Raw genomic sequence first — 115,343 nt, forward strand, 5'->3', positions numbered from 1 at the left:
GCTCGGCGTTTTCCAGCATGTGATTGCCGTGCTCCAAAGCGAGCTTAGAGCGTTTGCGATCCAGTTCGGCCAGTTCGTCCAGCAAATGTTCCCGGCTGCCGAGGCCAATATTGCCAGCCAGGTCCGGCTCTGACGGATAGCGCTCTTCGTCCAGCACGTGCAGCAGGGTCAGCGGCGAGTCCATATATTTGCTCGCCCAGGCAGCGTAGTCACACACCGCCGGCGCAGCGCGTGAGCCGTCAATGCAGGCCACCACGTGCAAGGTGTCTTGCGGCGCGTTTTGTGACGCTTTTTGTGAAGGGCGCTTGGCGTTCGGTGTTGTATTTTGCATATTAATGGCCTATCAGCTGGTCAACGCCTTCCGGCTTGTCGTGCACACCAAAGCGGTCAACGATGGTGGCACTGGCTTCGTTCATGCCAATAACTTCTACCTCTGCTCCGTCGCGGCGGAACTTGATAACGACCTTGTCCAGCGCACCCACGGCGGTAATGTCCCAGAAATGGGCGCGACTCACATCTATTACTACTTTATCGACCACTTCACGGAAGTCAAAGGCGGCTACAAACTTTTCCGACGAACTGAAGAATACTTGCCCGGTAACCTTATAGGTACGGGTACTGTCAGCCTCGTTCAAAACACTGTCCACGCCCATGTAATGGCCAATTCTGTTGGCGAAAAACAGCGCCGCCAGCAGCACACCGGCAAATACGCCCAATGCCAGGTTGTGAGTGAACACCACCACCACCACGGTCACCAGCATCACAATGTTGGACGACAACGGATGGGTTTTCAGATTGCGGATAGACTCCCAGGAGAAGGTGCCGATGGACACCATGATCATCACCGCTACCAACGCGGCCATGGGAATGCGCACCAGAAAGTCGTCCAGTACCAGAATCAACACCATCAGGAAAACACCGGCGGTCAGCGTTGACAGGCGGCCACGGCCACCGGATTTGATATTGATGATCGACTGGCCAATCATGGCGCAGCCTGCCATACCGCCCAGCAAGCCCGAACCGATGTTGGCAATACCCTGCCCCTTGCATTCGCGGTTGCGGTCGCTTTCGGTATCGGTCAGATCGTCCACGATGGTGGCAGTCATCATCGATTCCAACAGGCCCACCGCTGCCAGCGGTATGGCGTAGGGCAAAATAATCATCAGGGTTTCAAGATTCAGCGGCACATCTGGCCACAGGAAAATCGGCAGTGTATCCGGCAGGTCGCCCATATCACCTACGGTGCGCACGTCGATATCAAACAGGAACGCAACAACCGTCAGCCCCACAATGCACACCAATGGCGACGGCAGCACCTTGCCCAGCTTCGGTATATAAGGAAACAAATAGATGATGCCCAGGCCAGCCGCCGTTAGTGCATATACGTGCCAGGTAACGTTGGTCAGTTCCGGCAGCTGAGCCATGAAGATCAGGATGGCCAAGGCGTTGACAAAGCCGGTCACCACCGAGCGCGACACAAAGCGCATCAGGCTGCCCAGCTTTAAGTAGCCGGCCACCAACTGAATCAGACCTGTGAGCAAGGTGGCGGCCATCAGATATTCCAGGCCGTGTTCTTTTACCAGGGTAACCATGAGCAGCGCCATGGCGCCGGTAGCTGCAGAAATCATGCCCGGCCGGCCGCCGACAAAGGCGATGATCACGGCGATGCAGAATGACGCGTACAGCCCTACTTTCGGGTCTACGCCGGCAATAATGGAAAAGGCAATGGCTTCGGGAATCAGCGCCAGCGCCACCACTACGCCCGCGAGTAAATCGCCGCGCACATTCGACAGCCATTGATGCTTAAGGGTGTTCACCATATCGGGTTCCGTTTTTACTTAAGAGCTTCTTAAGAGTTGCTTAAGGGTTACTCAGTTCGGGTCATTGCGACAGCCGCTATCGCCAGCAACCGTCTGCGGTTGTGGTAATGGGTTGTAAGCGTGAAAATAGCTGTGAAAAGGTGGCAGAGTTTAGCAGATTGTGTTGCCTGGCAAAAACCGCTGTGCAGGACAGTTATTACCATGGACGTAACCACCGATTTTTTGGCCACTAATCAATCCACTATCCGTTTGGCCATTGCTTTGTTGCTGGGCGCCATTGTGGGCCTGGAACGGGGCTGGGATGCCCGCGAACAGAAATCCGGCGATCGTGTTGCGGGTATTCGCACCTTTGCGCTGGTCGGCTTGCTGGGCGGGGTGGCCGCGCTGATTACCCGCGAACTTTCAGCCTGGGCATTCCCGGTATTGCTGATTGCCGTGGTCGCGACAGGCCTGGTTGCCTACAGCAGCCGGTTGCAGTACATCCGCAACTTCAGTATTACCGGAATCATCGGCATGGTGCTGACCTTCTGTTTTGGCGCCATTGCGGTGGCCATAGATCCGGTGATTGCCACGGCAGCAGCGGTGGTCACGGCTATCATTCTGGACAATAAGGAAGAGATTCACAGCCTGGTACATAAACTTCAGGCCAGCGAGCTGGACGCAGCGCTCAAGCTACTGCTGATTTCCGTGGTGATGCTGCCCTTGTTACCCAATCAAAGCATGGGCCCCGGCGGTGTGCTGAACCCGCGGGAAATCTGGTGGATGGTGGTGATGATTGCCTCCATTTCCTTTGTCGGCTATTTCACTATGCGTTTGGCCGGCACTCAAAAGGGTATTCTATTCACCAGTCTGTTCGCCGGCTTGAGCTCGTCCACCGCGCTGACCCTGCACTTTGCGCGGCAGTCTGCAAAGGCGCCGCAAATAGCGCCGCAACTGGCGGCCGGCATTTTGATTGCTTGCGGCACCATGTTTCCGCGCATTCTGATTTACTGCTTTGTGATTGCGCCGGCTCTGCTTCCCAGCCTGGTGCTCCCGGTTCTGGTGATGACAGCGCTGCTTTACGGCCCGGCCCTGATAATCTGGTATCGGCACAGCCACAACAGCAATGTCAGCCAGCCGGTGCTAAGCCAGAATCCGTTGGACTTAACCTCGGCCCTGGTTTTTGGTGCTCTTCTGACCGGCATCCTGCTATTGGGTGAGTTCCTGAAAAACTGGCTCGGCGATACCGGCATCTATGTGCTGGCCGCCAGTTCAGGCATCGCAGATGTGGACGCCATTACTCTGTCGCTCACCCGCATGTCCCTCGCTGGTCTGGACAGCAATACCGCGGTAATAGGCATTGTGATCGCCGCGGCGGTGAATAATCTGGTGAAATCCGGCATGGCACTGGGTATTGGCAGCCGCCAGACTGGATTGCTAGTGACGGTGCCCATGGTATTGTCGCTGGCGGCCGGCTTGCTAACGGCATTGTTACAAACGCCTTAAACCCGGTCCAGAAGCCGAGAATTGTGCGAAAAAATACCCTTTTAACGCGCCATTCATGTATTAAGTGGCAAAAACCCGTATATTTCCACGATCTAAATCTTTTACAAAGGATACCTTAATGCTGTTTGCAATCATTCTAGGCGGCCTGATTGGTTCGGCTTTTGGCGGCTTCGCCGGCTTCATTATTGGCGGCGCGATTGGTGCATTTTTACTGAACCGAATAAAAAGCCGGTTAATCGGAAAACTGCAGAATATTCAAAGCGGTTTTGTTGAGTCTGTGTTCGCGGTCATGGGTGCGGTGTGCAAAGCCGACGGCGTGGTTTCACAAAATGAAATCGCCGTGGCGGAGGCCATGTTTACCCGCTTTCGCCTGAACGAAAGCCAGAAGACCAACGCCCGCGCCGCGTTCAACCGCGGCAAAGCACCAGAGTTTGATCTGGACGCCGAACTGCAACGCTTTATGCGCGTCAGCGGCGGCCAGTCGGCTTTGTTGCAGATGTTTCTGCAGGTTCAGGTATCGGCGGTAGCCGCCGATGGTGTAGTGCACCCGGCCGAGCACGAGATGCTGGTTAAAATTGCCCGTGGCCTGGGGTTGCCGGAAAGCCAGGTTGACCAGCTGGAAGCCATGCTGCGTGGTGCCCATTACAGCCAGACCGGCGGCGGCCAGCGCTCCAGCGTTCAACAAAACGAAGACGCCTACAAGGTATTGGGGGTATCGCCGCAAGACAGCGATGACGACATCAAAAAGGTGTATCGCAAGCTGATGAGTGAAAATCATCCGGACAAACTGGCCGGCCGCGGCTTGCCAGAAAGCATGCGCGAAATGGCCGAAGAGCGCACCGGCGAAATCACCCACGCCTACGACGTAATCAAAGACGCCCGCAGTGCCAATAAATAGGGGCTCCCGGGGACAGATTTGAAATCCGTCCCCTAGCTCAGACCCCCAGGGACGGATTTCAAATCCGTCCCTTAGCTTGCCCCCTAGCTCCCAGCAACTGTTTCACTTTTTGCCCGCTTTGCTCACCCAGTACCAACAGCGCCGGTGTGAGTAGCAGGGTAAGCACCGTTGCGAACGTCAGCCCACCGGCAATGGCGCTGGACATCTGGGTCCACCATTGGGTGGATGGCGCGTTTAGCCCTAGCGACGGTGTAATCAAATCTACGTTTATGCCCAGCACCATCGGCATCAGGCCTAGTACGGTGGTTATGGCGGTTAGCAACACCGGGCGTAGGCGCAGGCAACCGGTTTCCAGCGCCGCTGCCGCCGGTTCCATGCCGTCGGCCCGCATCTGGTTGTAAGTATCAATCAGAATAATATTGTTGTTTACCACAATACCCGCCAACGCAATGGTACCCATACCCACCATCACAATGCCAAACGGCTGACTGTTCAGAAGCAGGCCCAGTAACACGCCAGCGGTAGACAGTACAATGGCCGACAAAATCAAAAAACTTTGGTACAGCGAGTTGAACTGGGTCACCAGAATCAGCAGCATCAGCCCTATGGCCACCAGAAACGCGTTAATCAGGAAGTTGGCCGCTTGCTGTTGATCTTCACTTTCGCCACCTTCAAGCACGGTTATGCCGTCCGGCAACTCAGGCATGTTAGCGAGCAGCTCTCGTAACGCCTCTTCCACTTGGCGACCGGGTTGCAGATCGGCTTTGATGGTGATGGTACGGCGGCCATCCACCCGCACGATGTTGCCGGTTTTATCACCGGGCTCCAGAGTTACAAACTGCGACAGCGGTACCTGGCCCCGTGAGGTGTTCAGAGTTTGCCGTTCCAGTTGATCCAGTTCACGCCAGTTGTTAGGAACGCGCACCACAATGTCCACTTCGTCGCGCACGTCTTCAGGGCGGTAATTGGCCAGCACCAAACCGTTGGTCACCAGCCGCACGGCGTTGCCGATGCTGGCCACGTCGGTGCCGAAACGGGCAGCCGCTTCGCGGTTCACCTTCAGGCGCCATTCAATGCCGTCAAGGCTGCGATCGTCTTCTGTGTCGACATAAGCACCCTGCTCCAGCATTTGCGAACGAATCGCGCTGACCGCGGCTTCCAGGTTGTCGGGATTACGGCTGCTGATCTGCAACTCAATCGGTTTGCCGCCGGCCGGGCCATCTTCCTGCTTACGAAACTCCAGCTCCACGCCTGGAATGTCGGCGGTGCGCTGGCGAAAATCCTCTAAAATAACGTCGGCGGCACGCCGGGTGTTCCATTCGTTAAACTGAAACTGCAGCACACCAATAACATCCGGCGCCATTTGCTGGCTGCCGCTGATCATCGAACGGCTGTACAAGGCACGCACCTCGGGCATGCCCTGTAAACGCCCGGCCACAGCCTGCACAATGGCGTCGCGCTCCCAAATGGACAAATCACCGCGGGCACGCACTTGAACCTGGGCCGACTCCGGTTCTACGCTGGGGAAAAACTCTACGCCGTGGTTTAACCGGCCATAGACGGCGTAAACCACGCCAATCACCAGAATCACCGCTAGCAGAGTCAGTCCGGGGCGACGCAATATGGCGGCCAGACTGTTGCGGTAAACGCCCATCAAACGGTTATCAGTGTGCACCGCCCGCGGCCGGCGACCGCCGCCAATGCCACCCAGCACCGGCAAAAACACCAGCGCCATCGCTAAAGACGCCAGCAGGCAGATAATCACCGTGATGGGCAAAAACTTCATAAATTCCCCGACCATACCGGGCCAGAACAACAAGGGCACAAACACCGCCAGGGTGGTCGTGGTGGAGGCGATAATGGGCCAGGCCATGCGGCTGGCAGCTTCACCCCAGGCGTTGTTAACGCTCAGGCCGTCTGACAGATTTCGATCTGCCAGCTCCGACACCACAATGGCGCCGTCTACCAACATGCCGGTCACCAGAATCAAGGAGAACAGCACAATAATGTTAAGGGTCATACCCATAGACCAGATCACCAGAATCGCCGTCAGGAAGGCGCCCGGAATGGTCAGGCCGACCAATATAGCGGCGCGCGGGCCCATAGTGGCGATGATCACGATGGTGACCAACACAATGGCGGTCAGCACGTTGTTCAGCAGGTCGGTTAGCATGTCCTCCACCTCGCCCGACTGGTCCATGATGTAACGGATATCCAGCTCGTCGGGCAGGCGTTCTTGCGCCGCCACGATCAATTCACGCACCTGAGCACTGGTCGCGATGATGTTGGCCCCGGAACGCTTGGACACTTCCAGCACCAGCGCCGGCTTACCGTTGATACGGGCAAAACCCTGGGGATCTTTGTAGCTGCGCTGCAGCATGGCGACATCACCAAAGGTGATTACGGTGTCGCCAGCTACCTTTACCGGTATCGACAGCACGTCTTCCACGTTTTCAATCACGCCCGGCACTTTCAACGTCATCCGGCCATTGCCAGTGTCGATGGAGCCCGCCGCTACCAGCTGGTTGTTGCGCGACACCAATGTGCCCAACTGATTAAAATCCAGGCCATAACTTTCCAACACCTGGGGGTCGACGACAATTTCCAGCAGATCTTCGCGATCGCCGGCAATGTCGACTTCCAAAACTTCCGGAATGGCTTCAATGGCGTCTTTCAAGCCGCGGGCGATGGTGATCAGCTCACGCTCGGCCAGCGGGCCGGAGAGGCCAATGGACATCACCGGAAACAGTGAAATATTCACTTCATTCACTCGTGGCTCATCGGCTTCCTGCGGCAGATTGCTGCGTGCGGTATCTACCTTTTCGCGCACGTCCTGCAAGGCTTTGTCGGCGTCGAAACCAGCGTCAAATTCCAGCATGACGGACGCAAAGCCTTCAGAGGCGTTCCCGCGCATTTCCTTGACCCCTTCCAAAGAGCGCAATTCCTGTTCCATCGGCCGTACCAGCAAACGCTCGGCGTCTTCCGGGCTGACGCCTTCAAGGCTCATGGACACATAAATCATCGGAATGGTGATGTCCGGATTGGCTTCTTTGGGAATTACCATGTAAGCGGCGTAACCGCCAATAACCAGAAACAACAGCAACAGCAACGTGGTGCGACTGCGGTCTATAGCTGCAAATATAAGGGAGCGCATGAGTTAGCCCTCGCCGCTGGTTGCGGCAACGGCCGTGACTTCTTCACCCTCGCTGACAAAGCCTGCGCCGCGAGTAATCAGGCGCAGGCTTTCCGGTAAGCCATCTACCCAGGCGCCATCGGTTTTCACGCTGAGCAGGCGAACCCGGGAAAACACCACTTTGTTGTCATCGCCGACGTGTTTTACGCCAGGCTTACCGTTGCTATCCAACGCCAGAAACGCCGGCGACAGGTGATGGGCGCTCACCTCGGGCAAGGCAATGGCCAGGTTGGCGCTGCCACCAGCGATACGCCTTTGTTGCGGGTTGTCTACCTCTACTTCGATCGCAAAGCTGCGGGTGCCGGTGTCGGCGGCGCTGGCTAAAAAACGAACACGCCCGCTTAATTCTTCGCCGTTCAGCAACCGCACACTGACCAGCTGGCCTTCAGCGACCTGGTGCACCGCTTGCTGGGGTATCTGGGCCGTGGCTTTTAGCCGGTCTACCTGAACTACGTGCATCAAGGCCGTGCCCGGTTGTACCCAATCACCCGCTTCTACGGATTTTTGGTTAATCACGCCATCAAAGGGCGCTTGGGGCGCCAAATCTGCAACCCCCTGATCGGCCATTTCCAATTCGGCTTTGGCCGCCGCCATTTCGCTTTCCAGCCCCAGCAAATCCGAATCAGACGCCAGATTACGGCTGCGCAAACTCTGGGCAGCGTTCAAATCCGCGTTCAGTTTGCGCACCCGTGCCTGCCAGCGACTGCGTTCGGCGCTGCGACCGTCGTCAGTGAGGGTGAGCAGCGTCTGGCCTTTACTAACGGTGTCACCCAGTCCGACCTCCAGTGATTTCACCGTGGCAGATATCCTGGCGGACACGGCAACGGATCGCCACGGCAACACCTGCCCTTGTACCAACAATTCGGGCTGATAATTGCGAGCGTTCAACGTTGTTACCTGTACCCGGGTCAGTTCGGTGCCCTGCTGCGCCAGTGGCTCCGGCGCTTTGGTTTCTGTCTGTTTGATGTCGCCGCTGGCCATCCAGACTAGCAACGCCACAATTAACACGACGGACAGGCCGACAGAGCTCCATTTGAATTTGTTCATACTGCTCTCATTAAAAAAACCGGTTGTTGCGAACACCACTAAAAAAACGGGTTGCCAAGCGCATAAAAAAGAGGTTAGATTCTACACAGTTTCGGTAAATGAATTTCGAAGAGATATGTATTAAATGAACTTTAACGCTGTTGTTATCCTAATGAAGCTCGTGCTGGTGGTGATGGTATCCCCCGGGGGCTTTTGCGTGGATACACAGTTGAGGCGAGATTTCTAAACCGACACTGCAAACACCAAAGCCCCCGGCACCGAAAGGTCCCGGGGGCTTTTTTTTGGCCTTTTTTGAAAGCACTTGTAACGGTAAACCGACAATAAAAGGAACTCAGACCATGAACGGCGCGCAGCACATACTCCAGGCTTTCCAGCGGCACAGTATTACCACGGTATTCGGCTACCCCGGCGGTTGCATCATGCCGCTGTACGATGCGCTGGTGGATGATGTGAGTGTGGAACATGTGCTGTGCCGCCATGAGCAAGGCTGCGCCCTGGCCGCTGACGGCTACGCCCGCGCAAGCGGCAACTTGGGCGTGTGCATTGCCACGTCCGGCCCGGGCGCTACCAACCTGATTACCGGCGTGGCCAACGCGTTTCAGGATTCGGTGCCGCTGCTGGTCATCACCGGCCAGGTGCCTTCGGAGCTGATTGGTACCGATGCGTTTCAGGAAACGGATGTACTGGGTATGACGCTGGGCATTGTTAAACACAGCTATCTGGTGGATGACGCCGACAGTTTGCCCGGCATTCTTGTTGAGGCCATTGCTTTGGCGCAAAGCGGCCGGCCAGGGCCGGTATGGATCGATATTCCCAAAGATATTCTGCTGACTCAGGTAAACCCGGAAGCAGCTGATCATGATAAGCGCGAGAGTTGTGAAAGCGCAGAGCCACGAACCGATTCGGCCATATATAGCGCCGCTATCGATAAAGGTATCAACGAAACTCTGCGCCTGCTGCGCGAGGCCCGTCAGCCATTATTGTACAGCGGCGGTGGCATCACGTTAGCCGGCGCTGAGGACAGCTTTCGCGAGTTTGCTGAACACTCGGCCCTGCCCGGTGTTGTCACTCTAAAGGGCATTGGCAACCCGGGCCGGCACAACCCGAACCACTTGGGCATGCTGGGCATGCACGGTTGTCGTGCGGCCAATCGCGCGGTGGACGAATGTGATCTGCTTCTGGTGATCGGCGCCCGCCTGGATGACCGTGCGACCGGCAAGCCGGAAACCTTTGCTCCCAACGCAAAGATTATTCACATCGATGCCGACAGCGCCGAGTTCAACAAGATAAAAGCCGCGGCTGTGACCATCAACGCGAATTTGAATGACGTGTTGAGCGCCCTTACCCGCGGGCTACAAGCACAGCCGTTGAGCATTGAAACCTGGCAGAAGCAATGCCGCACCTGGCTCACCACCGGTGGCTTTCAGGCTGCGGATAACGAGGAAGCCCTGGCGCCCATTACCGGCCCGGCGTTTGTGCGCCAGCTGTCCCGCATTGCCAGTGATGACACGATTATTTCCTGCGACGTAGGCCAACACCAGATGTGGGTAGCGCAGCATTATCAGTTCAATCACCCGCGCCAGCATCTGACCAGCGGCGGCCTGGGCACCATGGGTTTCGGCCTGCCAGCAGCCATTGGTGCGCAGTTCGCAAAGCCTGGTACGGCGGTTATAAACGTAGCCGGCGACGGCTCGTTCATGATGAATGCCCAGGAGCTGGCTACTATTCGCCGTTACCGGCTCCCACTGAAAATAATCATTCTGGATAACCAGTGCCTGGGCATGGTGCGCCAGCAGCAGGAGCTGTTTTATAACAACCGCGAAAGCCACATTAACCTGGACGACAACCCGGATTTTGTAGCCATGGCACGGGCCTTCGGTATTCCAGCGTTGCACATCAATCGCACCGATCAGATTCGCCGCGGTATTGAGACGATTCTGGCTTACAAGGGCCCGATGCTGTTGCACGTGGCCGTTGCTCGCGAAGAGAACGTGTGGCCCACAGTAAGACCCGGCGGAAGCAACCGCGACATGATCGAAAGTACGAAACCAGCGAAGAACAAAACCGAGGAGAATGCAGCATGAGTAAGGCCATACCATCCAACACAACGGTATCTAGCAAGACTGTCTCCAACCGGCATGTTTTGTATTGCCGTATGCAGTCCGAACCGGCTGGCCTTGAACGCTTGTGCCGCGTGGTGCGGGTTCGGGGTTTTCGGATTGCGGGTATGTCGGTTGAGTGCAGTGGGGAGCATTTTGATATTGCTCTGACGCTGGAGGGTAGCCGGCCGATTTTTATGCTTCAGTCGCAGTTATTGAAGCTGCATACGGTGGGTGAAGTTGTTCTTGGTGAAAGGCAAATGCGCTCGGTAGCCTTTTGATTTGGTGGTGGGTTCGCTTCTTAGCTTAATAGTTTCGAGGCGAACTCGCTTCGTAGCCTGATGGTTCAGGGGCGGGTTCGCGAGGTGGGGGTATCTTTCTGTCAGGGAAAAGGTGTTTGAGCGCAGCGAGTTCTTTTCCCAGAAGAAAGGTACCCCCGCCTCGGTGGCCTCCCCCCATGTCAAAACACAGAAGGAAGAACCGCCAAAAGTCAGATCAACTCAATAGCCACCGCCGTCGCCTCACCACCGCCGATGCACAGTGCAGCAACACCGCGCTTCAGGCCTTTTTGCTTCAATGCGTTGATCAGAGTGACCAAGATTCTTGAGCCGGAGGAGCCAATGGGGTGGCCGAGAGCGCAGGCTCCGCCGTACACGTTCACTTTATTGGCATCCAGGCCTAGTTCGTTGATGGCCAAAAGGGAAACGACCGCGAAGGCTTCGTTGATTTCGTAAAGGTCTACGTCGTCTTTGCCCCAGCCGGCTTTTTTCAAAACTTTGTCGATGGCGCCGATGGGGGCCAGAGTGAACTCTGCGGGTAGCTGGGCGTGGGTAGCGTGGGCGATGATTTTTGCCTGTGGGTGCAAACCGCGGGCTTTCGCTTCTTTTGCCGAAGCCAGTACCAGTGCTGAGGCGCCGTCGCTGATGGAGCTAGCATTGGCAGCGGTTACGGTGCCGTCTTTTTTGAACGCGGGCTTCAGCGTGGGGATCTTATCCGGGCGGGCGTTGCCTGGCTGCTCGTCGGTATCCACCACTGTGTCGCCACCACGACCGGCAACGCTGACTGCGCAGATTTCGGGCGCGAACCAGCCGTTGTCGATGGCGGCGTTGGCACGGTTGAGGGACTCGATGGCAAAGTTGTCCATTTGCTCACGGGTGATCTTATAGTCATCCGCGCTCTTTTGTGCAAAAACGCCCATCAGACTGCCTTCGTAGGCGTCTTCCAGGCCGTCGAGGAACATGCTGTCCATTACCTGGCCATGGCCCATGCGCATTCCGCCGCGAGCCTTGGGTAGCAGATACGGCGCCTGGCTCATGTTTTCCATACCACCGGCAATCATAATATTGTTGGTACCGGCTTTGATCTGGTCGTGGGCGAGCATTACCGCTTGCATACCCGAGCCGCACATTTTATTGACGGTGGTGCAGCCAGAGCTGTCCGGTATGCCAGCGCCGCGGGAAGCCTGTCGCGCAGGTGCCTGGCCGAGGCCAGCCGGCAATACGCAACCCATGATGACTTCATCAATGTCAGCCGGCTTCAGGCCGGAACGCTCTATGGCGGCTTTTATCGCAACCGCGCCCAACTGCGGCGAAGGTACGCTGCTCAGCGAGCCCATCATGCCGCCCATGGGTGTACGGGCGGCGCCGGCTATTACTACGAAATTATCATTAGACGTGTCAGTCATCGTTGTTTGTCCCCGTTTTATTGAAAGGTTTGGTTGTTATTGGCCATCGTTAATCAGGCGCGGCCGAAAATTGAGCGTGCAATAATTTCCTTCATGATTTCCGACGTACCGCCATAAATGCGCTGCACGCGAGCATCCGCGAAAGCTCGTGAAATCGGATATTCACTGGTGTAACCATAACCGCCAAACAACTGCAGGCAACCATCGGTCACCCGACACTGCATTTCGGTTGCACTGTATTTGGCCATAGACGCAGTGGCGGCATTCAGAGTGCCGGCGACGTATTCGTTGATGCACTGATCTACAAAAGCCTTATTGATGCGGTATTCGGTTTCCATGCGGGCCATTTCAAAACGGGTGTTCTGCAGCTGAGCCAACTTCTGGCCGAACAGCACCCGCTCCTGACAGTAAGCAACGGTCAGGTCCAGAGCACCGCGGGCCGCTGCCACACCCAGCGCGCCAATCACCAGGCGTTCGCGGGGCAGTTCCTGCATCAAATAAGCAAAGCCTTTGCCGGCCTCGCCCAATAACGCCGACGCAGGCACCCGCATATCAGCAAAAAACAGCTCGGAGGTATCACCGGCATGCTGGCCAATCTTGTCCAGATTGCGACCAACGCCATAACCCTCCAGCGTGGTGTCCACCAGAAACAGGCTGACGCCCTTGGCACCGGCGGAGGGATCGGTTTTTGCCGCCACAATCACCATGTCTGCGTGCTGGCCATTGGTAATGAACGTTTTGGAGCCGTTCAAAATGTAGTCGTCGCCCTCTTTTACGGCACTGGTGCGCATGGCCTGCAAATCACTGCCGGCGCCGGGTTCGGTCATGGCGATGGCACCCACGGTTTCACCTGAAACCATTTTTGGTAGCCACTGCTGTTTTTGCTCGTCGTTGCCCAAGTGGCTCAGATAAGGCGCGACAATGTCAGAGTGCACCATCACATTAGTAGACAGCGCGCCAAAGCCCATCCGCGCCAGTTCCTCGCTTACCACTACCGAATACTGGAATGGCGCGCCGCAGCCGCCGCAGTCCTCGGGCACGTCTACGCACAGCATGCCGGCGTCGCCTAGAGTGTTCCAAAGCTTGCGGGGGGCAATGCCGTCTTTTTCCCATTGCTCGTAGTGGGGTTTAATTTCTTTTTCCAGTGCCTTGATTACCGACTCACGGAACAACGCTAATTCTTCTTGATCGACAATCGCAGTCATACAGACTCCTACTCATAATAAATTGCTGAAAGACCGTTTATCTCGGAGCCATACGCAAAGCGCTATCAAGACGGATGACTTCACCGTTCAACACCGGGTTACGCACCATCTGGTCCACCATCATGCCAAACTCTTCCGGCTTACCCAGGCGTTTCGGAAACACCAAGGTTGCCGCCAGGCTGTCTTGTACTTCCTGCGGCATGCCGGCAATCATCGGCGTCATAAACAGCCCGGGGGCAATAGTGTTCACCCGAATGCCCTCACGCGCCAGCTCACGGGCGGCCTGCAGAGTTAAGGCAACAACGCCGCCCTTAGACGCACTATAAGCTGCCTGACCAACCTGGCCTTCATAAGCGGCAATAGACGCGGTATTGATAATAACGCCCCGTTCACCGTCGGCATTGGGCGCACGCTGAGCCATATCCGCCGCTGCCAGCCGCAAAATATTAAAGGTCCCAATCAGGTTAACTTGCACCACCTTGCTGAAATTTTCCAACGGCAAAACGCCTTCGCGCCCTAAAATTTTGCCAGCGGTAGCCACGCCTGCACAGTTTACGACCACGCCGCAAAGCCCATGGGCCTCACGGGCTTTAGCAAATGCCGCTTCAGCACTTGCGGCGGAACTGACGTCGCACTCAACAAAGATTCCGCCCAACTCTTTTGCAACCGCTTCACCGCGTTCTTTCTGTAAATCAAAGATCGCTATTTTACAGCCGGCTGCCGCCAGCGCCCGCGCTGCACCCTCGCCAAGGCCAGATGCACCACCTGTTACAATAGCCGCTACGTTCTGAAATTCCATCGGATACTCCCGTCGCTGTGGATAACAATACAATCAAATTGCTTTACGTTTACGTAAACTTTAACTAACCTGACAAAAAAAGGAAATACTCAATGGTTCAAAAGAAAACCTACAGCATCAGCGAACTGGCTCAGGAGTTCGATGTAACAACCCGTAGCGTTCGCTTTTATGAAGATCAGGGCTTGCTAAAGCCCAGCCGTAGGGGCCAAACCCGCATCTTCAGCTCCAAAGACCGGGTGCGCCTGAAACTGATCCTGCGCGGTAAGCGCATGGGGCTGTCGCTGGCCGAGACCAAAGAGTTGTTTGACCTGTGGGATGAAACCACCAGCGGTAACGAAAAACAGCTGTTGCTGATGCTGCAAACCATCACTCGCCGCCGCCAGGCGCTGGCGCAGCAAAAAGAAGACATCGCCATTGTGGAAATGGAAATGGAAAACGCCGAGGCCCGCTGCCTCGAAGCATTAAGCGAACTGCAAATGAAAAAACAGACGGCAACACAGCGCTGACGCCCCAACAACACGGTGACCATCATGAAATCGCAATACTCGGAACTGAACTTCGGCCTTGGTGAAACCCTGGACATGCTGCGCGAACAAATCAACGGTTTCGCGGCGCGCGAAATCGCACCGCGTGCGGCAGACATTGATCAGTCCAACGAATTCCCCATGGATTTGTGGAAAAAGTTTGGCGACATGGGCCTGCTCGGCATCACCGTCGACGAAGCCTACGGCGGTTCCGGCATGGGCTACTTGGCCCACGTAATTGCGATGGAAGAAATCAGCCGCGCCTCCGCATCGGTAGGCTTGTCTTACGGCGCTCACTCCAACTTGTGTGTGAACCAGATTCACAACAACGGCACCGAAGAGCAGAAACAACACTATCTGCCCAAGCTGCTCAGCGGCGAACACATAGGCGCTTTGGCCATGTCTGAGCCCAACGCCGGTTCCGACGTAATTTCCATGAAACTGAGCGCCAAAGACGCCGGCGACCACTACGTGTTGAACGGCAACAAAATGTGGATCACCAACGGCCCGGATGCCCACGTTTACGTAATTTACGCCAAAACTGACGTCAAAGCCGGCTCGAAAGGCATCACCGCCTTCATCGTAGAACGCGACGCACCTGGCTTCAGCCGCCACCAGAAACTCGACAAACTGGGCATGCGCGGCTCCAACACCTGCGAACTGGTGTTTCAAGATTGCAAAGTACCCAAAGAAAACATCCTCGGCCAACTCGGTGGCGGTGCCCGAGTGCTGATGAGCGGCCTCGACTACGAGCGTCTGGTACTTGCAGGTGGCCCGCTGGGCATTATGCAAGCCGCCGTGGACGTGGTTGTGCCCTACATCCGCGAACGCAAACAGTTCGGCCAGGCCATCGGTGAATTCGAACTGGTACAAGGCAAAGTAGCTGACATGTACACCTACATGAACACCGCTAAGTCTTACGTCTACATGGTCGCCCAATCCGCTGACCGCGGTGAAACCACCCGCAAAGACGCCGCCGGTGCGATCCTCTACTCCGCCGAAATGGCCACAAAGCTGGCCCTGGACGCAATCCAGCTGCTGGGCGGCAACGGCTACATCAACGACTACCCCACCGGCCGCCTGCTGCGCGACGCCAAGCTGTACGAAATCGGTGCCGGCACCTCGGAAATTCGCCGCATGTTGATTGGACGAGAGCTGTTTTTGAACAAGTGAAACTCTAGGGACAGATTTAAAATCTGTCCCTTTTCAAACGCGCAACCAATCTACAACGAGGGTCTGGGGTGTTTAGCGTTCCGGGAAACGCTCCAGACCCGATGCACCGAAACCCGATGCACGGAAACCAAGGCTATGACAATACTCCAAAGCAAAATCAACTCCAGATCTGAAGAATTTCAGGCCAAACACCAATCCATGGCCGACGCCGTAGCCGACCTGCGGGAAAAGGTTGCCACCATCCAACAAGGCGGCGGCCCCAGCTACCAGGAACGCCACATCGCCCGTGGCAAACTGCTACCCCGGGAGCGCATTAACCGCCTGCTGGACGACGGCTCGCCGTTCCTCGAAATCGGCCAGCTCGCCGCCTACAACGTTTACGAAGACAACATACCCGCCGCAGGCCTGATCGCCGGCATCGGCCGCGTTAGCGGCACCGAATGCATGATCATCGCCAACGACGCCACCGTAAAAGGCGGCACTTACTACCCGATCACCGTCAAAAAACACCTGCGGGCCCAGGAAATCGCCCTCGCCAACCGCCTGCCCTGCATCTACCTGGTAGACTCCGGCGGCGCCTACCTGCCGCGCCAGGATGAAGTGTTCCCCGATCGTGATCACTTCGGCCGCATCTTCTACAACCAGGCCCGCATGTCCGCCGAAGACATCCCCCAGATTGCTGTGGTGATGGGCCTGTGCACCGCCGGCGGCGCCTATGTACCGGCCATGGCCGACGAATCCATCATCGTGCGCAACCAGGGCACCATATTCCTGGCCGGCCCGCCGCTGGTGAAAGCCGCCACCGGTGAAGTGGTCAGTGCCGAAGATCTGGGCGGTGCCGACGTGCACTGCAAAGTGTCCGGTGTGGCCGACCACTATGCCGAAAACGACGCCCACGCCCTAGACATCGCGCGCCGCTGCGTGTCTAACCTGAACCGCCGTAAACCCGCAGACGTGCAAATTCGCAAACCCAAAGCGCCCCTGTTCGACGCTAGCGAAATTTACGGCATCGTCGGCACCGACCTGCGCAAACAGTTTGACGTGCGCGACGTTATCGCCCGCGTTGTAGACGGCTCGGAATTCGATGAATTCAAACGCTATTACGGTCAGACTCTGGTCACCGGCTTTGCCCATGTGCACGGCTATCCCGTAGGCATTATTGCCAACAACGGCATACTGTTCAGCGAATCCGCCCAAAAAGGCGCGCACTTCATAGAACTTTGCTGCCAGCGCAATATTCCGCTGCTGTTCCTGCAAAATGTGACCGGCTTTATGGTGGGCCAGAAGCACGAAGCCGAAGGCATTGCCAAACACGGCGCCAAAATGGTGATGGCCGTCGCCTGCGCCAACGTGCCAAAAATTACCGTACTGATCGGCGGCAGCTTCGGCGCCGGTAACTACGGCATGTGCGGCCGCGCCTACAGCCCTGATTTCCTGTGGATGTGGCCCAACGCCCGCATTTCCGTAATGGGTGGCGAGCAAGCTGCCGGGGTTCTGGCACAGGTTCGCCGCGACGGCATGGAACGCGATGGCGAAACCTGGAGCCAGGACGACGAAGCCGCCTTCAAACAGCCCATTATTGACACCTACGAACACCAGGGCCACCCCTACTTCGCCAGTGCCCGCCTGTGGGACGACGGCGTGATAGACCCGGCCCAAACCCGCGAAGTATTGGCGCTGAGCCTGTCCGCCACGCTTAATCGCCCCGCCCAGCCAACACGCTTCGGCGTGTTCCGCATGTAACGGGGGAATAACCATGACCGATTTGAACTCTAACCCAAACTCTGGCTCAAACTCGGCCGTTTTGATCAACACCCGCAGCGCCGGCGTGACCGAGGTGGTGCTGAACCGCCCCGAAAAACGCAACGCCTTTGACGACGTGATCATCGGCCAGCTGATTGCCGCGTTCCAACAGATCGGGCAAGACAGCGGCACTAACGTGGTGGTACTGCGCTCCGAAGGCAAACACTTTTCCGCCGGAGCCGATCTGGGCTGGATGCGGCGCATGGCCGACAACAGCCAGCAGGAAAACCTGAACGATTCACGCCAGCTCGCGCGCCTGATGTCGGTGCTGAACAGCCTGCCACAGCCCGTGATCGGACTGGTTCAGGGTGCCGCTTTTGGCGGTGCCGTGGGCCTGGCAGCCTGCTGCGATATTGTGATTGCGACCGAACAAAGTAAGTTCTGCTTAAGCGAGGTGAAGCTGGGGCTGATTCCAGCCGTGATCAGCCCTTACGTGGTGCGCGCCATAGGTGAGCGCCAAGCGCGGCGCTATTTTTTGACGGCGGAAGTATTCGATGCCTATCAGGCCTGCGAGTTCGGGCTGGTGCACATCGTTGCGACAGACAACGACGACCTGCAAACCCGCTGCGACCAAATGCTGCGGCAGCTTGCTGGCAATGGCCCCCAGGCCATGGGCGCCGCCAAAGCGCTCATTTTTGCCGTCAGCCAACAACCGCTAAGTGCAGATGTGATTGAAGACACGGCCCGGCGCATTGCCGATATCCGCGTGGGACAAGAAGGCCAGGAAGGCCTTGCCGCTTTCCTTGAAAAACGTGCCGCCAGCTGGGTTCCGGAGGACCAACACTGATGTTTACAAAAATACTGATCGCCAACCGCGGCGAAATCGCCTGCCGGATCATAGAAACCGCACACGCCATGGGTATTCGCTGTGTGGCTGTCTATTCCGATGCCGACGCCAACGCCCGCCACGTGGCCATGGCCGACGAGGCCTTTCGCATTGGCCCCGCCGCCAGCTCTGAAAGCTATTTGCGCGGTGATATCATTATTGAGGTCGCGCTGAAAAGCGGCGCCCAGGCCATTCACCCCGGCTACGGATTTCTGTCCGAAAACACCGGTTTTGCCGAGTCCTGCGAGGCTAATAATCTGGTGTTTATTGGCCCTCCCTCCTCGGCCATAGCGGCCATGGGTTCCAAATCTGCCGCCAAGGAGATTATGGGCAAAGCCGGCGTGCCGCTGGTACCCGGCTACCACGGTGCCGACCAGGCACTGGAAACCCTGCGCGCCGAAGCCGAAAAGTGCGGTTTTCCGCTGCTGTTAAAGGCCGTTGCCGGCGGCGGTGGCAAAGGCATGCGAGTAGTGGAGCACATAGGCGAGTTTAATGAAGCCCTGGCCGCCGCTCAGCGTGAGTCCAAAAACGCGTTCGGCAACCCGGATATGCTGATCGAGCGCTATCTGACCCAGCCTCGCCACGTGGAAATTCAGGTGTTTTGCGACCAGCACGGCAACGGCGTTTACCTGGCCGAACGCGACTGCTCGGTACAACGGCGCCACCAGAAAGTGCTGGAAGAAGCACCCGCACCCGGCCTCAGTGATGAAACCCGCAAAGCCATGGGCGACGCCGCGGTCACCGCCGCTAAGGCCATCCAATACGTTGGCGCCGGTACCGTCGAATTCCTGTACGACGTCGACGGCTCGTTCTTCTTTATGGAAATGAATACCCGGCTGCAAGTCGAGCACCCGGTCACCGAAATGGTCACCGGCCAGGATCTGGTGGAATGGCAATTAAAAGTGGCCTGGGGCGACCTGTTACCACTAGCGCAGGACGACGTAAAAATCCGTGGCCACGCATTGGAAGCGCGGATTTACGCCGAAGACCCGGACCAGGACTTTCTACCCGCCACCGGCACCCTGCGCTATTTGACCACGCCCGATGAAAACGCCCACGTACGGGTAGACACCGGCGTGACCGAAGGCGACGAAATCAGCATTCATTACGACCCGATGATTGCCAAACTGATTGTGTGGGATGAAACCCGGGAACAGGCCATCAACCGCATGGTGCAGGCGCTGGAGAGCTACCGCATCGCAGGGGTGAAAACCAACATCCGCTTCTTGCACGCTCTGGCCGACGCCCAGCCCTTCCGCGAGGCCAAGCTGACCACCGGGTTCATCGACGACCACCACGATTTGCTGTTCCCGAAATCACGGCTAGACACTCAAAAAGCCCTGGTACTGGCCGCAGGCTTCGTACTGGAACAACGTAAAGCCGGTGAAGTGAACGCTCAGGATCCCTGGTCGCCGTTTGGCCGCCAGAACAGCTGGCGCATGAACTCGGAATACGCTCAACCCTTGCAGTTCAAAGTGGGCGACGACGTCCACGAACTGAAGGTGTTGGAGCAAGACGACGGCTATCAGGTGACGGTAAACGGCAGCCTTTACAACCTGACCGCGCAGCTCGACGACGATCATCTGCAAGCGGTGGTTAACGGCCACCGCCTGAGCGTGCACGGCAACCTGCATAACGATCAACTGGTCTTGTTCCATCAAGGGCAGACTTTCCCGTGTGTGGTCTATCGTGAAACCTACGGCTTTGAAGAAATGGCCAGCGAAGGCAGCTTGGCCGCACCCATGAACGGCGCAGTAGTCGCGATTCAGGCGAAAGTAGGCGATAAAGTAGTCAGCGGCCAAACTCTGGTGATTATGGAAGCTATGAAAATGGAGCACGCCATTAAGGCGCCAGCCGATGGCGTAGTCACCGACATTTTTTACGCCGAGGGTGATCAGGTAGCAGAAGGCGCCGAATTGATCGCGGTGCAAGTAGAGACTGAAAGCGAGCAACAGGAGGCAGGCTAATGGCCTTTCCCAAGCGTGTACGACTGGTAGAGATGAGCCCCCGCGATGGCTTGCAGAATGAGCCCGGCCCGGTAATTCCTACCGCGGTCAAGGCGCGGTTGATCAAGCGTTTAGTGGACAGCGGGCTGACACATGTGGAAGCCGCCAGCTTTGTATCACCACGCTGGGTGCCGCAAATGGCCGACGCCAGCGATGTGATGGCACTGATCGAGCGCAAACCCGGTGTGTGCTATTCGGCGCTGACGCCCAACCTGCGTGGCTTTGAAGGCGCTCTGGCCGCGGGTGCCAGCGAAGTGGCGGTATTTGGCGCGGCTTCAGAATCGTTCAGCCAGAAAAACATTAACTGCTCCATCACCGAAAGCCTTGAGCGCTTTGCTCCGGTCATGGAAGCCGCAAAGCACAACGGCATTCCGGTGCGTGGTTACGTGTCCACCGTGCTGGGCTGCCCTTACGAAGGCGAGATTGCCCCGGCCAAAGTGGCCGAAGTGGCCAAAGCCCTGTTTGACATGGGCTGCCATGAAATTTCACTCGGCGACACCATTGGCACCGGCACCCCGGCCAAGGCCAAGCGTATGCTCGAAGCCGTTGCCCGTCATGTGCCGGTTGAACACCTGGCGGCACACTTTCACGACACCTACGGCCAGGCCCTGGCCAATCTGTACGCGGTATTGGAGGAAGGCGTGGCGGTGATAGATGCGTCCGTTGCCGGCCTGGGTGGCTGCCCCTACGCCAAAGGTGCGTCTGGCAATGTGGCCACCGAAGACGTGCTGTACATGCTGGACGGACTGGGCATTGAAACCGGCGTCGATTTGCACCAGTTGGTGGCGACAGGAAACTGGATCAGCCATCGCCTGAAGCGCCGCAACGGCTCCAAGGTCGGACTGGCTCTGGCAGAACCTGACGCTCGCTAATGGCACTTTGAAGTTCATAAATAGCACTTTGAAATTCATAAAAGGATTTGGCATGAACCCTAAAAACAACGCCGTCGCTCTTGATCTTCCTGTTCCCGAAGTTGCCGAACTACCGGATGACGTTCGCAAGTACTTTGAGATATGCCAGGAAAAGCTGGGCATGATTCCAAACGTACTGACCGCCTACAGTCAGAATCTGAAACAGCTGGATGGCTTCTCTCGCCTTTACAACGAGCTGATGATGGGCGAAGGCGAGCTCAGCAAGCTGGAGCGGGAAATGGTGGCCGTGGTGGTGTCCTCGGAGAACAAATGCTTTTACTGCCTGGTGGCCCACGGCGCCGCAGTGCGTGTTCTGAGTGGCGACCCGACGTTAGGCGAACACCTGGTAATGAACTACCGGACTGCAACCCTGGATAAACGCCAGCAAGCCATGCTGGATTACGCCTCGCACCTGACCCGCTCGCCCGCCACCGTCGGCGAAGAGCAGGTGCAAGCCTTGCGCGATGCTGGCTTTAGTGACGTCGGCATCTGGGATTTGGGCAACGTGATCGGTTTCTACAACATGTCGAACCGCGTGGCCATCACCAGTGATATGCGACCCAATCCCGAGTACCACAGCCAGGCCCGCTAAAAGGAGGCAGACAATGACTCAGACTCTTCCAGGTAATCCTTTACCCAGTTATAGCAGCGGCCCATCCACCACCCCACTGCTGGGCATGACCATTGGTGAAATGCTGGACCGCACCGCTGGAAAGTTTCCCGATAACGAAGCCCTGGTGTGCCTGCATCAAGACATTCGCTGGACCTATAAAGAATTCGCGGCCAAGGTCAACCAGGCCGCGCGAGCTTTTCTGGCCATCGACGTCAAGCGCGGCGATCGGGTGGGCATCTGGTCACCCAACCGTTACGAATGGACCGTTACCCAGTTTGCCACCGCCAAGATTGGCGCCATTCTGGTGAATATAAACCCGGCCTACGGTGCCCATGAGCTGGAATATGCCATGAACCTGTCGGGCATCAGCGTGCTGGTCACCGCTGACCGATTCAAAGCATCTGATTACCGTAAAACACTCTATGAACTGGCGCCCGAACTGAAAGCCAGCGCCGCTGGCAAAATCAAAGCCCGGCGTCTGGAAGACCTGCGCGCGGTCATTAACATGGACACCGAACAACACGCAGGCATGTGGAGCTGGGAGGAATTTATCGAATTTTCCGGCCAGGTGGAGCAGCAGGAAGTCGACAAAATTCAGAACCAACTCCAATTCGACGACCCTATCAACATCCAGTTCACCTCTGGCACCACCGGCAGCCCCAAAGGCGCTACCCTTACCCACCACAACATTCTTAACAACGGCTTTTTTGTGGGCGAAAGCCAGCGTCTTAGCGAGAAAGACCGGTTGGTGATTCCGGTACCCCTGTACCACTGCTTTGGCATGGTGATGGGTAACCTCGGCTGCGTCACTCATGGTTCTACCATGATCTACCCGGGTGAGGGCTTCGAGCCAAAAGCCGTGTTGCAGGCCGTGCACCAGGAAAAAGCGACTGCGCTTTACGGCGTGCCCACCATGTTCATTGCGGAATTGGCAGAGCCAGAGTTTGAAACCTACGACTTGTCGACCCTGCGCACCGGCATTATGGCCGGCTCTATCTGCCCGGCCGAGGTGATGAAAAAGGTCAACGGCAAGATGAACATGAAGGAAGTTCAAATTGCCTACGGCATGACCGAAACCAGCCCGGTGTCTACCCAGACCAGCTCCCAGGATCCGTTCGAGAAACAGGTAACCACAGTAGGCCGCACCCAGCCCCACCTGGAAAGCAAAATTGTTGAGCCGGCCAGTGGCAACATAATGCCCCGCGGCGAGATTGGTGAGCTGTGCACCCGCGGTTACAGCGTCATGCTGAGATATTGGAACAACGCCGAAAAAACCCGCGAAACCATAGACGATGCAGGCTGGATGCACACCGGCGACCTGGCCACCATGGATGAGGACGGCTATATCCAGATTGTCGGCCGCATAAAAGACATGGTGATCCGCGGCGGCGAAAACATCTATCCGAAAGAAGTTGAAGAGTTTTTGTACACCCACCCGTCCATTGAAGAAGTTCAGGTGACCGGCGTTCCAGACGAAAAATTCGGTGAAGAACTGGTGGCTTGGGTGAAACTTCGGCCCGATGCAGACTCGGTCGGTGCCAATGATCTGATCGCCTTCTGCAAAGGCAAAATCGCCCACTACAAGATTCCGCGGAACTACAAATTTGTGGAGGCGTTCCCGATGACGGTGACCGGCAAGATCCAGAAGTTCAAAATGCGGGAAATGTCCATCGAAGAAATGGGGTTGAAAAAATAGCACCTATGCCAAGTTCCATGTCGCAGCCAAGCCCAAAGCCCAGCTCCATTCGCGTTGGCCATCGTTACCGCGCCAACCGCCTTAAAGGCCCCTACGATGCCATTGTGATTGGCTCTGGCATTGGCGGCCTGGCTGCGGCGGCTTGCATGAGCAAACTGGGCAAAAAGATGTTTGTAGGCTGATACCCTCTTTGCCTGAGACACGCACTCATTATTTTACGCCCAGGAAACCGGCGCGTTGCTAACAAGGAGTTTGCATGAAAACCATTGGCCTTATCGGCGGCATGAGCTGGGAGTCAACTCAAACTTATTACCGTCTGATTAACCAGAAAGTACGCGAACAGCTCGGTGGGCTCCACTCGGCAAAACTCATACTCTACAGCGTGGACTTTTCCGAGATTGAAGCGCTCCAGCACCAGGGCGACTGGGAGGGAGCGGCCAAAATACTGGTCGCCGCAGCGCAATCCGTGCAATCCGCCGGGGCCGATTTTCTGGTTATTTGCACCAACACCATGCACAAGGTCGCCCCGCAAATTGAGCAGGCCACGGCCATGCCCCTGCTTCATATTGCCGACGCCACCGCTAAAGCGCTGCTCAGCGATGGAATAACCTCGGTGGGACTGCTTGGCACCCAATTCACAATGGAACAGGCGTTCTACCGGGAACGGCTTGAGCAGAAGGGCATCACCGTTATCATTCCAAATCATAACGAACGGACTGTGGTGCACCGAATAATCTACGACGAGTTGTGTCAGGGCATCGTTAATCCTGAGTCAAAGGCCGCGTATCTTGATGTGGTCGCTGGATTGGCCGCTCGAGGGGCGCAGGCCGTTATTTTAGGGTGCACCGAGATCGGCCTGCTAATCCAGGCCTCCGATACACAGGTTGCGCTTTATGACACAACAGACATTCATGCCGATCAGGCTGTTGCGCTCGCGCTGAATTGAACGTGTCGAGCCTGACCCTAAACGACTCACCAAAATGCCCCGGGAAGGCTACGAACCTGCGATCACCCTCAGTCGCCAGGGCGAGAAACACACCGATCCGTAAAAACCTAAAGCCCGCAACTAAAATTTTTGTAGCGCTCTGTGCGTCCTCGTGTTGGTGACGTTTATGACAGCAACGAAGTGCTGGAAGCCGCCCTCTTGTCGGGCCGCTCCGGCTACGATTTGGCGGTGCCACCACCCTACCCATGGTGGTGTTCTCGTCGGTGCGCATGGGTGTGTCGCCAAAGATTAACGCGCTGGCCACGCTGATCATTCTGGTGGTATCTCTGGTGGCGTTTATAGCCTGGTACATTATGCGCCTTAACGAAAAAAGGCGGCGCAGCGACCGCCTTTCTTAATGCCAGAACCGGGGACAGATTTTCGACCAAACCGGGGACAGACTTGAAGTCTGTCCCCTACCTTATATCGTGCTTAACCGATATTTTTCTTCATGAACTTCTGTACCTGGCCAACAATCCCGCTCTGGAACATCATTACGGTCAGTACAAAGATAGCGCCAAGAATCGCATCTACCCAGTCAGCCAGCGGGCCTTGCGACAGCTGGTATTCGAGGTTAACCACAAAAGCCGCGCCCACCACCGGGCCCAGCAGGGTTCCGGTACCGCCCAGCAACGTCATCAGAATAACCTCGCCCGACATATGCCAATGGGCGTCGTTAAGGGACGCCAGCTGGAATACCACGGTTTTCATGGATCCGGCTAAACCGGCCAGGCCTGCTGAAATCACAAAAGCGATGATCTTGTAACGGTTGACGTTATAGCCCAGGGAAATCGCCCGTGGCTCATTCTGCTTGATGGCTTTGAGCACCTGGCCATAAGGGCTGCCCACAATCCGCTGCACCAGAAGATAGCCGGCTAAAAACACCGCCAGCACAAAATAGTACATGTTGAGATTATCGTTCAAATCGATCAGCCCCAGAAACTGACCACGGGGTATGCCGTGCAAGCCATCTTCACCGCCGGTGAAACTCGATTGCACAAAGAAGAAGAAGACCAGCTGCGACAGCGCCAAGGTGATCATCGCAAAGTAGATACCCTGGCGACGAATAGCCACCAATGCGAAGCCGAAACCGAGCAAGGTTGCTACCAGTGTGCCGGCGATAATGCCAAGCTCGGTACTCAAACCCGAAAAAGTGGTTAACAGATAACCGGTGGTGTAGGCACCGCTGGCCAAGAAGGCTGCATGGCCAAACGACAGCAAACCGGTGAAGCCCAGCAGCAGGTTAAAAGCAACCGCAAACAGGGCAAAGCACAGGATTTTCATCAGAAACACCGGGTACATCACCATCGGTGCCGCCACAAGCAGAACCAGCAACACCAGATTCAGTATCAGGCGCCTGCGATGTTCTGATTTTTGCTGATCGAGCATGGTTTTGTGAATATCAGCCGGATTTACGGAATTGCTCATGGTTACGCCTCCTTTCCAAACAAGCCGGATGGACGCACAAAGAGCACAACCACCATCACCAGAAAAATCACTGCCGACGAGGCCGGTGGGTAGAAGGTTTTGGTCAACCCCTCAATCACGCCCATCAGAACGCCGGTAATGATCGCACCGGAAATCGAGCCCATACCGCCAATCACCACCACCGCAAACACCACAATGAGAATATGCGAGCCCATCACCGGTGTGACTGAGTAAATCGGTGCCGCCAGCGCGCCGGCAAAAGCCGCCAACATAACGCCGAAGCCATAAGTGAGGCTAACCAGCAAAGGCACGTTAATGCCGAAGCCCTGCATTAATTGCGAATCTTCGGTGCCGGCCCGCAGATAAGCACCAAGCTTGGTTTTTTCAATCATGAACCAGGTGCCAAAGCACACCAATAGCGCAATCACGATAACCCAGGCGCGATAATAAGGCAGAAACATGAAGCCCAGATTCATACCGCCCTTGAACACGTCAGGCATGGAGTAACGCAAGCCAGACACGCCGTACATGTTAGTCAGCACGCCCTGAATGATCAGCGCGACGCCAAAGGTTAACAAGAGACTGTAAATATGATCCTGACCTGCGATTTTACGCAGCAGGAAATACTCGATAGCAACACCCACGCAGCCCACCAGAATTGGCGCGACAAACAGCGCCGCCCAATAGCTAATACCCAGGGTATCGAACAAAATGACTGTCGCCATGGCGCCGAGCATGTACAGAGCGCCGTGGGCAAAGTTGATAATTTTCAGAAGACCAAAAATCACAGCGAGGCCCAGGCTCAACAACGCGTAAAAGGCTCCGTTAATCAGCCCAAGCAGTAACTGGCCGAAGAGCACAGCGACGGGGATTCCCAGAATCATGGACATGTAGCTAACTCCAAAAGCAATGCAGGGGGCACCGGAGGTTGGTGCCTGTTCTGCTTGATTCCGAGGGCTCCCCGCCGCGAATGCCGGGAGCCCCGTGGTTCAACCGCTTACTTGCTGGTTATCAGCGGGCACTTGCTTTCAGACAGTGGGCGGAATGCTTCGCCTCCTGGAATGGTGCGGATGATCTTATACAGATCCCATTCATTTTTAGACTCGGCCGGGGTTTTTACTTGCGCCAGGTACATATCGTGAACCATGCGGCCGTCTTCACGAATGCGGCCGTTGGTGGCAAACATGTCATTGATGGGTGTGGCCATCATCTGCTTACGCACTGTTTGAGCTTCGTCTGAACCCGTAGCTTTTACCGCGTTCAGATATTGAATGGTGCTGGAGTAGATGCCGGCATGAATCATGGTTGGGCGCACTCCGGTTTTTTCCATAAAGCGATCGGACCAGGCACGGGCGTCGGCATTCATGTCCCAGTACCAGCCAGTGGTTAGCTGAATACCTTGAGCCGCTTCCACGCCCAGGGCATGAACGTCGGTGAGGAACAACACAAGAGCCGCCAGGGTCTGACCGGACTGGGTAAGACCAAATTCACTGGCGGTAGTAATGGCGTTTGTGGTGTCTGCACCGGCGTTGGCCAGAGCCACAACATCAGCTCCAGAGCCTTGGGCTTGCAGAATAAATGACGAGAAATCTGGCGTCGGGAACGGGTGACGAATAGAACCAATGATCTCACCACCGTTGGCTTCCACTACCTTTGTTACGTCGGCTTCAAGAGATTGGCCAAAGGCGTAATCGGCAGCAAGAATGAACCATTTTTTACCGCCTTCTTTCACGATGGCGCTGGCTGTACCGTTAGCCAGTGGGTAGGTGTCGTACACATAGTGAATGTGGTTAGGCGTGCAATGCTCGTTGGTAATACTGGAGGACGCAGACCCGGACACAATGCCCAACTTGCCACTTTCTTCCAGAATGTCGATGACCGCAATAACAACTGACGATGCCACCAGGCCGGCAATCAAATCAACGTTATCATTTTCAACCCAACGACGCGCGGTGCTGGAAGCCACATCGGGGCTGTTGCGGTCATCGGAACTTATGACTTCAATCTTGGCGCCATTGACCGTGCCACCGAAGTCTTCGATTGCCATTTTGAGGGCGACTTCACCGTTGGGGCCAGCGAAGTCCCGGTAGGTACCCGACATATCTGCCAGGTAGCCGATTTTAACCATATTGTCCGATATGGCTGCTTGGGCACCACCGACCAGCATGGTTGAGGCAATGGCCGACGTCAGGAGCTTTTTCATAATTGTCATTGTTGTATCTCCATTAATGTCTTTGTTTTTGTTGTCTTCTTATGGCTCGGAGCCGGCTGTTACCTCGTTACGCCTCCTATGGAGTACGCTACTCAACCGGCTCCGCTTTCTGCCTAACAGGCGTCAGACGCCAAAAGACTGGGAGCCCCGTGATTCAACCGCTTACTTGCTGGTTATCAGCGGGCACTGGCTTTCAGACAGCGGGCGGAATGCTTCGTCTCCTGGAATGGTGCGGATGATCTTATACAGATCCCATTCATTTTTGGACTCGGCCGGGGTTTTTACTTGCGCCAGGTACATGTCATGAACCATGCGGCCGTCTTCACGAATGCGGCCGTTGGTGGCGAACATATCGTTGATGGGCGTTGCTATCATCTGCTTGCGCACAGCTTGAGCTTCGTCTGAACCCGTGGCTTTTACCGCATTCAGATATTGAACGGTGCTGGAGTAGATGCCGGCATGAATCATGGTTGGGCGCACTCCGGTTTTTTCCATAAAGCGATCGGACCAGGCACGGGTGTCGTCGTTCATATCCCAGTACCAGCCAGTGGTCAGCTGAATACCTTGGGCCGCTTCCACACCTAGGGCATGAGCGTCCGAGAGGTACAAGATAAGAGCCGCCAGGGTCTGACCGGACTGGGTAACACCAAATTCGCCGGCGGTAGTAATGGCGTTGGTGGTATCGGCGCCAGCGCTGGCCAAAGCCACAACATCAGCTCCAGAACCTTGGGCTTGCAGAATAAATGACGAGAAATCCGGAGTCGCTAACGGGAAACGAATAGTACCAATAACTTCACCACCGTTGGCTTCCACGACCTTTGTTACGTCGGCCTCCATAGCGTGGCCATAGGCATAATCGACGGTGAGGATGAACCAGGTTTTGCCGCCTTCGTTAACGATGGCGCTGGCTGTGCCTTTAGCCTGTGAGTAGGTGTCATAAATATAGTGGATATGGTTGGGCGTGCAATACTCGTTGGTAATGCTGGAGGCTGCAGATCCGGACACAATACCAAACTTGCCGCTCTCTTCCAGAATGTCGCTGACCGCGATGCTGACCGACGATGCCACCAGGCCGGCAATCATGTCGACGTTGTCATTTTCAACCCAACGACGCGCGGTGCTGGAGGCAACATCCGGGCTGTTGCGGTCGTCTGCGCTGACGATTTCAATGTTTTTCCCGTTCACCTGGCCACCAAAGTCGGCCACAGCCATTTCCAGGGCTATCAGGCCATTTGGCCCCCCCATGTCACGATAGCCGCCTGACATATCGGCCAAATAGCCGATTTTAACCATATCATTGGAGATTTCTGCCTGGGCAGCGCCAGCCATCAGAGTGGTCGCTATGGCGGTCGTTAGCAGCTTTTTTATCATTGTCATTGTTATTTCTCCACTACGTTCATGCGTGATTTTTATTAGTTTTCGACGTCGATTACTGCACTTACACTTGTTTTTATTGAGCCCCGTTCTGCAAGTTTTTGTAATTACACCCCCAGATAGCCGTTCAGCAGAGAGCGCTTGGAGTCCAGTTCTGCGGCACTTACTTCCGCCACAATCTGGCCATGCTCGACCACGTAATGCCGATCCGCCAGAGGCGCAGCAAAGTGGAAGTTCTGTTCTACCAGAATAATAGTCAGGCCTTTATTTTTGAGATTCATCAGAACCTCAGCCAGCTTCTCCACAATCACCGGGGCCAGGCCCTCAGTAATCTCGTCAAGCAGCAACATGTTGGCACCGGTACGAAGAATGCGTGCCAGAGCCAGCATCTGCTGCTCACCGCCTGACAGTTTGGTACCAGGGCTGGCGCGACGCTGATACAGGTTAGGGAACATGGTGTAAATTTCTTCCAGACTCATACCGCCGCTGCGCACGACAGGCGGCAGCGTCAGATTTTCTTCAACGTTCAGCGACGCGAAAATTCCTCGGTGTTCGGGACAGAACCCCACGCCCAAGCGCGCTATGTGGTGCGGCGCACAGTTCATGGTCTCTTCGCCGTTGATCATGATCGAACCGGTGCGCCGGCCCACCATGTTCATGATGGCTTTGAGCGTGGTGCTACGTCCGGCGCCATTGCGCCCTAGCAGCGTAACCAACTCACCCCGATTCACGACCATATCAATGCCGTGAAGGATGTGGGATTCGCCGTAAAACGCGTGCAGGCCGGAAATACGGAGCTGTTCGTAGTCTTTTTTTCCAGCTTGGTTTTTGACAGCCTGGCTCATGCGTTTGCCTCTTGTTCCGACGCCTGAGGATCGCTGGCGCTGCCCATATAAACTTCCCGCACCCGCGGGTCTGCTGACACAGCTTTGTAGTCGCCTTCGGTAAGCACCGCACCCTGGGCCAGCACAGTGATGCGGTCACAGAGTTTGCTGACAACACTCAGGTTGTGTTCCACCATCAGCACGGTCCGGCCCACGGCCGCTTTGCGCACCAGTTCGACCACCTGATCAACATCTTCCGCACCCATTCCCTGGGTGGGCTCGTCCAGCAACATCAACTGCGGTTCCATCGCTAGAGTGGTGGCCAGTTCCAACGCGCGCTTGCGGCCGTAGGCCAGCTCGACGGTGGTGGTGTGGGCGAACTCTGCCAGCCCTACTGAATCCAACAACTCCATTGCGCGATGGTTCAGCTTGTTCAGGCAGTTGCCGGATTTCCAGAAACTGAATGAGTTGCCTTCAAAGCTTTGCAACGCCACCCGGATGTTCTCCAAGGCAGTCATGTGTGGGAACACCGCCGAAATTTGGAACGACCGCACCACGCCTTCGCGGGCAATAGCGGCAGATTTCATCGTGGTGATATCACGACCATTGAATAAAATTTTGCCGCGAGTAGGCGTCAGAAATTTTGTAAGCAGGTTAAAAACCGTGGTTTTACCCGCTCCATTAGGCCCTATCAGCGCGTGAATATGGCCTTTGCGGATGTTCAGGTTAACGTCGTCAACGGCCACAAAGCCTTTGAATTCCTTAACGAGGTTGCGCGTTTCCAGCACGTACTCTTCGCTCATGGGCCAATCTGCCTTTGTTATTGTTGTACATCAGAACTAATCATAGAATGGATTGACGTATACGTAAACGTCAATCCTGAATTTTGTGATTTTTTCGTGTTTTTTTTGCTGACCAGCTGTGGACACAACGCTGAAGCCCCTCTATTAGCGTTGCGGCGGTATGGAGTAAGTCATCGTAGAATGTGCGACCGGCTCATCGACACCCAGGGAATATATAAACACCTCCCCTACCGCCATGGCTTTACCCACCTTAAGCATGGTGGCACGGGCCCAAATAGGTTGGTGTGCAGCCGGTTTGCGTAAAAAATTGATATTCAGATTGGTGGTAACCGCCAGCGGCACCAAGCCGATTCTGGACAGCAGCGCCGCGTAGAGCGTGACATCCGCCAGCCCCATCATCACCGGCCCAGACACGGTGCCGCCTGGGCGCAAATGGGTTTCGTCTATGTCGAGCATCATTTCAGCACTGCCATCGCCCAGCTCGCACAGGGTGCCGAACGCAGCACCTTGCGGAAATTGCTCGTCCAGAAAAGCCTGCAACTGCTCTATTGTCACCTTCATTCGCTGACGTCTTCTCTGGCACGATCGCGCAGAATAAAGCGTTGAATTTTGCCGCTCGGCGTTTTGGGCAGCTCGTCAACAAACTCGATCTCGCGGGGGAAGGCGTGCGTGGACAGGCGCCGGCGCACGTGATTTTGCAACTCTTCTCTCAAAACCTGGTCATCGGCCGGAATATGGTCGCTTTTGATCACCACGTAGGCTTTGATGATGGCACCACGCTTTTCATCGGGCTTGGCCACCACACCAGACTCCGCAACCGCCGGATGCTCTAATAAAGAACTCTCTACATCCGCTGGCCCTACTCGGTAACCCGCGGTGGTAATAATGTCATCGTCACGGCCACTGAACGAAAAACTGCCGTCGCCGTTGTTAATGGCCATATCGCCGGTCAGGTAGTAACCCTGCGCGAACGGGTCTTTTTCGCCCCAAGTATAGCCATCGAAATGAAATAAGGGTGACGCAGCGACATCAATGGCGACCTGCCCGGCTTCACCGGCACCCACCTCTTCGTGCTTTTCATTCAGCGCTACGACACGATGCCCCAGCGATGAAAAACCCATGGCACCCTCTTTGACCGGATGCGCCAGGCCGTGGAAGTTGCAGCAGGTCATGCCCGTTTCAGTCTGGCCGTAGTGATCTTTCACCTCACAAAAGTGACGACGCCGAATCCAGTTCACCACTTCCGGGTTCAATGGTTCACCGGCGCTACTCGCTACCCGAAGCCCAAGATTTTCACCTTCAGGCAGCACGTGATCATTCGCTTTTAACAATCTATAGGCCGTAGGCGCCGCCGCAAGATTTGTGATCTTGTATTTGCGGATCATGTCGTAGGTGCTTTCAGGGGTGAACGCGTTGGGGTTGAAGTGGGTAGCGTGACCCATCAGCAACGGCCCGATGACCGCGTAATACAAGCCGTAGGCCCAACCCGGATCGGCTACGTTCCAAAATGTATCGCTGTCACGAAGACCCACCGCATCGCGCATGTAAACGTAGAATGACAACAGTGCTCGGGCTGGAACAGACACCCCTTTGGGCTTGCCCACGGTGCCCGAGGTGAACATTTGCAGGAAAGGATCAGTACCCTTGATCAGCACCGGCTCACAGTGATCGGACTGCTCGCCCAGCGCCTGGTAAAAATCAGCATCACCATGGCCAGCTTCCGCCGAATCGACACACAGTACCGGCGGGCAGTTTTTAACATCGTCCAGTTTTGAACGGTTTGCCGGGTTGGTAACAATCAATTTGGTGCTCGCCCGTTCCAGGCGGTATTCGATGGCGCCAGATCCGAACGCAGTAAATAGCGGTTGATAAACAGCGCCAATGCGCCAAGCGCCCGCCATAACGATGAGCAGCTCCGGTGTGCGCGGTAACAAACCCGCAACACGGTCGCCCTTGCCCACCCCCTGCAACTTCAGGTAATTGGCGAAACGGGCGGACGCCTGTTTCAGCTCGGCAAAGGTAAGAACGCCGTCACCGCCGGCTTCCGTCTCGTAATACAGCACAACTTTTTCGGCATTGGCTGCCCATTTATCGCAAATTTCATGGCAAACATTCAGCCCGCTGTCCAGGCGCCCGTCCAATACCTCTGCCTCCAGAGCAGCAAGGTCAAAATGTTTGTACGCATCGACGTATTCCGGAAGGCTCATTTTTTGCTCCTGTTATTTTTGTCCGTGGTTCTACGTGCATCAGATTTATCATAGGTGCCAGTTTACGTAAAGGTAAACTTTAGGCCAAGACAACTCATATCAACCGGTATCTACTTGTTAGCGCGCAATAACTTTGTAAAAAGGGCTCACCAAATCGGCGATAATTTTCTGCCGCGACGGCTCGGACTTCCAGGCAGTTTACCTGCGCCGCTGAATTGGCGCATTACGGTTAAATAATGGCTCGCCCATAGCAATCAAAACCCTACCGCTTGCCTAAAAACCGCGGTTGCTCAATACCATGGTGCCGCAGCCACCGATATATAGTGGGCCGGGACACATCAAAGCGCCTGGCGACTTCGGTAATGTTCCACCGATAGGTTTCAAGTGCCAGCAGCAGACAACGCCGCCTGTCAGGGCTTTCGCTCGGCTCTGTGGGCACAGACACACTCTTTTGCTTCAAACAGACTTCTGGCAGATCTTCGGCGGTGATTTCGTGGTTATCACAGGTGGCTTCCGCAAAAGCCAAAGCGTTGACCAATTCACGAATATTTCCTGGCCAGTGGTACGCCAGCATGGCGCTCATGGCGTCGGCTCGAATGTGGACGTCCTGGACTTGACCCTGCTTTATCAGCTTTCGCAATACACTGTTAATAACATGCTGGCGATCGGCTCTCTGACACAGCAAGGGCAATTTCAGAGTCGCGCCGTTCAAGCGATAGTATAGGTCTGAGCGGAAAGCCCCCGTCTGAATCAGCTGCTCAAGATTCTGATGCGTTGCCGCCATGAAACGGCAGTTCACCCGAATCGGTACCTCTGCGCCAACCGGTAGAACTTCACCTTCTGCAAGCACCCGCAACAACCGGGTCTGCAAATGCAGGGGCATGTCGCCGATTTCGTCCAAAAACAGCGTTCCACCTTCTGCCTGTTGAATCAGGCCGCGCATGCCTTTGGCACGCGCGCCGGTAAACGCGCCGGCCACGTAGCCGAACAGCTCACTTTCAATCAGGGATTCTGGAATTGCCGCACAGTTAACAGCGATGAACGCGCCGCTCGCGCGGCTGCCTGACTGATGTATGGCCTTGGCCAGAACTTCTTTGCCAGTACCCGTTTCACCAAGAATCAGTAGCCCCACATCGCGATTTCGCAGGCGCTTGGCCAACGAAAGGGTACGCCGCATGACCGGGTCGTCTGCGGCCAGCTGATCCAATTCCGGCACGCGTTCGTCGTTACTGGCCTTTACGCTACCGGAGTAATCGGCCGGTTTGGCTTTTGGTTTGATCAGTGTGGCAAACAAGGTGTCTTTATTGGCGTGATGCCTGAAGGCCTTGACCTGATCATCATGATCGTAAGGAATGCTCCAGATATCTCGAAGATCGCATTCAAACAATTCGGTTACCTCGGAAACCCCATCCATAAGGCCGGCTGCATTTTCGGGCATGAGCGAGCGTCCCGCCGTATTAGCGGCTTCGATGCGACCACCTTCGTCAATCGCAAGTAGATACTGGCCATTGACCTGGACAAATTCACGGGAAACGCCGCAGCGTAGAACGGTCTGGTTACGGTAGCGACGTAAAAAATAAGCGTCTTCGATCAAGCGTGCATAAAGCTGGGTTAAATGCAGCGCGAACGTCTGGCTTTCACGGGCATTTGGCGAGTCCAGGGCCGATATGTCGAGCACCGCAAGCAAATTGCCAGAAGGGTCACGAATCGGCGCCGACGTGCAAGTAAGGCTGATGTGCGTTGCATCGAAATGATCAACTCGGTGGCAGGTCAACGCTTGCTGTTCCTGAATGCAGGTGCCCACAGCGCAAGTGCCGGCATACTGCTCGTTCCAATCGGCACCTAGATAAAGCCCGGCTTTGCGCAAACGCCGGTCGTAGCGTCGGTCGCCAAGATATTGAACGGTAATTCCCCGGTGGTCGGTCAACAGCACCACGTAACCCAGGCCCGCAATAATCCCGTAAAGCTGGTCTACCCCTGCCCGGGCTACGTTCAGGAATTCGTCCACCGAGTCCTGGTGCTCGCGCAAGGTCTGCTGCGTAACAATGCGGGCGCTGCGCGGCCGGCTCGGGTCCATACCGTAGTCTTCAATGCAGCGCTTCCAGGATCGCCCGATCAACTCGGCGCTTGGTGTTAACGCAGGGCAAGAGTCTTTCGCCGCAAAGTTCAAGATTGAATGAATATGACGACTCTGCGCCAGCTGATGGGTCATAACAGGCCTCGCGATGCTGTACTCATTTTGTTGTTGTTCACAACGGATATAAAGGCAACCAATAAAGAGCATAGACCGCACAACTCCATAACGACATGTTTCGTTAGTACCGGCTGCGTTACACCTGTAACGCTATTGAACTCTGCGGTGTGTCAGGTGTAACGCCGAAACCCTCTAACGCCGGTTCTAACATCTTGCGCCACACAGTTTAGAAATATTTACGTCATTATTTTCAATGTCTTATATTTCGAAGGTTTTTCTGAAAGAACTGGCATGCCTGCTGCAACCTGATAATTGTCATGAAAGGATCAATTCCTGCAGTGGGTGCCACCTGCAATTAAGTGCCAGGCACCCCGGTAACAAAAACAATCCAACACCGGAAAGCGACGATGACGGAGACCAAGATGACGGAAGCCAAAATGACAGCGACCCAACAAGCCAGACAATGGCTTGAAAATTTTGAGGAGACCCTGAACTCGGATAACCCCGCGCAAGCCGCCGATCTATTCGAAGACAGTGGTTTCTGGCGCGACCTGGTCACCATGACCTGGAATATCAAAACGATGGAAGGGCGTGAAGCCATTCGCGATATGCTCAGCGCCACGGCTCAGCGAACCCGGCCCACAAACTGGCAGATTTCCGAAGAGGCCACCGAACAGGACGGCGTGATCGACGCCTGGGTCACCTTCGAAACCGTTAATGCCATCGGCAAGGGCCATCTGCGCTTGCGCAACGGCCATGCATGGACACTGCTGACAACCATGCAGGAGCTGAAGGAATTTCCGGAGAAGCGCAAATTCCGCCGCGCCAAGGGCGCAGAGCACGGCGCCAGCAAATCCCGTAAATCCTGGCTCGAAACCCTGCAAGACGAGCAGCAGGAATTAGGTTATAGCCGCCAGCCTTACTGCGTCATTATCGGCGGCGGCCAGGGTGGTATTGCCCTGGCCGCCCGGTTGAAGCAACTGGACGTGCCCACCCTTGTGATAGAACGCAGCGCCAAAGCCGGCGACTCCTGGCGCAACCGTTATAAGTCCCTGTGTCTGCACGACCCGGTATGGTACGACCACCTGCCTTATTTACCTTTCCCCGATCACTGGCCCGTTTTTGCACCAAAAGACAAAATTGGTGATTGGCTGGAAATGTACACAAAAATCATGGAACTCAACTATTGGAGTTCTACCGAATGCACCGCAGCCCGCTATGATGAGGCCAGTAAAGAGTGGGTAGTAAACGTGGTTCGTGACGGCGAAAAGGTGACCCTGCGCCCGCAACAACTGGTACTGGCCACCGGCATGTCCGGCATCCCGAATATTCCCGACATTCCAGGTATGGACACGTTTGAAGGCGAGCAACATCACTCCAGCCGGCATCCCGGCGGCGACGCCTTCAAAGGTAAAAAGTGCGTGATTCTTGGCGCCAATAACTCTGCTCACGACATCTGTGCGGCGCTTTGGGAAAACAACGCCGACGTGACTATGATTCAGCGCTCATCGACTCACATCATCAAGTCGGACACCTTGATGGATGATGTTCTTGGCGGGCTCTATTCGGAACAGGCGGTTGCCGATGGCATGACAACGGAAAAGGCTGACCTTACCTTTGCGTCTGTACCTTTCCGAATCATGCCTGATTTCCATATTCCGGTTTATCAACAGGTGGCCGAAAAGGACGCCGATTTCTACGGACGGCTGAAAAAAGCCGGATTTATGCTGGACTTCGGTGACGACGGTTCCGGTCTGTTTATGAAGTATCTTCGCCGGGGATCGGGTTACTACATTGATGTGGGTGCGTCAGAGTTGGTCGCAGACGGCGAGATAAAACTGAAAAGCGGCGTCAGTATCGAACACATCAACCCACACTCTGTGACCCTGACAGACGGCACAGAGCTGCCTGCTGATCTGATTGTTTACGCCACCGGTTTTGGCTCTATGAACGGCTGGGCGGCACGCATTATTTCTGAAGAAGTTGCTGACAAGGTGGGTAAATGTTGGGGTATGGGATCAGACACCACCAAAGACCCAGGCCCGTGGGAAGGCGAACTGAGGAACATGTGGAAACCTACGCAACAGGAGGCCCTGTGGTTCCACGGCGGCAACCTGCACCAGTCCCGGCACTATTCGCTGTATCTGGCGCTGCAGCTAAAAGCGCGTAAGGAAGGCATTGATACGCCGGTGTATGGACAAGAATCGGTGCATCATTTGTCTTGATTAACCACAAGGGCTGCCGTAACGGTCAGCCCTTGTTATTTCCTTCCAGTTGCTCTGTACCGGTTAATCTTTATCGGATACTCTCTACCAGTTAAACTCTGCTGGTTTTACTCTGGATTGTAAAGCCGCTGAATACTGGAAAAATCCAGATCCGCGTTGCCCTGCCCGGCGTGCAGCGAGAACAGGTTCCGAGCCAGTGAGCCCATGGGAATCGACGCCTGGTTTTTCACCGCGTTGTCGAATGCCAGGCCCAAGTCTTTGGTCATCAGCTTCACCAAAAAACCGCCTTCGTAGTTGCGTGATGCCGGCGCCGCTTCCATCACTCCCGGCCAGGGGTTGTATACGTTCAACGCCCAGTTACCGCCAGAACTTTGCTTCATAATTTCCGACAGTACCGCTGGGTCCAGCCCGTTCTTAACACCCAGAGCCAGTGCTTCGCTGGTGCCCGCCATCAGAATGGCCAGCAACATGTTGTTGCAGATTTTGGCCACCTGCCCCGAACCGTGTTCACCAGCGCGAAAAATATTCTTACCCATGCCCTGCAAAATGGGCTGGGCCGCTGCGTAATCGGCTTCAGAGCCACCGCAGATAAAGGTGAGCGTGCCGGCCTTTGCACCACCGACACCACCGGACACCGGTGCATCCAGAAAGCGGAGTTTGTGTTCTGAGGCTTGCGCCGCTACTTTTTTGGCTGTTTCCGGGGCAATGGTCGAAGAATCTATCACCAGAGTGCCTTCAGGAAGCGCGGACAGTAAGCCTTCATCGCCCAGATAAACCGCTTCTACATGCTGCCCGGCAGGCAGCATGGTTATCACACACTCGGCGCCTTTAACGGCTTCGTGGGCGGTATTGGCGCTGCTTGCACCTTCGGCTTTCAGCGCGCTGACGGCGTCTGCCGACAAATCAAACACGGTGACCTGGTGGCCGGCTTTCAGCAGATTACTGGCCATAGGGCCGCCCATATTACCAAGGCCAATAAATGAAATAATTGCCATCGTATTTCCCTCTTTTGTTTTAGTGCGGCTTCTTTTTTTAAGTGCTATTAAGTGCTACTAAATGCTGTTAAGTGCTCTGCTTATGGCGGCTCTAAACAGGCTCAAACAAAAAAACCGTTAATCCATTCGCTATCAATGTCCCCCAGGGTGGCGTAACGCCATCTTGGTTGCTGGTCTTTGTCGATCAGCAGAGCCCGCACACCCTCGGCAAACTCACCTTTGCTAAGGCAGTTGGTCGACAGCAGCAATTCTTTGTCAAATATCTGCTTTAATCCATCCAGGCGGCAGCGGTGCATGTGTTCCCACACCAACGCAAAAGCCACCGGCGACGCTGCCGCGAGCGGCTTCACGGCTTTGGCCAGCCAGCCATCGCCAGACGCCAATTCCTTCAACTGGGCAATGGTCTGCTCCAGAGTGTCGGCGTCGGTGGCGCGGTTGATCTCATCAAAGTGATCGCGAACGGGTGAAGCTGGCTGCGCATCGGCGCTGCGTTGCTCAAACTGACGCAATACCGAACCTACGATCTCCTGACCATGGCGTTTGTGCCAGTCGGCGCCAGTCAGTTCGGCAACCACCTGAGCCTTTAACTCGTGCTTTATAAAACGATCAGCCATACCGGTGAACAGCGCATCGGCGCCGTTCATACGGGCGCCCGTCAGGCCTAAAAACAGACCGGTGCGGCCGGGGCAGCGATTGAGAAACCAGCCGCCGCCCACATCCGGGTAGAGCCCGATGGTAGTTTCAGGCATCGCCAGTTTTGAGCTTTCGGTCACGACCCGATGGGAAGCACCCTGCATGATGCCCATGCCGCCGCCCATTACAATGCCGTGGCCCCAGCACACAATCGGTTTAGGGTAGCTGTGAATCAGATAGTCCAGTTCGTATTCTTCGGTAAAAAACGCCTTGCCAATATCAGCGCTTCCGGCCTCTGTCATACTGCGATACAGCGCAACAATGTCGCCGCCGGAACAAAACGCCTTGTCGCCTTCGGCTTCCATCCACACAGCGCGTACCCGGTCATCTTCAGCCCAGGCTTTCAGCTGTGGCGTCAGCAGGCGAATCATTTCCAGTGACAGAGAGTTCAGCGAGCGCGGCGCGTTCAGGCGCACGACTCCGATGGTGGCGTCGCCTGACGTTTGCCACTGTTCAAAAACAATCGGTTGATCACTCATGGTGAATCCTTGGTCCCGTGTGTCGGATTGGCGTTAGCGGTTTTTCCACTGCGGCTTGCGCTTGCCTAAAAACGCAGTGACGCCTTCTTTCTGATCTTCGGTGAAAAACAGCTCGATGAACAGTTCCCGCTCCAAGCGCCAGCCGTCCTCATGGTTATGACCGCCGCGCACGTTCATGATCAGATTCTTACAGCGAGAAATGGACGACGGGCTTTGCTTGCAAGCGCCTTCTGCCAGTTCCAAAGCTTTCGCCAAGCCTTGGCCAGTGGGAACCACTTCTTCGACCAGACCAATGCTCAGAGCTTTGTCGGCTTTCAGGCGCTCACCACACAGAATCATGCGCTTGGCCCAACCTTCGCCCACCAGCCATGGCAGGTTTTGAGTGCCGCCAGCGCAGGGCAGCAGACCGACGGCTGCTTCTGGCAGAGCCATTTGCGCGTGCTCTTCAGCGATACGGATATCACAGGCCAACGCGCATTCCAGGCCGCCACCCATGGCGTAACCGTTAATGGCCGCAATGGACACGCCGCGGAAGTGGGTTAGCGCGTCAAACGCTGCGCCAAAAGCCCGGGACATTTCTGTGGCGCGGGCAATGTCGCCGTCGGCAAAGGCATTCAGATCCGCTCCAGCAGAAAAGAATTTCTCGCCTTGGCCAGTAACCACCAACGCAAAAATGTCTTTGTCAGCGTTCAATTCAGCGATCGTGTGTTGTAATTTGCTTAACGAGTCGCGGGTCCAGGTGTTCGCCGGTGGGTTGCTGATGGTCAGCACGGCAATGTGGCCGCGCTTTTCCAGTTGCAGCTTGTCGCTCTTAAAATCGAGTGTGTCGCTCATAAGATCTCCGCAATGTGTTGTTGAATGGCTTTCGCTATTGAATCGCTTCTGCTATTGAATCGCTTCCGCGACGCCGTGCTCCAGAATGCGGCGAGCCACAATCAGGCGCATGACTTCGTTGGTGCCTTCCAGAATCTGGTGCACCCGCAAGTCCCGTAGGTATCGCTCAAGAGGGTATTCACGAATATAGCCGTAGCCACCGTGCAATTGCAGGGCATCGTTGACCACGTCGAAACACACGTCGGTGGCAAAGCGTTTGGCCATGGCACAGTGCAGTGTCGCTTCAGGATCGCCGTTGTCTAATTTGAACGCGCCCAGGCGCACCATTTGCCGCGCTGCAACCAGATTGGTGGCCATATCCGCCAGTTTAAATTGCAGAGCCTGAAACGCCGCCAGCGGTTTGCCAAACTGGGCGCGGGCGTGCATGTAGTCACGGGCACGTAGCAACGCCGCCTGGGCACCGCCCAGGGAACAGGTGGCGATGTTCAAGCGGCCACCGTCAAGGCCCTTCATGGCAATGGCAAAACCCTCGCCTTCGGCGCCAAGGCGGTTGGCCACCGGCGCCCGCACATTTTCAAGTGTGACTGAGCGGGTCGGTTGGCTGTGCCAGCCCATTTTTTTTTCATTTTTGCCATAGGACACGCCGTCGGCGTCCGCCGGAATCAAAAACGCAGAAATGCCTTTGGCACCGCTGTCCAGGCCGCCGGTACGAGCCATCAGAATCAACACATCGGTTGCCCCGGCACCGGAAATAAAAACCTTGCTGCCGTTGATGACGTAATCATCGCCATTCCGTTCTGCTTTGGTGCGCAGGCTTGCTGCATCGGACCCTGCGCCGGGCTCTGTCAGGCAATAAGACGCCAGTTTTTCACCGCTGGCCAAGGTAGGCACCACATTTTGTTTGACCTCGTCTGTGCCAAAACTGGCCAGCATCCAGGTCGCCATGTTGTGAATGGTAATGAATGCTGCGGTAGAGGGACAAGCCGCGGCCAGCTCCTCTACAATCACCGCGGTATCTTGGCGCGAAAGCCCCATACCACCACAGGCTTCAGGTGTATAAAGCCCGCAAAAACCCATTTCTCCCGCCTGACGCAATACGTCTCTCGGGAAAATACTCTCCTCGTCCCAATGCGCAGCGAAAGGCGCCATGGATTTTTGCGCGAATGCCCGCGCTGCCTCACGAAACGCCTGCTGGTCTTCAGTCAGGTCAAAGTTCATAGCTGACTCCTGTTCGTATGCCGCCTGCCTGATTAGCAAACTTGTGTATCAGGCAGACGGGACACTGCGAATCAACGCAACTGAATAGAGAAGTTGGCGTCGGTGCTGGTGGCTTCCGAGCTGAACCAGCGCGAGGTGACGGTTTTGGTTTCGGTGTAGAAACGCACGGCCTGCTTGCCGTAAGCATGCTGATCACCGTAGAAAGAACCTTTCCAGCCGGTGAACGAGAAGAACGGCAGGGGCACCGGAATGGGGATATTCACACCCACCTGGCCGACTTCAATTTCGTGCTGGAAGCGACGGGCTGCACCACCAGAGCCGGTGAATATAGACGTACCATTGCCGTAAGGGCTGCGATTAATGAATTCGATAGCTTCGCCCAGAGAATCAACTTCAGAGCAGCAAAGCACCGGACCGAAGATCTCTTCGTTGTAAATGTCCATTTCGCTGGTCACACCGGCGAACAGTGTAGGGCCTACCCAGTTGCCATTCGGCAAACCGTCCACGGTGCAATTACGGCCGTCCAACAGCAGCTGGGCACCCTGGGCTTCACCCGTTGCGATCAGCGCCTCAACACGCTCTTTGGCTTTCGGGCTGATAACCGGGCCGTAGCTGGCGCCGGAATCGTTCCAGGCGCCGGGGCGCACTTTTGCCATAGCTTCTTTTAATTGCGGAATCCACTGCTTGGCTTCGCCCACGAATACCGCAACCGAGATGGCCATGCAGCGCTGCCCTGCGGCGCCCACAGAGGCGCCTACAAGAGCGTTGAGCACCTGCTGCCTGTCGGCATCCGGCATGATAACCATGTGGTTTTTAGCGCCTGCGAAAGACTGCACACGCTTCATATTGCGGGTGCCGGTTTCATAGATGTAGCGCCCAACCGGCACAGAACCGACAAAGGAAATGGCTTTAACGGCAGGATCGGTCAGCAGGGTATCTACCTGCTCTTTACCACCGTGAACAACCTGCAGCACGCCTTTAGGCGCGCCAGCCTGTGCGAATAATTCCGCAAGACGTGTCGGCGTCAGGGGGTCCTGTTCCGACGGCTTCAGAATAAAGGTGTTACCGCAGGCAATAGCCATGGGGAACATCCACAAGGGAATCATTGCGGGGAAGTTGAACGGAGTAATACCGGTGCACACACCCAACGGCTGAATCCAGGAGTGGGTGTCGACTTCGCGGGCCACGTTTTCAACGGTTTCGCCCATCATCATCGACGCGACGTTAGCGGCGTGCTCAACCACTTCGATACCGCGCCACACATCGCCCTTTGCATCATCAAATGTTTTTCCGGTTTCCTGGGCCAGGATTTCGGCAATTTCATCGTGGTGTTCTTTCAGCAACGCCTGATAGCGCAGCATCACCCTTGCCCGCTCTGACACTGGCACTTCTTTCCAGGTTTTGAAGGTTTCAACCGCAAAATCGATGGCCTTGCGCATCTCTGCAGGCGTTGTACTAGGGGCCCTGGCGATGACTTCATTGGTAGCGGGATTGGTCACGTCAATCCAGTTATCGGTCTGGCTTTGAACAAATTCACCTGCAAGGTACAGAGGGACATTTTTCATAGGGCGGATCCTGCGTGTTGTGTAGATCGAGAGTTTTGTTGTTGTGCAAATGTTGAGCGATGCCGGATTATCGTGCGGATTAGCTCAAGCGTGTCATTCAGACTAGCACGGTAATTGGAGCCGTGTGATTGACTAAGTTTCGCCAATGATGGACTATCTTTCGATCACGAAAAGCGGGGATTCCACATGGCCCTAATGTCGCAATGGCCGGCGCCGCCCGACAGCGTACGCTACTTGCTACCCGAACCCAGTGTTCAACTTCTAAGCTCGCACCCGCTTACCCGCGAGCTTTACCCCATCGCTTTCGGGCATTACCGGCGGGCAAGTGGGCACCACATGCACCGGGAGCAGCCTGCAGATCATTTGCTGATTTATTGCAGCGACGGTCAGGGATTTTTGAATGTGAATGGCCAGGCTTTTACCGTGAATGCAGGCGACTTGTTGTTACTGCCGACCGGTGTCAGTCATCGTTATACCGCCGACCCAGCCAACCCCTGGACAATTCACTGGGTGCATTACACTGGCCCTTTGGCCGAGGCGTTTAATGGCCACATGGGGTTCGACGGGCAAACACCCGTGCTATACATCGGCCGCCAGCCAAGGTTATTGGTCGACTTCAACGGCTTACTGTCGGTGCGGCAAACCGGCTTTCGCACCAGCGGACTGATTCACGTAGCCAATCGCCTGCGGCAAATGCTGGCGGCAATACCGATGATTGCAGAACACAGTGAACAAGACGCCGGTCCGGATCTGGAAGTGTTGAATAGTTATATGCGGGAAAATCTGGAACAAAGGCTGACACTGGAGCAACTGGCGGAATTGGCTGGTTTGTCGCCGGCGCATTTTGCTACCCGCTATCGCGAGCGCACGGGCATTTCGCCCATCCAGCACTTTTTGCGCTTAAAAGTGGAGCGCTCTTGCCAGTTGCTGGATAGTACAACGCTTCCGTTCGCGGCAATAAGCCGCCAGTTGGGCTACGATGATGCCTACTACTTTTCACGACTGTTCAAGAAGATCATGGGAAAGTCACCGCGGGATTATAGACACACCGCACGGCACTAACTAAATGGAAGCGTAAGATACGTCTGCACAATATTAGCAAGCGGCTGTTACGAAATTGATCTGGGGCAACGCTCTATTTTGATTGATTCCGTAGGCTCCGCGAGACTATTTAATGAGCGTCTTTCAGGAGAATAACATGGCTGCAGAACCCATTGTGCTGTTCGATAACGGGCACCACAAATGTTTGATGTTTGATTCGCTGGTTATTGGTGAAGGCGTTCAGTCAAACCAGTTTCTGCTGGTAGATGGCAAACACGAAGCTCTGATTGACCCGGGTGGTGATCTTACCTTTACGCCGCTGGCCGTGGCGGCATCGCGCTTCATGAATATTCGCGAATTGGATTACGTATTCGCATCACACCAGGACCCGGACATTATTGGCGCTATTGACCGTTGGCTGGCACACACCCGCGCCAAAGTGGTGACGTCCAAACTATGGGCTCGCTTCCTGCCTCATCTGGTGTCTAACCTTGTGTCTAAACTGCCGGGCGGCAACGTTTTTGATCGCATTATCGCGATACCGGATGTCGGAGCGAATGTTCGCTTTGGAGACACTTACGTTCAATGTTTACCCGCCCACTTCATGCACTCGGTGGGTAACATTCAGTTTTACGATCCGATCGCGAAAATTTTATTTTCCGGGGATTTAGGCGCGTCTATGGGCTGCCCCGATGAACACCTTCCGGTAACCGATTTCGACAAGCATATTCCTTACATGATGGGCTTTCACCGCCGTTATATTGCCTCGCAGAAGGTATGCCGTCTGTGGGCCAATATGATTCGGGAAATGGATGTACAGGCCATTGTGCCTCAGCATGGCAAACGCTTTGAAGGCCCGGAAATGGTGGAACGCTTTCTGAACTGGGTCAGCTCGGTAGAGTGCGGTATCGACCTGGTGACTCAGGATAACTACCGCCCACCGGTAGATTACGTCTAAAAGGAATAAACTCTGTTCCCTCCCTTCGTTGTCCAGTAAAATCTTGCGCTCTTAAAAGAGTTTCAACGGGGCCTATAAAAAGTTTCAACGGGACTTGAAAGAGCCCCACTCAGCAATCAACGAGGCAGCGCACATGGGCAGAGCCTATCAGAACCGCAAACAATCGATGGCCAAAACGGCCGACGCCAAGACCAAGGTTTACAGCAAGTACGGTCGTGAAATCTATATGTCGGCTAAATCCGGCGGCACCGACCCAGACGGCAACCTGTCCCTTCGTGGACTGATTGATCGCGCCAAAAAAGACCAGGTCCCCAGCCACGTTATTGAAAAAGCCATCGACAAGGCTCGCGGCGGTACTGGAGAAGACTACTCACCAGCGCGCTATGAAGGCTATGGTCCAGGCAACTGCATGGTGATTGTGGACTGCCTGACCGACAACCCAAACCGCACATTTGGTGACGTGCGCCTGGCGTTCACCAAAACCAAAGCCAGAATCGGCACTCCGGGTACGGTCGCCCACATGTTCGACCATTGCGCAATTTTTGCCTTCAAGGGGCAAGATGAAGACGCCGTTCTGGAAGCGCTGATGGATGCCGATGTGGACGTAACCGACATCGAATCTGAAGACGAACTGATCACTGTGTTCGCGCCTCACACTGAATACGCCAAGGCACACCAGGCGCTGATAGACGCGTTTGAAGGTATTGATTTCGACGCTGACGACATTCAGTTTTTAGCGAAAACGACCACTGAAGTCACCGGTGATGACATTCCAATGTTCGAGAAATTCCTGGATATGCTGAATGACCTGGACGATGTTCAGAATGTATTCCACAACGCGGAACTGCCGCCGGAAAAAACATCTTAAGCAGTAAATTTTTCGGCTATGACTACTTCACTCACTGACGCGCGCAAGCCCCGCGTTATTATTGTAAAAACCGGCGAAACCTACCCACAGATTCGCGAACGCAGTGGCGATTTCGAATCCTGGTTTGTTCGCGGATTGGCGTCGGCTCCCTGGCTATGGTGAGCAACCGCGACCCTTGAGGCGAGCGAACCGCACAGTGGCTGACTGCTGCGGTTTTCGGAATTGGTTGTTTCTAGGCGGTATTAAAATACTGCAATAAATGCCGGCATCTGTGATGGATTGAGGTATTTGTGCGGCTAGGGGTCAGGGTGTTGAAAACCGCCCGCGCTTTTCGCAAAGCTCAACGCCACACTCATACCTCCTCATGCTGCTTTGGTAAAAATAGCCACATCCTTTCTCGGTACCTCTAAGCTCCACTGATGCTGTTTCGCTATCGACTCCAGTGTTTCTTCTTTGTAAAACACCACGTGAGTCGGGTCACGCCGGTAGTGCCAGCTTGCAAAGCGAGTGTCGTCCGTCTGAAAGCAGGTCATTACGGCCAGCAAACCGCCAGGTTTCAACAGTCCATCTAGCTGGCGCAAAACCGACGCAGGCTGGTGCAAATGTTCCAGCACTTCCGTGCAGGTAATGAAGTCGTATTGTTGCTGCAAGACATCAGGCTGCGGATAGAAGAACGGATCGTACAGCGCCATGGTCATACCGACTTCCTTCAGCATACCAGCCAGCACAGGGCCGGGGCCGCAGCCGAAATCCAAGCCGTTCGCTCCGCGGGGAAGTTGAGTCAATAATGGATCGGCCACCTTGGACAGAAAACGAAGGTAACCGGGATCACCCGGGTTGTTGTCGTGGTATTGGTAGATGGCTTTTTCCTGCTCTGCACTTAAACGACACTCAGGGGCCATCACGGTGCACTGGCATTCCCGGCAGCGCAAATAGCGCTGTTGCTTAATGCTCTGAAAGTGCTGCAACTCGGCCCGCTCGCAGACGGGACAGTTCATCGAAAGCGTTGGGGGCATGGGGCGATTCTGGTTGGGTTCGGCGGGCGTTATCTGGCAACAATGGCAGAGGCGGGTATTCACGTCCAGCGCTCTGGTTAACACTCTGGCGATTAAACCCGTGCCTACTGTCAGCTGCTACCGGCGCGCTCGCCTGTTATAATGCACCGCTTAATTGAACCCACACCCAGCCGGTGCCCTGCATGACCCAGTCTTCTTCCACACGCCTGAACAAATACATCAGCGAGAGCGGCATTTGTTCGCGGCGCGAGGCCGACCGATATATCGAGCAGGGTAATGTGCGTATCAACGGCAAGCGAGCCAGCGTTGGCGATCAGGTATTGCCGACGGATACGGTGATGGTCAACGGCCAAATCATTGAACCCCGTGCTGAGGAAGATCAGGTATTCATCGCTCTGAACAAGCCGGTGGGCGTTGTCAGCACCACCGACAGCGCCGAGCGCGACAATATCCAGCGCTTTGTCGGGCACACGGTGAGAATTTTCCCTATCGGCCGACTAGACAAGGATTCTCAAGGGCTGATTTTTATGACCAGCAACGGCGATCTGGTCAACAAGATCCTGCGGGCGGGTAATAATCACGAGAAAGAGTACTTGGTCACCGTTGATAAACCCATCACCAAGACCTTTATTGATGGTATGGCCGGCGGGGTGCCGATTTTGGGTACGGTTACAAAAAAATGCCGGGTGTCGCAGGAATCGCGCTTTGTGTTCCGCATTGTTCTGGTACAAGGCCTGAATCGGCAGATTAGACGTATGGCAGAGCATTTTGGCTTTGACGTAACGCGCCTGGAACGGCAGCGCATTATGAATATTAGCCTGGGCAATCTGCCCGTAGGCCAATGGCGGGATTTAACATCGAAAGAATTGGCGGTGCTGATGGACAGCATTCGGGATTCGTCATCCGATGCGCCGGCGGCGCCTCAAAAGCCCACCGGTAAGACGAAGCCCACCACTGCTCCTGCGCAAAAGCGCGAGAGCCACAAACCACGCTCCAGCAACAAGTCACCTGCCCGGCCAGCTACCAAATCTGCAGGCAAGCCCGGCGGACGGCCAGACAACCGCGCAGGGGCAAAGCCTGCGGCGCGGCCAAAACCCAAACCGAAGAAGCAGCGCCAGCGCAGTCCTAAACGCTAGCACAGGCTTTCGTCTATTTTCCCTATCGGCACTCTTCTAGGCTACTCAGGCTAGCACTACTCCGGCACTATTTTTGGTCTATTCGTCTTTGATCGCAGGCGTAGGCCGCACCAGTATTTCGTTCACGTCTACATGAGCGGGTTGGGCCACGGCGTACATCACTGCGTTGGCAACGTCGTCTGGATGCAGTGCGTTGTCTGGCTGTTGGTCAAAGAAGGGCGTGTCTACCATGCCCGGCTCGATCAGGGTGACTCGAATACCGGAGCCCCGCAGCTCTTCGCGAGCGCCATATCCAATGGCCGACACCGCCCATTTAGTCGCGCTGTACATAGATCCCGGAATGGTTACCCGTCCCGCGGCAGAGCCCGTCAGTAACAGGTGCCCACGGCTTTCCCTCAACGCTGGCAGGCAGTGCTGCACGGTCAGGCCAACACCGTAGATATTGGTCAGAATCATGTCTTTCCAGACTTCCGCATCGGCACCGCTGAAGCCGCCGGGTTCACCCCCGCGGCCGGCGTTGGCGAATACGGCATCGATGCGACCAAAAGCGACCAGCGCTTTTTTCACCATTTCACGCTGGTCTGTGTCGCTTTGTACATCGCAGCGCACCGTTAATACCTGCTCTTTACCGCCCAGTTCCTGTTGCAACTTGTGCAGTTTATCTTCCGAGCGGGCCGCCAGTACCAGCCGATAACCCTGTTTGGCTGCTGCCCGCGCGGTAGCCGCGCCAATACCTGAAGATGCGCCTGTAATCAGTAGTACGGGTTGATCGCTCATAATTCGTTTCACCGTGGTCAATGAATGTTAATAACCCTTACTTACTTTAGGCCGCCGGCTCACAGTTTCAACTGCGAGCGGTATAGAATCTGGCAACAAACGCGTGCTTATGTGATGCTTAAAACAGAAGCTGCAAGCGGTTAGAGAGGCATTTTATGATGTGGTTTTTGTATTTACTGATATTTATCGGGCTGTCTTTGCTGGTTTTTTTAGCCGTATCGTTCGTGCTGTTCCGGCCAGACGACTACTCAGCGTTTGATAGCCATGATTTCAAATCCCGCACCGCCCTGCCTAGCACCGCCAACAAAGACGTGATCGAGCGCGTGCGCAATATGGGTAACGACCTGCGTGGCGTTAGAGGTCGGGCGCGAATTCTTGCCATACGCAAGTATATGGACAGCATCAGCGATGACCTGCACATGGTGTCTACCGTCACCGCAACCGACGAGCCCCGCGGTGAATGGGTGGTGGCCCCCGGCGCCGATACTCGTCGGCGTATTTTGTACATTCATGGCGGCGCATGGATGGCAGGTAGCCCGCGCAGCCATCGCAGTATAACCGATCAGCTGTCGCAAGTTAGCGAGGCCGCAGTGTTTGCGGTGGACTATCGGCTGATGCCGGAGTATCGCTATATGGCCGGCGTGGAAGACTGTCGCAAGGCCTACGAGTGGCTGTTAAGCAACGGCCCGGAGGGCAAGCAGGAAGCTCAGATTATGGTAATTGCGGGTGATTCGGCCGGCGGCGGCCATACTCTAGCGCTGATTGCCTGGCTGCGCGACCAGAAACTGCGCCAGGCCGACGCGGCCATTGCCTTATCGCCGTCCACCGACATGACCATGACCGCGCCCAGCAATCGCAGCAATGTAGCCACAGACCCCATGTTGGGCCCTATGTTTAGTAGCCTACAAAAAATACCGCTTCCGGTTTTGTGGTGGTTCAGTACCGCAACTTTCCGCATGCGACCGGCCAGCCCCGTGGCTTCGCCATTACGCGGGCCACTGCATGACCTGCCACCCACGCTGATTCAGGTCAGTGACTGCGAAATGCTGGTAGATAACGCAAGACGCTACGCCGCTAAGGCGCAAGCAGAAGGCTCACCGGTGGAACTGCATATCTGGCAGGGTATGGTACACGTGTGGCAGATTTTCGGCCCTATGCTGCCAGAAGCAGACGAGGCGTTTGACGACATGGCGGAGTTTCTGCGAGCTCACACCGGCGCGGCACATCAGGCTCGGGTGGGTTAAATCTGAATCTTTCCCCGCAGCGCTTTGGTACGGCCCTTCTGCACTTTTCCGTCAGTGCGCTTGCGCTTGGCGGATTTGCTCGGTTTTGTGGCACGGCGAGCTTTTTGCGGTTTTACCGCTTGCAGGATCAACGCCTTAAGCCGCTGCAGTGCGTCGTTCTTGTTCAGTTCTAGCGTACGATGGCTCTGTGCTTTAAGCACAAGTACACCGTCTTTGCTGATGCGCTGATCGTTCAGCGCCATCAAGCGTTCTTTATAAAACAGTGGCAGCGACGAGTTCAGAATGTCAAAGCGCAAGTGCACCGCAGAGGAGACCTTGTTGACATTCTGCCCACCGGCACCCTGAGCACGGATCTGGGTGATTTCGATTTCCCAGTCCGCGAGTTCAACAGCGTTGGATAATTTAAGCATGACCTACTTTACCACGCCAGATGGAGCACTAGTCCGCAGCATGTACAAATATGCGCGCTTCTACCGGCAGGTTTGCCAACTTGCGATGCAGCCGAAATCTGAGGCGGTTGATATCGTCCGACCAATTATCCGGCAGAGCCACTTCTACCATCAGTGATGGGCCAACCTTGATGGTACTCGCACAGTCAGGGTGCAAGCCAACATCCCGCATAGCTTCGGATACACAGCTTTGCAATTCTTCAGATGGCGCAGACAAAAGCAGTTCACGCACAGCTGCCGCGGTCATTTTCACCGGAACTACCAGAAAATAGCCTGAAATCAGCACCATCATCAGCGGGTCTGCGTACCTGGCCAGATGAGCCCAGGCACCGGTTTCCAACAAAGCGGCCGCCGAAAAACCAATCAGCACGGCCGCACTCAGCGCCACGTCCATCAGCCACTGTTTCTTTTCTGCCAGCAGCAAACCGGACTGGTTGTGGCCCGTGGCCCAATGCATATAGGCCCACACCAGCGCGCAGCCAATGACGCTGATTCCAGAGAAAATCAGAGCCATACCGGCGTCAACCACCTGACCACCGCTGAGCAAAGCGGCAATGGCAGAGAACAGCGAAATGACACACACCAGGGTAATCGTCAGGCCCTTTATTGCAATCACCAAGGGCTCCAAAGCACCACGGCCCAAGGGAAACGCATCGCAGGCCGGCTTGCGCATCAGGCGCGCCGCATAAACCGACAACAGGGACAACATCAAACTCACCAACGAATAGGCGCCATCAAACAGAATAACCAAAGAATCGACCCATAAGCCCCAGGTAATCCCCAGAATCGCAAACAGGGCAGCACCTATCGACGATAAAATCAGCGCCAGGTTTTCCCGCGCCAGAAAAGCAGCCATAAACACCTCCAGTGACTGGCGGCAGATACTAATGATAGATACACTGAGGCGCGAGTCGGTGGCCGACGGTTTTTCCGTCGCTAATAAGGGTAAATACGCAATTTAAGGCACTTTCTTAAGCACTTTCGTATGCGCTGTCTAACTAAGGCATTTTCTAACTAAGCCACTTTTTAATTAGGGTACTTCGAGCGTGAAAACGTCGCAAATACAGATTTTTCTGACGATTGTGCGCTTTGGCACCGTTGCCGCAGCTGCCCGCGAGCTCGGCCGCAGCCGCACCACCGTCAGCACGGCATTGGCGGCGCTGGAAGACGAGTTGGGTGCGCAGCTGTTCGAACGCAGTGGAAACCAGCTTCAGCTGACTGCTGTGGGCCACTCCATTGTGACGGACTGCCGGCGCTTTGATCAGGTAGCGGGTCAAATCATGGCGCGCTGCGAGCACCACCTCAGCGGTGCCGAAACCGCCCTGCGTATTGGCCGTGATGATTCCCTGCCCGAGTCGGCATGGCGCAGCATTTTGCAGCGTCTGAAACAACGCTTCCCCCATACCAGTATTGCGGTGTATCTGACCTCACCCCGGGAATTGCCGGCGCTGGTGGAACACCAGTCGGTGGATGTGTGTTACGGCTTGATGCCGGAACCCACCACCGAAGGCTATGAATGGCGGCGCGAGTTGGCGGATGTGCGGATGTTAACGGTGGCCGCAAGCAGCCACCCGTTGTGCCAGCTGGAACGGGTAACTCAAGACGACCTGGTGGCGCACACAGAAGTCACCTTGGCGTCGATGCGCGATATGCGCCTGGAGCCGGAATCCCCGGAAACCGCCAACTATCTGGCATTTACCCAATACGAACTTATACGGGACTCAGTGATTGATGGCGCTGGTTGGGCGGATTTACCGCTTCCACTGATTCGCGAGGCGTTGGCCAACGGCGAACTGACCACCATCCATCACCGCAGTGCCAAATGGTGGAAAGTGTTCAGCGCGCTGGAATCCGAGTATGCCCAGGGTGGCGCTGTTGTGGTCTGGCTGGGCAATGAACTAACGACCTATCTGGCCGAGGTGGCCAGTTAAAGAGCGCTACAGACTGCCATTAAGAGCCAACTGCAACGCTATCGCCGCCATCATCAAACCAATCAGGCCGTCAATGACGCGCCAGACCAGTGGCCGCGACAGCACGGGTGCCAAAGCTGCACCGCCCCAAGCCAGCAGGCTAAACCACACCACCGAAGCGGTGCTGGCGCCGATCACAAAAGCCACGGCGCTGCTTTGCTGGGCACCAATCGCCGGCACCAGCAACAATGTGTCGAGGTAAACCTGGGGGTTTAGAAGAGTGACCGCCAGCGCGGTCAATACCACCTTGCGCAAACTGCCTCGAGTGGCCGCGCCAACTTTTAACGCAGCGCGGCCCCTCAAGACACGCACGGCCGCCTGAAGCGCCAGCCAGCCCAAAAACATCACGCCTAGCCAGCGCAAAAACTCCAACGCCTGGGGCACGGCCATCAGCGCCGCGCTAACGCCGAACATGCCCAGGGTGAACAGGCAGGCATCACACACGGCACAAATAGCCGCCACCGGCCAATGGTGCTCTTGGCGAATGGCCTGGCTCAACAAGTACGCATTTTGAGCGCCAATGGCGATAATTAAACCGCCACACACCAGCAAACCGGTTAGGTAACTTTCAAGCACTCGCAGGTTCCTTTCAACAGCTTGGTTTTTTAGGGGCTGCGCAGAATATCGGCTTTACACCACAATCGCCATTAATGATCCATACCGGAGTGGTTCATATCAGAGTGGTTCATATTGGAATGGCCTGTAGCGGAGTGATTCATAGTCGAATGGTCCATCCCAACATCGTCTTCACCAGCATTATCCAGCGATCTGACCTCCAGCACGGCGTTCTGGGCCGGAATGCGCTCAAACTTAAAGGTCACAGGAATTTTCTGCCCGACCTTTAGCGGCTGCTTTAAACCCTCCAGCATCAGGTGATAGCTCAGGGGCTTGAACTCCACGCTCTGACCAGAGTCTATGCTCACACCATCCGGTAACGGTTTCATACGCATCATGCCGTTGTCTGCGAGAGTTTCATGAATTGAAACCCGTGTGGCAACCTCGCTGGTGGCGCCGGTGAAGCGTACCGCTGCGTCAGTGTGATTGTGAATGGCCATGTAGCCAACCCCGACCGCTACGCCCGGCGGCGTTGGGCGGCTCCAACCGTGCTCCACCATAACCCCGCTAACATCGGGAGTGGGAGCGGTGTCGGCCGTAGCCGTCAGCGGAATGCAACTCGCGACCGCGGCAACAACAGCGACAGCACTTACATGGCGGGCAAAGCGACGAATCAAGGAAGAATGTTCCATCAAAAGCTCCTGCAAGTTCAAAATCAGTATTCAGCATAGCCTGCCACAAACAGCCACAGCAACGCTGCGACCAATTGTCGCTGGGCCAAATCAGCCAGACGAAACACTAATTAGTGGGGCGACTTTGGCTCAACAGCAAGAGCGGCCGGACGGCCAAAATAGTAGCCCTGAAACAATTTGCAACCCATTGTCATTAACGCCAGGTATTGGCCTTCGGTTTCTACGCCTTCGGCAACCAGTTCAAGCTGATGACTGCGGGCAATACTGATAATGCTGGCGACCATGTTTTGGGCTTTGTGATCATTTAGCAGACCGTCGATGAAGCTCTTGTCGATTTTCAGCTCGTCAAGCGGCAGAGTTCTCAGCAAGCTTAGGGACGAATAACCGGTACCAAAATCGTCCATTGATACCCGCACACCCTGTTTACGCAATTCGTTGAGTACCGCCAGAACATCGTCAAAATTCGAAATAAACAGGCTTTCGGTAATTTCCAACACCAACTGCTTGGGCGACAGCGCGTATCGCGATAGCAAAGACAGAACATCATTGGCAAAACCCGGCTGCAAAAATTGCAATACCGATATGTTCACCGCCAGTTTCCGCATTTCACCTTGGACACCCACAAACTCGGAAAACTCGCGAACGCTGGCTTCCATAACAAACCGGCCCAACGCCGGCATAAGGCCGCTGGACTCGGCAACCTCGACAAATTCATCAGGGCCGACCTGGCCGAGTTCCTCATCGTTCCAGCGCACCAGCGCTTCGTAGCCATAAACAACTTTGACGTGATCAACCTGGGGCTGAAACACCATGGTCAGCTGCCCAAGGTTCAGCGCTTTGCGCAAGCGTTGTTCAACCTGCACTCGGCGGATGTAGGCCTGCTCTAGTTCTTCCCGATAGAGACACCAGTCATTACGGCTCTTCTTGGCCTGATACAGAGCCAAGTGCGCGCTGCGTAAAAGCGTATTCACCGAATCGCCATCACGGGGATACACCGCTACACCGATGCTGACACCCAACTGCAAGGGAAACTGTTTCAGCTCCAGCGGTTTGTCCAGTTGGTGGCTTAGTTGACGCGCATGACTCTCAAGCGCCTGTAAATTCACCGCCTTAATCAGTAAAACAAATTCATCGGCGCCCAGACGGGCAACCACGTCTTTCTCGCCGACCACACTGCGCAACCTGCGTGCAAATGCGCAGAGCACCTGGTCACCGTATTCCTGCCCAAAACGGTCATTAACCCCGCGAAAGTGGTCGATATTGACGACAGCCACCATGAAGCCCTGTTTGCGCCGCAGCAGGCTGCCGATTGTCACGCTCAGCCCCGAACGATTGTTCACTCCGGTCAATTCATCGTGCCGCGACAGGTACATCAACTCTTTAAGGCGCTTGGCTTCGGCTACCGCGATAATACGAAACATGATAAACAAAGCCAGAAAACTGCCTAGGAAAATGCTGACGTATAACAGTGCGGTTTTGAAAAACGTCACCCACAACGGGCGCATCAGGGTTTCAGACATCACCCACATTTGGAACCGACTGTTGAATTGGGCAGCTCCCAGATAGTTTTTCTGATCACGATGAATGCGGTAGGTATAGGGTGTATCTGACTGCTGCGTGTCTGCCGGGGACAGATTCTCCGACTGAGGAATTTGGCCCACAGGCGTTTGGCCCTGATAACGGAGTTTGGAATACTGCTCCGGACCCATGCCTTGCTCTGAAATAAACTGCACATAGCCGTCTGATGCCCGCGTCAACGTGACTCGATCGTATGCGCCGCTGTGTAAGGAGTTGCTCAGGACACCGGCGCGGCCGTCAATGCGAAGCCCAGCCGTCATGACCGCAACCACCTCACCCTGTGGGTTACGCAGCGCTTTGCGCACCGGAATTACCCACTTGTTCATGGCGCTCATAAAATAAGTGCGCCCCAATACCATGGTGTCGGTTGCCACAGCTTCTTGAAAACTGTCTCGCGAGGTTTCGAATCGCCGTAGGTTCGGCAACAAATCCAGATCCAGATTAGAGCTAACCAGCATTAACTGTCCGTCTGCACTGGCCATTCCCAAGCCAGTAGCAACAGGATTTTCCAGCAGGATGCTGTCCAGTTCAGGTGAGTGCTGGGGTGTTTGTGGCAGATCGCCAGCGCGAAGAATTTCGCGACCCACAACCGTCAGCAATAGCTCTTGGGTACGCAAAACGCTGTCCATAGACTGCGCCACCAATGCCACCCGCGTGCTATGGACTGATTTTTGCTCGGCAACAATCGATTGCCAGGATGACAACAGAAGCAAAACCAGAATCGCGCTTCCCGCTGTCAGCGTCAGCAGAAAGAGTGTCCATAAATTGCGTTTTAATAATGCCAAAGAAAGAGCGTCCGCTGGGATTGCAGGTTTTGCGATCTTTTCACGATAATCATTCGGGGTTCGCCATCTGCGAATATTCCTTGATTTTAATTCGCATATTAACAGCTACATCCCAGATTTTCACAACCTGGAGCACATACCTCGCATCAGACTTTCTTGACGAACTCCGACTTCAGTTTCATCGGCCCAATACCGTCTACTTTGCAATCAATGTCGTGATCACCATCCACCAACCTTATACTTTTAACCTTTGTGCCTACTTTTACCACCAGCGAAGAACCCTTCACTTTAAGGTCTTTGATCACCGTTACACTGTCGCCGTCTTGCAGTTCATTGCCGTTAGCATCACGGATCACTTTCTCTGATTCTGCGGCGGCGACCTCAGTTTCGCTCCACTCGTGGCCGCACTCGGGACACACCAGTTGGGCGCCGTCTTCGTAGGTAAATTCAGAGGCGCATTGGGGACAAGGTGGCAACTGTGACATGGCAGGTTTCCTCGGTGATTGGATAGGGTGCGCATTATAGCAGAATCACCCCCGACCCAGTCGCACCGAGCGGCACTTGATCTGAGTGTTAACGTGATAAATCGCTTTTATAAAGGAACTTGACCGGTCAGAGCCAGCGCGGTCAGCACAAGGCAGATAAACAAACCCGCAGTTCCGGCAATTTTCAGCCCACCCATCAATTCCTGTTCCGGCGTCATAGCACTTCCCTGATTTCAGATGTATCCCAATAAAACAATGGCCAGCATTAAACTGCCTTGTGGTGGCATTTCCCACCGATGCGCTTTCACAAGTATCAGCACAGCGCCACACAAACAATTTAATACGAACGATTATTATTTACAATGCATTTGTCAGGATTGCCCCGGAAAATTGACCGTGCAGCTCAGTGGGGGTCGTTCGTGCGCTCCGTTTTATCAAACTGTGGCAGCGAATCGGTGATCTGAAACCAGTCTGACTGCGCGGCTACATACACGTGTTGGGCCGCACCTTTACCCAGCGGCTTTTCCAGCGCGCCTACCCGCAGCCGCAAAATGGCGGGAATGGCGTCTACCCTGCTATACAGCTGAGAGCCGCAGCGGCCACAAAAACCGCGGTATTTGCCCGGGCTGGAAGCGTATTCTTTTAGTTGGTCTACGCCGGTCAACCACTGCATGTGAATTGCCTGTGCCGGCGCGCTGGCAGAAAACGCACTCCCGTGCGCCCGCTGACACTGTTTGCAGTGGCACAAGACCACCGGGCCCAGAGGGCCGTCATACTGGAACTGGATATCGCCGCAAAGACATTGGCCGCTGTACGCCATTAATAAAAACCTCTCATCATCGAGTCGCTGCACAACATCCTCAGTGAGCACACTGAAGGCCTGGTACAAAAGACTTTTGGTAGAAATGTCGTAACCGCACCAAGAACGCTAAATGTGTGCGTCAAAGTGTTGTTCATTCGATGTCCTTTTATAAAAAAAATAACGAGCTAGAAATAATATTTAATGTTTTGCCGAGCTTTGTGAATGGTAGCTGTGGGGAAAATAGGCTACTGTTTAACGTGTCGAAAGTTTAATCAACAAGCAACTCCCGCTATGGCACTTCGGACCCTATTATGCACTGCTCGTTTCCCACTGTGAACGCGTTTACTGCCCTGCCGGCTCCGGCTCGCCGCCTACGAGGATTGGCCTTAGCCGTACTGCTGGCATGGCCGGGGACTCAGGCACTGGCCGCAGATGCGAATGGCCAAAGCGCGATGGCACAGGCAGGTGCATGGAACGGCACCATGAGGGCCTATGCCAGCAAATCACTGAACAGCGACAGCGCCTTGAGCATGGCGGCGATGCCTATGAACGGGCCGGGTGTAGAGCAGTTTATTAATGCCGACACCCTAATGAGCCCTGGCTCCATCATGAAAGTCCTGACCACCTACGCCGCTTTGGAGATCCTCGGTCCCAACTACACTTGGGACACGGATTTTCTCACCAACGGTGACATGTCCGACAGCACGCTCAATGGCAACTTGTATGTGCGCTTCGGCGGCGACCCGAAACTGACCTTCGAGCGCTTGTGGTCAACGCTAAGAGAACTGCGGGACATGGGCATCACCAGAGTCAACGGCGACCTGATTCTAGACGGCAGCTATTTCCAGATTGACGGCGGTTTTCCACCTTTTCACGATAACGGCAGCAACCCCTACGCCCCGTTTCTGGTGGAACCCTCTCCGTATTTGACCAACCTCAATCTGAGCCAGCTGGAGGTTCGTTCAGACGAACGCGGCACCCGCGCATGGAGCACCCCGAACCTGGCTGAGGTGGTGATCGACAACCAGGTGATCAGCTCGGCCGAAGGCAACTGCCCGGGCCGCGGTTCATTCACTTGGACGCCGGTTTTTCACAGCGACCAAAGCGTGACTGTGACGGTTAAAGGCACGTTGCCCAAAGGCTGTCGAACCACACGCTACTTGTCTCTGCAATCCCATGAGCGCTATAGCGCTTCCTTGATTCGCTCGCTACTGGCAGAAATGGGTGTGGAAATCAGCGGCATCAACAGCGTAGGCATTACGCCTGAGAACGCCAAACTGGTTATGCGCACCACATCGCCAGATCTGGTAACCATGGTGCGCGACATCAATAAATGGAGCAGTAACGTGATGGCGCGTCAGCTACTACTGGGTATTGGCGCAGAAAAACGCGCAGCTGCTGACAACGATGACCGGGTAACTGGCATTCGTGCCATTTACAGCTGGCTGGAAGATAACGGTATTAACACCACCGGTATGGTGATCGACAACGGGGCCGGTTTGACCCGACATGGTCGCATCAGCGCACGCCAAGGCGTGGACATTCTGAGAAATGCCTGGAACAGCCGCTATGCAGCGGACTTGATGGCGTCCATGCCATTGATTGCGATGGATGGCACTATGGCCCGCAGGCTGCGGAACACGGGTATGAAGGGCGAGGGCAGGATCAAAACCGGTTACCTGGAAAATGTGCGCTCCATTGCCGGTTTTACTCGTGACGAGAACAACACCACCTGGGCCGTGGTCGGCATGGTTAATCACAACCCTGCCTGGAACGGCCAAGCAGTGCTCGACCGCATTTTATATTCACTGCATCACAAACCGCCAGTGCCGACGACCCTGTCACAATCCGCAGGCCAGAGCGAAAACGGCATTCTGCAGTAATGGGCAACCGGTCTAGTGTTCCATCTGGCTAATTCGCAAGCCTACCGTCTGGCACTTAGCGGCCAGGCGGCTTTTCGGGTTTTTGACCGGTAATCTGACGCAGGGTGAACTCGGTCAGCTTGCCCGCAATGGGAGCTATAAACGTTACCAGCGGAAAAGCGACGGCCCACGCTACAAGAAACGCACGTAACCAGCGAAATACGAACTGCGTATCCAGCCCGGTGTTCATAACGGTAATGACCCCAGACATCAGTAATGACATCATGCAGGACATATAAAAGCCAAAAATTAGCTGGCGCACTCGGGTAGATTTGAAGCGGGACATGAACATTCCTGTAACGTCTGAAATCAAGCGGCTGTCATAAACGTAGAAACGGCTGTAGCGTATTCCAGTGCCATACGCATAGTAATAAGTAAGCGATCTTTTAGGTAGCTTTTGATGTTGGCATTCCCCCGATCACAACGCATTTCACCCGCCACCTTACTGCGCTTGGCACTCACGCTGGTGCTGGCGTTGGCCATTGTCGGCTGTAGCTCTGCCAGGCTGGCTTACCGTTACGCAGACTGGGGCACGGTGTGGTGGATGGAAGACTATGTATCACTCACCGGCACCCAACAGCAAGCCCTTGAACAAGGCGTTCGCGATTTTCGGCAATGGCATTGCAGTCAGGAGCTGCCCCGTTACGAACGCTGGTTAAGCACCGTTATAGCCGATGCAAATACAGCTGTACTGACGGATTCAACGCGTATGGAGTTCCACCAGGAGCAACTGCTTGGCTTGCTGCCAGCACTCACCGAAAAAGCGACACCCATGGTAGTGGCCTTTCTTAAAACATTGAGTGACGAGCAGGTTCGGGAATTGGCAGCTAATATGGCCGACCGCCAGCAAGAGCTGGAGCAGGACTTGCTGAAGCGCTCGCCGGAAGCCACTGCCTCGGCTCGCGCCGAACGAACCGCGGAACGTCTTGAATCGTGGCTGGGCAACTTCAGTGATGATCAGTATTTCCGCATTCAGCGCTGGTCTGCAGCCCAAGCCGGCCAAACCGACATCTGGCTTGAAGGTCGAGAACGCTGGCAGCAAGCGTTTCTGGCAGCCCTGCAACAGCGCCAGCAGGCGGAATTCGCCAGCGTTATCTCCGATTTGTTGCAAAACCCCGAGCAGGCACGTGGGCTGGATTACCAGCAGACCATGGCACAAAGCAAAAACGCGATGGCAACGCTGTTAAGCGACCTGCTAGCAATGGGTGGCGAACCTGCCCTGGAACAGGTCAGAGCCAAGGCTACTGAGCTGAAGAGCGACGTTGACGCACTCACCTGCCCGCTGCCTACAGCCTGAGGCTGTGCCATTCGCGCCAATTCAAATGGTCAAATAGCCACCGTCAACGTTCACACAAGCACCGGTGGTGTAACTGGACGCGGCCGATACCAAATACAGCACTGTGCCCGCCATTTCGTCCGGACTGGCTACCCGCTTCATCGGTATGTGCGCCATCGCTTGTTTCTTGATCGCTTCGTTGCTGGTCAGCGCGCTGGCAAATTTTGTATCGGTCAGCCCAGGTAAAAGTGCGTTTACTCGAATGTTCTTGGGCCCCAACTCCATGGCGAAAGACTTGGTCATGGAAATCACTGCGGCCTTGGTAATGGAATAAATACCCTGGAAATGGCCGGGGTTAACGCCGTTCACTGACGCCACATTCACAATGGCTCCGCTGCCGTGTTTTTTCATCAACTGCGCACCCTTGGCGCACATAAAAAAGTAACCGCGAATATTCACATCCACGGTTTTATTGAAGGCGGCCATATCGGTGTCTTCTACCGGCCCAAAATAGGGGTTGGTAGCAGCGTTGTTCACCAGAATGTCCAGCTTGCCGTGCTTTTGTGCGATATGTTCCCAAACCGCGTCAATCTGGTCCATCTCGCCAATATGGCAGGCGAAGGCCTCGGCGCTGCCGCCAGCGCTGCGAATACTGCTGGCCACCGCCTCGCAGCCGTCCAGTTTGCGACTGCTGACAATCACGTGGGCGCCTTGGGCGGCTAATATGCGAGCAATGCTCTCGCCAATACCGCGGCTAGCACCGGTGATTAACGCGATTTTCCCCTTCAGATCAAACAGATTAGTGCTCATGGATTTCCCTGTTTTTAGCGAAGTTTTTGGCGAAATTGTTAGCGAAAGGTTATCAGGGCGGGGTCTTCCGCCTCCAGGTGACTGTAATTGTTGAACACCGCCAAACTGCGACGACTGTGGCTATGGCGCCCGCGGCTACGATAGAGCACTCGGGTAACGCTGGTGTTGGCGATCATGCTGTTCAAGTCCAGAGTGCGTTCATCGCTCAGATCAAGCAGCGCTTGCACTATCACTGCGATGGGGCCACCTGAGGTTGCAACCAACAGATCTTTACCCGCAGCGCAGCTGACTGCCTCGTCCAACGCTGCCAAAACCCGTGCCTTGAACCCGGGCCAGCTTTCCGCGTATTCGTGATCAAAGCCGCCACTGGCCCAGCGCTGGACCGCCACTACAAATTCCACTTGAAACGTCTTGGCCGGCGCGATGGACGCAGCCAGATCCCGCGCCATCACGCTATGGTCCTGCCACTGGGGCCGGTGGCGGTGAATCAGCGCCACATGGTCAAACTCATCAAAACCGGACGCCACCTGCATAGCTGGCAGGCCGTCACCAAAACCGCGAGCCATAGCCTCCACAGTTTCCCGATGGCGCCGCAACGTGCCGCCAAAAACCGCAAGCGGCTTTGCTGTCGCCGCTTGCGAACACCTCAGTGCGCGCCCCAGCACCCGCCCCTGCTGCCAGCCGATTTGCGAAAGGCGATCGTAATCTTCAGCGCCAAAGCTAGCCTGGCCATGGCGCACCAGATAGATCGTTGCCATTACAGGCTGCTCTTTGAAATCAGCTTCTCACAGCGCATTTGTAAATAATTGGCGGCCTGGCCAAACATCGCAAAGCGCTTGTCTGCGGTCTGGCCATGGTAATAGCGGGTGTAGATCTGCTGAACAATCACCGCCAGACGAAACAGGCCGTAAACCTCGTAAAAATCAAAGTTATCGATCTGTCGCCCTGATTGTTGAGCATAGTAAGTGACGACCTCGTCGCGAGTCAGCATGCCCGGCCGATGAGTTGGCTGGCGCCGCAACATCTTAAAGGGCGCCTCGTCATCCGCCTGTATCCAATAGGCCAGACTGTTGCCCAAATCCATCAACGGATCGCCAATGGTCGCCATTTCCCAATCCAGCACCCCAATCACCTCGAACGGGTTGTCGGGATTCAGCACCACGTTGTCGAAACGGTAATCGTTGTGGATGACCACTTGGGCGACATCGTCTGGCATCTTGTCGTTCAGCCACTGCATTACCGTGGCAAAGTCGCCGACGTCATCGGTACGGGCTTTTAAAAAGCGCTCGCTCCAGCCACGAATCTGGCGCTGCACATAACCGCCACCTTTGCCCAAATGATTCAGGCCCGCAGCTTCGGCATCCACCTTGTGCAGCTCAACCAGCTTATCGATCACGTTCGTGCAAAGTGTGCGAACGTCTTCTGCTGGCATGATCAGATCCGCCGGGAAATCCTGGCGTAGAATTACGCCTTCAAGGCGCTGCATCACGTAAAAATCACAGCCCAGAACGCTGTGATCATCGCAGGTGGCAACAATTTCTGGCACATAACCGTAAACTGGCTTGAGCGCCGCCATCACACGGGCTTCGCGCAGCATATCGTGGGCTGAACGGGCAATTTTTCCAAACGGCGGCCGGCGCAGCACAAACGAACGCGAGCCGTAATCAACCTGATACGTCAGATTTGAAGCACCACCGGGATACTGGCGAATCACCGGCTCGCCCTGCAGATTAGCCACCGCCTGCTTCATAAAGCGATCGACCGCCGAGGCATCCAGCTCCTCGCCATCGCGCACCGCCACCGCCTGATCAACCTGACTCATTATATCCACTCCCGTTTTACAAAATTCGACCGTGCCGGCACCTTCAGGATTTGGGCTTCGCACTCATCTTTTTAATCCAGCTCTTACTGCCCTGATGCATCAGCCAATCAAAAGCCCAGGGGGCATGGCGCTTGAGCACCCACATACGACGCTCCTTAACGTGGGGCAGAACCCAGAACGTGTTGCTTTGAACCGCCCGAAAAATATCATCGGCCACGTCTTCCGCAGAAATCGTGGAGCGCTTCATCAACTTGGCGACATTGCCCTGAATACCGGGAATCACCGAACGCATACCTTCGGTCAGATTGGTCTGAAAAAACGCCGGGCACACACAGCTCACATGAATACCGTTCTCGCGCAGCTCCTGGCTCATGGTTTCCGATAGAGCAATAACACCTGCCTTGGACACGTTGTAACTGTCCATCATCGGCGCCAGCATCAACCCCGCCATAGAAGCAATATTCACAAACGCACCCGCGCCCTGCTGTTTGAACATCGGTGTAAACGCCTTACACCCGCGCACCACACCCAGCACATTAATGTCCAGAATCCACTCCCAGTCCGCCATCGGCGTGTCTTCAATAGACCCGGCCGACGCCACACCGGCGTTATTCACCACAATATCCACCCCGCCCCAACGCGCGGCCAGATCATCCCGAACCCGCTCTAGATCCTTCAGCCGACGAACATCGCAATCCACATAATAGCCTTCACCCCCAGCCTTATTAATCTCCAACTCCACCAACACGCCCTGCTGTGGGTTCACATCGCCAATACACACCTGCGCGCCCTCACGTGCATACCGCAGCGCAATCGCTCGACCTAATCCACTGGCCCCACCGGTAACAAACACTCTTTTTGTCATAGTTATGTCCTGATGTGTGAAAACACGGCCTAACATTCACCTAAGCTGGAGAGCAGCCTGCTCCCGACGTAAACTCCGAACTTTATTTATATTTGCGCAACTCAAGCCGAGCCACCATAGCCCGATGCACCTCATCCGGCCCATCCGCCAAACGCAACACCCGCGCATACGCAAACAACGCCGTCAGCGGAAAATCATCATCACTCACACCAGCCCCACCGTGAATCTGAATAGCGTCATCCACAATCGTCTGCAGCATCTGCGGCACCAGCGCCTTGATCATAGACACCTCCTGCAAGGCCCCGGTAATGCCCTTGGTATCCAAGGCCCAGGCGCACTTCAACGTCAACAAACGCGCCTGCTCGATGGCCATACGCGCATTGGCAATTTTGTCCACATTGCCCCCCAGTTTAGCCAACGGCCGACCAAAGGCCTCACGGGATACCGCACGCTTAATCAGCAGTTCCAGCGCCCGTTCAGCAGCCCCAATCGCACGCATACAGTGGTGCACCCGCCCCGGCCCCAAACGGCCCTGAGCAACCTCAAAACCACGGCCAGGCCCGGCAATAAACGCCGAAACCGGCAGCCGCACGTTATCAAACGCCACCACGCCATGGCCGTAGGGCTCATCATAGGCACCAAATACCGGCAACATGCGTTCAATGCTGACACCCGGCGCATCCATCGGCACCAACACCATCGAATGGCGACGGTGCTTGGCAGCATCCGTAGCGGTTACGCCCATAAAAATGGCGACCTTGCAGTCCGGATGGCCCACACCTGTGCTCCACCACTTACGCCCGTTCAGAACCACCTCATCGCCGTCCACCGTAGCGGTGGCCGCCATAGTCGTCGCGTCTGACGAGGCCACGTCGGGTTCGGTCATACAAAAGGCCGAGCGAACTTCACCACTCAGCAAACGCGGCAGCCATTCTGCTTTCTGCTGATCTGAACCGTAATGGATCAGCACCTCCATGTTGCCGGTGTCTGGCGCGTTGCAGTTGAAGATCTCCGGCGCAATAAAGCTGCGACCGGTCTCTTCGGCAATCAGCGCGTAGTCGGAATTCAGCAGGCCACAACCGTAGGTGTCATCAGGAAAAAACAGATTCCACAGGCCTTGCTCACGGGCTTTGGCCTTCAGTTCACGGATAACGGGCAGCACCACCCAACGGTTATCCAGCGCCGCCAACTCCCGGTGGTACTGTGCTTCTACCGGAACAATCTCGTTGGCCATGAAGCGTTTTACCCGCTCCAGATAATCCTGTCCCTTGGCTGAAATTGAAAAATCCATTGTTTCACCTCCTACGCTGATTGAGCGCTACTGACACCCGCGGTTTGCGACTGGTTTAAGTGTAGGCACAGGCAAAGTATTACGCGACTGAATTATTCTTATCCTTTACCATTAGTAAAATTGATATCACAGCGCACCTCGGGAATGAAAAACATGGCGGCAAACCGGCCAGACCTGAATCTGCTTCAGGTTTTTGACACTATTTATCGCGAGGGCAGTCTGACCCGCGCCGCCAAGACCCTGCACTTGACCCAGCCAGCGCTCAGCCACTCGCTGGCGCGGTTGCGGGCCTGGTTTAATGACCCACTGTTCAGCCGCCAAGGCAATCGCATGGTACCTACGCCGCTGGCCACCCGGTTTGTAGAAACCATGCGGCCAGGGCTCAACCAGATACACAGCGCCGTCGCTCAGTTCCATAGCTTTGACCCGACACATCAGCGGAAGACGTTTTCGTTGGCGCTGCGCGACATTTTGGAATCGACATTTTTGCCCCAGCTGATGGCGCAGCTGGCGCCTTACCCGGATTTGGACATTGTTAGCCAAAGAGTGGCGCGCCGGGAAATGGAAAGCCAACTGGCGGCCGGAAAGCTGGACTTTGCGATTGACGTGCTACTACCGGTGAGCGAACACACCGGCCACCAATGGTTGCACCAGGACCCGCTGGTGGTTCTGGCGCGCAAAGACCACCCGTGGGTGACTATGGCGCCAACCGGGACCAGTGACGAGTTATCGACTGAGCGTTATTTGGAAGCGTACCTGCAAGCACAGCACGTACTGGTGTCGTCGCGGGCCACAGGTTCAGGAGTGGAGGATTTCGAGTTGTCAAGACTGGGACTGCAGCGGGATATACGCTTGCGCTGTCAGCACTATTTTGCAGCCTGCCGGGTGGTCGCCAACACCGAACTGTTGCTGACCATGCCGGCGTCTTACGCGCGACTACTGGCCAGCCACCACGACCTTGCCGTTATGCCAACGCCAGCCCCACTGCCGCCGGTGAATGTTCATTTGTACTGGCACAAAGCCTATGAGCAAGAACCCGCACTGGTGTGGTTTCGCCATAAACTGATATGTGACCAGCCTTAATAGGCGCCGACCAATCCCAGAAAACCGAAGAAACCGGCTGCGGTAATGCCCAATGAGGCAACCACAATCGCAAACCCCCACCAAATTGCCTTACCCGAGTCCACGGCCAGATCATACCCTTGCAGGGTCCGGTAAAACGCCCAAGGCCCTAATACAAAAGCGCCCACAATGGCGAACACCAGGCCCACACTGATACCCACAAAGGTCCAGGTGGCCAAATTGTTGGCGCGCTCCTGCAATTGTTCGGTAACACCCTGACGCTGCAAAAACAGTCGGCAAAATAGCCAAACCAGAGCGAACAAAATGGCCACAAAAACGGCACCACCAATAACGGTCAAAATACGATAAAACACACACACCTGCCTTGGTAGAAAGAAATGAACAACACGCTTGTGCAGTGCACAGGCGTAATTTTGAGCGAATTACTCCTCCGGAAAAAAGGGTTCCGGCAGTTCTTCAAAGCCTGGCCGGGCGAATAAGTAGCCCTGAAATCGAGGGATGCCCTGCTGCCGAAGCCAGCGATATTCCTCCATGATTTCCACGCCCTAGGCGATCACTTGGCTAACCCGCTGGTCCGACATGACCAGCATACCGTTAACCACTGCCTGTTGGTTATTATTACGCTCAATACCACGCAACAGAGTCATATCCAGCTCAATCAAGTTCGGCGGACTGGCAATCACCAAGCTGATGCGCGAATGAAAAAGCGACATCCAAACCTTCGTCACAGCCACATTCGTCACACCGGTTTTTTTCATGTCGTTTTTCAGACAACGTCATTACCCTCTCTGCGTAACCCTTTCTGCGTATATTTATGTAGGATTACGACACATTACCAACTTAGCCGTAAACAACTCATCGAATCAGCCAGTGGCATTGGCTGCCATCACAGCTACACTCATCACAACGACGCTAACGTAGCGCTTTTTTTGTTTACCGGCCAAGGAGTTTGAATGTCTGCTACAACCAACATCGCTATCACACCCGGCGACGGTATTGGCCCGGAAGTGGTCAATCAAGCCGTTCAATGTCTTGAGTTACTACGCCAACGCTACAAACTGGATCTGGGCTGGCACCAGTTCCCCTGGCCCTCACACCATTGGCATCAGCAACACGGCGAATCCATGCCTGCTGACGCTCTGGAGCAATTGCGCGCTTTTGATGCCATTTTGCTGGGTGCCTTGGGCGACCCTGGCCCGGTGACCGATCGCAATCGTTATCTGTTGTCTGACAGCGTGTCGCTGGCGCCCTTGCTGCAGATCCGTAAGGGCTTTGACCAGTGGGCGTGCGAGCGGCCCGCGCGCTTGCTGCCCGGCGCTCGCCAGTACCTGGCGGACGATCGCGCACGCGATATCGACATGCTGGTCATTCGGGAAAACTCAGAGGGAGAATACGTCAGCCAGGGCGGGCGTCTGCGCCAGGGTACGCCCCATGAAGTGGCTACCCAGATTGAAGTATTTACCCATTTCGCCAGCGAACGCATCATTCGTTACGGCTTCGAGCAGGCCCGAGCCCGAGCCGTTCACCGCAAGCAACACGACGAGACACGCCAGTTTCAGACATTAGATGGCCGCGTCTGTGAAAGCCAGGTTTGCCTCGTAACCAAACGCAACGCCTTGCGTTACTGGGGTGATCTTTATACCGAAGTGTTTGAGCGCATGAGCCTGGAATACCCAGATGTGGCAACCCATCATGAGCTGGTGGATGCCGCCTGCATGAAGTTCGTGCAGAGCCCATGGGCATTTGATGTGGTGGTGGCCAGCAATCTGCAGGGCGATATTTTAACCGATCTGGCTGCGGTGCTGTCCGGCGGCTTGGGGGTGGCACCATCCTGCAACCTGAACCCCACAGACCCAACCATGCCGTCAATGTTTGAGCCCACCCATGGCAGCGCGCCGGATATTGCTGGTCAAGGCCTTGCGGACCCCACAGCGATGTTATTTACCACCGCGCGCATGCTGGAATGGTTAGCCCACAAAGATCCGGCTATGGCCGCGGCAGGCCATGCCCTGTTTGAAGCCACAGCCGCAGATCTGGCAAAGCACGGCGGCAAGCGACGATCAACCGCCGAGATCGGCGCAGCCGTTTGTGCACGGTTAAACGCCTGACCTGAAAATAAACACCGCTGCGCCTAGTCGGCCATAACAAACTCAAGCCGGCCTGGCGCTACGCGGATATCCATAGGCACCATGCCAAACATACGCTGGGCCATGCTGCTATCGTCTAAGCGATATATCGGCATGGTTTCCAGCATTTGCGCCACTACCCGCATAACCGTGTCGGTCACGGGCTTAAGATCACCGCGGAACAGTGGTGATTCAACGCTGCTCTCCAATAGCTGTAAACGGCGAAGATACACCGCCTTTTCAGCACTGTCATAAACCGGAGCACCTTCCAGCTTCAACGAGATATCCACCGGCAGTTTTGCCATCAACACGTTGAGGGCTACTTGCCCCTTCAACCCTATGACGGCCACATCACGACCGTCCGGGCCAAGGGTAATATCCGCGTCATTCAAGCTCAGGCTTAATGGCGAACCACTCTGCAACTGCTTACGATCGTAGTCGCGCACAGCATCCTGCAGGTGGCGCTCAAGCTCACCTTCGGAAACCGCGTAGGGAGAAAGGCTGGCGCAACCGCTGGCCAGAACGGCCAGCAGGACAATACACAACCAGCGTGGGGTGTTCAAAATTCCGATCATCAGCATTGCCTCCGTGGGTTCGGGCTCTATCCTGACCCACGGCTGCCAAGCGGGCAAGGCCCGCTTGGCCTTATTGGCTGGCCATTATCAGATTGATTATAAATTCTGCTTGGCCATCCACGGAATGATGCGGTCAAACGCTGCATCCAGTCTCTCGCAGGTGGTGGAAAAACTGAAACGCAGGGCATTGGTGCAGCCCTCACCAAAGGAGTCTCCCGGTACCACGCACACGCCCGTTTCTTTCAACATCCGCAGCGCCAGGTCCGTGCCATCCACATGGGGGGGCAAGTCTGGAAACGCGAAGAACGCACCGCCCGGTTTGTAGCCACTCAGGTGAGGGGTTTGCGCAATCAAGTCCACAACTCTGTCGCGGCGCTCGCGATAAATATCCACCATGTCGTGAACGCATTGCTGGTCGCCGTTCAGTGCCGCGACACCGGCGAACTGAGCCGGCGTGTTCGCCACTGACGTAGTAAACATATGATAGCGCCGCAGCGATTTGATGGCCGCTTGGCTGGAAATCACCCAGCCAATTCTCAGGCCCGCCATGCTGTAAGTTTTGGAGAAACTGCTGATACACATGATGTTGTCCAGATCAACCGCGCAGGTTAAAACACTGGCAAATTCATCGTCATCAAAAATCAGATGATCGTACACCTCGTCGGCGTATACCTGAACTCCGCGGTAAGCACACTCCTCTAGAATGGCTTCCACGGTTGAACGCGGATACACCGCTCCGGTGGGGTTATTCGGATTATTCAAAACCAGCGCGAAGGTGCGCGGCCCAATCGCTCGGATAACGTCGTTTGGATCTAACTGGTGGTTGTTTTCCACGTGAGTAGGCACATATTTCACCTCGCCACCGTTCATACGGATCAGCGGCGCATACAGCAAAAAAGACGGATCTGTAACCAGAAACTGGCGCCCGGGTGCAGCGGTTGCCGCTATGGCCAGGTACATCGCCTCGGTGGCACCATTGGTTACCAGGATGTTGTCGCGCGTAAGCTTGCGGTTGTAACGTTTGCTGTAATAGTCGCGCAGCGCTATTACCAATTCTGGTAGGCCCGCATCCATGGTATAGCCGGTTTGGCCAGCGTGAAGCGCATCCACGTAGGCGTCAATAATGTGTTTGGGCGTGGGTAGATCTGGCTGACCAATGGACAGATGAATCACGTCCTTCATGGTAGCCGCCAGATTCACCATGCGACGAATACCGGGTATGGGAACCGCCTGCATAGCAGGGTTCCAGCTGGCTTTGGTTTTGCGGTACTTGACGGTTCTGCTTTTGGCCTGGCTGCTTTCGTGATTGGCGGACGCCACCATAAATTAACTCCTGCAAGCTGCGACGACATGAGACGGAAAAGTTCCGCTGTGACTGCAGGTTAGTCTCGTTACGCAGGCTCTACAAGCACGCATATGCAGGTTGACCCCAGCCCATGTGCTGTCCAGACTGTAAGCACACTCGTTAATCCATTCACGCTCCAGGGTTCAAGGGAAAAACACTTATGGCCACACAGAAAAAACCGGTGATTACCATTCTGACTGCCCCCGGTGATCCGCAACCCGAGGGGTTGCATGCTTTGCGGTCGCGAGTAGAAATACGTCACGCCTGGGACGAAAAAACCCTGAAAAATACCTTGCCCGGTACCTCGGTGCTGCTGGTCACTGATTTTCGTACAGAAGCGCTGGAAGCCGCCTGGCCCTGCGCCGATGAGCTGCGTTGGATTCACGCCACCAGCGCCGGCGTGGATGCGCTTATGTTTCCGGCGCTGGTGAGCAGCAAGGTGATGGTCACCAACGCCCGCGGCATTTTCGATCGCACGATTGCCGAGTATGTATTGTGCACCATTCTCATGTTTGCCAAAGACTTCCCGGCATCGTTGCGATTTCAGTCAGCGCATCGCTGGCAGCACCGCGACACAGAAAGAGTAGAAGGTAAACACGTGCTGGTGGTGGGTGCCGGCTCCATCGGTCGACAAATTGCCCGCCTAACGAAGGCCATTGGCATGAACCCCCATGGCATCGCCCGCAGCGCCCGCCCGCAAGATGCAGACTTCGTTGCGGTACACGCCAACGACCAGCTCCACGAGCAACTTGGCAAAGCCGATTACGTGGTCATTGCGGCACCACTAACACCCCAGACAGAGGGCCTTTTTGACAGCGCCGCCTTTGCTGCAATGCGTAAGGACGCACGCCTGATCAACATTGGTCGCGGCCCGATTGTTAAAACCGATGACCTGATCGCCGCCTTGGAACAGGGTCAGATTGCCGGTGCAGCGTTAGACGTGTTTGAAGAAGAACCGCTGCCGGCCGACCATCCGCTGTGGGATCGGGAAAACGTAGTCATGACGGCCCATATGGCCGGCGATTTTATTGGCTGGCGGCGGGCTCTAGTGGATCAGTTCCTGCAGAACTTTGATCGCTGGCACCAGAATAAAGAGGTGTTCAATCGCGTTGACAAAGGGTTGGGCTACGCCGCCAAAGGCTGAAAATACGGCGCCGAACAAAAACAGAAAGAAACAAAAAAGCCGACGGCTTTGACAGCACGTCGGCTTTTTGTTGTACGGTTTAGGTTAGCTGCCTGAAAGCGACTGCACCGCCGGATCAATTTCCATTTGTTGGATGGCAATCACGGCTTGAGTACGGTTGCGCACACCCAATTTTCGGAAAACCGCGGTAATGTGGGCTTTAATAGTAGCTTCAGACACTTCCAGATCGTAAGCGATCTGCTTGTTCAACAATCCTTCGGCCAGCATGCCCAACACACGAAACTGCTGTGGTGTGAGTGACGCCAGTTTCTCGGAAAAATCGGTGGCATCTGAATGCATGCGTTCGATTTTGTCCGCGGCGCCCTCAGGCAACCATACATCACCCTGCAGTACGTCCTGAATGGCCTTGGTGATGGTCGGCAGCGGCGCCGATTTCGGAATGAAGCCAGACGCACCATAGTCTATTGAACGGCGCACTACCTGCAACTGCTCCGAACCCGACACCACCACCACCGGCAAGCCAGGATACTGCCCGCGCATGAACACCAACCCAGAGAAGCCGTGAGCACCTGGCATGTTCAGATCCAGTAACACCAGATCGGCATCCGGGTGAGCCTCTATCGCCGCTTGCAGCGCCTTGATGCTGTCGACCTCTACGGTAAGAGCATCGGGTACTGCCTGGTTTACCGCCTGTTTCAATGCTGCCCGAAACAGCGGGTGATCGTCCGCGACAATTATTGTTTGTGCCATTTCACGGTATCCTTGACGGTGCCGGCGCTTGCCGAGCGATTGCTTTGAATGACGGCTACTTTAACTGACGGCTGCTGATCAGATCGTCAACAACGCTTGGGTCCGCCAGTGTGGACGTGTCGCCCAATTGATCGTACTCGTTGGCAGCAATTTTACGCAAAATGCGGCGCATGATCTTGCCTGATCGGGTTTTTGGCAAGCCCGTTGCCCACTGAATCACGTCCGGAGAGGCAATAGGGCCAATTTCCTTGCGCACCCACTGTACCAGCTCTTTTTTCAACTCGTCGGTCGGCTCTTCGCCCTGCATCAACGTCACATACACGTAAATGCCCTGCCCTTTGATGTCGTGGGGGTAACCTACCACCGCCGCTTCCGCTACTTTCGGATGAGACACCATCGCACTTTCTACCTCAGCGGTTCCCAGGCGGTGGCCAGATACGTTCAGCACGTCGTCAACCCTGCCGGTAATCCAGTAGTCACCATCGGCGTCACGGCGGGCACCGTCACCGGTGAAGTACATGCCTTTGTAAGCGCTGAAGTAGGTCTCAATGAAACGTTCATGGTCGCCATAAATGGTACGCATCTGCCCGGGCCAGCTGTCCATAATCACCAGATTGCCTTCGGCTACGCCTTCCAGCAACGTGCCTTCGGCGTCTACCAGGGCAGGCTGCACACCAAAGAATGGCACGGTCGCAGAACCCGGTTTCAAATCGGTAGCGCCCGGTAGAGGTGAAATCAGGATGCCGCCAGTTTCGGTTTGCCACCAGGTATCTACAATCGGGCATTTGCCATGACCCATCACCCGGTGGTACCACTCCCAGGCTTCAGGATTAATGGGTTCACCGACCGAGCCCAGAATTCGCAGGCTGTTACGGGTAGTGCCATCCATGCAGCTTTCGCCCTGAGCCATGAGTGACCGGATTGCTGTGGGCGCGGTGTACAGGATGTTCACCTTGTGTTTGTCGACCACCTGGCCCATGCGCGAGCTGTCCGGGTAGTTGGGCACACCCTCAAACAGCAGCGTAGTGGCACCGTTGACCAAGGGGCCATATAGAATATAACTGTGCCCAGTCACCCAACCGAAGTCGGCGGTGCACCAGTACACATCACCATCGTGATAATCAAAAATGTATTGGTGAGTCATGGAGGCGTACACCAGGTAGCCACCGGTGGTGTGCAACACGCCTTTGGGCTCGCCGGTGGAACCGGAGGTGTACAGCATGAACAGCGGGTCTTCGGCGTTCATGGGTTCGGGCTTGCAGTCTGCCGACGCATTGCCCATCAAGTCTTCGTAGCGCTGGTCGCGGCCTTCTGTCCAAGCAATATCACCGCCGGTACGAGTGACCACAATAACGGTTTTTACCGTGTGGCGACCGTCGTTTTTAAGCGCTGCGTCGACGTTCTTTTTAAGCGGGATTTTGCGGCCGGCGCGAAGGCCTTCATCGGCGGTAATCACGATGCTGGATTTGCCGTTAACCACTCGGGAGGCAACTGCTTCTGGTGAAAAGCCGCCAAAGACCACCGAATGGATGGCGCCAATACGGGTACACGCCAACATAACCACGGCGGTTTCGACGATCATCGGCATGTAAATGGTGACAACATCGCCTTTTTTAACACCCTGGCTTTTCAGCACGTTGGCAAATTTGCACACTTGCTCGTGCAGTTCGCGGTAGCTGACATTGCGGGAGTCCGACGGGTCATCGCCTTCAAAAATGATGGCGGTCTGGTCGCCACGGTTTTCCAGATGGCGGTCCAGGCAGTTGGCAGACGCGTTCAGTTCGCCATCTTCAAACCATTTAATAGACAGCGCATTATAATCGTAAGTGGTGTTTTTGACTTTGGTAAACGGCGTGATCCAGTCTACGCGCTTGCCATGCTCGGCCCAGAACTGATCCGGGTTCTCGATGGACTGCTTGTACATCGCCTGGTACTGGTCTTTATTAATCAACGCGTGTTTTGCCACTTCCGGGGTTACCGGATACACCTGTTTATCAGTCATGTTGCTCCCCTTTTTCCTGGTCTATTGTCATTATGGTTTTGAAATTCAGAGCGAGCGAACCTAACGGCCCGCCATCGGGATACCCATAGTTCACTACAGTTCACCACGCCGATGGCCTTTTGTTGAATTAGACGAACGTACTATTTAACGTGAACGTGTGGCAAAGTTGCAAAAAATGGCACCATTAAGGCGACAAATTGCGAGGCTTTAAATCTGGTCCCAAGAACCCACTATAGCACTGGGAGCAAGGCCCAGGCCGGTCATAAAATACTCTATTCCGGGGGGCGCCGACGCGCTGAACAGCGCCTGCTGCAAAGGCGCTGACGGCATGCCCGACTGCAACTTCAATGTGAGCGCTTGCGGGTGCGCTGATTTTAAGGAGACGAGCAACTGCTCTACCCTGCGCGCGATGGCATCACCACTGTCGACCCAAAACTGCACACCGGGCGCTGCCTGCTTCAAGGCAGGCAGCAGCAGTGGATAATGCGTGCAACCCAGTACCACCGTGTCTACCCCTGCGAGCTCAAACGGAGCCAGAACCTCAGCCAGCTCTGCGTGCGGCAAGGGCTCGCCCCGCGCCAGCCCTTCCGCCCAATGCACCAGATTTGGGTGCCCAATACGACACACTTGGCAGTCAGCTGCGTAATCCGCAATCAGCTGGTCCAGATACGGCCTTGCCACAGTGGCCGGCGTAGCCAGTATCCCGATACGACGATTGACACTGATCGCCACCGCTGGTTTGATGGCTGGCACCACACCCACAACCGCCTGCGATACACATTGGCGCAACGCGGGCAATGCCACTGTGCTGGCAGTGTTGCAGGCTATAACCACAATCTGGCAATCAAACTGCGACAGGGCGCTGGTTACCAGATTGCAGGTGCGCCTTATGACCTCCGCTTCGGGTTTGTCGCCATAGGGAAACCCTGCGTTGTCCGCCAGATACACCAGAGGCAATTGCGGGCACAGGCGTCGAATGCTGGCCGCAACGCTGAGCCCGCCTACACCAGAATCAAACACCAGTACACTGGGGGGCGACGCTTCGTTCACCGATTCGCCCTGCCCGCAATGTCCGCCAGAATTTCCTCAGACATATCATGAATCAGCTGCCCGGAAATGGTGGTTAATGGCGGTATGGGTGGCGTGTGATTTGGCACAAACCAGCCTGCGTCTGCCAGCTCATCCTGCTGCAAAACCAGTTCGCCACTTTCATAGTCAGCAAAAAAACCGGCCATCAGTTGATGGGGAAACGGCCAGGGCTGTGACAATCGATAGCGTATATTGGACACCTGCAAACCGGTCTCTTCCTTGACCTCGCGGGCCACCGCTTGCTCCAGGCTTTCGCCGGGCTCAACGAAGCCCGCAATCAGGCTGTACATGGGCCTGCGCGTGCGGGACGAACGTGCCAGCAGCATGCGCTCGCCGCGGCGGATAACCACAATCACGCAGGGAGCAACCCGCGGATACCAGGGTATTTCACACCTTTGGCACCAGCATGCGCGCTCGCGGGCGTGAATGACGGTGGCCGTGCCACAGCGTCCGCAGAACCGGTGATCGCGCCACCAATGCGCTAGCTGCACCGCGATGCTGACCAGCGCTACCGGGGCGTCATCGGTGTGCAAAATTACGTCGCGCAACAACAAGGGCTCCAGGCCCGCCAGGGCGCCGTCTGTCTGATTGACCACGAACAGCGGCTGGCCCTGGAACTGACCCAACGAAACCGCACTGGCGGACAGCGAAGCGACCTCATCGGCGGCCACCGCCTGCAACCACCCATTGGCGGGCTTCAGCACCATATCGCCGCTTACTCGCAACACCCAGTCACCAGTTTGCAACGGCTGTGGATCCCAACCGGCAACCCAGTTTGCTTCAAGCTCGCGACCGCTTTGCTCGCAGGTACGTTGATAGGCTGGAACATTTTTCTGAGACATGACTGAAACCCGATCCTGATATAGCACCGATGCGTGATGCTCGCGCCGGCTCTGAAGTTGTTAACTTTAATGTATCATAGCGCCTGCGGCCAAAGCACAGACAGCGCCCGCACCGTCAGCACAGAATGACGGGCCGCTTTGACCCCGCGCGCCGAGCCGGTAAACTCGACAGCTGAATTTCTACGGAGCAACACCCCCTATGGCATTTTTCCAGGGCATTCGCCGCCTGATTCTCGCCATTTTTCGGAAAATCCTGTTTCTTTGGGTGCGCACCCAGGTTACCGGTGCCACGCCGGAAGCTCTAGGCCTGACCCCGCAGCAGCCAGTGTGTTACGTGTTGCAGTACAGCTCGCTGTCCAGCCGCCTGGTGTTAGAGCAAGAAGTTCTGCGCGCAGGCTTGCCTCACGGTACTCGCAAGAAAGCGCCGAAGCCTGCTGCCGTACCCTGGTTTGTTTTTCTGTACCACCGCGTGGGCAGGCTTCTTCGGGGCGGGCGCCAAACGCCGGTAGCCACTGACAATTTCAGGGCGGTGGTTCGGCACGCTATCAAAAACCTCGATCAGGATTGGCATATTGTTCCGGTATCGCTGTTCTGGGGGCGCTCGCCCGACAAAGAAAAGTCGCTATTTAAACTATTTTTATCAGACACTTGGTCGGTGGCAGGCCGCTTGCAAAAGTTTTTGATCATTCTGGTGAACGGTCGCAACACTTACGTGCAGTTCGACAAAGCGCTGCGCCTGCAGCCGCTGCTGGAAGAATATCGCAACAGCGAAGAACTGGCCAGTCGCAAGCTGGCGCGGCTTCTTCGCACTCACTTTCGCCGGGTTCGCCAGGCCGTATTAGGACCAGACCTGTCGCACCGCCGCACGCTGGTCGAAGATCTGTTGCGCACACAGGCCGTAAAGCAGGCCGTCCGTGACATGGCCGCGCAGCAAAACATGGCCGAAGACAAAGTGCAGCTTAAAGCCTACAAATACGCTGACGAAATCGCCGCCAACATGTCGGTAGCGACCGTCCGCGTTATGGACGTATTGCTAACCTGGCTGTGGAATCGCATTTATAACGGCGTTTCGGTGAATAATATTCAAGTAGTCAAAGACGTTGCCCGCGACAACGCGGTTATCTACGTACCCTGCCACCGCTCCCACATTGACTACCTGCTGCTGTCATATGTGCTTTACCAGAACGGCCTGGTACCACCGCACATAGCGGCGGGTATCAACTTAAACATGCCGCTAGTAGGCCCCATATTGCGCCGCGGCGGCGCCTTTTTTATGCGCCGCAGCTTCCGCGACAACCCGTTGTACGCCACCGTGTTCAACGAATACATGCACGTGATGCTAACCCGCGGCTACTCCGTGGAATACTTTGTTGAGGGCGGCCGCAGCCGCACCGGCCGAATGCTGCAGCCACGGCCCGGTATGCTGGCGATGACGGTGCGTAGCTTTTTGCGCAATCACCAGAAGCCTATCGTGTTTGTACCGGTTTACGTGGGCTATGAAAAAGTGATGGAAGGCCGTTCCTATCTGGGCGAACTACGGGGCAAAAAAAAACCGAAAGAGAGCGTGTTTGGCCTGGCCAAAACCGTACGCAAACTCAACAAGTCCTTCGGCCGGGTTGCCCTCAATTTCGGCGATGCCATCCCCTTGGCCGAGGTGCTGGACCACACTCAAAGCGACTGGCGCGAACTGTCCTATGGCGATGAGTACCGGCCACCCTGGCTGAACCAGGCCGTCAGCGCTTTGTCTGCGCGAGTCGCGCAGAACATCAATGCGGCGGTCGCCGTTAATCCCATTGGCATGACCGCGACGGTGCTACTGGGAAACGAGCGCCCTGCTATGGGTGAAACCCAACTGATTCGGTTGATGGACCAGTGCGCAGACCTTCTGCGGGCCTGCCCCTATGCCGACACGGTCACCCTGCCCGAAGGCAGTGGCAGCGACTGGCTGGCGTATTCCGAAGCCATGGGACTGGTGGGCCGTCAGCCGCAAAAGCTGGGGGATATTATCGTTCTGCAAGGCAGCAACGCGATCCTGATGACCTATTATCGCAACAACATTCAGCATCTGTTTGCCCTGCCCTCACTGATTGCCTGCCTGTTCGAAAACCGCCATTCACTGACGCGGGAAAACATCGTGTCTCTGGCCAGCATCGCCTATCCCTATTTGCAGAACGAGCTGTTCCTGAAATACCAAGGCGTTGAGCAGGTCACCCATATCATTAACCGCTGGCTGGACGTTCTGATCGCCCAAGGACTGTTGCTAAAACAAGAAGACGGGCGGATTGCACGACCGGTTGACGGCACTGATGCCACGGTACGGCTCCGCTTACTGTCGCGGTTTATCATCCAGACGCTGGAGCGCTATCACATTGTGGTGGGCATATTACGCCGCTACGGCTCAGGTAAAATCACCACAGAGGCGCTGGAGGAGCAAAGCACTCTTCTAGCCGAGCGCATGTCCATTCTGTTTGGTCTGAATGCGCCAGAGTTTTTTGACAAGAACCTGTTTCGTCACTTTATCAGCGCATTACAGAGTAACGACGTGATTAACACCGACGAACACGGGGTGATTTATTACGACGACAGTCTGGACGAGGTCGCCAAAGATGCCCGACTGGTGCTCAGCGTAGAAAAACAGCTGGCCATTGAAAATGTTACCCGCATGGGGATTTAAAAGCACAGATTCAAGGTAAAGCTCGCAAGCTGTAGATATCGTAGCGACTGCTCTTACCCTCTACCCGTGTGGTGGGTGTGGCGCCCTCTATTGCCGGAGCTTTGCGCGGGCGTTTGACCACCACACGGTAACGCGCGGCGTTTAGCGCCAACTGAAGCAACTGTGGCGTGTCGTCATCCTGCCCCACCAGATGGCGGAACACCTGCATTTCTTTTTTCACCAGAGCGGTTTTATCCTGGTGGGGAAACATTGGGTCCAGATAAATAACGTCTGCCAACGCGTGTTCCGGCTCGGCGGATTCGGCCTGGCTTAGAAAATCGAGACTGCTGCCGGCGCGCAGGTCCATGCGCGCAACCACCGGCGCGCACTCAACGTTGAGTGCCGCGCGGACCAAGCCGTCTTGCAGCAAAGCGTGAATGACGGGGTGGCGTTCAAACAGAGTCAACCGGCAGCCCAGGCCCGCCAGAATAAACGCGTCTTGGCCCAGACCTGCAGTGGCATCCAACACGTGCAAAGGAGTGCGGGTTTTATGCAGACCCACAGCACGCGCCACCAGTTGCCCGGTGCCACCGCCGTGTTCGCGACGAAAACCCATTTTGCCGCTGACGAATTCGACCCGAACGGGCCCCGGTGCGCCCTTACCCGTCAACTGCAAAGCTAGCCCTTGCTCATCCAGGGTCACCAGCAAAGGAACGCTTGTTACGCGGCGCGGATCTGTAGCGGCTACCAGCGACACGCCGAGCTCTGTCGCCAATTCCTGCGCACGGTGCTTATCGCCTAGTGCCGAGCAGGCTACGGCCAGATTTACAGCCAGATTTGCAGCTAGAGAAACCTGCATTACTCGCGACCGGGCAGTTTTTGCCACGTTACTTCGTCGCGCAGGTACACAGGCTGAGCCTGCTGTGCCGACACACCGGCACCCGCGGCAAACTGTTTGGCGGCCAGGCGGGCAACGCACGCAGCTCTTGGCACCAAATCAATGCTGGGCAAGGCCACCAACGCAGAGGTCACAGCTTCGGGCATCTGTTCACTCAAAGCCCAGCCGGAACCCGCACCAAGCCAATCGGCGTTGTCGGCTCTGGCATGAGCACCTTCAACGTCGCCGGCAGAGCTTTCTGCTGCCGGCATTGCCAACGCAGATGGGGCGCACACACGCTCTTTTCCGAGCAGTACCGGTGCGCTATCAAGCAGCTGATAACAGCCCCAATATACCTCGCCCATACGTGCATCAAAGGCCACCGCCACGCGCTGGCCTTGAGTGGCGCCAGCCTGGGTCAAGGCATCCAAGGCCACGGCCGCCAGCGATGAAACCGGTATGACCGGTATATTCAGCCCCCAGGCCAGGCCTTGCACCACGCCGGTGGCAATACGCAACCCGGTAAACGACCCCGGCCCGCAGGCGAAAGCAACGGCATCAAGATCAGCAGGCTCCAGCCCGTGTTCCTGCAACAAGCTGCGAACCATAGGCATCAGCAAGCGGGTATGGCCCCGTGGCGCAATTTCAAAACGCTCATAGGCCAAACCCGCTTCTGCACTGCCCAGCCAGAGAGCCGCCGAGCAGCCTGCAGCCGAGGTGTCCAGTGCCAGTAATTTCATTTGCTTACTTCAGCTTGGCGCTGATCTGGGCGCGAATATCGTCCAGACTGCCAATGCCTTCAACTTGAACATAACGTGGCGCGCTGTCTGCATTTTTGGCAGCCCAATCCTTGTAGTAACCGATAAGCGGAGCGGTCTGCTGGTGGTAGATACCGAGGCGTTTGCGCACGGTTTCTTCAGTATCGTCTTCGCGCTGAATCAACGCTTCGCCGGTTTCGTTGTCTTTGCCTTCCACTTTTGGTGCATCGTACTTGATGTGATAGATGCGACCACTGCCTTCGTGCACGCGCCGGCCTGACAGGCGGTTAACAATTTCTTCATCGGCAACGGTAATTTCAACCACATAATCTATGGCAATACCCTGATTATTCAGCGCTTCAGCCTGAGGAATAGTGCGCGGAAAGCCGTCGAGCAAAAAGCCATTTTTGCAATCCGCTTTCTGGATACGCTCATCAATCAAAGCAATGATGATGTCATCTGACACCAAGCCACCCGAGGCCATTACTTCTTTGACCCTACTGCCCAGATCCGACTCGGCCTTGACCGCGGCGCGCAACATGTCGCCGGTGGAGATCTGAGGAATATCGAACCGCTCTGTTATGAACTGAGCCTGTGTACCCTTACCGGCGCCCGGGGCGCCCAACATAATGATGCGCATAGTTTATGCTCCTGAAATGATGACTGAATTGAAAAAGCTATGGCAAAAACAGGTGCTTTTGCCGCAGCCTCTCGACTTTTTTTACCCGAGTAAAGGCTCGATAGTGGCGCATTATACGAAGTCGAGCCGGCAAGCGAAAGCCGACCTCAGTATCATGCCCGTTTGTATACAGTGGAATACCGAAACGAAGCCTTCCCTGGCCCTGTAGTGCTTAAAGTGCTAAAGAGTATTAAAGAGTGATGAGAAGAGCGTTAAAGAGTAATTAGGACTGATCAACCGTGGTCCGCGCTGTTAACTTAACGCCGCCGCCATAGCGTCAAGATCATCGGCCACATCGGCAACTTCCCCACGGGCCTGTTCCAGATCGCTCTGCTCCAAGCCTAGCTTCACGGCCAGAGCATCGGTATCGTCGGGAACAAACTCATCACCAATACCGATGTCTTTAAGAAGAGCGTTTGCCAGCATCACTGCATTCACATAAAGCTGATGCTCGCCGTTGTATTCGCCGCGCTGGTGCATGGCAGCCGCCTTTATAACCGGCCCCGGCAAGTTCCACAACCGATGCAGAACACCACCGATGGTGCCATGGCCCACCGCCATCATGGATGGGTCAGAGCCGCCGAATATCTGCTGCTCCAATTGCTGCATACTGGTTTCTGGTTCGGCGTCACGCAACTCGCTGAGGCGAGCGTACTGTGCTGGAAACAGGTGCGCGATAAGCAGCAGCCCAAAATTATGTAAAAGCCCACACATGTAGGCCATACCGGATTCGGCACCGCAGCGCCGGGCCAGGCTGGCGCTCAGAAAAGCACAATACAAGGAATGGCGCCAAAATTGATCGATCCCTAACGGGCCCTCACGAGGCACATCAAAGGCTTTTATTGCGGCAATGCCCATCGCCACATGGGCCACCCGTTCAAATCCCAACACACGTGCAACCGCATCTTGCACCGAATTGATCTGGCCGCGATAACCGAACAGCGCCGAGCGGGCGTAACGTAGCAGCTGTGCAGTCATGCTGGGGTCTAGCTCGATCACCTCGGCCAACTGTTTTACCGTCGCCTCGGGCTTAGCCGTCAGTTCCAGAATGCGGAAAGCCAAAGCCGGCATCGGCGGCAGTCGATACAGCTTTTGCAGTTTGGCAGCAATCTGATCCAACGTTAGCTGGTTTATGCTGACATCAGGCGCCAGCCCTGTCGCCAACCCTGTTACGAGAGGCCCTTTGCGGGCGCCAGCCAAAGCCAGGCGCAGACAACGCCCCTCCAGCACCAAAAGCCGGCAATTGGAGCCACTGGCTAAGAGCGCCCGGGGCAAGTCGTCTAACTGGCTGTCTGCCAGCATAGGCAAATTATAGGCTGCGCCCAGCGGCGGCAAAAAACCCGAATCGCAGTCGTCAAACAAACGGGCAACCTGGCGTTCGGTCAGCACCTGCATCTGACGCCCCGTCAGGCGATATACCGCGGCGAGATCTACCTCGCCGTGCAGGCGGTGGGTGACCATTAGTGCGCCCTTGCTGTCAATCAGCACCGTGCCCGTTATGACCGTCGACAGCGACTGACCGGTGGCGCTGACGGCTGCCTCCAACGTGGTCGCTGGCAGCAAGCCCAGTGCCTGAAACGCAATGGCCTTACGGGCCAGAAACAGCTCAATTCGCGTTGCAGATTGCAAAGTTCAACTCCAGCGATGTGCATGACAAAACAGCAGTGGTGTTCGCGACGCTTTAACCAGTGTTGCGCATACCCGCTGCGATCCCGGCCATGGTGACCTTTAGCGCCCGCTCAACCACTTCCGGTACCTTTCCGTTGCCTTCATCATCGCCATCGTGACCCTCCTTGCTCTCGCTTTGGCGCTCACGCCGTAGCAGTTCGGCCTGCAGATAATGCAGTGGATCGGTATACGGGTTGCGCACATTCATGGAGTGGGCAAATACCGGCTCGTCCGCCAGCAGGTGATCTTGCTGCTTCAATTCCAGCACCCGATAAATACAGCGGCTCAAACGCTGGCGCAAACTTTCACCCAAAGCCCGCAATTCGGGGTCTTCCACCAGAGTCTTTTCATAGTAACTGGCAATACGCAGGTCAGCCTTTGCCAGCACCATCTCCAGCATATCGATGTAGGTGCGGAAAAACGGCCATCCCGCCATCATTTCCCGCAGCTGGTCTATGCGCTGGTCTTCTGCGGCCGCCTCCAGAGCCACGTCGCTGCCCAACCAGGCAGGCAACATCAGGCGCATCTGGGTCCAGGCAAATATCCACGGTATGGCTCTCAGGCTTTCAACGCCGCCGCTGGCTTTACGCCGCGCCGGGCGACTGCCCAAGGCCAGTTTACCCAGCGCTTGCTCCGGCGTAACCTGGCGGAAATAAGGCACAAATTGCGGGTCGTCACGCACCACGTCGCGATACGCCTTTAACGAGCGCTCAGTCAGCCAGTCCATAGTTTCGCGCCAGCTGTCTTTTGGCTGCGGTGGCGGCGCCAACGTGGCTTCAATTACCGCAGTGGTGTACAGCGTCAGACTTTGCACGGCAAGATCCGGCATGCCGAATTTGAAGCGAATCATCTCGCCCTGCTCGGTAATGCGGAAGCTGCCGTTGACCGATCCCGGCGGCTGCGACAGGATCGCCCGGTTAGCAGGGCCGCCTCCACGACCAACCGTGCCGCCACGGCCGTGGAACAAGGTCAAGCGCATATCGTATTCTGCGGCCACTTTTGTCAGTGCTTCCTGGGCCTGGTACTGGGCCCATGAAGCCATCATCTGGCCGGCATCTTTCGACGAATCGGAATAGCCAATCATGACTTCCTGCTTGCCGTCGCAATAGTCGCGATACCAGTCAATCTGATAAAGCTCGGTCATGCTTTGTGGTGCGCCGCTCAGGTCGTTTAATGTTTCAAACAGCGGTACAACCGCCATCGGATACTGCATGCCCGCCTCGCGCAGCAGCAGAATAACGTTCAGCACATCGGACGGCTTACTGGCCATGGAAATCACATAAGAGCCCAACGCCTGCGGCGTTTGCTCGGCCACCACCTTGCAGGTGGCCAGCACTTCCTCCACCGCTTCGCTGGGTTGCCAGTTACGCGGAATCAGCGGGCGGCGGCCTTTAAGCTCGCGCACCAAAAATGCCTGACGCTCTACTTCTGACCAGGTCTGATAATCCCCAAGCCCCAAATAGCCCACAATTTCGGCCACAGCCTCCGCATGGCGGGCTGCCTCCTGGCGAATATCAAGACGGCTCAATGGCAAGCCAAAGGTATGGGCACGGCGAATGGTGTCCAGCAATGGTCCATTGGCGATGTGCTCCAGACCACACTCAACCAGTGAGCGGTAGCACAGCTCCAGGGGTTCGATGAAATCGCTGTTGGCGAACAATATGTCTTTACTGTCGGCCACAACGCCGCTGATGCTGGCTTCAGCCCAATCACGGGTGCGGCTGAGTTGGTCACGTAACCGGCCCAGGATCTGGCGATAAGGTTCACGGGTGTCGCCAACCTTTGCTCGCAGCTCATCGCTGGCCTGCCACATAGACAACTCAGCGCGCAGCGCCGTGATGTCCTTCATATATAGATCCGCAGCCATCCAGCGGCCCAGCAAAAACACCTTGCGAGTTACCTGGTGGGTAACGTTAGGATTGCCGTCACGATCACCACCCATCCAGGACGCGACCCGCACCGGCGTGGCTTGCAGCGGAAGGCCTTTTCCAGTGGCCTCCACCAGCGCAGTATCCAGGCTTTCCAGGAATCGCGGTAACGCCGTCCATAGACTGTTTTCGATGACTGCAAAGCCCCATTTGGCTTCGTCTACCGCGGTGGGGCGATCGTGACGAATTTCATCGGTGTGCCAGGCTTCGGCGATCAGCCGGGTCAAACGGCGCACAATTTCGTCGCGTTCGCTGGGCATCAGATCCTGATGGTCCAACTGCTCCAGGCAACCCGACATGTCGTCGTACTTCATAATAAGGGTGCGGCGAGCCACTTCGGTGGGATGGGCGGTCAGTACAAACTCCACCCGTAAATTGACTACTTGGCGGTGCAGTTCGTCAGCGCTTATGCCGCCGGCTAATAGACGTTGGAACACTTCGGAGAATGATTCCACCATTAAATCAGCGCTGTGACCGCGATTGCGACGGATGCCGTGATATTGCTCAGCCAGGTTGGCCAGGTTCAGAAACTGATTAAAAGCGCGGGTCACCGGCAGAATTTCATCATCGGTCAGCTGGCCCAGTAGATTCACCAGGCGCTGGCCCGAGCCGCTCTCCTGAAGCCGGTCGGCTTTGGCGGCAGCTCGTACTTCTTCAATTTTATCAAAACACTGCTGCCCGGGATGTTGAAGTATACTCTGCCCCAGAAGTTCTCCCAGCATCCTCACATTTTCCCGCAAATCGGGGTGTAATTCAGTCACATTGGTATCCTTTTGTCGTGTTTAAGGCAGCATCCGATTCGTTGCTCGTCAAGGTACTAAGGAACCACTGCCGAAGTCTACGCGGCTTAAAGGCCTCAGCGCTGGCGCTCTACACCTTTCACTGACTGCCAGATAGCGTCCAGCGTTTCCAGGGTTTCGCTGTCCATATCACGGCCCTGGACCCGCAACTCAGCCTCGATGGCGCGAAAGCGTGCTTCAAATTTATGGTTGGTTCGCTTTAAAGCGTGTTCCGGGTTTACTTCCATAAATCGCGCCAGATTCACGCACACGAACATCACGTCGCCGAGTTCATCTTCGAGCGCATCGCGTTCTCCGCTGCCGTTACTGGCGATCTGCCAAGCTTCTTTCAGCTCATCAATTTCTTCGTGCAGTTTGTCAAACACCGGGCCGATATCGGGCCAGTCAAAACCGTGGCGGGCAGCCCGCTTTTGGAGTTTTTCAGCCCGTGCCATCGCCGGCAAAGTGCGGGCAATACCGTCCAGACGGCCTGTGGGCTCGGCGTTGTCAGACGCTGGCTTTAATGCCCGCTCTCCCGCTTTGATACGCTCCCAGCTCTGTTTGATCCAGTCCTCGCTCGGGCGGTTATGAGGATCGATCCGGCTTTCAAGGGTGCCTTCAGGGAACACATGTGGGTGGCGTCGAATCAGTTTACGCACCAGATTGTCCACCACCGAATCAAAATCAAAACGCTGCGTTTCCTGCCCGATCTGGCTGTAAAAAATGACTTGGAACAGCAGGTCACCCAATTCATCTTCCAGGTGGGGATAATCCTCGCGTTCGATGGCGTCAGCCACTTCGTAGGCTTCTTCCAAGGTGTGGGGCACGATGGACGCAAACGTCTGGCGGGCATCCCAGGGGCAACCGGTGTCTGGATCGCGCAAGCGTGCCATCAGGGTTTTCAAGTCGTCCAGCGAATAGCTCATCAGCGTTTTCTCTTAGCTTCGATGACGTTGGGCAGGTTGCGGATCTGGGACAGCAGTTTGGCCAGTTGTTCCAGATCGGAAATTTCTACAGTGACCGTCAGGTTGGCCGTGTTGTCGTCGCGATTACTCTGGGTGTGTAACGCCAGCACATCGCAGCGCGATGCCGACAGCACCTGGGTGATATCGCGCAAGAGGCCCGAACGGTCGTAGGCGTCAACGCTGATATCCACCGGGTATACCGAGGCCTGGCGCTCGCCCCAGCTGACGTCGATAATGCGGTGTGGCTCTGCTTCCGCCAGTCCCATATAGGTGTTGCAGTCCTGCCGGTGAACGGTCACACCGCGGCCAACGGTAATGTAGCCGCCAATATCATCACCCGGTAGAGGCTTACAGCATTTAGCCACCTGGGTTTTCAGCTGGCCCACACCCACAATGCGAATGTCAGATTCGGTATCGTAGGCTTTGCTTTGCTTGCGCAGCTTCAGTTCGGGCTGCTCATTTTTTGGCTCCAGCATTTGCTGGGCCACATTGGCCACTTGGGCTGGGCGCAGGTCGCCCGCGCCAATTGCCGCACACATGTCTTCCGCGCTGTGGTAATTCACCTTTTTGGCGAGCAGTTCCAGATTGCAATCGTGCAATGACAAACGCTTGAATTCGTCATCCAGAATGGTACGGCCGTCGCTGATATTACGACCGCGATCCTGCTGTTTGAACCAGCTGATGACCTTGGCGCGGGAGCGCGAACTCCGAATGTAGCCCAGGTTGGGGTTGAGCCAATCGCGGCTGGGTGTCGCATTTTTAGACGTCAGTATGAACACTTGATCGCCGGTTTTCAGCGGGTAGATCAAGGGCACGATACGCCCGTTGATGCGCGCGCCTCGGCAAGCGTGACCGACTTCTGTATGTACCCGATAAGCGAAGTCTACGGCGGTGGAACCTTGGGGCAGATCAACCACATGGCCCTCAGGCGTAAACACGTAGACCCGATCCGACGTTACCTCGGATTTCAGGTGCTCCGCCAAACCAGACAGATCGCCCAGCTCTTCTTGCCACTCCAGCACCTGGCGCAACCAGTTTATTTTGGCATCGTAACCGGTGGATTTGTTTTTGGTGTCGGTCCCTTTATAAAGCCAGTGGGCGCAGACACCCAGTTCGGCTTCTTCGTGCATCTTCTGGGTGCGAATCTGCACCTCCATCACCTTGCCTTCCGGGCCGATGACCGCGGTGTGCAGAGACTGGTAACCATTTTCTTTGACGTTGGCGATGTAGTCGTCAAATTCATTCGGAATATGGCGCCACAGACCGTGGACTATGCCCAGCACGGCGTAACAGTCGCGTACCTCCGGCACCAGAATACGCACGGCGCGCACATCATACACCTGGCTGAAATCAATGCCTTTTCTGCGCATTTTGCGCCAGATGCTATAGATGTGTTTAACGCGGCCCGACACATCGCCTGTGATGCCGGCGCTGCCCAGCTCCGACTCCAGCGCAGCCACCACCCGTTTGATGTAGCCTTCCCGATTCAGGCGCTTTTCATCCAGCAGTTTGGCAATTTTCTTATACGCGGTTTCGTGCAGGTAGCGGAAGGACAGGTCTTCCAGCTCCCATTTGATATAGCCAATGCCCAGCCTGTGCGCCAACGGGGCATAGATTTCAAATACTTCCCGGGCAACTCGCATGCGTTTTTCCGGCAATGCGTCTTTCACTCCGCGGATGGCGCAGGTGCGCTCAGCGAGTTTGATCAACGCAACCCGCACGTCGTCAACCATGGTCACCAGCATTTTACGCACGTTGTCGAGCTGGCCTTCGCTCTGGCCCAGAACATTGCCTTTCAGGGGATGATGGATAGACGAAATCGCCGCCATCTGTAGCACGCCGTTAATCAGGCCAGCCACTTCGTCGCCAAACTCTTTACGCACGGCTTCCAGCGTTACCCGTTCTTCGCGCACAGCGCGATACAGCACAGCAGCCGTCAGGCTAGCCTGGTCGAGATGCAGCTCTGCCAGCACTCGAGCCATTTCAATGCCGGTGCGGAAACTGCTGGCGCCGGGGGTCCATTGTCGGTCTTCCCGATAGGCCTGAAGGTCAATGGCTGCAGCTCTTTCGCACGCCTGGCGCAGCAGGCTGTCATCCTCAAGTCGGGTCTGCTCGGCCAGCTGGCGCACGCAGTGGGCAATGTCTACTTCACCGCTGCCGGTCACGGCGTAATCTTCGCGAACTTTTACCATGTCGACTCTTTTCCAGATTAGCCGGAATCGCGCTTAACCAGAATCACGCTCAAAAAGCGCTATGGATTCCACGTGAGTAGTATGCGGGAACATATCCATGACACCCGCTTGCACCAAGCGATAGCCATTACGCACCATAACACCCGCATCTCGCGCCAAAGTGGCCGGATTGCAAGACACATATACAATGCGGCTGGCGTTAAAGGCAGTTAAGTACTGGCAAATGTCTTCGGCGCCGGAGCGCGGCGGGTCAATCAGGATTTTGTCGAAACCCTCTTTGGCCCAGCTCTGGCCGGTAAAATCGCCGTGCAAGTCGGCGCCAAAAAAGGTGACATTATCCAGGCCGTTCAGCGCGGCGTTCTCGCGGCCGCGTTCAACCATGGCGTCGTCGCCTTCAACACCGACCACCTGGCCACCACTGCGGGCCAGCGGCAGGGTAAAATTGCCCAAGCCGCAAAAAAGATCCAAGACTCGCTCGCCGGGTTGCACGTCCAGCCAGTCGATGGCGCGCTTTACCATTACCTGGTTGATGCTAGCGTTCACCTGAGTGAAGTCCATTGGGTGAAACGCCAGAGTCAAATCAAATTCCGGCAAGCTGTAGCTCAAACGCTCATCCTGGCGACCTGCAGATTCCGGCCAGATACGGTGAACCGTGTCCGGGCCTTTAGGTTGCAAATAGATGTGCAAATCGTGATTTTGACCAAACACAATCAGCTTGCTGCGGTCGCCGTCGCTCAAGTCTTCCATGTTACGGAACACCATCACTGCCACATCATCACCGCAGGCAACCTCTACCTGGGGAATGAGGTCAAAAGCATCCATGCCGTGCAGCAGTTCGCGCAGCGGCATAATGCGTTCGCCAATACGTGGGTCCAGCACCAGGCAGCGGTCAATATCCGTCAGAAAATTACTGCTCTTTTCGCGGAAGCCAACCAGCACGGATTCACGTGCTTTTACAAAACGCACACCCAGCCGCGCTTTGCGGCGGTAACCCATGGTGTCAGCGCGCAGCGGTTTAACCCACTGCTCGGGCTCGATACCACCAAAATGGGCAAAGTGCTCTTTCAGAGTGTTTTCCTTGAACGCAATCTGCGCCTCTGCGCTCATGTGCTGCAGGCTGCAGCCACCGCACACAGCGGCAAAGTCGCAGGGCGGAGTCTGGCGATCAGGAGCCGCGGTGAGTACCTCAAGTGTGCGCAATTCGTCAAATTTGCTGCGGCTGCCAACCATCTTGGCCATCACTGTTTCGCCCGGCAGCGCGCCGCTGACAAATTGCACTTTACCCTCGTTACGAGCAATACCACGGCCATCATGGCCGAGCTTTTCGACCTCGCAGCGCACAGGTTCCTGGGGCAACACTTTTCTGCGTCTTCTACTCATCAATTCTTCTCTTTTTTAATCAGACTCAGGCGCTAGGAAATACGCCGGTAGACAGGTAACGGTCACCACGGTCACAGATAATGCCCACGATAACGGCGTTTTCAAGCGTTTGGGAAAGTCGCAGCGCCGCGGCGATGGAACCGCCAGACGATACGCCGCAAAAAATACCTTCTTTTTCAGCCAGCGCGCGCATCGTAGTCTCGGCCTCGACCTGACCAATATCCATTACCTGATCAACCGCCTTAGCATCAAAAATTTTAGGCAGATAGGCTTCTGGCCAGCGCCGAATGCCGGGTATAGACGCGCCCTCGCTGGGTTGCAGGCCAACAATGCGGACGTCGGGGTTGCGCTCTTTCAGGTAGCGGGACACGCCCATAACCGTACCCGTGGTGCCCATAGAGGCCACGAAATGGGTTACCCGGCCATTGGTCTGCTGCCAGATTTCAGGGCCGGTGGTGCGGTAGTGCGCCAGGGGGTTGTCAGCATTGGCGAACTGGTCCAGAACCTTGCCTTTGCCCTCGGCCTGCATGCGTTCGGCCAGATCCCGGGCACCTTCCATTCCGTCTTCCTTGCTCACCGCAATAATTTCGGCGCCATAGGCGCGCATGGACGCGCGCCTCTCTTCACTCATATTGGAAGGCATAATCAACACCATGCGGTAACCCTTTATCGCTGCCGCCATTGCCAGGGCAATACCGGTATTGCCGCTGGTGGCTTCGATCAGGGTATCGCCGGGCTTGATGTCGCCGCGGATTTCGGCTTGTTGGATCATGCTAATCGCGGGCCGATCTTTGACCGATCCGGCCGGATTATTACCTTCCAGCTTGGCAAGGATGACATTACTGGTGTCGCCTGGCAGGCGCTGCAGGCGAACCAGGGGGGTTTTACCAACATAATCTTCAATGGTTGGAAAATACATAATGAGTCCCTGTGGTACACTTTTGGGGTTAAATCATACGCCTTATAGTGACTCCAGCCCAATACAGCTTATTGCTATCGCAAGAGCCTGGGGTTATAGCTACGAAATACGTTAACGACTGCCGGCAACAACACCCGTCGGGCGCAAACACCGAACCAACACACTGATGCCCTTAGTACGCGGGCAAAATGCCATTTTCAGGAGTTGTTTATGGGGCGCTGGGATTTTACCAACCGAGGTATTCGTCACTGGGGCATTCGCAACAAGGTACTGATGGCCACACTGATGCCCACGCTGGCTACCACTTTGCTGCTAGGCCTGTTTTTCAGTTCAAGTTGGGTTAACCAGATTGAACGCCTGCTGCGGGACCGCGGCGAAGCCTTGTCGCGGCAACTGGCGGCGGGCTCAGAATACGGCCTGTTTACGGCCAACCGGCACTTGTTAGACAGCCTTTCCAACGCCTTACTGCAAGAGCAGGATGTGCGTTCCATCAGCTTTTTCGACAGCGCCGGCGAGCGTCTTCTGCACACCGGCCCAGACACCCACAAACGCGATATCGCCGAGCTGCTGCAGGATCAGGTCGCGCAGCAGCTGCCGCGCCAGCAGAGCACCTTTTTCATTACGCCGGTTACCCTGCAGGACCTGATGATCGAGAATCTGCTCAATGCCAATGGCGAGGCTGATGTGCCCAGTGCCCAGCAAACTCTGGGCTGGGTAGCCGTGGAGATGTCCCATATCCGCACCGAAAAAGAAATCTACAAAGCCCTGCTGATTTCCCTGCTTTTAGTCCTTTCCGGTGTGGTGTTCAGCATGCTGGTGTCGTTGCGCCTGAGCCGAGCTTTCACCAGCCCGGTTTATAAACTTAATAAAGCCGTTGCCGAGCTTAAAGAGGGCAAATTGGAAACCCGGGTTTGTACTCGAGCGGGGCCCGAATTTCAACAGCTTGAGTCCGGCCTGAACGCCATGGCGGCCGCCTTGAGCAAGGCCCAGGCCGACATGCAGAAAAACGTCGATCAGGCCACCGAAGACCTGCGTGAAACGCTGGAAACTATTGAGATCCAAAATATTGAACTGGATTTTGCGCGTAAGGAAGCGCTGGAAGCGAGCCGTATAAAATCGGAATTTCTGGCCAATATGTCCCACGAAATCCGTACTCCACTCAACGGTATTATCGGGTTCACCGAACTGCTGTTAAAAGGCTCCCTGGCCCGCCAGCAAAGAGATCACCTGAACACCATTCGCAAGTCATCGGAAATCCTGCTGACCATCATCAACGACATTCTCGACTTTTCCAAAATCGAAGCCGGCAAGCTAACGCTGGACCGGGTACCGTTCCAACTGCGGGACATTGTGGAAGAAGTCATGGTGATGCTCGCGCCGGCAGCGCACGACAAAAACCTGGACCTGGTGACCCTGGTTTACAACGATGTGCCCAACAACCTGATGGGCGACCCATTAAGGCTGAAACAGATTATTACCAATTTGCTCAACAACGCCATCAAGTTTACCCACACCGGCGAAGTGGTCCTGCGTGCCAGCCTGGAAGAAGAAGACGCCGATAATGGCTCCGTTACCCTTCGCGTCAGCGTAGCGGATACAGGCATGGGACTGTCACGCGCACAACAGCGATCATTGTTTGATGCGTTTAGTCAGGCCGACGCATCAACCGCACGGAAATATGGTGGTACTGGGCTCGGACTGGCTATATCCAAGCGCCTGGCAGAGGAAATGGGCGGCAAGATCGGCCTGGAAAGCGAGCCCGGGAAGGGCTCTACATTCTGGTTCACCCTGACCAGCACGCGGGCCAGCCAAAACGATAGCGACAGCCCCCGTAACGGCCTGCGCGGTGAACGCATGATATACTTGGAGCAACAAAAAACCACCGGCCTGGCGATGGAGCACCTATTGCGGGACTGGGGCGTTGCCGTAGAGCGGGTTAGCTCTCCTGGCGCCATGCAAGAGCGCATCGAACAAGCGCAACGAGAGCAGGCCGGCTTTGCCGTCGCGCTGATTGGTATTAATCGCCATCTGCTCAACTCCAGCCAATATCGCAGCCTGGTACACAGTATTGAGGTTGACCGCGATTGTCGCACCCTGTTGCTGACGCCAACCCTGGAAAGCCACGACACCCCCCTGGTGGCCAATGTTAGCAGCCACCTGACCAAACCCGTTCTGCGCGGGGCGCTCTACAATGAACTGGTGTTATTGGTGCACGGTATCAACGCTAACGACCACACGGCCGATCGCGGTTACGGGCCGACCACACCACCGCCAGAACCCGATAGAGAAAGCCTCAACCCCAGGGTTCTGGCGGTAGACGACAACGAAGCCAATCTCAAACTGGTGCTGACCCTGCTACGGGATGCGGGCGTAAACACGGTAGGCGCCGCCAGCGGCTTTGAAGCGCTGACAAAGGCCCGCTCCCGTCAATTCGATTTGATATTCATGGACCTACAGATGCCAGGTATGGACGGCGTTGCTACCACCCAAAGGCTAAGGCAACTGGAAACCGCCGGCTGCCAGCGTGCCGCCATTATTGCACTGACCGCGCACGCCATGAGTGACGAGCGAGGCCGCTTGGCGCGGCAGGGATTCGACGGCTATATGACCAAGCCGGTCAGCAGCCGCCAACTGCTGGACGCCGTCGAACAGCACACAGGATTGGTATGTTGCGACGGCACAGACGACGGCGGTCGAGCTAACGAAGTGCGCGACAGCCGCAGTGCACTGCGGCCGTCGAGTCGAAAAATGACCAGGGAATGCATCAGTATTGAGGAAAGCCTGCGCCTGGCAGCCGGCAAAGCAGACCTGGCCGAAGAGTTATTCAGCATGCTGCTGGAACAAATAGCACCTACTGTAGAGGCCATTGAGCAGCACTGGCAAAGCGGCAACAGGCTGGAACTGCTGGAGTGCGTGCACAAGCTGCACGGTGGCGCCCGCTACTGCGGCGTACCGGAAGTTCGGGCTGCTGCCAATCAACTGGAGACCGCGTTAAAAACGGCTGACAGCGATATTGACACCCTGACCGATCAGCTGTTAAAAGCATTGAAGCGGCTATTGAACTGGGGCGACAACACTCATTGGCAGTTACTCTTCAGGCAACACGGAAGCCTTACGCACTCTTAAAGCTGACGCATTCCTAACGCTGACAAGCGTTATCAATCAGTGCTTTCATATCCCGCACTGCTTCTTTCAGGCCGGTGAAGACCGCCCGGGAGATAATAGCGTGGCCGATATTCAACTCGTTAATCCCGGCAATCGCTGCCACCCGCTCGGTGTTGTGATAATTCAGACCATGGCCGGCGTTAACCACCAAACCCTTCTTTCGAGCGTAGATGACCGCTTCCACCAATACTTTGAACGCCGCATCCGCAGCCGCGCCGCTGGCCTCGGCGTACTCGCCGGTGTGCAATTCAATCACCGGCGCGCCACAGCGCACGGCGGCATCAATCTGAGTTTTGTCCGGGTCAATAAACAGGGATACTTCCGCACCTATGGCCGCCAGACGTTCGCAGGCTTTGGCAATGCGAGCTTCCTGGCCCTCGACGTCCAAACCACCCTCGGTGGTCAGTTCTTCACGCTTTTCAGGCACCAGGCACACGCAGGCCGGGCGGATTTGTTCGGCAAAATCCAACATGGCGTCAGTCACCGCCATCTCAAGGTTCATTTTGGTCTGCAAGGTATCGCGCAACAGCAGAACGTCACGGTCTTGAATGTGACGGCGATCTTCCCGCGGGTGAATGGTTATGCCGTCGGCGCCGGCTTCTTCCGCCAGCAATGCGGCCTGTACCGGATCGGGATACCGTGTGCCGCGGGCCTGACGCAAAGTGGCCACGTGATCAATATTCACACCAAGCAATACTCTGGAGTTCATTTTACTGCCCCTGACTGGATAAAAAGTTGGCGGCTGTGCAACGGTCGCCCCTGTAACAAATAGTCTACCAGCGCACGCATCACTCGCTTGGCGATGCGGCGCGCTTCAATTTCACTGTAATCATTGGCGGCCAGCGCAAGCAGCGCATCGCCAGGAAGTTTTTTCACCCGCACATCGGCACCCGGGCGTTCAACAATACCCTGCTGCGGATGATATCCGTAAAACCAGCCTGATTGCACCGGCGCACCGCTATCGGTCGCCAGGTCCCAGGCAAAATCGTACCCCAGGGCCAGCGCCAGACTGCGCTCGAAACGCCGCAGCACTGGTTCCAGCTCAGCAGCAGCGGCCAGTTCGGCCATGGCATCAAGATAGGCAGCAAATAACAACGGATAGGGGTCAGCTGCGGGGAGAACGCGCTGCAGCAATTCATTAAGATAAAAACCGCTGAACAACGCTTGCGATTGCGCCAGAACCGGCGCTGGGCGAACGTCTACCTGGGTCAGGGTTTTCAGGTCCCCGCGGCCAACCCAATCCAGCAATAGCGGCTGGAAAGGTTGCAACTGGGCTTTGAGCGGGCTTTTGCTGGTGCTGGCGCCGCGAGCAATCAAGTCAATGCGGCCATAATTCAGAGTGAACACATCTACCTGCAAGCTGCTTTCACGCCAAGGCCGGCGATGGATCACATAGCCCGGTTCCTGAATCACCTTGCCCCTCATAGAAGAAGCACCTTAGCCCTCATGGCAGACTCAGAAGTCGTTCATGCCCAGGCTTTTCAACGCCCGTTCACTGTCGGCCCAACCGCGTTTGACCTTCACCCAAAGCCGCAACATGACTTTGTTGTCGAACATCCGCTCCATATCGATCCGGGCATCCTGGCCAATACTGCGCAGGCGGTCGCCCTTATCGCCAATGATGATTTTCTTCTGGCCTTCACGTTCAACCAGTATCACGGCTGATATGTGCAGAGTTTTACCATCGTGCTTAAACTCTTCTATTTCCACCGCCACCGAATAGGGCAACTCGGCACCTAACTGGCGGGTGATTTTCTCACGCACCATTTCCGAGGCCATAAAGCGCTCGCTGCGGTCGGTAATCTGGTCGTCCGGATAGAAATGTACGCTCTGCGGCAGGAAGCGGCCGACACATTCTTCCAGCGGTACTAGATTCGTCTCGCGCAGGGCCGAGACCGGGATCATTTCGGCGAAATCGCGCTTGCGCGACAGCATGTCCAGATGCGGTAGCAGGGTTTCCCGCTTTTCCAATTTATCGACCTTGTTGATCGCCAGAATCACCGGGCATTTCAAGCTGGAAAGCTTCTCCAGCACCAGTTCATCGGCGGTGGTCCAGGCCAACTGGTCAACCACAAATACCACCACGTCGACACCTTTCAAGGCCGAGGTAGCTGCCTTGTTCATGTATCGGTTTATCGCCCGTGGTTGTTCTTCATGCATACCCGGTGTGTCAACATACACAGCCTGCACCGGGCCAATGGTTTTTATACCCAGAACCTGGTGACGGGTGGTTTGCGGCTTGCGCGAGGTAATACTGAGCTTCTGGCCCAGTATGTGATTCATCAGGGTAGACTTGCCCACATTGGGGCGCCCTACGATGGCCACAAAGCCACAACGGCTGTCAGGGTCTTGCGGGCGGGTTGTATCCGTCATCAATCGTTCTCCACACCCAGTTCTTTCAGGGCATTACGGGCGGCTTGCTGTTCGGCTATGCGGCGACTGTTGCCGCTGCCGGTGGTTTTGCGCCCCAATGAGGACAGCGCGCAGGATATGTGAAATGTCTGATTGTGGGCTTCACCGTCAACCGACAGAACGTCATAAATCGGCAGCGGAAACTGGCGCGACTGAAGATATTCCTGCAGGCGGGTTTTCGGGTCTTTCTGGGTATCCTGTAAGTCCAGATTCTGCAGGCGCAAATCAAACCAACGCAATATCTGAGCCTGACAGGTAACAAAATCACTGTCCAGATAGATAGCGCCGATGATGGACTCTACCGCATCTGCCAGTATGGATTCACGACGAAAGCCGCCACTTTTTAGCTCACCTGAACCCAAGCGCAGATAGGAGCCTAAATCAAACTCCCGCCCAATCTCCGCCAGAGTTACGCCCTTGACCATGCGCGCCCGCAAGCGGCTTAGCTGCCCTTCACGGGCTTTGGGAAAGCGCCTGAACAAATGCTCGGCGATCACCATGTTTACAATGGAGTCACCCAGAAACTCAAGGCGTTCATTGTTCTGATTGCCAAAACTGCGGTGGGTCAGAGCCAGCAGCAAACGTTCCTGGGATTTGAACTGATAACCGATACGTCGCTGCAAGGGCTCAAGGTCGGGCTGGACGCTCATTGGCTACTCATATCGTAGGCGTGCTTGAAGTGCATCACGGCATCTATGTTACTAATTACCGGCGAGCGCACTTCATAGTCCACCACAATCAGTACCCGGTCACCGTCTTTGTTAACGGTAATACTCTCGGAGCTAAGAGTGCGAACATTGTTCACACTCAAGCGCTTATTAATGTGTGAACGCACTTCCGCCGGCCCCATTTCTGACAATCCTTTGGTATCGCTCAGGCCTTCGAGTGCTTCCTGAATGGTGTAATCATCCATGTACGCTGGCCCAAGTTTTAACAAAAGGGTCAGCAGACTGCCAAAAAACAGAACCATAACCAGCATGACCAACCCGGATGCGCCGCGCTGCCTGTTCATATCTGACCCGTTGCTGTTCATCCCCTGCATTCTCATTAGGTTTTCCATTATTCTATGCCACCCACCCGGCCAAACGATGGCAAACTGACCAGCGACTCCCAGTGCATCCAGATAGCAAAGGCCTTGCCGACAACAAGGTCGTCTGGGACCGTGCCCCAGTAGCGGCTGTCATTACTGTTGTCACGGTTGTCACCCATTACAAAATAGTGGCCTTCGGGCACTTGCCATTCGCCTTCACCGCCGGTACCCAGACGGCCCGTGGTCAGAAAAATATCGTGTTCTACCCCTCCTAGCTGTTCGCGCCTGTATTCGTTGGGCGGCAGACGCGCCACAAATTCCGATTCTACTTTTTCACCGTTTATGAACAGAGTTTTATCGCGGTAGCGAATCTGATCACCGGGCAAACCAATCACTCGCTTTATGTAATTGGTTTTGCGGTCTTCAGGGTAGCGGAATACCATCACATCGCCGCGGTCCGGATCGTCGATGCTGACCACTTTTGAGCCCAGAACCGGCAGCCGAAGGCCGTAAGCAAACTTGTTTACCAGAATGAAATCGCCCACCTCCAGGGTAGGCAGCATAGAGCCGGAGGGAATCTGGAATGGCTCTACCAAAAACGAACGCAGAACCAACACAATGGCCAATACCGGGAAAAACGAACGGCTCAGCTCGACCAGATAAGGCTCTTTTGCGGACGAGTCTTCGTCTGAGGCCACGGCACTCGCTTTGGCGGCACGGCGCGAGCGTAAAAACAGCTTGTCAGTGAACCAGACCAAACCCGTTGCAAAGGTCAGAATGACCAAGATCAGCGGAAAATTAATATCCATTCAGATGCCTACTTATCAGATGCCTAATTTTTGTCGATTTTCTAGTTGTCGATTTTCAATACCGCTAGAAACGCGTCTTGGGGCACTTCCACATTACCCACTTGCTTCATGCGTTTTTTACCGTCTTTCTGCTTTTGCAGCAGTTTCTTTTTGCGACTGACATCGCCGCCGTAACATTTAGCGGTCACGTTCTTACGCAAGGCTTTCACCGTCACTCGTGACACTACCTGGTTGCCGATCGCCGCCTGAATGGCAATATCAAACATCTGCCGCGGAATCAGCTCTTTCATTTTTTCCACCAGTTGACGGCCTTTGTGATTCGCCAGTTCACGGTGAACAATCAAGGCCAGAGCATCCACCCGCTCACCGTTGATCAGCACGTCCAGGCGCACAAGATTGGCCGCCTGAAACCGAATGAAGTGGTAATCCAGTGAAGCGAAGCCTCGGCTGACGGACTTTAACCGGTCGAAAAAGTCGAGAACCACTTCGGCCATGGGCAGCTCATAGGTGAGCTGCACCTGCCTGGTGGTGAAGTGCATACTTTTTTGTACGCCGCGTTTTTGCTCGCACAGGGCAATCACATTTCCCAAATGCTCTTGCGGCACCAAAATGTTGGCTTGCACAATGGGCTCACGCATTTCCTCAATTGAGCCAATATCCGGCAACTTTGAGGGGCTGTCTACCGATAATGTCTCACCCAGCTTAGTGAGCACTTCATAGATAACCGTGGGCGCAGTAGTGACCAGGTCAATATCGTATTCACGCTCTAGCCGCTCCTGAATAATTTCCATGTGCAGCATGCCCAGGAAACCACAGCGAAAACCAAAGCCCAATGCGTCGGAGCTTTCCGGCTCGAAAAACAAGGACGCGTCATTCAGCGTCAGTTTATCCAAAGCATCACGGAAATCGTTGTAATCGTCGGAGCTGACCGGAAATAGACCGGCGTATACCTGCGGCTGAATTTTTTTAAAACCCGGCAGCCTGGAGGTTTCGTCGGCAAATTTGTGATGCACGATGGTATCGCCCACCGGCGCACCGTGAATAGCTTTGATCCCGGCAACCACAAAACCTACATCACCGGCTTCCAGAATGTTGGTGTCGTAAGGCTTTGGGTTAAAAATACCCACTTTGTCCGCATTCCAAGCCTTGCCCGTCGACTTAATAACAATTTTTTCGCCCTTTCTCAGCACGCCCTGGGTCACGCGCACCAGCGACACAACGCCCAGATAATTATCAAACCAAGAGTCGATAATCAGTGCCTGCAGCGGCGCCGAACGATCACCTGTTGGCGGTGGAATTTTCTGGATCAGATCTTCCAGAACGTCTTCCACACCCATGCCGCTCTTTGCCGAGCAGCGCACGGCGCTGCTGGCGTCTATGCCAATGATGTCTTCGATTTCGGCGGCTACCCGCTCCGGTTCTGCCTGCGGCAAGTCCATCTTATTTAGCACCGGCACCACTTCCAGACCCTGCTCAATGGCGGTATAGCAGTTGGCCACCGACTGAGCTTCAACGCCCTGCCCGGCATCCACCACCAGCAGCGCGCCTTCGCACGCGTAGAGTGAACGCGACACTTCGTAGGAAAAGTCTACGTGCCCTGGCGTATCAATAAAGTTGAGTTTGTAAACCTGGCCGTCACGAGCGGTGTAATTCAGCGTCACGCACTGCGCTTTGATAGTAATACCGCGTTCACGCTCAATATCCATGGAGTCAAGCACCTGTTCCGCCATTTCACGGGAGGACAGGCCACCGCAAGTCTGGATAAACCGGTCTGCGAGTGTGGATTTGCCATGGTCAATGTGGGCGATAATAGAAAAGTTACGGATTCGGCTCAGTTCAGTCACAGACAATGAATACTCGTATAAGACACAGGATTGAGCCCGAGGAGGGCCGCTGCCGGATCCGGCAACGGCAAGATTTTACAGTTTACCGGCCGCCATTGCCATTGCTGTCGGCGGCCGGGTTTGAGGAGGTGTTAAGGTTTCATAACCAGATAGAGCGCACGACCCTGACGCACTACGCGCACTGGCACGGCGCGATCGTCGGCCAGATTGCCGGCAATGTTGCGGAAGTCCGCCACCGACGTCACCGCTTTGCGATCGATTTCAGTGATCACGTCATTGGGGCGTATGCCTGCGTCGAAAGCAGCGCCACCCTGAACATCCGCGACTAATACGCCGGCAATGATGCCCTGGGCATTGGTCATGCTAGCCGGCAGCGGCTCAACGCTCAGGCCGAATAGCGACGAAGCACTATCGCCCGGGACTACGGGGCTCTGCGCCTGGGCGTCACGCTCATCCGGAAGCTGACCAATTTTAACATCAATAGCCATTTCGTTGCCGCCACGCAGTACCGTCAAACGCGCTGACTCACCAATCGGCGTGCGCCCTACCATCGGCGGCAACTCAGCTGACAGCTGCAATTCTTCGCCGTCATAGGCCAGCACAATATCACCAGACTGCAAGCCAGCAGCTTCCGCCGGTGAACCACCAAGCACTTCGGCAACCAGCGCGCCGCGCGGACGCTTCAAGCCAAAACTCTCGGCCAGATCACGGTTCACTTCCTGAATAAGCACGCCCAACCAACCACGGGATACGCTGCCATTGTCGCGAATCTGGCGGAACACGCTCATGGCGTCATCGATGGGAATGGCGAAAGAAACCCCCATAAAACCTCCGGAACGGGTATAAATCTGGGAGTTAATGCCAATCACATCGCCGTCCATGTTGAACAACGGCCCGCCGGAATTACCGGGATTAATAGCGACATCGGTCTGAATAAAAGGCACGTAGTTTTCGCTTGGCAGGGAGCGGCCAAGAGCGCTGACGATGCCGGCGGTGACGGTATAGTCAAAGCCGAAGGGTGAACCGATGGCAAAAACCCACTCGCCCACTTTCAAATCTTTCGATTTGCCCACCTGAACGACAGGCAGGTCGTCACCATTTTCAATTTTCAACACGGCCATATCCGAGCGCGGATCCGTGCCAATAAGGCGCGCGGGCAGTTCACGGCGGTCGTTCAAGCGTACAATAATTTCGTCAGCGCCCTCCACTACGTGATTGTTGGTCAGCACGTAGCCATCGCGGGACACGATAAAACCAGAGCCCATAGACTGGATTGGCTGGGCGCGGCCACCGTGGGGATTACCGGAGCCAGGACCACGAAAAAAATCCTGAAAAAACTCTGGCATCTGCTCAAGCTGGCGCTCGTCAAAAGGCAGATTTTGGAAACGGCTTGTATTTTCCGGCGCTGCCGAGGTTGTGCTGATATTCACCACCGCACCGGCATTATCTTCCACCAGTTCTGTAAAATCAGGCAGGCCACGGGCTTGGGTAGCTTGGCTCCATACCACCAGTACCATCAAAACAGTGGCCAGCAACGCAGCCCACATCAAAGAAACGAAATTGGTGGACTGCCTGGCAGCCACAACCGAGGGTGTTTTTGGCATTGAGCAACTCCCGTAATGAGTTCCGAGCTGACCTAAACGGCCAGCGAACAGTATTAGCAAATGTGTGTGAGGGCACTTCCCGTTATTTCAATATACGAGCACTAGAAGAAATTATAACGCTTGGGTAGGGACGTTCTTATTAACCTTCATTAAGTGTGGCTGATAATCACCGGGCATGCGGCGCTGCCAAAGCTTTGCGACTAAAAAGCCCGCGCCCAAGCCAAGGCCAGCGGCCAAGATAGCTACGCCGTCGCTGCCCGGCACCAGCTGGTTTGCAGCCATGCTCGCAGCGACCATCAACAGCAGCGGTAACGCATACACCAATAGCGACGCCTGCAATAGCGCCTGTTCCGCAATGCCCAGAGTGACATCGTCGCCCACACCCGCGTGCAGGCTGTTCAGAACCTGCACTTGATTGGCGCGGCCACCGCTGGCAGCCGCCAACACGCGCTGGCCGCAGCCACTGCGGGCGGAACAACTCTGGCACGCGCTCTGGCGAATGGTTTGCACCCAGACGGTGTTGCCAGACACCGCTACCACTCGACCGCTTTCGGTGATCATCGGCTCGCGCCCTGATGCTCGATCAGGCTTGCGGTGGCGCTATCAACATTAGCACTATCAACCGCAGCGCTGTCAAAACGCACCGACTCTGCCACTTTACGGGCGGTGATCGGAGGCACCTCGCCGACCACCGAGATCAATACCTGGCGACCGTCTGACTGCACCGGCCGCAAATACACCGTGGTAGCACCAATGCGCGATGCACCTGTCGGCATGTCCAAACTAGCAATGTCTTCTACAAACACTGAAAAAGCCGCCAAACCATCACTGAACGCAATCACCTGGCGTTTATCCGATCGCGGCGTAGCCGCAGGCTCAAAACCCGCGGGCACCCAATCCAGCGACCAACCTTGCAAGCGGGTCACCAGCTCGGTGACGGAATTTGAAGGTTCAAGGCTCATGGTACTGGTCTTATTCTTGTCTGCCGTTGTTATCTGAAGCTCGCTGTCGACAATATCATCGGTGATATCAAGACTGGTGAACTGGAAATGCTCCAGGATCTGGTCGTCGGCGTTACGGGTTTGGCTTTTTACCAGCAGGCCGGTCTCTTTTTCCAGCCACAAGCGATAGCTATAGCGGTAAGGATCATTAGCGGTCAAGGCGATTTTTACAGCGGCGTAACCTGCTACGCGGCCCTCTCCCAGCATTTGCGCCTGGTACCAGCGCGTCGCAGGCAATAGCTGATCACTAAACGAATCAGCCAGCGGCCCGGAAGGAATAATAGCATCTAGTATGACAGTATCTTGGGCTGGCAACACGCAAACAACCTCCATGTCACGACGCACAATTTCGCCGCTGCCGCCGTCCTGAATAACCAGTCTTTCCTCAACCATACTGCCGTTGTAGCGGTGAGCCACTTGCATGGAATGCACCTGCTGGCCGCGGCCGTACACAAACACTCCCCGGTAGGAGGTCATGTTCATGGCCGGGCCCAGGCGCTGCAACCACTTGACCGCTTCTGCGCTATTGGCCGTTTGGGGCTGTGCCTCGGTCGACTGTGCCGCAGCCGGCATCCACAACCCCATAACCGTAAGGGCCAGGAAAAAACGCAACCATGCTGAGCCTGCCTGCCCGTTCACGATTTAGTAACCCCCCGCATCGGCGCTGACCAGACGCGCATAGCCCACCGAGCCGCGACCGGCACCCACGCTGTTATGCTGGGCGTGTTCCAGTAGATAACGGTGAATCTGCTGCCGCTGTCTGTCATCCAGGCCCTGCAGCGATACTTCGCTGACCGAAGCAACCGTTGCAGCCGCGTTTGGCTCCGTTGAGGCCGGAGCAGCAATCAGCTCCGGCTCGCCGGCGCTTTGCCAGCCCGAACCAGCGCCAAAACCCACCACCAGCGCCATCGCTATCATGGCCACTGCGGGCCAGTGCCATCGCTGACGACTTGTTGCCCTTATCGCATTGTGCTCTGACGTAGGCGCCCCGCCGTCAAGGCGCTGCCAAACACCGGCACTAACATCGGCGGCCGGCGAAACCGAGTCGGCTGCGGCGCCCGTGCCATGCATCAGGTCGTGAATGTGCTGCCAGCGTTGCCACTGGCCGCGCACCTCATCCTGATCGGAAAAGGACAGCAAACGCCGCACAGCGAGTTCGTCTGCTTCGTCGTCCATCATGGCCGACAGGGTTTCTCTGAGACGATCATCCATGGGATGCAACCTCAATTGCTTGCAGAATGGTTGAGCAAGGGGCCAAGATGACGGTCAACCGCATCTCGGGCCCGAAAAATACGGGAACGCACCGTGCCAATCGGGCATTCCAATATGCGGGCAATGTCTTCGTAACTCAGGCCGTCGTATTCGCGCAGCAGAAACGCCGAACGCAATTCTTCCGGCAGTGCGTCTATGGCTTTATTCAACGCCTGCTGCAACTGGTCGCGCTGCAGCAGCTTCTCTGGCGAGGCGATATCTCGCAGGCGCTGGCCATCGTCGTAGTTTTCCGCGTCTGCCGAATCTGCGCTACCCAGAGGGCGCCGACTGCGCGCTTCCAGATAATTTTTGGCTGTATTAACCGCTATGCGATAAAGCCAAGTGTAAAATGCGCTGTCACCACGAAAACGGTCAATAGCGCGAAAGGCTTTAACGAAAGTTTCTTGAGTAAGATCCATCACTTCGTGGCTATCGAATACATAGCGGCTGATGATAGACGCCACTCGCGACTGGTATTTCAGCACTAGCAAATCAAAGGCAGCACGGTCGCCATTGCGTACCTTGCGCACCAACTGCAAGTCAGTCTGGCTGTCGCCCTGGTCGGGGGCTGTCTGATCTATACTGGACGTCATGGACGGTTTGCCGGCACTCGCTGGTTCGGTGGCCTGAGTTCCGGCCTGCTTGAGAATGGAATGCATCATGCTGCTGCCTGGCGTCCGTTAATGGAGTCTTCGGGAAAAATGACCGCTTAAAAGCGACTTCCCGGTTCTGGCAAATGGACAGCGAGCACAAAGTTTAGTTCAATACACACCCACATTATGGCCTGCGATACCAACCCAATGCCACAATCCTTCGAGTTCGATGTACTGGTGATCGGCAGTGGAGCTGCCGGTTTGACAGTGGCTCTGAATCTGCCACCCCATTTGCAAGTCTGCGTCCTCAGCAAAGCGGCCATCAGCAGTGGCGCCACGCTTTGGGCCCAGGGCGGAATTGCGGCGGTTCTTGACGGGGAAGACTCCGTTGAAAACCACATCCAGGACACCCTGGACGCCGGAGCAGGCCTTTGCCACAAAGACGCTGTGCGCTTTACTGTAGAGCACAGCAAAGCCAGCGTTGACTGGCTGGTTGATTCCGGCGTGGACTTCACTCGCGATAACAACGCCGCTTTCCACCTGACGCGCGAAGGCGGCCACAGCCATCGCCGCATTATCCACGCTGCAGATGCCACCGGGCAGGCGGTATCTACCACTCTGGTGGCCCGGGCCGAAGCACGGGCAAATATCACGCTGATGTCCGGCCGGGTGGCGGTAGACCTGATCACCAATCGCAAACTGTCGCTGCCAGGCAATCGTTGCGTGGGCGCCTACGTGTTGAAACTGGATGACAATCACGTTGAACTGATTCGTGCCCGCTTCACGGTAATCGCCACCGGCGGGGCCTCCAAGGCCTACCGCTACACCACCAACCCAGACGGTGCGTCTGGTGACGGCATCGCTATGGCCTGGCGTGCTGGCTGCCGTGTCGCCAATATGGAATTCAACCAGTTTCACCCTACCTGCCTGTACCACCCCCACGCCAAATCGTTTCTGATCAGCGAAGCTCTGCGCGGCGAAGGCGGGCACTTGAAGTTGCCGGATGGCAGCCGCTTTATGGACCGTTTCGACAGTCGTGCCGAACTGGCACCCAGAGACATTGTTGCCCGTGCCATCGATCACGAGATGAAACGCCTGGGCGTAGACCACGTATATCTGGACATCAGCCACAAGCCGGCAGATTTTATAAAACATCACTTCCCAACCATTTACGAAACCTGCCTGACCTATGGCATTGATATCACCTGCGAGCCAATTCCAGTGGTGCCTGCGGCTCATTACACCTGCGGCGGCATCATTAGCGACCAGCGCGCCAGAACCGATATCAACCAGCTTTACGTGGTCGGCGAAGCCGCTTTTACCGGCCTGCACGGTGCCAACCGCATGGCCAGCAACTCTCTGCTGGAATGCCTGGTGTATGGCCGCGCTGCCGCGGAAGACATTACCCGCCGGGAAGCCGACATACCGGCCGTGCCAGACGTTCCGGAGTGGGATGAAAGCCAGGTTCGTGATTCTGATGAAGACGTAGTCATTTCCCACAACTGGGACGAACTGCGCCATTTTATGTGGGACTATGTCGGCATAGTTCGCACCACGAAGCGCTTGCAGCGTGCCAAGCACCGAGTCGATTTGCTGTCTCGGGAAATTGGCGATTTTTACAGTAATTACCGGGTATCCAACGATTTGCTGGAACTGCGCAATCTGGTTACCGTGGCAGATCTTATTATTTGTTCGGCGCTGCAAAGACACGAAAGCCGTGGGCTTCACTACACCCTGGATTATCCGGCGATGCAGGCAGAAGCCGGTGACACCGTATTGGTACCCACCACTTACCGTACCTCTGCGCCCTGATATCCCAATATGAGTGATATCAGGTAGTACTAAACCTACAACTGACAGGATGCGTTATGTCTGAAACTCAAGTCACTTCCAACTCGCCCGAATTCAAGCGCTTATGGTGGCACAGCCGCCGCGGCATGCTAGAGCTAGACAATCTTCTGGTGCCATTTCTGGAACAGGCATACTGTGATTTGAACCCAGATGACCAAGCCCGCTATGAAAAACTGCTGACCTGTGAAGACAACGACATGTTCGAGTGGTTTATGCAACGCAACAAGTCTGACGACCCGGACCTGCAGCGCATCGTTGAGGTTATTCTGAAACGTGTCCAGCCGAATTGATATCAGACTGCGCCCAACCGGGCTGGTGGGTGCTATCGCCGCCCTACCTTGGTTGGTGCTAGCGGGTTTTGTGAGTTTGCTGTCCACTGATGGCCATGTATGGTTGCTGGCGATGGTTCCTTTAGCTGCCGTTGGTACGTTTTATGCCGTTAGCAGCCATGGCTTGCTGCTAGGGCAACATTGCGTGGTTGGATTGCGCCTTCATGACGGCCAACTGTGGGCCTTACACCACGACAACGCGGCGGTCGCCGTCAATCCGGGCCCTGGCAGCCGCATTGGCGCCCGCTTCAGTGTTCTGCAATTACGCCAAGCCCACAGCAACCGCTATTACACAACGGTATTGCTGCTCAGCGGCGGCCGTGGCAACCTGCCCTCAGACGATGCGCGCAGTTTGCGCCTGTGGCTGAGGCTCGGGCAAAAACCTATACCCGCCACCGTTTGACCCCATTTGCATTTGTTTTGCGGAGCTTGTAATGAGTGATACCACCACCTACCCATCAGTTGACAGCCCAATTGCACCCTCCACTGGCCCCTCCATTGCAAACGGGATAGCAGAGCAACCACTGCCAGAAAACAACTGGGCAGAGCTGAGTGACCGACTGATGCTGACGGTCAGCGGGGCTGGCACCGAGAAATTTTTGCAAGGCCAGTTCAGCCAGAACGTGAGCGAAGTCACCGCGGGTAAGTCCCTGCATGCAGCCGCCAGTAATCGCAAAGGCCGGGCCTACGCCCTAGTGCGTATGTTGCGCCACGATGACGATATTCTGATGGACTTTAGCCGCGAGCTGGCGGATGCCACTGAGGCCGAGCTGCGCAAATATTTGATGCTGTTTCGCGGCACCACTATGGCCCGCCTGGATGACAGCAAAATCATCGGCATCTTTGGCAGTGAACTGGCACAGGCGGTGGCGGGTGACCAGGCTTCGCTAGTTACCGATCTGCGGCAACCCGGGGACACCCTGACCACTGGCCACGGCCATCTTATTTTGCTGGAACCGTCCATCGAAGGCCCTGCGCGCTATGAGCTCTGGTCACCGGACGGCGCCTTACCCGATGTACTCCAAACCAAACGTCAATGCAGCCTGGCTACCTGGCAAGCCGGACAAATTGCCGCCGGGGTGCCATGGTTGACCAGCGCAACCGCCGGCGCCTACGTACCACAAATGCTGAACTGGCAACATTTGGGAGGCGTCCACTTCAAAAAAGGCTGTTACACCGGCCAAGAAGTTATTGCGCGCATGCACTTTCTCGGGCAGCTGAAAAAGAGCCTTTACCGGCTGACCGTTACCGCCGATCCAGAACCGGCCGTTGGCGACGCTATCAGCAATGGCGAACGCAACGTGGGCGAAGTGGTCAATATTTTGCAGACCGGGCCGCAGCAATATCATTTGCTTGCGGTCATTCGCCATGACGCCGCAAACGGCCCACTAACACTGGAAGACAGCGCCGATGCCAACATACAGCTGTGCCCGCTGCCATACGCGGTGCCGGAACGCGAACAGCCGCATAAGACGGCAGATACATAATGTGACAGGCAAGCGTCGCTGAATTTGCTATAAACTAATCGACGATGCGGATACCCAACAGGCCACAGGCCCGCGCTTCATCGCTTAACCGCTTAATTGCTCAACCGGATCTGATCACCCTATGTCGAACATCGCTGACACCATCAAGAACGATCTGATTACTGCCATCAACAGCGACAAGCTGGTACTGCCCACACTGCCCGAAGCTGCGCTTAAAGTTCGTGATATCGCACAGTCTGAAGACTCGGCAATCATAGATCTGGTCAAAGTAATCAGCAACGATACAGCGTTGTCTGCGCGCCTTATTCGCGTTTGTAACAGCCCGTTGTTCCGCGGAAATCGCTCGATCGAGAACCTGAATATGGCGGTAAGCCGCCTGGGTATGACCTACACCAGCAGCCTGGCCATGGGCCTGGCCATGGAGCAGATGTTTCAGGCCACCTCGGATATGATCGACAAACGCATGCGCGCGACCTGGCAGGCCAGCATAGAAGTCGCTGGTATTTGTCACGTTCTGGCCCAGAATTACACACGTCTTAAGCCCGAACAGGCCACCTTGGCGGGCATGGTGCACTTGATTGGCATGCTGCCGATACTGCGCTATATCGAAGACAATGACATCCAAATAAGCGGCATTGTGCTGGATGAAATCATTGCTGAACTGCACCCGCAGATTGGCGCCATTATCCTCAAGCGCTGGGATTTCCCCGCCGACCTGCAAGATGTTCCGTTACTTTATAATCAGTTCGACCGAAGCCCTGCCAAGGCTGATTACAGCGATCTGGTGATGATAGCAAATTTGCAGAGGGTTGCCGGGACCGATCACCCCTGGGCTCAGATGGACTGGAGCACCATTAGCGCGTTTGAACGGCTTGGGCTGGACCCAGACGGAAGTGACGATGAAAACCTGGACGCCCAGATGGCGGCCGCCATGGCGATGCTGCAATAGTTAGTGTTTATTCGGAAACATGAATTTTCAGCCAGTTCAACTCACCTTTGGACGTGGAACTGAGCTGAGTACATTCAAAAAATCGGAGGCGGCTAAATAACGATCCGTTTGGCCGTTACGTTATCAGTTCGTCCAACTATAAGGTTATAGGGGTGCATTTTGTGGCCGGAAAGAATTTCTTTTCGGGCTGGTGATGGTGTCTCAACAAAAAAATGTATAGGCTTCTATCGTCTTAAGACAAGCCGGTTTTCGGAGTAAAACCGGTGTTCACCCAAGGAAGGAATATCTCATGAGCAACCTCATGGTCGCCTGCGTTGGCGACACCCACGTTTGCCCCATCCCCGGCCACGGCAGCAGTCCCATTATTGCGAACGGCGCGACCGCAAGCGTGGATGGCGTACCCATCGCCCGGGTGGGCGATGCCTGCGGCTGCGGTGCCGTGATCGTTCAGGGCTATCCACTGGCCCTGCTGGACGGCCGCCCCCTTGCCCACATGGGCAGCCCTACCTCCCACGGTGGCCAGATCATCACCGGCAAACCCCGTGTCCTATTAGGCGTAGCCACCTTCACGGCACCGGTGGTGGATTTCGCCAAGGCTGGCGCCTTGAACAGCCAGGGCCAACTGACCCCGGAAGCTGAACAGGCGCTGAACAAAGACCCTTTCGGCTTTGTTGAGTGGGCCAAAGCCAAAGGCGCACTGGTAGACGAAGGCCTGGAAGGTGCGACCCCGGAAGAAATCGAAGCTTCGAAGCGCTATTCAGAAGGCCGGTCTGACCTGCGTGCCAAAGTGACCGTTGAAGCCGGCGTGTTCTTCGACGGCACCGGCAACAGCATCGGTAACACCGGTGCCTTTGAGCGAAAAGTAGATGAATGCTTGACCGCTCAGGCAGCAGGAGCCATCAGTGAGGAAACCTGCAGCGCTGAAATCTCGCAACTGATGGAGGGGAGCTATCTTAATGCTGAGACCAATGTGGCAAAGCTCCACACGCTCTATCAACCCTTGTCCACCGACACGGTCACCGTAGAGAATCACCGTATTCCCGTATACGTCTCGGGCGTTGGCACCAAATCCGGTAAAGAGGACGATGTCTGGGCCATGGGGACTGGCATGGGGGAGCGAGGCGTTCTCGCCAAAATCGAATCAGGCTGTAAGAATTTAGCCGAAGAAATATATAAGAATGCGGGTACTCGGATAGATAACCTTGTTTTGGATGTTTTCGGCTTTAGCCGGGGCGCGGCCACCGCCCGGCATTTTGTGAACGAAGTGCAGGATGGCGTTGGTGGTGCGTTGGGCCAAGCATTTCAGGAGCAGGGCATTGCCTGGCCAAAAAACGTCACCATTCGTTTCTTGGGGCTGTTTGATACCGTCGCAGCAGTTGTAGACGTGCGGAGTGGCGACTTTTCAGCTCACAATGCCAACAATGGTGACGTGCGTGTAAATATCACCCCCGACGCGGCTCAGAGAGCCGTACACCTGACCGCCCGGGACGAATGGCGTTACAACTTCTCTCTCAACAGCCTGCGCGGGCCGGATGGCAGCCTGCCGGGTCATTTTAACGAGTGGGTACTGCCCGGGGCGCACTCCGACATTGGCGGTGGCTACCCCGAAAATTTCCACGAACACATTAAAGTAGTCCAGTCCCGTAAGTTCCTCGGCCACCACCCCAGAGAAAGCTATGAGTACGCAACAGTACTGATGGAGCGCAGGCAGCTGATTGATCAAGGTTGGCTGGGGCCAAATAACCCTGAAGCCACGTTAACGGTTGAAGAAGCCTACCGGCGGAGGCTAAAAGAAGGCGAAGTCGAATTGCAGTTCCAACTCTGGCTGGACCGGCGAGTACAGGCCGAGTATTCCCGTGTAGCCCTGCGGCAAATGTATCGGTTGGCGAAAGATGCGGGTGTGCCACTTGACCCGGTAGACCCTGCCGATCCGGATATCATCTTGCCGGATGAACTCCAATCTATAGCTGCCCAGATCACCCGTCACATCAACGAAGGTCATCCACTGCAATTAATGCCCAAAGAAGAAGCCTTACTTCGCCAACGCTACATTCATCACTCGGCCCATTATCAGACCGCCGGACCACTTTTTCCATTCAAACCCGCACCCGGTGGCATGCGGAACATCCATCCAAACAGGGGACTCAAATGATGAGAAGACTCGTAGTGCTTGTAACAGTAATCTGCACGAGCCTACTGTTAAGTGGCTGCTCCGTGGCGAGCACTCCCAAATGGGATCGCCCTGTAACGTACGGCGTTCGAGTAGCTGTCCCACGTCATTACGACGCCTGGGTCAAAAGATTACGGTTTGAAGCGACAGGTGAGCGAGCCTGGTGGTGGCCGGTTGGCATCACCAATTGTTGCTGGAAAGATCTGGGGAGAGGCGGTGGCGAACTGGAACCCATGCCCGATTATATCCACGTAACCTGGTTTTCCTTTGCCGAACAGCAATCCTATACCCGGCTGATCCACATCCCTGACCCGGATGCCTTGCGCGAGCGCATGGAACAACCCGCACCCGTGCACAAGTGGGGCAAACTACATAACTTGCCCCGATATGACTTGGTTCTGGGGCTTGCTCCTGGTGGCACAGTCGTCCTATGGATTATGAATTGGGGTGAAACCGCCATCGAAGTGGGACGCTATAAAGCAGTCAAAATAGACACTCACCCTGAGTATTATGAGAAGAGAACTGAACGCTATTTATCGGATAATGGCTCCTATCTCAAGGAGCACGGCCTTCAGCTTGACCGATGGTAAAGATGGTTTTCTACCGGCGCGCGTGGGTGCTGCCCGGGGCGCACTCCGACATTGGCGGTGGCTACCCCGAAAATTTCCACGAACACATTAAAGTAGCCCAGTCCCGTAAGTTCCTCGGCCGCCACCCCAGAGAAAGCTATGAGTACGCAACAGTACTGATGGAGCGCAGGCAGTTGATTGATCAAGGTTGGCTGGGGCCAAATAACCCTGAAGCCACGTTAACGGTTGAAGAAGCCTACCGGCGGAGGCTAAAAGAAGGCGAAGTCGAATTGCAGTTCCAACTCTGGCTGGACCGGCGAGTACAGGCCGAGTATTCCCGTGTAGCCCTGCGGCAAATGTATCGGCTGGCAAAAGATGCGGGGGTGCCGTTTGACACATTGAACCCTGCCTTGGAGGAATATGCCCTGCCCGACGAACTCCAACCCATCGCCACCCAGATCACTTGTCACATCAACGAAGGTCAGCCACTGCAATTGTCTATGCAGGAAGAAGCTCTGCTTCGCCAACGCTACATCCACCACTCGGCCCATTATCAGACCGCCGGACCACTTTTTCCATTCAAACCCGCACCCGGTGGCGTGCGGGGCGTGTATCCAAATAGGGGCTTCAAATGATCAGAAAGCTCGTAATGCTTGCAACAGTACTCTGCACAAGTGCCCTGTCAGGTGGCTGCACTCTAGCGGGCACTCCCAAATGGGATTACCCGGTTACGTACGATGTTCGAGTGGCTGTCCCACGCCATTACGACGCCTGGGTCAAGACATTACAGTTTGAAGCGACAGGTGAGCGAGCTTGGTGGTGGCCGGTTGGCATCACCGGCTGTTGCTGGAAAAGTCCAGGAACAGGGGAGGGCGAACTGGAACCCATGCCCGATTATATCCACGTAACGTGGTTTTCCTTTGCCGAACAGCAATCCTATACCCGGCTGATCCACATCCTTGACCCGGATGCCTTGCGCGAGCGAATGGAGCAGCCAGCACCTGTATACAAGTGGGGAAAACTACACAACTTACCCCGATACAACTTGGTTCTGGGGCTTGCTCCTGGTGGCACAGTCGTCCTATGGATTATGAATTGGGGTGAAACCGCCATCGAAGTGGGACGCTATAAAGCAGTCAAAATAGACACTCACCCTGAGTATTATGAGAAGAGAACTGAACGCTATTTATCGGATAATGGCTCCTATCTCAAGGAGCACGGCCTTCAGCTTGACCGATGGTAAAGATGGTTTTCTACCGGCGCGCGTGGGTGCTGCCCGGGGCGCACTCCGACATTGGCGGTGGCTACCCCGAAAATTTCCACGAACACATTAAAGTAGCCCAGTCCCGTAAGTTCCTCGGCCGCCACCCCAGAGAAAGCTATGAGTACGCAACAGTACTGATGGAGCGCAGGCAGTTGATTGATCAAGGTTGGCTGGGGCCAAATAACCCTGAAGCCACGTTAACGGTTGAAGAAGCCTACCGGCGGAGGCTAAAAGAAAGCGAAGTCGAATTGCAGTTCCAACTCTGGCTGGACCGGCGAGTACAAGCCAAATATTCCCGTGTAGCCCTGCGGCAAATGTATCGGTTGGCGAAAGATGCGGGTGTGCCGTTTGACACATTGAACCCTGCCTTGGAGGAATATGCCCTGCCCGACGAACTGAAACCCATCGCCACCCAGATCACCCATCACATCAACGAAGGTCATCCACTGCAATTAATGCCCAAAGAAGAAGCCTTACTTCGCCAACGCTACATTCACCACTCGGCCCATTATCAGACCGCCGGACCACTTTTCCCATTCAAACCCGCACCCGGTGGCGTGTGAAACATCCATCCAAACAGGGGGCTCAAATGATGAAGAGGTTCGTGATGTTTGCAACGATACTCTTTATGAGTGCGTTGTCGGGCGGCTGCTCCATAGCGAGCACTCCCAAATGGGATCGCCCTGTAACGTATCAGCTCCAGGTCATCGCGCCCCGGCACTACGATGTCTGGGGAAAATCTCTGGAATTGGAGGCGTCCGGCGAGCGAGCCTGGTGGTGGCCAGTAGGCATCACCACTTGCTGTTGGAATAGTCCGGGGTTGAGTAACGGTCCCGAGCTGGAACCCATGCCCGACTATATTTACATCAGTTGGTTTTCACTTGCCGAACAGCAGTCTTACGCCAGACTTATCCACATACCCGACCCGGAAGCCTTGCGTGAGCGTATGGAGCAACCTGCTCCGGTTCAGAGAAAAGGCAAGACCGTCAACATGCCACGTGACACGCTGGTTCTGGGGCTCGCCCCCGGGGGCACGGTTGTCCTATGGATTATGAATTGGGGTGAGACCGCCATCGAAGTAGCGCGTTATAAGGCGGTGCC

The 115,343-nt window shown here is 55.6% G+C and carries 104 protein-coding genes and 3 pseudogenes (2 of these 107 running past the window's edge); 42 read left to right on the top strand and 65 right to left on the bottom strand.

What is annotated here, in order from left to right; genetic code table 11:
- Both MIH19_RS14015 and MIH19_RS14020 read right to left on the bottom strand, forming a co-directional pair.
- A protein-coding gene (locus MIH19_RS14015) for a universal stress protein (protein ID WP_249005452.1) crosses the window boundary here: on the bottom strand, positions 1 to 331 show its 5' portion. The gene continues 587 nt to the left of window position 1, outside the view; the window shows 331 of its 918 coding nt (coding positions 1–331); the start codon lies at positions 329 to 331; its stop codon lies off the left edge, out of view.
- Between the two features lies 1 nt (position 332).
- Positions 333 to 1,820 carry a SulP family inorganic anion transporter gene (locus MIH19_RS14020; protein ID WP_249005453.1) on the bottom strand — a complete coding sequence of 496 codons (1,488 nt, stop codon included), beginning with the start codon at positions 1,818 to 1,820 and terminating at the stop codon, positions 333 to 335.
- Between the two features lie 201 nt (positions 1,821 to 2,021).
- Between MIH19_RS14020 and MIH19_RS14025 the strand changes: the two genes are divergently transcribed.
- Both MIH19_RS14025 and djlA read left to right on the top strand, forming a co-directional pair.
- Positions 2,022 to 3,305 carry an MgtC/SapB family protein gene (locus MIH19_RS14025; protein WP_249005454.1) on the top strand — a complete coding sequence of 428 codons (1,284 nt, stop codon included), beginning with the start codon at positions 2,022 to 2,024 and terminating at the stop codon, positions 3,303 to 3,305.
- Between the two features lie 118 nt (positions 3,306 to 3,423).
- On the top strand, positions 3,424 to 4,203 hold the full coding sequence (gene djlA / locus MIH19_RS14030) for a co-chaperone DjlA (protein ID WP_249005455.1): 780 nt from the start codon (positions 3,424 to 3,426) through the stop codon (positions 4,201 to 4,203).
- Between the two features lie 58 nt (positions 4,204 to 4,261).
- On the opposite strand, the gene MIH19_RS14035 is transcribed toward djlA, so the two are convergent.
- Positions 4,262 to 7,357, bottom strand: a complete 3,096-nt coding sequence (locus tag MIH19_RS14035; protein WP_249005456.1) for an efflux RND transporter permease subunit — start codon at positions 7,355 to 7,357, stop codon at positions 4,262 to 4,264.
- Positions 7,358 to 7,360: 3 nt separating this feature from the next.
- Positions 7,361 to 8,443 carry an efflux RND transporter periplasmic adaptor subunit gene (locus MIH19_RS14040; RefSeq protein WP_249005457.1) on the bottom strand — a complete coding sequence of 361 codons (1,083 nt, stop codon included), beginning with the start codon at positions 8,441 to 8,443 and terminating at the stop codon, positions 7,361 to 7,363.
- A 338-nt stretch (positions 8,444 to 8,781) separates the two neighbouring features.
- Between MIH19_RS14040 and ilvG the strand changes: the two genes are divergently transcribed.
- The gene (gene ilvG / locus MIH19_RS14045; RefSeq protein WP_249005458.1) at positions 8,782 to 10,527 is read left to right on the top strand and encodes an acetolactate synthase 2 catalytic subunit; all 1,746 of its coding nucleotides are present in this window, start codon (positions 8,782 to 8,784) and stop codon (positions 10,525 to 10,527) included.
- Positions 10,524 to 10,823: an ACT domain-containing protein gene (locus MIH19_RS14050; protein ID WP_249005459.1), complete on the top strand. Its 300-nt coding sequence runs from the start codon at positions 10,524 to 10,526 to the stop codon at positions 10,821 to 10,823. The genes ilvG and MIH19_RS14050 overlap by 4 nt, the downstream gene beginning before the upstream one ends.
- 209 nt (positions 10,824 to 11,032) lie before the next feature.
- Here MIH19_RS14050 and MIH19_RS14055 read toward each other — a convergent pair whose 3' ends face one another.
- The 3 genes from MIH19_RS14055 to MIH19_RS14065 are packed head-to-tail and all read right to left on the bottom strand — an operon-like array spanning position 11,033 to position 14,230.
- Complete coding sequence (locus tag MIH19_RS14055) at positions 11,033 to 12,226, bottom strand: acetyl-CoA C-acyltransferase (RefSeq protein ID WP_249005460.1); 1,194 nt, start codon at positions 12,224 to 12,226, stop codon at positions 11,033 to 11,035.
- Between the two features lie 53 nt (positions 12,227 to 12,279).
- Positions 12,280 to 13,431, bottom strand: a complete 1,152-nt coding sequence (locus tag MIH19_RS14060) for an acyl-CoA dehydrogenase family protein (protein WP_249005461.1) — start codon at positions 13,429 to 13,431, stop codon at positions 12,280 to 12,282.
- Between the two features lie 37 nt (positions 13,432 to 13,468).
- A complete protein-coding gene (locus MIH19_RS14065) occupies positions 13,469 to 14,230 on the bottom strand; it encodes an SDR family NAD(P)-dependent oxidoreductase (protein ID WP_249005462.1) in 762 nt (253 codons plus the stop codon).
- Positions 14,231 to 14,322: 92 nt separating this feature from the next.
- On the opposite strand from MIH19_RS14065, the gene MIH19_RS14070 reads away from it, so the two are divergent.
- The 12 genes and pseudogenes from MIH19_RS14070 to MIH19_RS14125 all read left to right on the top strand — a co-directional run.
- The gene (locus tag MIH19_RS14070; protein ID WP_249005463.1) at positions 14,323 to 14,736 is read left to right on the top strand and encodes a MerR family DNA-binding transcriptional regulator; all 414 of its coding nucleotides are present in this window, start codon (positions 14,323 to 14,325) and stop codon (positions 14,734 to 14,736) included.
- 24 nt (positions 14,737 to 14,760) lie between these two features.
- Entirely contained in the window at positions 14,761 to 15,927 is a 1,167-nt protein-coding gene (locus MIH19_RS14075) for an isovaleryl-CoA dehydrogenase (protein WP_249005464.1), read from the top strand.
- 135 nt (positions 15,928 to 16,062) lie between these two features.
- Positions 16,063 to 17,670, top strand: coding sequence for a carboxyl transferase domain-containing protein (locus MIH19_RS14080; RefSeq protein WP_249005465.1), 1,608 nt, complete (start codon positions 16,063 to 16,065; stop codon positions 17,668 to 17,670).
- A gap of 13 nt (positions 17,671 to 17,683) precedes the next feature.
- Entirely contained in the window at positions 17,684 to 18,517 is an 834-nt protein-coding gene (locus tag MIH19_RS14085; protein WP_249005466.1) for an enoyl-CoA hydratase-related protein, read from the top strand.
- Positions 18,517 to 20,523 (top strand): acetyl/propionyl/methylcrotonyl-CoA carboxylase subunit alpha, encoded by a 2,007-nt coding sequence (locus MIH19_RS14090; protein ID WP_249005467.1) that lies wholly within the window; start codon positions 18,517 to 18,519, stop codon positions 20,521 to 20,523. Before MIH19_RS14085 ends, MIH19_RS14090 begins: the two co-directional genes overlap by 1 nt.
- Positions 20,523 to 21,434: a hydroxymethylglutaryl-CoA lyase gene (locus MIH19_RS14095; RefSeq protein ID WP_249005468.1), complete on the top strand. Its 912-nt coding sequence runs from the start codon at positions 20,523 to 20,525 to the stop codon at positions 21,432 to 21,434. Before MIH19_RS14090 ends, MIH19_RS14095 begins: the two co-directional genes overlap by 1 nt.
- A gap of 52 nt (positions 21,435 to 21,486) precedes the next feature.
- Positions 21,487 to 22,065 carry a peroxidase-related enzyme gene (locus MIH19_RS14100; protein ID WP_249005469.1) on the top strand — a complete coding sequence of 193 codons (579 nt, stop codon included), beginning with the start codon at positions 21,487 to 21,489 and terminating at the stop codon, positions 22,063 to 22,065.
- Between the two features lie 13 nt (positions 22,066 to 22,078).
- The gene (locus MIH19_RS14105; protein WP_249005470.1) at positions 22,079 to 23,782 is read left to right on the top strand and encodes an AMP-binding protein; all 1,704 of its coding nucleotides are present in this window, start codon (positions 22,079 to 22,081) and stop codon (positions 23,780 to 23,782) included.
- A 5-nt stretch (positions 23,783 to 23,787) separates the two neighbouring features.
- Positions 23,788 to 23,958 (top strand): annotated as a pseudogene (locus MIH19_RS14110) (FAD-binding protein); the annotation flags it as partial.
- 80 nt (positions 23,959 to 24,038) lie between these two features.
- Positions 24,039 to 24,728, top strand: coding sequence for an aspartate/glutamate racemase family protein (locus MIH19_RS14115; RefSeq protein WP_249005471.1), 690 nt, complete (start codon positions 24,039 to 24,041; stop codon positions 24,726 to 24,728).
- 153 nt (positions 24,729 to 24,881) lie between these two features.
- Positions 24,882 to 24,962 (top strand): annotated as a pseudogene (locus tag MIH19_RS14120) (hypothetical protein); the annotation flags it as partial.
- Positions 24,956 to 25,126: pseudogene (locus MIH19_RS14125) on the top strand (putrescine ABC transporter permease PotI); the annotation flags it as partial. The pseudogenes MIH19_RS14120 and MIH19_RS14125, both read left to right, overlap by 7 nt.
- Before the next feature lie 73 nt (positions 25,127 to 25,199).
- Here MIH19_RS14125 and MIH19_RS14130 read toward each other — a convergent pair.
- The 9 genes from MIH19_RS14130 to MIH19_RS14170 form a co-directional block, all read right to left on the bottom strand.
- Complete coding sequence (locus tag MIH19_RS14130; RefSeq protein WP_249005472.1) at positions 25,200 to 26,195, bottom strand: branched-chain amino acid ABC transporter permease; 996 nt, start codon at positions 26,193 to 26,195, stop codon at positions 25,200 to 25,202.
- A 2-nt stretch (positions 26,196 to 26,197) separates the two neighbouring features.
- Complete coding sequence (locus MIH19_RS14135; protein ID WP_249005473.1) at positions 26,198 to 27,085, bottom strand: branched-chain amino acid ABC transporter permease; 888 nt, start codon at positions 27,083 to 27,085, stop codon at positions 26,198 to 26,200.
- Positions 27,086 to 27,192: 107 nt separating this feature from the next.
- Positions 27,193 to 28,407, bottom strand: a complete 1,215-nt coding sequence (locus MIH19_RS14140; RefSeq protein WP_249005474.1) for an ABC transporter substrate-binding protein — start codon at positions 28,405 to 28,407, stop codon at positions 27,193 to 27,195.
- 162 nt (positions 28,408 to 28,569) lie between these two features.
- Complete coding sequence (locus MIH19_RS14145) at positions 28,570 to 29,784, bottom strand: ABC transporter substrate-binding protein (RefSeq protein ID WP_249005475.1); 1,215 nt, start codon at positions 29,782 to 29,784, stop codon at positions 28,570 to 28,572.
- A 104-nt stretch (positions 29,785 to 29,888) separates the two neighbouring features.
- Positions 29,889 to 30,626: an ABC transporter ATP-binding protein gene (locus MIH19_RS14150; protein WP_249005476.1), complete on the bottom strand. Its 738-nt coding sequence runs from the start codon at positions 30,624 to 30,626 to the stop codon at positions 29,889 to 29,891.
- Positions 30,623 to 31,408: an ABC transporter ATP-binding protein gene (locus MIH19_RS14155; protein WP_249005477.1), complete on the bottom strand. Its 786-nt coding sequence runs from the start codon at positions 31,406 to 31,408 to the stop codon at positions 30,623 to 30,625. The genes MIH19_RS14150 and MIH19_RS14155 overlap by 4 nt, the downstream gene beginning before the upstream one ends.
- A 144-nt stretch (positions 31,409 to 31,552) precedes the next feature.
- The gene (locus tag MIH19_RS14160) at positions 31,553 to 31,969 is read right to left on the bottom strand and encodes a PaaI family thioesterase (protein WP_249005478.1); all 417 of its coding nucleotides are present in this window, start codon (positions 31,967 to 31,969) and stop codon (positions 31,553 to 31,555) included.
- Positions 31,966 to 33,615 (bottom strand): AMP-binding protein, encoded by a 1,650-nt coding sequence (locus MIH19_RS14165; RefSeq protein ID WP_249005479.1) that lies wholly within the window; start codon positions 33,613 to 33,615, stop codon positions 31,966 to 31,968. Before MIH19_RS14165 ends, MIH19_RS14160 begins: the two co-directional genes overlap by 4 nt.
- A 262-nt stretch (positions 33,616 to 33,877) precedes the next feature.
- Positions 33,878 to 35,827: a sigma-54-dependent Fis family transcriptional regulator gene (locus tag MIH19_RS14170; protein WP_249005480.1), complete on the bottom strand. Its 1,950-nt coding sequence runs from the start codon at positions 35,825 to 35,827 to the stop codon at positions 33,878 to 33,880.
- 389 nt (positions 35,828 to 36,216) lie between these two features.
- Here MIH19_RS14170 and MIH19_RS14175 point away from each other — a divergent pair, with 389 nt between their 5' ends.
- On the top strand, positions 36,217 to 38,034 hold the full coding sequence (locus MIH19_RS14175) for an NAD(P)-binding domain-containing protein (RefSeq protein WP_249005481.1): 1,818 nt from the start codon (positions 36,217 to 36,219) through the stop codon (positions 38,032 to 38,034).
- A gap of 107 nt (positions 38,035 to 38,141) precedes the next feature.
- On the opposite strand, the gene mmsB is transcribed toward MIH19_RS14175, so the two are convergent.
- From mmsB to MIH19_RS14200, 5 genes are all read right to left on the bottom strand, one after another.
- Entirely contained in the window at positions 38,142 to 39,029 is an 888-nt protein-coding gene (gene mmsB / locus MIH19_RS14180; RefSeq protein WP_249005482.1) for a 3-hydroxyisobutyrate dehydrogenase, read from the bottom strand.
- A 101-nt stretch (positions 39,030 to 39,130) separates the two neighbouring features.
- Positions 39,131 to 40,201, bottom strand: a complete 1,071-nt coding sequence (locus MIH19_RS14185) for an enoyl-CoA hydratase/isomerase family protein (protein ID WP_249005483.1) — start codon at positions 40,199 to 40,201, stop codon at positions 39,131 to 39,133.
- A 33-nt stretch (positions 40,202 to 40,234) separates the two neighbouring features.
- On the bottom strand, positions 40,235 to 41,035 hold the full coding sequence (locus MIH19_RS14190) for an enoyl-CoA hydratase (RefSeq protein WP_249005484.1): 801 nt from the start codon (positions 41,033 to 41,035) through the stop codon (positions 40,235 to 40,237).
- 51 nt (positions 41,036 to 41,086) lie between these two features.
- Positions 41,087 to 42,253, bottom strand: coding sequence for an acyl-CoA dehydrogenase family protein (locus MIH19_RS14195; RefSeq protein WP_249005485.1), 1,167 nt, complete (start codon positions 42,251 to 42,253; stop codon positions 41,087 to 41,089).
- Positions 42,254 to 42,324: 71 nt separating this feature from the next.
- Positions 42,325 to 43,818 carry a CoA-acylating methylmalonate-semialdehyde dehydrogenase gene (locus MIH19_RS14200; protein ID WP_249005486.1) on the bottom strand — a complete coding sequence of 498 codons (1,494 nt, stop codon included), beginning with the start codon at positions 43,816 to 43,818 and terminating at the stop codon, positions 42,325 to 42,327.
- Between the two features lie 186 nt (positions 43,819 to 44,004).
- Between MIH19_RS14200 and MIH19_RS14205 the strand changes: the two genes are divergently transcribed.
- The 4 genes from MIH19_RS14205 to MIH19_RS14220 all read left to right on the top strand — a co-directional run bounded on the left by MIH19_RS14205 (position 44,005) and on the right by MIH19_RS14220 (position 46,847).
- Positions 44,005 to 44,880, top strand: a complete 876-nt coding sequence (locus MIH19_RS14205) for an AraC family transcriptional regulator (protein WP_249005487.1) — start codon at positions 44,005 to 44,007, stop codon at positions 44,878 to 44,880.
- A gap of 136 nt (positions 44,881 to 45,016) precedes the next feature.
- Positions 45,017 to 45,817 (top strand): MBL fold metallo-hydrolase, encoded by an 801-nt coding sequence (locus MIH19_RS14210; RefSeq protein WP_249005488.1) that lies wholly within the window; start codon positions 45,017 to 45,019, stop codon positions 45,815 to 45,817.
- Between the two features lie 133 nt (positions 45,818 to 45,950).
- Positions 45,951 to 46,685, top strand: a complete 735-nt coding sequence (locus MIH19_RS14215) for a YebC/PmpR family DNA-binding transcriptional regulator (protein WP_249005489.1) — start codon at positions 45,951 to 45,953, stop codon at positions 46,683 to 46,685.
- Positions 46,686 to 46,703: 18 nt separating this feature from the next.
- Positions 46,704 to 46,847, top strand: a complete 144-nt coding sequence (locus MIH19_RS14220) for a hypothetical protein (RefSeq protein ID WP_249005490.1) — start codon at positions 46,704 to 46,706, stop codon at positions 46,845 to 46,847.
- A 200-nt stretch (positions 46,848 to 47,047) separates the two neighbouring features.
- On the opposite strand, the gene MIH19_RS14225 is transcribed toward MIH19_RS14220, so the two are convergent.
- On the bottom strand, positions 47,048 to 47,701 hold the full coding sequence (locus tag MIH19_RS14225; RefSeq protein ID WP_249009010.1) for a class I SAM-dependent methyltransferase: 654 nt from the start codon (positions 47,699 to 47,701) through the stop codon (positions 47,048 to 47,050).
- A 182-nt stretch (positions 47,702 to 47,883) separates the two neighbouring features.
- Here MIH19_RS14225 and rluF point away from each other — a divergent pair, with 182 nt between their 5' ends.
- Positions 47,884 to 48,837, top strand: a complete 954-nt coding sequence (rluF, locus tag MIH19_RS14230; RefSeq protein WP_249005491.1) for a 23S rRNA pseudouridine(2604) synthase RluF — start codon at positions 47,884 to 47,886, stop codon at positions 48,835 to 48,837.
- Positions 48,838 to 48,915: 78 nt separating this feature from the next.
- On the opposite strand, the gene MIH19_RS14235 is transcribed toward rluF, so the two are convergent.
- Positions 48,916 to 49,614 carry an SDR family oxidoreductase gene (locus tag MIH19_RS14235; RefSeq protein WP_249005492.1) on the bottom strand — a complete coding sequence of 233 codons (699 nt, stop codon included), beginning with the start codon at positions 49,612 to 49,614 and terminating at the stop codon, positions 48,916 to 48,918.
- Between the two features lie 155 nt (positions 49,615 to 49,769).
- Here MIH19_RS14235 and MIH19_RS14240 point away from each other — a divergent pair, with 155 nt between their 5' ends.
- Positions 49,770 to 50,858: an alpha/beta hydrolase gene (locus tag MIH19_RS14240; RefSeq protein ID WP_249005493.1), complete on the top strand. Its 1,089-nt coding sequence runs from the start codon at positions 49,770 to 49,772 to the stop codon at positions 50,856 to 50,858.
- Here the strand turns inward: MIH19_RS14240 and arfB are convergent.
- Positions 50,855 to 51,268: an alternative ribosome rescue aminoacyl-tRNA hydrolase ArfB gene (gene arfB / locus MIH19_RS14245; RefSeq protein ID WP_249005494.1), complete on the bottom strand. Its 414-nt coding sequence runs from the start codon at positions 51,266 to 51,268 to the stop codon at positions 50,855 to 50,857. The two genes, MIH19_RS14240 and arfB, sit on opposite strands and share 4 nt — an antisense overlap.
- A gap of 28 nt (positions 51,269 to 51,296) precedes the next feature.
- Positions 51,297 to 52,163 carry a cation transporter gene (locus tag MIH19_RS14250; RefSeq protein WP_249005495.1) on the bottom strand — a complete coding sequence of 289 codons (867 nt, stop codon included), beginning with the start codon at positions 52,161 to 52,163 and terminating at the stop codon, positions 51,297 to 51,299.
- 190 nt (positions 52,164 to 52,353) lie between these two features.
- Between MIH19_RS14250 and MIH19_RS14255 the strand changes: the two genes are divergently transcribed.
- Positions 52,354 to 53,238 (top strand): LysR family transcriptional regulator, encoded by an 885-nt coding sequence (locus tag MIH19_RS14255; RefSeq protein ID WP_249005496.1) that lies wholly within the window; start codon positions 52,354 to 52,356, stop codon positions 53,236 to 53,238.
- 6 nt (positions 53,239 to 53,244) lie between these two features.
- Here MIH19_RS14255 and MIH19_RS14260 read toward each other — a convergent pair whose 3' ends face one another.
- From MIH19_RS14260 to MIH19_RS14280, 5 genes are all read right to left on the bottom strand, one after another.
- Complete coding sequence (locus MIH19_RS14260; RefSeq protein ID WP_249005497.1) at positions 53,245 to 53,853, bottom strand: LysE/ArgO family amino acid transporter; 609 nt, start codon at positions 53,851 to 53,853, stop codon at positions 53,245 to 53,247.
- Between the two features lie 71 nt (positions 53,854 to 53,924).
- Positions 53,925 to 54,524, bottom strand: a complete 600-nt coding sequence (locus tag MIH19_RS22470) for a copper chaperone PCu(A)C (protein WP_283164056.1) — start codon at positions 54,522 to 54,524, stop codon at positions 53,925 to 53,927.
- A gap of 110 nt (positions 54,525 to 54,634) precedes the next feature.
- On the bottom strand, positions 54,635 to 56,887 hold the full coding sequence (locus MIH19_RS14270; protein ID WP_249005498.1) for an EAL domain-containing protein: 2,253 nt from the start codon (positions 56,885 to 56,887) through the stop codon (positions 54,635 to 54,637).
- Between the two features lie 146 nt (positions 56,888 to 57,033).
- Positions 57,034 to 57,372, bottom strand: a complete 339-nt coding sequence (locus MIH19_RS14275; protein WP_249005499.1) for a zinc ribbon domain-containing protein YjdM — start codon at positions 57,370 to 57,372, stop codon at positions 57,034 to 57,036.
- A 403-nt stretch (positions 57,373 to 57,775) separates the two neighbouring features.
- On the bottom strand, positions 57,776 to 58,192 hold the full coding sequence (locus MIH19_RS14280; RefSeq protein WP_249005500.1) for a GFA family protein: 417 nt from the start codon (positions 58,190 to 58,192) through the stop codon (positions 57,776 to 57,778).
- 293 nt (positions 58,193 to 58,485) lie between these two features.
- On the opposite strand from MIH19_RS14280, the gene dacB reads away from it, so the two are divergent.
- Positions 58,486 to 60,057 (top strand): D-alanyl-D-alanine carboxypeptidase/D-alanyl-D-alanine-endopeptidase, encoded by a 1,572-nt coding sequence (dacB, locus tag MIH19_RS14285; RefSeq protein ID WP_249005501.1) that lies wholly within the window; start codon positions 58,486 to 58,488, stop codon positions 60,055 to 60,057.
- 55 nt (positions 60,058 to 60,112) lie between these two features.
- On the opposite strand, the gene MIH19_RS14290 is transcribed toward dacB, so the two are convergent.
- Positions 60,113 to 60,382, bottom strand: a complete 270-nt coding sequence (locus tag MIH19_RS14290; RefSeq protein ID WP_249005502.1) for a DUF2798 domain-containing protein — start codon at positions 60,380 to 60,382, stop codon at positions 60,113 to 60,115.
- A gap of 114 nt (positions 60,383 to 60,496) precedes the next feature.
- Between MIH19_RS14290 and MIH19_RS14295 the strand changes: the two genes are divergently transcribed.
- A complete protein-coding gene (locus MIH19_RS14295) occupies positions 60,497 to 61,393 on the top strand; it encodes a DUF6279 family lipoprotein (protein ID WP_249005503.1) in 897 nt (298 codons plus the stop codon).
- Between the two features lie 21 nt (positions 61,394 to 61,414).
- On the opposite strand, the gene MIH19_RS14300 is transcribed toward MIH19_RS14295, so the two are convergent.
- The 5 genes from MIH19_RS14300 to MIH19_RS14320 all read right to left on the bottom strand — a co-directional run bounded on the left by MIH19_RS14300 (position 61,415) and on the right by MIH19_RS14320 (position 66,160).
- On the bottom strand, positions 61,415 to 62,182 hold the full coding sequence (locus tag MIH19_RS14300; RefSeq protein ID WP_249005504.1) for an SDR family oxidoreductase: 768 nt from the start codon (positions 62,180 to 62,182) through the stop codon (positions 61,415 to 61,417).
- 38 nt (positions 62,183 to 62,220) lie between these two features.
- A complete protein-coding gene (locus tag MIH19_RS14305; RefSeq protein ID WP_249005505.1) occupies positions 62,221 to 62,940 on the bottom strand; it encodes a histidine phosphatase family protein in 720 nt (239 codons plus the stop codon).
- On the bottom strand, positions 62,940 to 64,004 hold the full coding sequence (locus MIH19_RS14310; protein ID WP_249005506.1) for a phosphotransferase family protein: 1,065 nt from the start codon (positions 64,002 to 64,004) through the stop codon (positions 62,940 to 62,942). The genes MIH19_RS14305 and MIH19_RS14310 overlap by 1 nt, the downstream gene beginning before the upstream one ends.
- A gap of 43 nt (positions 64,005 to 64,047) precedes the next feature.
- Positions 64,048 to 64,869, bottom strand: a complete 822-nt coding sequence (locus MIH19_RS14315; protein ID WP_249005507.1) for an SDR family oxidoreductase — start codon at positions 64,867 to 64,869, stop codon at positions 64,048 to 64,050.
- 82 nt (positions 64,870 to 64,951) lie between these two features.
- The gene (locus tag MIH19_RS14320) at positions 64,952 to 66,160 is read right to left on the bottom strand and encodes an acyl-CoA dehydrogenase family protein (RefSeq protein WP_249005508.1); all 1,209 of its coding nucleotides are present in this window, start codon (positions 66,158 to 66,160) and stop codon (positions 64,952 to 64,954) included.
- A 153-nt stretch (positions 66,161 to 66,313) separates the two neighbouring features.
- Between MIH19_RS14320 and MIH19_RS14325 the strand changes: the two genes are divergently transcribed.
- A complete protein-coding gene (locus tag MIH19_RS14325) occupies positions 66,314 to 67,243 on the top strand; it encodes a LysR family transcriptional regulator (protein ID WP_249005509.1) in 930 nt (309 codons plus the stop codon).
- Here MIH19_RS14325 and MIH19_RS14330 read toward each other — a convergent pair.
- Both MIH19_RS14330 and MIH19_RS14335 read right to left on the bottom strand, forming a co-directional pair.
- Positions 67,240 to 67,596 carry a hypothetical protein gene (locus tag MIH19_RS14330; protein ID WP_018403155.1) on the bottom strand — a complete coding sequence of 119 codons (357 nt, stop codon included), beginning with the start codon at positions 67,594 to 67,596 and terminating at the stop codon, positions 67,240 to 67,242. The genes MIH19_RS14325 and MIH19_RS14330 overlap by 4 nt on opposite strands.
- 192 nt (positions 67,597 to 67,788) lie before the next feature.
- Positions 67,789 to 68,001, bottom strand: coding sequence for a hypothetical protein (locus MIH19_RS14335; RefSeq protein ID WP_249005510.1), 213 nt, complete (start codon positions 67,999 to 68,001; stop codon positions 67,789 to 67,791).
- 195 nt (positions 68,002 to 68,196) lie between these two features.
- On the opposite strand from MIH19_RS14335, the gene MIH19_RS14340 reads away from it, so the two are divergent.
- Positions 68,197 to 69,351, top strand: coding sequence for an isocitrate/isopropylmalate family dehydrogenase (locus MIH19_RS14340; protein ID WP_249005511.1), 1,155 nt, complete (start codon positions 68,197 to 68,199; stop codon positions 69,349 to 69,351).
- A gap of 23 nt (positions 69,352 to 69,374) precedes the next feature.
- Here the strand turns inward: MIH19_RS14340 and MIH19_RS14345 are convergent, their stop codons facing one another.
- Positions 69,375 to 69,944 carry a DUF1439 domain-containing protein gene (locus MIH19_RS14345; RefSeq protein ID WP_249005512.1) on the bottom strand — a complete coding sequence of 190 codons (570 nt, stop codon included), beginning with the start codon at positions 69,942 to 69,944 and terminating at the stop codon, positions 69,375 to 69,377.
- A 96-nt stretch (positions 69,945 to 70,040) separates the two neighbouring features.
- A complete protein-coding gene (locus tag MIH19_RS14350; protein WP_249005513.1) occupies positions 70,041 to 71,267 on the bottom strand; it encodes a pyridoxal phosphate-dependent aminotransferase in 1,227 nt (408 codons plus the stop codon).
- A gap of 182 nt (positions 71,268 to 71,449) precedes the next feature.
- Between MIH19_RS14350 and MIH19_RS14355 the strand changes: the two genes are divergently transcribed.
- The gene (locus tag MIH19_RS14355) at positions 71,450 to 72,433 is read left to right on the top strand and encodes a D-2-hydroxyacid dehydrogenase (RefSeq protein ID WP_249005514.1); all 984 of its coding nucleotides are present in this window, start codon (positions 71,450 to 71,452) and stop codon (positions 72,431 to 72,433) included.
- An 84-nt stretch (positions 72,434 to 72,517) separates the two neighbouring features.
- Here the strand turns inward: MIH19_RS14355 and MIH19_RS14360 are convergent, their stop codons facing one another.
- The 4 genes from MIH19_RS14360 to nudC form a co-directional block, all read right to left on the bottom strand.
- A complete protein-coding gene (locus MIH19_RS14360; protein WP_249005515.1) occupies positions 72,518 to 73,183 on the bottom strand; it encodes a response regulator transcription factor in 666 nt (221 codons plus the stop codon).
- A gap of 55 nt (positions 73,184 to 73,238) precedes the next feature.
- On the bottom strand, positions 73,239 to 75,185 hold the full coding sequence (acs, locus tag MIH19_RS14365) for an acetate--CoA ligase (protein ID WP_249005516.1): 1,947 nt from the start codon (positions 75,183 to 75,185) through the stop codon (positions 73,239 to 73,241).
- A gap of 207 nt (positions 75,186 to 75,392) precedes the next feature.
- On the bottom strand, positions 75,393 to 76,235 hold the full coding sequence (gene murI, locus MIH19_RS14370) for a glutamate racemase (RefSeq protein WP_249005517.1): 843 nt from the start codon (positions 76,233 to 76,235) through the stop codon (positions 75,393 to 75,395).
- Positions 76,232 to 77,116, bottom strand: a complete 885-nt coding sequence (gene nudC / locus MIH19_RS14375; protein WP_249005518.1) for an NAD(+) diphosphatase — start codon at positions 77,114 to 77,116, stop codon at positions 76,232 to 76,234. The genes murI and nudC overlap by 4 nt, the downstream gene beginning before the upstream one ends.
- Before the next feature lie 199 nt (positions 77,117 to 77,315).
- Between nudC and plsB the strand changes: the two genes are divergently transcribed.
- Entirely contained in the window at positions 77,316 to 79,790 is a 2,475-nt protein-coding gene (gene plsB, locus MIH19_RS14380) for a glycerol-3-phosphate 1-O-acyltransferase PlsB (RefSeq protein WP_249005519.1), read from the top strand.
- 10 nt (positions 79,791 to 79,800) lie between these two features.
- On the opposite strand, the gene MIH19_RS14385 is transcribed toward plsB, so the two are convergent.
- The 9 genes from MIH19_RS14385 to cysM form a co-directional block, all read right to left on the bottom strand.
- Positions 79,801 to 80,628: a class I SAM-dependent methyltransferase gene (locus tag MIH19_RS14385; RefSeq protein WP_249005520.1), complete on the bottom strand. Its 828-nt coding sequence runs from the start codon at positions 80,626 to 80,628 to the stop codon at positions 79,801 to 79,803.
- Entirely contained in the window at positions 80,628 to 81,386 is a 759-nt protein-coding gene (gene tsaB, locus MIH19_RS14390; protein WP_249005521.1) for a tRNA (adenosine(37)-N6)-threonylcarbamoyltransferase complex dimerization subunit type 1 TsaB, read from the bottom strand. The genes MIH19_RS14385 and tsaB overlap by 1 nt, the downstream gene beginning before the upstream one ends.
- 4 nt (positions 81,387 to 81,390) lie before the next feature.
- Positions 81,391 to 82,044, bottom strand: coding sequence for an adenylate kinase (gene adk, locus MIH19_RS14395; RefSeq protein WP_249005522.1), 654 nt, complete (start codon positions 82,042 to 82,044; stop codon positions 81,391 to 81,393).
- Positions 82,045 to 82,335: 291 nt separating this feature from the next.
- Positions 82,336 to 83,712: an HDOD domain-containing protein gene (locus MIH19_RS14400; RefSeq protein WP_249005523.1), complete on the bottom strand. Its 1,377-nt coding sequence runs from the start codon at positions 83,710 to 83,712 to the stop codon at positions 82,336 to 82,338.
- A gap of 52 nt (positions 83,713 to 83,764) precedes the next feature.
- The gene (gene ppc / locus MIH19_RS14405; RefSeq protein WP_249005524.1) at positions 83,765 to 86,440 is read right to left on the bottom strand and encodes a phosphoenolpyruvate carboxylase; all 2,676 of its coding nucleotides are present in this window, start codon (positions 86,438 to 86,440) and stop codon (positions 83,765 to 83,767) included.
- A 95-nt stretch (positions 86,441 to 86,535) separates the two neighbouring features.
- Complete coding sequence (gene mazG / locus MIH19_RS14410) at positions 86,536 to 87,384, bottom strand: nucleoside triphosphate pyrophosphohydrolase (RefSeq protein ID WP_249005525.1); 849 nt, start codon at positions 87,382 to 87,384, stop codon at positions 86,536 to 86,538.
- Positions 87,384 to 89,615 (bottom strand): GTP diphosphokinase, encoded by a 2,232-nt coding sequence (relA, locus tag MIH19_RS14415; RefSeq protein ID WP_249005526.1) that lies wholly within the window; start codon positions 89,613 to 89,615, stop codon positions 87,384 to 87,386. Before relA ends, mazG begins: the two co-directional genes overlap by 1 nt.
- Before the next feature lie 33 nt (positions 89,616 to 89,648).
- Entirely contained in the window at positions 89,649 to 90,995 is a 1,347-nt protein-coding gene (gene rlmD, locus MIH19_RS14420) for a 23S rRNA (uracil(1939)-C(5))-methyltransferase RlmD (protein WP_249005527.1), read from the bottom strand.
- 25 nt (positions 90,996 to 91,020) lie between these two features.
- A complete protein-coding gene (gene cysM / locus MIH19_RS14425) occupies positions 91,021 to 91,914 on the bottom strand; it encodes a cysteine synthase CysM (protein WP_249005528.1) in 894 nt (297 codons plus the stop codon).
- A gap of 210 nt (positions 91,915 to 92,124) precedes the next feature.
- On the opposite strand from cysM, the gene MIH19_RS14430 reads away from it, so the two are divergent.
- A complete protein-coding gene (locus MIH19_RS14430; RefSeq protein ID WP_249005529.1) occupies positions 92,125 to 95,040 on the top strand; it encodes an ATP-binding protein in 2,916 nt (971 codons plus the stop codon).
- A gap of 13 nt (positions 95,041 to 95,053) precedes the next feature.
- Here MIH19_RS14430 and pdxJ read toward each other — a convergent pair whose 3' ends face one another.
- The 12 genes from pdxJ to rpoE all read right to left on the bottom strand — a co-directional run bounded on the left by pdxJ (position 95,054) and on the right by rpoE (position 105,689).
- Positions 95,054 to 95,788 (bottom strand): pyridoxine 5'-phosphate synthase, encoded by a 735-nt coding sequence (gene pdxJ / locus MIH19_RS14435; protein ID WP_249005530.1) that lies wholly within the window; start codon positions 95,786 to 95,788, stop codon positions 95,054 to 95,056.
- Entirely contained in the window at positions 95,785 to 96,504 is a 720-nt protein-coding gene (recO, locus tag MIH19_RS14440) for a DNA repair protein RecO (protein ID WP_249005531.1), read from the bottom strand. Before recO ends, pdxJ begins: the two co-directional genes overlap by 4 nt.
- Before the next feature lie 30 nt (positions 96,505 to 96,534).
- Positions 96,535 to 97,452 (bottom strand): GTPase Era, encoded by a 918-nt coding sequence (era, locus tag MIH19_RS14445; protein WP_249005532.1) that lies wholly within the window; start codon positions 97,450 to 97,452, stop codon positions 96,535 to 96,537.
- Complete coding sequence (gene rnc, locus MIH19_RS14450; RefSeq protein WP_249005533.1) at positions 97,452 to 98,141, bottom strand: ribonuclease III; 690 nt, start codon at positions 98,139 to 98,141, stop codon at positions 97,452 to 97,454. The genes era and rnc overlap by 1 nt, the downstream gene beginning before the upstream one ends.
- Complete coding sequence (locus MIH19_RS14455; protein ID WP_249009011.1) at positions 98,138 to 98,524, bottom strand: DUF4845 domain-containing protein; 387 nt, start codon at positions 98,522 to 98,524, stop codon at positions 98,138 to 98,140. Before MIH19_RS14455 ends, rnc begins: the two co-directional genes overlap by 4 nt.
- Positions 98,525 to 98,550: 26 nt before the next feature.
- Positions 98,551 to 99,330 carry a signal peptidase I gene (gene lepB / locus MIH19_RS14460; protein ID WP_249005534.1) on the bottom strand — a complete coding sequence of 260 codons (780 nt, stop codon included), beginning with the start codon at positions 99,328 to 99,330 and terminating at the stop codon, positions 98,551 to 98,553.
- Between the two features lie 41 nt (positions 99,331 to 99,371).
- Positions 99,372 to 101,174: a translation elongation factor 4 gene (gene lepA / locus MIH19_RS14465; RefSeq protein WP_249005535.1), complete on the bottom strand. Its 1,803-nt coding sequence runs from the start codon at positions 101,172 to 101,174 to the stop codon at positions 99,372 to 99,374.
- Between the two features lie 131 nt (positions 101,175 to 101,305).
- Positions 101,306 to 102,778: a DegQ family serine endoprotease gene (locus tag MIH19_RS14470; protein ID WP_283164057.1), complete on the bottom strand. Its 1,473-nt coding sequence runs from the start codon at positions 102,776 to 102,778 to the stop codon at positions 101,306 to 101,308.
- A gap of 111 nt (positions 102,779 to 102,889) precedes the next feature.
- The gene (locus tag MIH19_RS14475; RefSeq protein WP_249005536.1) at positions 102,890 to 103,339 is read right to left on the bottom strand and encodes a SoxR reducing system RseC family protein; all 450 of its coding nucleotides are present in this window, start codon (positions 103,337 to 103,339) and stop codon (positions 102,890 to 102,892) included.
- On the bottom strand, positions 103,336 to 104,391 hold the full coding sequence (locus tag MIH19_RS14480) for a MucB/RseB C-terminal domain-containing protein (RefSeq protein ID WP_249009013.1): 1,056 nt from the start codon (positions 104,389 to 104,391) through the stop codon (positions 103,336 to 103,338). Before MIH19_RS14480 ends, MIH19_RS14475 begins: the two co-directional genes overlap by 4 nt.
- Positions 104,392 to 104,421: 30 nt before the next feature.
- Positions 104,422 to 104,991, bottom strand: coding sequence for a sigma-E factor negative regulatory protein (locus MIH19_RS14485; protein ID WP_249005537.1), 570 nt, complete (start codon positions 104,989 to 104,991; stop codon positions 104,422 to 104,424).
- An 11-nt stretch (positions 104,992 to 105,002) separates the two neighbouring features.
- Entirely contained in the window at positions 105,003 to 105,689 is a 687-nt protein-coding gene (gene rpoE, locus MIH19_RS14490; protein WP_283164120.1) for an RNA polymerase sigma factor RpoE, read from the bottom strand.
- Between the two features lie 141 nt (positions 105,690 to 105,830).
- Here rpoE and nadB point away from each other — a divergent pair, with 141 nt between their 5' ends.
- The 11 genes from nadB to MIH19_RS14545 form a co-directional block, all read left to right on the top strand.
- Positions 105,831 to 107,435, top strand: a complete 1,605-nt coding sequence (nadB, locus tag MIH19_RS14495) for an L-aspartate oxidase (protein ID WP_249005538.1) — start codon at positions 105,831 to 105,833, stop codon at positions 107,433 to 107,435.
- 56 nt (positions 107,436 to 107,491) lie between these two features.
- Complete coding sequence (locus tag MIH19_RS14500; RefSeq protein ID WP_249005539.1) at positions 107,492 to 107,764, top strand: succinate dehydrogenase assembly factor 2; 273 nt, start codon at positions 107,492 to 107,494, stop codon at positions 107,762 to 107,764.
- A complete protein-coding gene (locus MIH19_RS14505) occupies positions 107,748 to 108,206 on the top strand; it encodes a hypothetical protein (RefSeq protein WP_249005540.1) in 459 nt (152 codons plus the stop codon). The genes MIH19_RS14500 and MIH19_RS14505 overlap by 17 nt, the downstream gene beginning before the upstream one ends.
- Positions 108,207 to 108,237: 31 nt before the next feature.
- A complete protein-coding gene (locus MIH19_RS14510; RefSeq protein WP_249005541.1) occupies positions 108,238 to 109,290 on the top strand; it encodes a folate-binding protein in 1,053 nt (350 codons plus the stop codon).
- 121 nt (positions 109,291 to 109,411) lie between these two features.
- Positions 109,412 to 110,239 (top strand): HDOD domain-containing protein, encoded by an 828-nt coding sequence (locus tag MIH19_RS14515; RefSeq protein WP_249005542.1) that lies wholly within the window; start codon positions 109,412 to 109,414, stop codon positions 110,237 to 110,239.
- Positions 110,240 to 110,528: 289 nt separating this feature from the next.
- The gene (locus MIH19_RS14520) at positions 110,529 to 112,391 is read left to right on the top strand and encodes a DUF2235 domain-containing protein (protein ID WP_249018598.1); all 1,863 of its coding nucleotides are present in this window, start codon (positions 110,529 to 110,531) and stop codon (positions 112,389 to 112,391) included.
- Positions 112,392 to 112,453: 62 nt separating this feature from the next.
- Positions 112,454 to 112,999 carry a DUF2931 family protein gene (locus MIH19_RS14525; protein ID WP_249018557.1) on the top strand — a complete coding sequence of 182 codons (546 nt, stop codon included), beginning with the start codon at positions 112,454 to 112,456 and terminating at the stop codon, positions 112,997 to 112,999.
- On the top strand, positions 112,993 to 113,613 hold the full coding sequence (locus MIH19_RS14530) for a hypothetical protein (RefSeq protein ID WP_249018599.1): 621 nt from the start codon (positions 112,993 to 112,995) through the stop codon (positions 113,611 to 113,613). The genes MIH19_RS14525 and MIH19_RS14530 overlap by 7 nt, the downstream gene beginning before the upstream one ends.
- Complete coding sequence (locus MIH19_RS14535; RefSeq protein WP_249018559.1) at positions 113,610 to 114,221, top strand: DUF2931 family protein; 612 nt, start codon at positions 113,610 to 113,612, stop codon at positions 114,219 to 114,221. Before MIH19_RS14530 ends, MIH19_RS14535 begins: the two co-directional genes overlap by 4 nt.
- Positions 114,215 to 114,805: a DUF2235 domain-containing protein gene (locus MIH19_RS14540; RefSeq protein WP_249005545.1), complete on the top strand. Its 591-nt coding sequence runs from the start codon at positions 114,215 to 114,217 to the stop codon at positions 114,803 to 114,805. The genes MIH19_RS14535 and MIH19_RS14540 overlap by 7 nt, the downstream gene beginning before the upstream one ends.
- Positions 114,806 to 114,831: 26 nt before the next feature.
- Positions 114,832 to 115,343, top strand: partial view of a DUF2931 family protein gene (locus tag MIH19_RS14545; protein ID WP_249005546.1) — the 5' portion only. Its footprint extends 103 nt past the window's final position; 512 of the gene's 615 nt are visible here — the first part of the coding sequence; the start codon lies at positions 114,832 to 114,834; the stop codon falls past the right edge of the window.

The sequence above is a fragment of the Marinobacter sp. M1C genome, assembly GCF_023314135.1.
In the GTDB taxonomy this organism is placed as follows: domain Bacteria; phylum Pseudomonadota; class Gammaproteobacteria; order Pseudomonadales; family Oleiphilaceae; genus Marinobacter.

What these genes read in the sequence shown, in the direction of transcription:
- MIH19_RS14020 (WP_249005453.1), bottom strand. Translation starts at nt 1,820, where the DNA reads ATGGTGAACACCCTTAAGCATCAATGGCTGTCGAATGTGCGCGGCGAT.
- MIH19_RS14025 (WP_249005454.1), top strand. Translation starts at nt 2,022, where the DNA reads ATGGACGTAACCACCGATTTTTTGGCCACTAATCAATCCACTATCCGT.
- djlA (WP_249005455.1), top strand. Translation starts at nt 3,424, where the DNA reads ATGCTGTTTGCAATCATTCTAGGCGGCCTGATTGGTTCGGCTTTTGGC.
- MIH19_RS14035 (WP_249005456.1), bottom strand. Translation starts at nt 7,357, where the DNA reads ATGCGCTCCCTTATATTTGCAGCTATAGACCGCAGTCGCACCACGTTG.
- MIH19_RS14040 (WP_249005457.1), bottom strand. Translation starts at nt 8,443, where the DNA reads ATGAACAAATTCAAATGGAGCTCTGTCGGCCTGTCCGTCGTGTTAATT.
- ilvG (WP_249005458.1), top strand. Translation starts at nt 8,782, where the DNA reads ATGAACGGCGCGCAGCACATACTCCAGGCTTTCCAGCGGCACAGTATT.
- MIH19_RS14050 (WP_249005459.1), top strand. Translation starts at nt 10,524, where the DNA reads ATGAGTAAGGCCATACCATCCAACACAACGGTATCTAGCAAGACTGTC.
- MIH19_RS14055 (WP_249005460.1), bottom strand. Translation starts at nt 12,226, where the DNA reads ATGACTGACACGTCTAATGATAATTTCGTAGTAATAGCCGGCGCCGCC.
- MIH19_RS14060 (WP_249005461.1), bottom strand. Translation starts at nt 13,431, where the DNA reads ATGACTGCGATTGTCGATCAAGAAGAATTAGCGTTGTTCCGTGAGTCG.
- MIH19_RS14065 (WP_249005462.1), bottom strand. Translation starts at nt 14,230, where the DNA reads ATGGAATTTCAGAACGTAGCGGCTATTGTAACAGGTGGTGCATCTGGC.
- MIH19_RS14070 (WP_249005463.1), top strand. Translation starts at nt 14,323, where the DNA reads ATGGTTCAAAAGAAAACCTACAGCATCAGCGAACTGGCTCAGGAGTTC.
- MIH19_RS14075 (WP_249005464.1), top strand. Translation starts at nt 14,761, where the DNA reads ATGAAATCGCAATACTCGGAACTGAACTTCGGCCTTGGTGAAACCCTG.
- MIH19_RS14080 (WP_249005465.1), top strand. Translation starts at nt 16,063, where the DNA reads ATGACAATACTCCAAAGCAAAATCAACTCCAGATCTGAAGAATTTCAG.
- MIH19_RS14085 (WP_249005466.1), top strand. Translation starts at nt 17,684, where the DNA reads ATGACCGATTTGAACTCTAACCCAAACTCTGGCTCAAACTCGGCCGTT.
- MIH19_RS14090 (WP_249005467.1), top strand. Translation starts at nt 18,517, where the DNA reads ATGTTTACAAAAATACTGATCGCCAACCGCGGCGAAATCGCCTGCCGG.
- MIH19_RS14095 (WP_249005468.1), top strand. Translation starts at nt 20,523, where the DNA reads ATGGCCTTTCCCAAGCGTGTACGACTGGTAGAGATGAGCCCCCGCGAT.
- MIH19_RS14100 (WP_249005469.1), top strand. Translation starts at nt 21,487, where the DNA reads ATGAACCCTAAAAACAACGCCGTCGCTCTTGATCTTCCTGTTCCCGAA.
- MIH19_RS14105 (WP_249005470.1), top strand. Translation starts at nt 22,079, where the DNA reads ATGACTCAGACTCTTCCAGGTAATCCTTTACCCAGTTATAGCAGCGGC.
- MIH19_RS14115 (WP_249005471.1), top strand. Translation starts at nt 24,039, where the DNA reads ATGAAAACCATTGGCCTTATCGGCGGCATGAGCTGGGAGTCAACTCAA.
- MIH19_RS14130 (WP_249005472.1), bottom strand. Translation starts at nt 26,195, where the DNA reads ATGAGCAATTCCGTAAATCCGGCTGATATTCACAAAACCATGCTCGAT.
- MIH19_RS14135 (WP_249005473.1), bottom strand. Translation starts at nt 27,085, where the DNA reads ATGTCCATGATTCTGGGAATCCCCGTCGCTGTGCTCTTCGGCCAGTTA.
- MIH19_RS14140 (WP_249005474.1), bottom strand. Translation starts at nt 28,407, where the DNA reads ATGACAATTATGAAAAAGCTCCTGACGTCGGCCATTGCCTCAACCATG.
- MIH19_RS14145 (WP_249005475.1), bottom strand. Translation starts at nt 29,784, where the DNA reads ATGACAATGATAAAAAAGCTGCTAACGACCGCCATAGCGACCACTCTG.
- MIH19_RS14150 (WP_249005476.1), bottom strand. Translation starts at nt 30,626, where the DNA reads ATGAGCCAGGCTGTCAAAAACCAAGCTGGAAAAAAAGACTACGAACAG.
- MIH19_RS14155 (WP_249005477.1), bottom strand. Translation starts at nt 31,408, where the DNA reads ATGAGCGAAGAGTACGTGCTGGAAACGCGCAACCTCGTTAAGGAATTC.
- MIH19_RS14160 (WP_249005478.1), bottom strand. Translation starts at nt 31,969, where the DNA reads ATGAAGGTGACAATAGAGCAGTTGCAGGCTTTTCTGGACGAGCAATTT.
- MIH19_RS14165 (WP_249005479.1), bottom strand. Translation starts at nt 33,615, where the DNA reads ATGAGCCTTCCGGAATACGTCGATGCGTACAAACATTTTGACCTTGCT.
- MIH19_RS14170 (WP_249005480.1), bottom strand. Translation starts at nt 35,827, where the DNA reads ATGACCCATCAGCTGGCGCAGAGTCGTCATATTCATTCAATCTTGAAC.
- MIH19_RS14175 (WP_249005481.1), top strand. Translation starts at nt 36,217, where the DNA reads ATGACGGAGACCAAGATGACGGAAGCCAAAATGACAGCGACCCAACAA.
- mmsB (WP_249005482.1), bottom strand. Translation starts at nt 39,029, where the DNA reads ATGGCAATTATTTCATTTATTGGCCTTGGTAATATGGGCGGCCCTATG.
- MIH19_RS14185 (WP_249005483.1), bottom strand. Translation starts at nt 40,201, where the DNA reads ATGAGTGATCAACCGATTGTTTTTGAACAGTGGCAAACGTCAGGCGAC.
- MIH19_RS14190 (WP_249005484.1), bottom strand. Translation starts at nt 41,035, where the DNA reads ATGAGCGACACACTCGATTTTAAGAGCGACAAGCTGCAACTGGAAAAG.
- MIH19_RS14195 (WP_249005485.1), bottom strand. Translation starts at nt 42,253, where the DNA reads ATGAACTTTGACCTGACTGAAGACCAGCAGGCGTTTCGTGAGGCAGCG.
- MIH19_RS14200 (WP_249005486.1), bottom strand. Translation starts at nt 43,818, where the DNA reads ATGAAAAATGTCCCTCTGTACCTTGCAGGTGAATTTGTTCAAAGCCAG.
- MIH19_RS14205 (WP_249005487.1), top strand. Translation starts at nt 44,005, where the DNA reads ATGGCCCTAATGTCGCAATGGCCGGCGCCGCCCGACAGCGTACGCTAC.
- MIH19_RS14210 (WP_249005488.1), top strand. Translation starts at nt 45,017, where the DNA reads ATGGCTGCAGAACCCATTGTGCTGTTCGATAACGGGCACCACAAATGT.
- MIH19_RS14215 (WP_249005489.1), top strand. Translation starts at nt 45,951, where the DNA reads ATGGGCAGAGCCTATCAGAACCGCAAACAATCGATGGCCAAAACGGCC.
- MIH19_RS14220 (WP_249005490.1), top strand. Translation starts at nt 46,704, where the DNA reads ATGACTACTTCACTCACTGACGCGCGCAAGCCCCGCGTTATTATTGTA.
- MIH19_RS14225 (WP_249009010.1), bottom strand. Translation starts at nt 47,701, where the DNA reads ATGCCCCCAACGCTTTCGATGAACTGTCCCGTCTGCGAGCGGGCCGAG.
- rluF (WP_249005491.1), top strand. Translation starts at nt 47,884, where the DNA reads ATGACCCAGTCTTCTTCCACACGCCTGAACAAATACATCAGCGAGAGC.
- MIH19_RS14235 (WP_249005492.1), bottom strand. Translation starts at nt 49,614, where the DNA reads ATGAGCGATCAACCCGTACTACTGATTACAGGCGCATCTTCAGGTATT.
- MIH19_RS14240 (WP_249005493.1), top strand. Translation starts at nt 49,770, where the DNA reads ATGATGTGGTTTTTGTATTTACTGATATTTATCGGGCTGTCTTTGCTG.
- arfB (WP_249005494.1), bottom strand. Translation starts at nt 51,268, where the DNA reads ATGCTTAAATTATCCAACGCTGTTGAACTCGCGGACTGGGAAATCGAA.
- MIH19_RS14250 (WP_249005495.1), bottom strand. Translation starts at nt 52,163, where the DNA reads ATGGCTGCTTTTCTGGCGCGGGAAAACCTGGCGCTGATTTTATCGTCG.
- MIH19_RS22470 (WP_283164056.1), bottom strand. Translation starts at nt 54,524, where the DNA reads ATGGAACATTCTTCCTTGATTCGTCGCTTTGCCCGCCATGTAAGTGCT.
- MIH19_RS14275 (WP_249005499.1), bottom strand. Translation starts at nt 57,372, where the DNA reads ATGTCACAGTTGCCACCTTGTCCCCAATGCGCCTCTGAATTTACCTAC.
- MIH19_RS14280 (WP_249005500.1), bottom strand. Translation starts at nt 58,192, where the DNA reads ATGGCGTACAGCGGCCAATGTCTTTGCGGCGATATCCAGTTCCAGTAT.
- dacB (WP_249005501.1), top strand. Translation starts at nt 58,486, where the DNA reads ATGCACTGCTCGTTTCCCACTGTGAACGCGTTTACTGCCCTGCCGGCT.
- MIH19_RS14290 (WP_249005502.1), bottom strand. Translation starts at nt 60,382, where the DNA reads ATGTCCCGCTTCAAATCTACCCGAGTGCGCCAGCTAATTTTTGGCTTT.
- MIH19_RS14295 (WP_249005503.1), top strand. Translation starts at nt 60,497, where the DNA reads ATGTTGGCATTCCCCCGATCACAACGCATTTCACCCGCCACCTTACTG.
- MIH19_RS14300 (WP_249005504.1), bottom strand. Translation starts at nt 62,182, where the DNA reads ATGAGCACTAATCTGTTTGATCTGAAGGGGAAAATCGCGTTAATCACC.
- MIH19_RS14305 (WP_249005505.1), bottom strand. Translation starts at nt 62,940, where the DNA reads ATGGCAACGATCTATCTGGTGCGCCATGGCCAGGCTAGCTTTGGCGCT.
- MIH19_RS14310 (WP_249005506.1), bottom strand. Translation starts at nt 64,004, where the DNA reads ATGAGTCAGGTTGATCAGGCGGTGGCGGTGCGCGATGGCGAGGAGCTG.
- MIH19_RS14315 (WP_249005507.1), bottom strand. Translation starts at nt 64,869, where the DNA reads ATGACAAAAAGAGTGTTTGTTACCGGTGGGGCCAGTGGATTAGGTCGA.
- MIH19_RS14320 (WP_249005508.1), bottom strand. Translation starts at nt 66,160, where the DNA reads ATGGATTTTTCAATTTCAGCCAAGGGACAGGATTATCTGGAGCGGGTA.
- MIH19_RS14325 (WP_249005509.1), top strand. Translation starts at nt 66,314, where the DNA reads ATGGCGGCAAACCGGCCAGACCTGAATCTGCTTCAGGTTTTTGACACT.
- MIH19_RS14335 (WP_249005510.1), bottom strand. Translation starts at nt 68,001, where the DNA reads ATGAAAAAAACCGGTGTGACGAATGTGGCTGTGACGAAGGTTTGGATG.
- MIH19_RS14340 (WP_249005511.1), top strand. Translation starts at nt 68,197, where the DNA reads ATGTCTGCTACAACCAACATCGCTATCACACCCGGCGACGGTATTGGC.
- MIH19_RS14345 (WP_249005512.1), bottom strand. Translation starts at nt 69,944, where the DNA reads ATGATCGGAATTTTGAACACCCCACGCTGGTTGTGTATTGTCCTGCTG.
- MIH19_RS14350 (WP_249005513.1), bottom strand. Translation starts at nt 71,267, where the DNA reads ATGGTGGCGTCCGCCAATCACGAAAGCAGCCAGGCCAAAAGCAGAACC.
- MIH19_RS14355 (WP_249005514.1), top strand. Translation starts at nt 71,450, where the DNA reads ATGGCCACACAGAAAAAACCGGTGATTACCATTCTGACTGCCCCCGGT.
- MIH19_RS14360 (WP_249005515.1), bottom strand. Translation starts at nt 73,183, where the DNA reads ATGGCACAAACAATAATTGTCGCGGACGATCACCCGCTGTTTCGGGCA.
- acs (WP_249005516.1), bottom strand. Translation starts at nt 75,185, where the DNA reads ATGACTGATAAACAGGTGTATCCGGTAACCCCGGAAGTGGCAAAACAC.
- nudC (WP_249005518.1), bottom strand. Translation starts at nt 77,116, where the DNA reads ATGTCTCAGAAAAATGTTCCAGCCTATCAACGTACCTGCGAGCAAAGC.
- plsB (WP_249005519.1), top strand. Translation starts at nt 77,316, where the DNA reads ATGGCATTTTTCCAGGGCATTCGCCGCCTGATTCTCGCCATTTTTCGG.
- MIH19_RS14385 (WP_249005520.1), bottom strand. Translation starts at nt 80,628, where the DNA reads ATGCAGGTTTCTCTAGCTGCAAATCTGGCTGTAAATCTGGCCGTAGCC.
- tsaB (WP_249005521.1), bottom strand. Translation starts at nt 81,386, where the DNA reads ATGAAATTACTGGCACTGGACACCTCGGCTGCAGGCTGCTCGGCGGCT.
- adk (WP_249005522.1), bottom strand. Translation starts at nt 82,044, where the DNA reads ATGCGCATCATTATGTTGGGCGCCCCGGGCGCCGGTAAGGGTACACAG.
- mazG (WP_249005525.1), bottom strand. Translation starts at nt 87,384, where the DNA reads ATGAGCTATTCGCTGGACGACTTGAAAACCCTGATGGCACGCTTGCGC.
- relA (WP_249005526.1), bottom strand. Translation starts at nt 89,615, where the DNA reads ATGGTAAAAGTTCGCGAAGATTACGCCGTGACCGGCAGCGGTGAAGTA.
- rlmD (WP_249005527.1), bottom strand. Translation starts at nt 90,995, where the DNA reads ATGAGTAGAAGACGCAGAAAAGTGTTGCCCCAGGAACCTGTGCGCTGC.
- cysM (WP_249005528.1), bottom strand. Translation starts at nt 91,914, where the DNA reads ATGTATTTTCCAACCATTGAAGATTATGTTGGTAAAACCCCCCTGGTT.
- MIH19_RS14430 (WP_249005529.1), top strand. Translation starts at nt 92,125, where the DNA reads ATGGGGCGCTGGGATTTTACCAACCGAGGTATTCGTCACTGGGGCATT.
- pdxJ (WP_249005530.1), bottom strand. Translation starts at nt 95,788, where the DNA reads ATGAACTCCAGAGTATTGCTTGGTGTGAATATTGATCACGTGGCCACT.
- recO (WP_249005531.1), bottom strand. Translation starts at nt 96,504, where the DNA reads ATGAGGGGCAAGGTGATTCAGGAACCGGGCTATGTGATCCATCGCCGG.
- era (WP_249005532.1), bottom strand. Translation starts at nt 97,452, where the DNA reads ATGACGGATACAACCCGCCCGCAAGACCCTGACAGCCGTTGTGGCTTT.
- rnc (WP_249005533.1), bottom strand. Translation starts at nt 98,141, where the DNA reads ATGAGCGTCCAGCCCGACCTTGAGCCCTTGCAGCGACGTATCGGTTAT.
- MIH19_RS14455 (WP_249009011.1), bottom strand. Translation starts at nt 98,524, where the DNA reads ATGAACAGCAACGGGTCAGATATGAACAGGCAGCGCGGCGCATCCGGG.
- lepB (WP_249005534.1), bottom strand. Translation starts at nt 99,330, where the DNA reads ATGGATATTAATTTTCCGCTGATCTTGGTCATTCTGACCTTTGCAACG.
- MIH19_RS14470 (WP_283164057.1), bottom strand. Translation starts at nt 102,778, where the DNA reads ATGCCAAAAACACCCTCGGTTGTGGCTGCCAGGCAGTCCACCAATTTC.
- MIH19_RS14475 (WP_249005536.1), bottom strand. Translation starts at nt 103,339, where the DNA reads ATGATCACCGAAAGCGGTCGAGTGGTAGCGGTGTCTGGCAACACCGTC.
- MIH19_RS14485 (WP_249005537.1), bottom strand. Translation starts at nt 104,991, where the DNA reads ATGGATGATCGTCTCAGAGAAACCCTGTCGGCCATGATGGACGACGAA.
- rpoE (WP_283164120.1), bottom strand. Translation starts at nt 105,689, where the DNA reads ATGCATTCCATTCTCAAGCAGGCCGGAACTCAGGCCACCGAACCAGCG.
- nadB (WP_249005538.1), top strand. Translation starts at nt 105,831, where the DNA reads ATGCCACAATCCTTCGAGTTCGATGTACTGGTGATCGGCAGTGGAGCT.
- MIH19_RS14500 (WP_249005539.1), top strand. Translation starts at nt 107,492, where the DNA reads ATGTCTGAAACTCAAGTCACTTCCAACTCGCCCGAATTCAAGCGCTTA.
- MIH19_RS14510 (WP_249005541.1), top strand. Translation starts at nt 108,238, where the DNA reads ATGAGTGATACCACCACCTACCCATCAGTTGACAGCCCAATTGCACCC.
- MIH19_RS14515 (WP_249005542.1), top strand. Translation starts at nt 109,412, where the DNA reads ATGTCGAACATCGCTGACACCATCAAGAACGATCTGATTACTGCCATC.
- MIH19_RS14520 (WP_249018598.1), top strand. Translation starts at nt 110,529, where the DNA reads ATGAGCAACCTCATGGTCGCCTGCGTTGGCGACACCCACGTTTGCCCC.
- MIH19_RS14530 (WP_249018599.1), top strand. Translation starts at nt 112,993, where the DNA reads ATGGTAAAGATGGTTTTCTACCGGCGCGCGTGGGTGCTGCCCGGGGCG.
- MIH19_RS14535 (WP_249018559.1), top strand. Translation starts at nt 113,610, where the DNA reads ATGATCAGAAAGCTCGTAATGCTTGCAACAGTACTCTGCACAAGTGCC.
- MIH19_RS14540 (WP_249005545.1), top strand. Translation starts at nt 114,215, where the DNA reads ATGGTAAAGATGGTTTTCTACCGGCGCGCGTGGGTGCTGCCCGGGGCG.